Annotated in this window: 74 protein-coding genes; 66 read left to right on the top strand and 8 right to left on the bottom strand. The window is 45.1% G+C overall.

Features of this window, described 5'->3' with window-relative positions; all coding sequences use genetic code 11:
• Positions 1–610 (bottom strand): hypothetical protein (locus L696_RS0113635; protein ID WP_025684130.1); only part of this gene is annotated, 610 nt, incomplete at its 3' end.
• 436 nt (positions 611–1,046) lie between these two features.
• On the opposite strand from L696_RS0113635, the gene L696_RS31955 reads away from it, so the two are divergent.
• The 20 genes from L696_RS31955 (at position 1,047) to L696_RS0113735 (ending at position 26,253) form a co-directional block, all read left to right on the top strand.
• Complete coding sequence (locus L696_RS31955; RefSeq protein WP_245233361.1) at positions 1,047–1,412, top strand: GNAT family N-acetyltransferase; 366 nt, start codon at positions 1,047–1,049, stop codon at positions 1,410–1,412.
• 182 nt (positions 1,413–1,594) lie between these two features.
• Positions 1,595–2,686, top strand: coding sequence for a hypothetical protein (locus L696_RS0113645; RefSeq protein ID WP_025684131.1), 1,092 nt, complete (start codon positions 1,595–1,597; stop codon positions 2,684–2,686).
• A 267-nt stretch (positions 2,687–2,953) separates the two neighbouring features.
• Positions 2,954–3,151, top strand: coding sequence for a cold shock domain-containing protein (locus tag L696_RS0113650; RefSeq protein ID WP_013373372.1), 198 nt, complete (start codon positions 2,954–2,956; stop codon positions 3,149–3,151).
• Between the two features lie 484 nt (positions 3,152–3,635).
• Complete coding sequence (gene hpf, locus L696_RS0113655) at positions 3,636–4,196, top strand: ribosome hibernation-promoting factor, HPF/YfiA family (RefSeq protein WP_025684132.1); 561 nt, start codon at positions 3,636–3,638, stop codon at positions 4,194–4,196.
• A gap of 416 nt (positions 4,197–4,612) precedes the next feature.
• A complete protein-coding gene (secA, locus tag L696_RS0113660; protein WP_025684133.1) occupies positions 4,613–7,063 on the top strand; it encodes a preprotein translocase subunit SecA in 2,451 nt (816 codons plus the stop codon).
• Between the two features lie 357 nt (positions 7,064–7,420).
• Positions 7,421–8,534 (top strand): peptide chain release factor 2 gene (gene prfB, locus L696_RS0113665; protein WP_155985392.1). Its coding sequence is split into 2 segments (ribosomal slippage): positions 7,421–7,492 and positions 7,494–8,534, totalling 1,113 coding nucleotides; the frame shifts between segments, so codons are not numbered across the junction.
• Between the two features lie 99 nt (positions 8,535–8,633).
• The gene (locus tag L696_RS0113670) at positions 8,634–9,533 is read left to right on the top strand and encodes a YitT family protein (RefSeq protein WP_025684135.1); all 900 of its coding nucleotides are present in this window, start codon (positions 8,634–8,636) and stop codon (positions 9,531–9,533) included.
• Positions 9,534–9,791: 258 nt separating this feature from the next.
• Positions 9,792–10,841: an N-acetyl-gamma-glutamyl-phosphate reductase gene (gene argC / locus L696_RS0113675; protein ID WP_025684136.1), complete on the top strand. Its 1,050-nt coding sequence runs from the start codon at positions 9,792–9,794 to the stop codon at positions 10,839–10,841.
• 99 nt (positions 10,842–10,940) lie between these two features.
• A complete protein-coding gene (gene argJ, locus L696_RS0113680; RefSeq protein ID WP_025684137.1) occupies positions 10,941–12,167 on the top strand; it encodes a bifunctional glutamate N-acetyltransferase/amino-acid acetyltransferase ArgJ in 1,227 nt (408 codons plus the stop codon).
• Between the two features lie 80 nt (positions 12,168–12,247).
• Positions 12,248–13,087 (top strand): acetylglutamate kinase, encoded by an 840-nt coding sequence (argB, locus tag L696_RS0113685; RefSeq protein ID WP_025684138.1) that lies wholly within the window; start codon positions 12,248–12,250, stop codon positions 13,085–13,087.
• Positions 13,088–13,126: 39 nt separating this feature from the next.
• The gene (locus L696_RS0113690) at positions 13,127–14,395 is read left to right on the top strand and encodes an acetylornithine transaminase (RefSeq protein WP_025684139.1); all 1,269 of its coding nucleotides are present in this window, start codon (positions 13,127–13,129) and stop codon (positions 14,393–14,395) included.
• A gap of 44 nt (positions 14,396–14,439) precedes the next feature.
• Positions 14,440–15,396 (top strand): ornithine carbamoyltransferase, encoded by a 957-nt coding sequence (gene argF, locus L696_RS0113695; protein ID WP_025684140.1) that lies wholly within the window; start codon positions 14,440–14,442, stop codon positions 15,394–15,396.
• Positions 15,397–15,509: 113 nt separating this feature from the next.
• A complete protein-coding gene (locus tag L696_RS0113700; protein WP_025684141.1) occupies positions 15,510–16,745 on the top strand; it encodes an argininosuccinate synthase in 1,236 nt (411 codons plus the stop codon).
• 90 nt (positions 16,746–16,835) lie between these two features.
• The gene (gene argH / locus L696_RS0113705; RefSeq protein WP_025684142.1) at positions 16,836–18,257 is read left to right on the top strand and encodes an argininosuccinate lyase; all 1,422 of its coding nucleotides are present in this window, start codon (positions 16,836–16,838) and stop codon (positions 18,255–18,257) included.
• Between the two features lie 483 nt (positions 18,258–18,740).
• The gene (locus L696_RS0113710; RefSeq protein ID WP_245233362.1) at positions 18,741–19,046 is read left to right on the top strand and encodes a hypothetical protein; all 306 of its coding nucleotides are present in this window, start codon (positions 18,741–18,743) and stop codon (positions 19,044–19,046) included.
• A complete protein-coding gene (locus L696_RS0113715) occupies positions 19,039–21,501 on the top strand; it encodes a cyclic di-GMP-binding domain-containing protein, MshE-related (RefSeq protein ID WP_025684144.1) in 2,463 nt (820 codons plus the stop codon). Before L696_RS0113710 ends, L696_RS0113715 begins: the two co-directional genes overlap by 8 nt.
• Before the next feature lie 23 nt (positions 21,502–21,524).
• Entirely contained in the window at positions 21,525–22,532 is a 1,008-nt protein-coding gene (locus tag L696_RS0113720) for a glycosyltransferase family 2 protein (protein WP_025684145.1), read from the top strand.
• Positions 22,495–22,914: a GtrA family protein gene (locus L696_RS0113725; RefSeq protein WP_025684146.1), complete on the top strand. Its 420-nt coding sequence runs from the start codon at positions 22,495–22,497 to the stop codon at positions 22,912–22,914. Before L696_RS0113720 ends, L696_RS0113725 begins: the two co-directional genes overlap by 38 nt.
• Positions 22,911–24,515, top strand: a complete 1,605-nt coding sequence (locus L696_RS0113730) for an ArnT family glycosyltransferase (RefSeq protein WP_025684147.1) — start codon at positions 22,911–22,913, stop codon at positions 24,513–24,515. The genes L696_RS0113725 and L696_RS0113730 overlap by 4 nt, the downstream gene beginning before the upstream one ends.
• A 106-nt stretch (positions 24,516–24,621) precedes the next feature.
• On the top strand, positions 24,622–26,253 hold the full coding sequence (locus tag L696_RS0113735) for an ArnT family glycosyltransferase (protein ID WP_025684148.1): 1,632 nt from the start codon (positions 24,622–24,624) through the stop codon (positions 26,251–26,253).
• Positions 26,254–26,376: 123 nt separating this feature from the next.
• Here L696_RS0113735 and L696_RS0113740 read toward each other — a convergent pair whose 3' ends face one another.
• A complete protein-coding gene (locus L696_RS0113740; RefSeq protein WP_025684149.1) occupies positions 26,377–27,165 on the bottom strand; it encodes an alpha/beta hydrolase in 789 nt (262 codons plus the stop codon).
• A gap of 266 nt (positions 27,166–27,431) precedes the next feature.
• Here L696_RS0113740 and L696_RS0113745 point away from each other — a divergent pair, with 266 nt between their 5' ends.
• The gene (locus L696_RS0113745; protein ID WP_025684150.1) at positions 27,432–28,589 is read left to right on the top strand and encodes an S-layer homology domain-containing protein; all 1,158 of its coding nucleotides are present in this window, start codon (positions 27,432–27,434) and stop codon (positions 28,587–28,589) included.
• Positions 28,590–28,733: 144 nt separating this feature from the next.
• Here L696_RS0113745 and L696_RS0113750 read toward each other — a convergent pair whose 3' ends face one another.
• Complete coding sequence (locus tag L696_RS0113750; protein WP_025684151.1) at positions 28,734–30,152, bottom strand: VanW family protein; 1,419 nt, start codon at positions 30,150–30,152, stop codon at positions 28,734–28,736.
• Between the two features lie 224 nt (positions 30,153–30,376).
• On the opposite strand from L696_RS0113750, the gene ftsE reads away from it, so the two are divergent.
• The 11 genes from ftsE to L696_RS0113800 all read left to right on the top strand — a co-directional run bounded on the left by ftsE (position 30,377) and on the right by L696_RS0113800 (position 44,355).
• Complete coding sequence (gene ftsE, locus L696_RS0113755) at positions 30,377–31,063, top strand: cell division ATP-binding protein FtsE (RefSeq protein WP_014278394.1); 687 nt, start codon at positions 30,377–30,379, stop codon at positions 31,061–31,063.
• Entirely contained in the window at positions 31,053–31,970 is a 918-nt protein-coding gene (gene ftsX, locus L696_RS0113760) for a permease-like cell division protein FtsX (protein ID WP_025684152.1), read from the top strand. Before ftsE ends, ftsX begins: the two co-directional genes overlap by 11 nt.
• An 84-nt stretch (positions 31,971–32,054) precedes the next feature.
• On the top strand, positions 32,055–33,338 hold the full coding sequence (locus L696_RS0113765) for a murein hydrolase activator EnvC family protein (RefSeq protein WP_025684153.1): 1,284 nt from the start codon (positions 32,055–32,057) through the stop codon (positions 33,336–33,338).
• Positions 33,339–33,546: 208 nt separating this feature from the next.
• On the top strand, positions 33,547–35,013 hold the full coding sequence (locus tag L696_RS0113770; protein ID WP_025684154.1) for a S41 family peptidase: 1,467 nt from the start codon (positions 33,547–33,549) through the stop codon (positions 35,011–35,013).
• A 165-nt stretch (positions 35,014–35,178) separates the two neighbouring features.
• Positions 35,179–36,489, top strand: coding sequence for a serine protease (locus L696_RS0113775; RefSeq protein ID WP_025684155.1), 1,311 nt, complete (start codon positions 35,179–35,181; stop codon positions 36,487–36,489).
• A 176-nt stretch (positions 36,490–36,665) separates the two neighbouring features.
• Positions 36,666–37,223, top strand: a complete 558-nt coding sequence (locus L696_RS0113780; protein WP_025684156.1) for a class I SAM-dependent methyltransferase — start codon at positions 36,666–36,668, stop codon at positions 37,221–37,223.
• A gap of 185 nt (positions 37,224–37,408) precedes the next feature.
• A complete protein-coding gene (locus L696_RS0113785) occupies positions 37,409–37,945 on the top strand; it encodes an RNA polymerase sigma factor (protein WP_025684157.1) in 537 nt (178 codons plus the stop codon).
• The gene (locus L696_RS0113790) at positions 37,932–39,143 is read left to right on the top strand and encodes a DUF4179 domain-containing protein (RefSeq protein ID WP_025684158.1); all 1,212 of its coding nucleotides are present in this window, start codon (positions 37,932–37,934) and stop codon (positions 39,141–39,143) included. The genes L696_RS0113785 and L696_RS0113790 overlap by 14 nt, the downstream gene beginning before the upstream one ends.
• Before the next feature lie 212 nt (positions 39,144–39,355).
• On the top strand, positions 39,356–39,739 hold the full coding sequence (locus L696_RS0113795) for a hypothetical protein (RefSeq protein ID WP_025684159.1): 384 nt from the start codon (positions 39,356–39,358) through the stop codon (positions 39,737–39,739).
• A 175-nt stretch (positions 39,740–39,914) separates the two neighbouring features.
• A complete protein-coding gene (locus L696_RS31960; protein WP_237171640.1) occupies positions 39,915–39,998 on the top strand; it encodes a hypothetical protein in 84 nt (27 codons plus the stop codon).
• Positions 39,999–40,287: 289 nt separating this feature from the next.
• Entirely contained in the window at positions 40,288–44,355 is a 4,068-nt protein-coding gene (locus L696_RS0113800; RefSeq protein ID WP_025684160.1) for a glycosyl hydrolase, read from the top strand.
• Positions 44,356–45,257: 902 nt separating this feature from the next.
• Here the strand turns inward: L696_RS0113800 and L696_RS0113810 are convergent.
• Positions 45,258–45,629 carry a helix-turn-helix domain-containing protein gene (locus tag L696_RS0113810; protein ID WP_025684162.1) on the bottom strand — a complete coding sequence of 124 codons (372 nt, stop codon included), beginning with the start codon at positions 45,627–45,629 and terminating at the stop codon, positions 45,258–45,260.
• A gap of 254 nt (positions 45,630–45,883) precedes the next feature.
• On the opposite strand from L696_RS0113810, the gene L696_RS0113815 reads away from it, so the two are divergent.
• Both L696_RS0113815 and L696_RS0113820 read left to right on the top strand, forming a co-directional pair.
• Complete coding sequence (locus L696_RS0113815; protein ID WP_025684163.1) at positions 45,884–47,293, top strand: DNA-binding protein; 1,410 nt, start codon at positions 45,884–45,886, stop codon at positions 47,291–47,293.
• Positions 47,294–47,499: 206 nt separating this feature from the next.
• On the top strand, positions 47,500–47,724 hold the full coding sequence (locus L696_RS0113820) for an aspartyl-phosphate phosphatase Spo0E family protein (protein ID WP_025684164.1): 225 nt from the start codon (positions 47,500–47,502) through the stop codon (positions 47,722–47,724).
• 233 nt (positions 47,725–47,957) lie between these two features.
• Here L696_RS0113820 and L696_RS0113825 read toward each other — a convergent pair whose 3' ends face one another.
• Both L696_RS0113825 and L696_RS0113830 read right to left on the bottom strand, forming a co-directional pair.
• Positions 47,958–48,773 (bottom strand): flagellar motor protein MotB, encoded by an 816-nt coding sequence (locus L696_RS0113825; protein ID WP_025684165.1) that lies wholly within the window; start codon positions 48,771–48,773, stop codon positions 47,958–47,960.
• Complete coding sequence (locus tag L696_RS0113830) at positions 48,757–49,587, bottom strand: flagellar motor protein (RefSeq protein ID WP_025684166.1); 831 nt, start codon at positions 49,585–49,587, stop codon at positions 48,757–48,759. Before L696_RS0113830 ends, L696_RS0113825 begins: the two co-directional genes overlap by 17 nt.
• Positions 49,588–49,795: 208 nt before the next feature.
• On the opposite strand from L696_RS0113830, the gene uvrB reads away from it, so the two are divergent.
• From uvrB to L696_RS0113845, 3 genes are all read left to right on the top strand, one after another.
• Positions 49,796–51,787, top strand: coding sequence for an excinuclease ABC subunit UvrB (uvrB, locus tag L696_RS0113835; protein ID WP_025684167.1), 1,992 nt, complete (start codon positions 49,796–49,798; stop codon positions 51,785–51,787).
• Positions 51,788–51,955: 168 nt separating this feature from the next.
• Positions 51,956–54,817 (top strand): excinuclease ABC subunit UvrA, encoded by a 2,862-nt coding sequence (uvrA, locus tag L696_RS0113840; RefSeq protein ID WP_025684168.1) that lies wholly within the window; start codon positions 51,956–51,958, stop codon positions 54,815–54,817.
• Between the two features lie 413 nt (positions 54,818–55,230).
• Complete coding sequence (locus tag L696_RS0113845; protein ID WP_245233363.1) at positions 55,231–56,436, top strand: hypothetical protein; 1,206 nt, start codon at positions 55,231–55,233, stop codon at positions 56,434–56,436.
• A gap of 165 nt (positions 56,437–56,601) precedes the next feature.
• Here the strand turns inward: L696_RS0113845 and L696_RS0113850 are convergent, their stop codons facing one another.
• Entirely contained in the window at positions 56,602–58,227 is a 1,626-nt protein-coding gene (locus L696_RS0113850) for a nitrite/sulfite reductase (protein ID WP_025684170.1), read from the bottom strand.
• 340 nt (positions 58,228–58,567) lie between these two features.
• On the opposite strand from L696_RS0113850, the gene L696_RS0113855 reads away from it, so the two are divergent.
• The 5 genes from L696_RS0113855 to galU all read left to right on the top strand — a co-directional run bounded on the left by L696_RS0113855 (position 58,568) and on the right by galU (position 69,609).
• Positions 58,568–59,809, top strand: a complete 1,242-nt coding sequence (locus L696_RS0113855; RefSeq protein ID WP_025684171.1) for a S1C family serine protease — start codon at positions 58,568–58,570, stop codon at positions 59,807–59,809.
• Between the two features lie 48 nt (positions 59,810–59,857).
• Positions 59,858–61,771, top strand: a complete 1,914-nt coding sequence (locus L696_RS0113860; protein ID WP_025684172.1) for a stalk domain-containing protein — start codon at positions 59,858–59,860, stop codon at positions 61,769–61,771.
• 582 nt (positions 61,772–62,353) lie between these two features.
• Positions 62,354–64,864 carry a U32 family peptidase gene (locus tag L696_RS0113865; protein ID WP_025684173.1) on the top strand — a complete coding sequence of 837 codons (2,511 nt, stop codon included), beginning with the start codon at positions 62,354–62,356 and terminating at the stop codon, positions 64,862–64,864.
• Between the two features lie 291 nt (positions 64,865–65,155).
• Positions 65,156–68,596 (top strand): DEAD/DEAH box helicase, encoded by a 3,441-nt coding sequence (locus L696_RS0113870; RefSeq protein ID WP_025684174.1) that lies wholly within the window; start codon positions 65,156–65,158, stop codon positions 68,594–68,596.
• Positions 68,597–68,715: 119 nt separating this feature from the next.
• Positions 68,716–69,609: a UTP--glucose-1-phosphate uridylyltransferase GalU gene (gene galU, locus L696_RS0113880; RefSeq protein ID WP_025684175.1), complete on the top strand. Its 894-nt coding sequence runs from the start codon at positions 68,716–68,718 to the stop codon at positions 69,607–69,609.
• Positions 69,610–69,686: 77 nt separating this feature from the next.
• Here the strand turns inward: galU and L696_RS0113885 are convergent, their stop codons facing one another.
• The gene (locus L696_RS0113885) at positions 69,687–72,143 is read right to left on the bottom strand and encodes an O-antigen ligase family protein (protein ID WP_025684176.1); all 2,457 of its coding nucleotides are present in this window, start codon (positions 72,141–72,143) and stop codon (positions 69,687–69,689) included.
• A gap of 135 nt (positions 72,144–72,278) precedes the next feature.
• Here L696_RS0113885 and L696_RS0113890 point away from each other — a divergent pair, with 135 nt between their 5' ends.
• From L696_RS0113890 to ligA, 24 genes are all read left to right on the top strand, one after another.
• The gene (locus tag L696_RS0113890; RefSeq protein ID WP_025684177.1) at positions 72,279–73,082 is read left to right on the top strand and encodes an ABC transporter permease; all 804 of its coding nucleotides are present in this window, start codon (positions 72,279–72,281) and stop codon (positions 73,080–73,082) included.
• Positions 73,079–74,383 carry an ABC transporter ATP-binding protein gene (locus L696_RS0113895; RefSeq protein WP_049827382.1) on the top strand — a complete coding sequence of 435 codons (1,305 nt, stop codon included), beginning with the start codon at positions 73,079–73,081 and terminating at the stop codon, positions 74,381–74,383. The genes L696_RS0113890 and L696_RS0113895 overlap by 4 nt, the downstream gene beginning before the upstream one ends.
• Positions 74,384–74,387: 4 nt before the next feature.
• Entirely contained in the window at positions 74,388–75,377 is a 990-nt protein-coding gene (locus tag L696_RS0113900) for a class I SAM-dependent methyltransferase (protein WP_025684179.1), read from the top strand.
• A complete protein-coding gene (locus L696_RS0113905) occupies positions 75,377–76,873 on the top strand; it encodes a hypothetical protein (protein ID WP_025684180.1) in 1,497 nt (498 codons plus the stop codon). Before L696_RS0113900 ends, L696_RS0113905 begins: the two co-directional genes overlap by 1 nt.
• A 9-nt stretch (positions 76,874–76,882) precedes the next feature.
• Positions 76,883–79,213 carry a glycosyltransferase gene (locus tag L696_RS0113910; protein ID WP_025684181.1) on the top strand — a complete coding sequence of 777 codons (2,331 nt, stop codon included), beginning with the start codon at positions 76,883–76,885 and terminating at the stop codon, positions 79,211–79,213.
• Between the two features lie 111 nt (positions 79,214–79,324).
• The gene (locus L696_RS0113915) at positions 79,325–82,045 is read left to right on the top strand and encodes a YfhO family protein (protein WP_025684182.1); all 2,721 of its coding nucleotides are present in this window, start codon (positions 79,325–79,327) and stop codon (positions 82,043–82,045) included.
• 27 nt (positions 82,046–82,072) lie between these two features.
• A complete protein-coding gene (locus L696_RS0113920; RefSeq protein ID WP_025684183.1) occupies positions 82,073–84,088 on the top strand; it encodes a glucosyltransferase domain-containing protein in 2,016 nt (671 codons plus the stop codon).
• Between the two features lie 96 nt (positions 84,089–84,184).
• Positions 84,185–84,607: a sugar 3,4-ketoisomerase gene (locus tag L696_RS0113925; RefSeq protein WP_025684184.1), complete on the top strand. Its 423-nt coding sequence runs from the start codon at positions 84,185–84,187 to the stop codon at positions 84,605–84,607.
• Positions 84,604–85,158: an acyltransferase gene (locus L696_RS0113930; RefSeq protein ID WP_025684185.1), complete on the top strand. Its 555-nt coding sequence runs from the start codon at positions 84,604–84,606 to the stop codon at positions 85,156–85,158. The genes L696_RS0113925 and L696_RS0113930 overlap by 4 nt, the downstream gene beginning before the upstream one ends.
• Before the next feature lie 26 nt (positions 85,159–85,184).
• Positions 85,185–86,282: a DegT/DnrJ/EryC1/StrS family aminotransferase gene (locus L696_RS0113935; RefSeq protein WP_025684186.1), complete on the top strand. Its 1,098-nt coding sequence runs from the start codon at positions 85,185–85,187 to the stop codon at positions 86,280–86,282.
• Entirely contained in the window at positions 86,263–87,198 is a 936-nt protein-coding gene (locus L696_RS0113940; RefSeq protein ID WP_049827384.1) for a glycosyltransferase family 2 protein, read from the top strand. Before L696_RS0113935 ends, L696_RS0113940 begins: the two co-directional genes overlap by 20 nt.
• Positions 87,182–87,553 (top strand): GtrA family protein, encoded by a 372-nt coding sequence (locus L696_RS0113945; protein ID WP_049827385.1) that lies wholly within the window; start codon positions 87,182–87,184, stop codon positions 87,551–87,553. Before L696_RS0113940 ends, L696_RS0113945 begins: the two co-directional genes overlap by 17 nt.
• A gap of 13 nt (positions 87,554–87,566) precedes the next feature.
• Positions 87,567–88,310 (top strand): sugar phosphate nucleotidyltransferase, encoded by a 744-nt coding sequence (locus tag L696_RS0113950; RefSeq protein ID WP_025684189.1) that lies wholly within the window; start codon positions 87,567–87,569, stop codon positions 88,308–88,310.
• A 22-nt stretch (positions 88,311–88,332) separates the two neighbouring features.
• Positions 88,333–88,881 carry a dTDP-4-dehydrorhamnose 3,5-epimerase gene (gene rfbC / locus L696_RS0113955; protein ID WP_025684190.1) on the top strand — a complete coding sequence of 183 codons (549 nt, stop codon included), beginning with the start codon at positions 88,333–88,335 and terminating at the stop codon, positions 88,879–88,881.
• Positions 88,882–88,998: 117 nt separating this feature from the next.
• Positions 88,999–90,018 (top strand): dTDP-glucose 4,6-dehydratase, encoded by a 1,020-nt coding sequence (gene rfbB / locus L696_RS0113960; protein ID WP_025684191.1) that lies wholly within the window; start codon positions 88,999–89,001, stop codon positions 90,016–90,018.
• Position 90,019: 1 nt separating this feature from the next.
• A complete protein-coding gene (gene rfbD / locus L696_RS0113965) occupies positions 90,020–90,892 on the top strand; it encodes a dTDP-4-dehydrorhamnose reductase (RefSeq protein ID WP_025684192.1) in 873 nt (290 codons plus the stop codon).
• A 191-nt stretch (positions 90,893–91,083) separates the two neighbouring features.
• A complete protein-coding gene (locus L696_RS0113970; protein WP_025684193.1) occupies positions 91,084–91,995 on the top strand; it encodes a glycosyltransferase family 2 protein in 912 nt (303 codons plus the stop codon).
• A gap of 184 nt (positions 91,996–92,179) precedes the next feature.
• Complete coding sequence (locus L696_RS31965; RefSeq protein WP_219727884.1) at positions 92,180–92,272, top strand: putative holin-like toxin; 93 nt, start codon at positions 92,180–92,182, stop codon at positions 92,270–92,272.
• Positions 92,273–92,521: 249 nt separating this feature from the next.
• Positions 92,522–93,430 (top strand): glycosyltransferase family 2 protein, encoded by a 909-nt coding sequence (locus L696_RS0113975; RefSeq protein WP_025684194.1) that lies wholly within the window; start codon positions 92,522–92,524, stop codon positions 93,428–93,430.
• Positions 93,427–94,827, top strand: coding sequence for an undecaprenyl-phosphate glucose phosphotransferase (locus tag L696_RS0113980; protein ID WP_025684195.1), 1,401 nt, complete (start codon positions 93,427–93,429; stop codon positions 94,825–94,827). The genes L696_RS0113975 and L696_RS0113980 overlap by 4 nt, the downstream gene beginning before the upstream one ends.
• Before the next feature lie 107 nt (positions 94,828–94,934).
• Complete coding sequence (locus tag L696_RS0113985; RefSeq protein ID WP_025684196.1) at positions 94,935–95,807, top strand: phosphatidylinositol-specific phospholipase C/glycerophosphodiester phosphodiesterase family protein; 873 nt, start codon at positions 94,935–94,937, stop codon at positions 95,805–95,807.
• Positions 95,808–95,953: 146 nt separating this feature from the next.
• Entirely contained in the window at positions 95,954–96,646 is a 693-nt protein-coding gene (gene pcrB, locus L696_RS0113990) for a heptaprenylglyceryl phosphate synthase (RefSeq protein WP_025684197.1), read from the top strand.
• Positions 96,647–96,687: 41 nt separating this feature from the next.
• Positions 96,688–99,012, top strand: coding sequence for a DNA helicase PcrA (pcrA, locus tag L696_RS0113995; protein WP_025684198.1), 2,325 nt, complete (start codon positions 96,688–96,690; stop codon positions 99,010–99,012).
• Between the two features lie 88 nt (positions 99,013–99,100).
• The gene (gene ligA, locus L696_RS0114000; RefSeq protein ID WP_025684199.1) at positions 99,101–101,116 is read left to right on the top strand and encodes an NAD-dependent DNA ligase LigA; all 2,016 of its coding nucleotides are present in this window, start codon (positions 99,101–99,103) and stop codon (positions 101,114–101,116) included.
• Positions 101,117–101,499: the final 383 nt, after the last annotated feature.

A 101,499-nucleotide genomic window follows, 5' to 3' on the forward strand; every position in this document is an offset into this window, starting at 1 on the left:
TTGGTTCAGTTGGCTCCGTAGGTTCAGACGGGTCTGGATTAGGACTTGGTGTCGGATCTGGTGTTGGATCTGGATTTGGCGTTGGATCTACAGGCACGGGATCTATAGGAGTTGGCTCTATTAGATTGAATGTTTTTAAAGTTCCTTCAATGTCCACACCGTAGAAGAAAATATAGTTGGTACCATTATTTCTCAATTCGAATGAGTGTTCATCTGAACTTAAATCCGTTTTTTCAAACATAATTTTTTTCTTATACTCACTTGCACCGGAAAAATTAATTTTACCGACGACTTGACCGTCGATTAATACATCAGTATTAGATGAGCCGGATGCCCATGTAGTGGATATATATCTGATTTTAGAACCGGTAAAATTAAATTTTATACCTGTATCCTTATTACCGATTGTAGAATTATAAGATAATGAACTTGGATCCAGCGTCCATTTTCCACCTGAATAGGTTATCTCACTTGAGTCGTGATTATATCTTGTCCAACCTTGCTCGGGTTGAACTAATACTGACCCAATACTTGTAGCAGCAAAAGTGGGTGAAACGATAAATAATGCAAAAAACATGGAAAGTAAGAGTGGGATAAAAATCTTTTTCATTTATATTCTCCTTTGAGTTAATTTACTTACCAAGAATACAAAATAACAAAAAGGATGTCTAAACATTAATGTCTATATATTCAAATATAAGTTTAATAATGGAATTAATTTTAGGGGGTAATAAGGTCTGTCTTTGAATAACTGGCGGCTATTTATTATGTTGCGACAACATACGAGATACTTCGACATCTCTATCAATATAGTATAAAAAAGTTTAACTGCTAATGGAGGTGTCATGTGGTAAGTGGATTTGTATAGCGGATATTAAAGTAACATTTGAGACTAGAATAGGTAGTAATGCACAAAATGAAAGTTCCCTTGTATTTGCCACGGAGCATGACTTTCCTTTATTACAAAATAAGCTGACGGGATTATTTAAAGATAGTAGATATTCTTGTTATCCACATATTTTTTTGTAGAAAAGTATAAGTTGTGGGTGGAAAAGTCTATTCTAGGTTCATTTGATGATTATTGCCTTGTTCTTAAGATGGATGGAGAAATTATTGGATTCGTAACAATTAAAGAAAATTTAAACGACAGAGAAGCAAGGATCGGTCTTCTGGGAGTTGATCTAAAGCACCAAAGCCATGGAATAGGCACGAAGTTACTAACAGAGTTAAAAGTGTTTCTTGAATCCAGGCCAATTGATCAACTATTAGTTTCGACACAAGGCAGAAATTATAATGCTATGAATTTATATATAAAGTGTGGTTATAGAATTCAAAAAATGGAAAGTTGGTATTATTGGACGAGGGAGTCGAAAGAAGAGGTGCAAATGAAACTTCCTAGCTTCCCCAGATGACAGTGCCCTCTTTGTATGATGAGGGTGCTGTTCAAGGCTCGTTCATAGATCCAACACTAGATCGTTTAGGACGAAATCTTAAAATAAAGGATAATTAAGTATTTTATAGAATTAGTATATTGTTCATAGGATTCTTTTCAATCTATGAATAATTTTAAGTATTTTGAGAAGGGATGATGTTTATGAAGTGGGGGAAATATTTTTCAGGGGTTTTATTGGTCATTTTAGTTTTAAGCAGTACGTCAGTAGCTCCAGCCTCAGTTGAGGCCAACTCGTCAAATACTACAACGAAGGATACTGCGACGAGGTCTCTTTCAGTCAATGCAACTCAAGCGTTGGGGCCTACCAGTACGACTGATGCTGTATATGGTGAGACTCTTAAAGTGAACAATCATCGGGTTTCATTAATGTCTAATTTCAATGTGAACGGTGATCTTATGAGTTTCACTGATTCATTAACGACAGCTGATCCAGCAGATTTTTGGTTCTTTAACGTACCTACAGATAGAAGCATTCTGGCTCAGATCAGATCAAGTAATCCCAATTATAGATTTGATTTGTATTCGATTGATTGGAGCACAGGGACAGCAAGTCTGACTGGTTTTGGAGGAAAGGCCTCTGAATTGAAGTTTGCTACAGACCTAAAAGCAGGGGACTGGGGACTTCGTGTTACTTCCACAGGAACGGTAGGTGAGAGTTATAGTATTCACATGAATGCAGCCTCGCCAGCGGATACGCCGATTAATGGTAAGACAGCTAAGCTAACCTCCTATTCTAACAATTTGTTATCTACGGTAATTGAGTATCCAAACGGAGATATTAAGGTGAATGGGGCTCAAATTGCCAATACGACGGCGGCGAACCCGAATTTGGAATGGTCAAGAGAATTTAACTTCTCCAGTGGTGGCAGTTATTCTTCAAGAAGTCATAATGTATCAGATGTTCGGATTAAAAGCGTCACTACGCCTGTGAAATATACTTCAAATTATGCAAGCTCGGATAATGCGGTTTTAATTGTCCTAAATGAGGGAACGCTTTTCACCTATTTTGAATCAGCATATAGTTCTGGCAATCCACCGTATCACAGTTCCTCTTTCGTTGACACCAGCGGCAGAACTACCCCGAGACGCCTGGATTTTATTGATATGGCTGGAGATCCAGATATTCTTGTGTATGATCTGGATACAAAGAAAGTAATTGATTTTGTAAGTAGCTTGAATTATTACTATGCCAAAGGGATTGAACCGCAACCGACGGTAGTTTACTATAATTAAGTGAAACGGGATGCAACAAAAATTTTAATTGAATTTATTTTATGAGTTTCGAACGCTCACAAAGAGTTTACTATATGAATATAGTAGGCTCTTTTGCCTATTATACCATGCCAATCTATAGGAATAGAGTGATTTACTCATGATAAATGGAATAAGTATGAATGAAAACATTATCAATTCCAATTGACAATGGATAACCTTGGGTGGTATAGTCGGAATTGTAGGCGAGAGCCTCACTTCATTTGATGACGAAGGGAATGTTAGTGCATGCAAGGTAAAGTTAAATGGTTTAACGCAGAAAAAGGTTATGGTTTCATTGAAACTGCTGATGGCGGCGACGTATTCGTTCATTTTTCCGCAATTCAAACAGAAGGCTTCAAAACACTTGAAGAAGGACAAGACGTGGAGTTCGACATTGTCGAAGGCGCACGTGGACCACAAGCCGCTAACGTAACCAAATTATAATCATCCCCGGCATAGCCGACCTACATAATTGGTAAGATGGTTAGCAACGGATAACGCGCTAGCAACTGCCCTGGAATATATTCCAGGGCTTTTTTATGTTTTCTAGATGAGCAGATGTACAATAAAAACATAAAAAAGCCTCTTACACGATGGTAAGGAGCTAGGCGATACACAGCACGGTGAAAAGCTACTTTACAGAACCGTCGAAGTCAGCCATCTCCACAAAAATGGTGTTGAAGGAAATAGCTGAGCATCAAGCCAAGAATATATAGATGATGCAACAGAGCAACTTTTTTATATGTGTTCATTATTCACATGTGTATGCAGGTCTCTTTAAAACATGATCTTTTTCAAAAGATGAGATAGTCGCCAAGGGTTTTATCGAAAAAAGAAGATTTTTGTAAAATAGCTCCGAAATGTTGGGTGTTTTTTTACTTGGCGCTAACATATGTGCTATACTGAAGGGGCAAAGGAGGCGTGCCCTATGAACTTAACAGTACGAGGTCAACAGATCGAGGTTACCGACGCTTTGAAGGACTACGTTGATAAGAAATTCAGCAGACTTGAGAAGTATTTCGATGCACCCCCGACGTCTGATGGAAGTGTGACGTTAAGCACAACCAGAGATTTGCACACTGTAGAAGTAACCATTCCTTTGCCGGGGCTTGTGCTCCGTGCCGAAGACGAAAGCGACGACATGTATGCGTCCATTGATGCCGTGGTAGACAAGCTTGAGCGGCAGATCCGCAAGCATAAAACCAAGCTGAACCGTAAATTCCGTCAGGAAGGCAGTTTGAAGACCCTTTTTGTAGAAGGGACGGCAGGTAGCGTGGCTGTTGCTGAAGATGAGGATGCAGAATTGGATGAGCTGGAAGTCGTCCGCACCAAGCGTTTCTTATTGAAACCGATGGATGTGGAAGAGGCCATTCTTCAAATGAACATGGTTGGACATAATTTCTTCGTATTTGCCAATATCGATAACGAAGAAGTCAGCGTGGTTTACAAGCGCAATGACGGCAAATACGGCCTGATCGAACGGGAATAATCTGTAAGGCAGGAACTTATCATGTTTTAAAATGAATAGCGGGTTCCCGATTGAAAGCATGCTTCATTGGAGATTGGGAAGAATGAAAATAACGACGAGCCTTATCCTTGCGAACCTGGCGGGGTAGGGCTCTTTTATATGTTTTTCTGAAAATGAAATGTAAATTTTGATGCAAATAAGCGTAACCAAATGTGTATTTCATGCGTCAATTGTTTTGGTATCTTTAACCGGATGCAAATCAGGGAGCGGCTTGTGTTGCGGCATGTCCTACAAACTGTTACAATTTATGCAAAGAACATCGCACGATGGGCTGGTATAGCCGGGCCTGTCAAACATATCGGGAATCAATTTCATCATGGACCCTTTCTTATTGTGAAATTGATTCTATTAATTGTTTTGCGTGAAAGGGGTAAACCATGCTAGGAATTGTAAAGAAAATTTTTGGAGATACAAATGAACGTGACGTCAAGCGTTTAATGAAGACGGTTGAGCTGATCAATAAATTAGAGCCGGATTTCGAGAAGCTATCGGATGAGGAGCTGCAAGCGAAAACGGCGGAGTTTAAAGCCCGGATTGAGCAGGGAACTACGGCGGAGGAGATTTTGCCGGAAGCTTTTGCAACCGTCCGTGAGGCGTCCAAGCGGGTGCTGGGCAAACGTCATTATGACGTACAGTTGCTTGGCGGTATTGCGCTGCATGAAGGTAAAATTGCCGAAATGAAAACCGGCGAAGGTAAAACACTGGTGGGAACACTGCCGGTTTATTTGAATGCACTGTTGGGCAAAGGCGTGCACGTGGTTACGGTCAATGACTATTTGGCGCAACGTGACAGCGGAGAAATGGGACAAGTCTATAACTTCCTGGGCATGTCGGTCGGGCTGAATTTGTCCGGTCTGGGTCATGGAGAAAAGCAAGCTGCATATGCTTGCGACATCACGTACGGCACGAACAATGAGTTTGGATTCGATTACCTGCGTGACAACATGGTGCTTTATAAAGAACAGATGGTACAACGTCCGTTGTACTTCTGTATCATTGATGAAGTGGATTCGATTCTCGTCGATGAAGCTCGTACACCATTGATTATTTCGGGACAAGCTCAGAAATCTACGGAGCTGTATTTTGCGGCTGACCGTTTTGTGAAGAGCCTGAATGTCGAAGAAGATTACACCTTGGATATCAAGGTGAAGTCGGTTGCTTTGACTGAGAACGGTGTATCCAAAGCTGAGAATTTCTTCGGACTGGAGAACCTGTATGATCAGGAAAGTGTGACAATTAATCACCACATTGTGCAGGCATTGAAGGCTAACGCCATTATGCGTCTGGATGTGGATTATGTCGTAGCTGACGGCGAAGTTCTGATTGTCGATGAGTTCACAGGCCGTCTGATGGCCGGACGTCGCTACAGCGATGGTTTGCATCAGGCGATTGAAGCGAAGGAAAATATCGTTGTACAGAACGAGAGCATGACGCTGGCGACGATTACCTTCCAAAACTATTTCCGTATGTATCGCAAATTGGCGGGTATGACGGGTACAGCTAAAACAGAAGAAGAAGAATTCAAAAAAATATATGGTCTGGAAGTTCTCCAGATCCCTACGAACCGGGCGAATCAGCGTGTGGATATGCCTGACGTAGTATACAAGAGCGTAAAAGGTAAATTCCATGCGGTAGTGGATGAAATTGTGGAGCGCCACAAAAACAACCAGCCGATATTGGTAGGTACGATTTCCATTGAAAATTCGGAGCTTCTTTCCGAAATGCTGAAACGCAAAGGCGTTCGGCATAAAGTGCTTAACGCCAAGTATCATGCCGAGGAAGCTGAAATCATTTCCCGTGCAGGTGAAGCGGGTTCGGTAACCATCGCGACGAACATGGCGGGACGTGGTACAGATATCGTGTTAGGCGAAGGCGTAGCGAGTATTGGTGGTTTACACATCATCGGTACAGAGCGTCACGAATCTCGTCGTATTGATAATCAGCTTCGCGGACGTGCAGGGCGTCAGGGTGATCCGGGCTCCACACAATTTTACTTATCGCTGGGCGATGAGTTAATGAAGCGTTTTGGTGCAGACAACGTGCTGAATATGATGGAGCGCTTGGGCTTCGAGGAAGACCAACCGATTGAAAGCCGCATGATTACACGTGCTATCGAATCGGCGCAAAAACGTGTTGAGGGCAACAACTTTGACCAGCGTAAAGTCGTTCTCCAGTATGATGATGTGATGAACCAGCAACGTACTATTATTTACAAACAGCGTCGTGAAGTGCTGGAATCCGAGAACATTAAAGAAGTTGTGTTCGACATGATCAGGCCTGTCATTGAGCGTGTGGTTGAAGCTCATTGCGGAGATGACATTCCTGAAAACTGGGAACTTGAAGAAGTGGCAGAATACGTGAACAGCAATCTGCTTGATGAAAATGCAATCAGTCGTGATGATCTGTGGGGTAAAGAAAAAGAAGAGATCATTGAAATGATCTTCGAGAAAGTAACGGAAAGATACCACAGACGTGAAGAGACGATTGGCGAAGACATGGTACGCGAGTTCGAGAAAGTTATCGTATTGCGTGCAGTGGATAGCAAATGGATGGATCATATTGATGCTATGGATCAGCTGCGTCAAGGTATTCACTTGCGTGCTTATGGCGGTACCGATCCGTTGCGTGAATACCAGTTTGAAGGTTTTGAAATGTTCCATGCCATGATCGCCAGCATCCAGGAGGAAGTAGCGACTTACATCATGAAGGCGCAAATTGAATCCAACCAAGAGCGTCAGGCTGTTATCGACGAAGACAAAATTTCGACGAGTGGCGAACCTGCTGCTCCTAAAAAGAAATCCGCCCCTTCGCGTCCGCGCAGAAAATAACGGATTGAAGGACGGATTTAGGGAAGCATTCATTTCCTGTAATGCATATAATGGCAGGCGGCAGTTTATCCAACTGACCGTCGGCCATTTTGTGCCATACAGGGAAGCACCCTGTTATTTAAAATTCGTTTGACTTTACGGCGGTCGGTAGCGAAGCGAAGGATTTGAATCTGGAGAAGCGCCAGCGTTCGCCTTTGCAGTGAGATGCCCACCTTTAAATGTGTTATTTCAATCAAGGGCATCTCACTGCAACAGCGTTCGTAAGATCAAATCCTTCGCGTAGCGTCTCTTATCGCCCGTCCGTAACTCAACACACTTTTAAACCGTTAACCTAATGACTAAAAGGAGAATGACATAATGATCGATCCAAATGTAAAGCATGATTTAAGAGAAATAGGCAAGAAATTAACAAACCTTAGGGGGTCTCTTTGACTTAGATCTCAAACAGGAAATGATCGCAAACTTTGAGGAAAAGATGGCTGCGCCTGATTTTTGGGATGATAACGATAAAGCCCAAGCCGTGATCGCGGAAATGAACGCGGTTAAGTCTTCTGTAGACAGCTATGAACAGCTCCGTCAGGAATATGAGGATGCGGGGATGATGGCTGAGCTGGCTGATGAGGAAGGCGACGAAACACTGGCTGGAGAAATTGAAAACAGTATCAGGTCCTTGCTGAGCAAGCTTCAGGAGTTTGAATTGCAATTGCTTTTAAATCAGCCATATGACAAGCTTAATGCTATTTTGGAGCTGCATCCGGGGGCAGGGGGAACCGAGTCGCAGGACTGGGGTCAAATGCTGCTACGGATGTATACACGCTGGGCAGAAAAACGCGGCTTTAAGGTAGAAACGCTGGATTACCTTGCGGGTGATGAAGCAGGGATCAAGAGCGTAACGTTGCTGATCAAGGGCTATAATGCTTACGGCTACCTCAAAGCAGAAAAAGGCGTGCATCGTCTCGTTCGCATTTCTCCATTTGATTCTTCGGGTCGTCGGCATACGTCGTTCGTATCCTGCGATGTCGTGCCGGAAATTGCGGATGATGTGGACGTTGAAATCCGGACAGAGGATCTTAAAATTGATACGTACCGGGCCAGCGGTGCAGGCGGTCAGCATATTAATACGACCGACTCAGCAGTTCGGATTACGCATCTTCCTTCAGGCATTGTTGTAACTTGTCAAAATGAGCGCTCCCAGATCAAGAACCGTGAGCAGGCTATGACGATGCTTCGTTCCAAGCTCTACGAGCGCAAAATTGAAGAGCAACGGCAACAATTGGACGAAATCCGTGGGGAACAGTCCGATATTGCATGGGGCAGCCAAATTCGTTCTTACGTGTTCCACCCATACAGTATGGTGAAGGATCACCGTACCAGTGTAGAAACAGGCAACGTAGGGGCTGTCATGGATGGCGATCTGGACCCGTTCATCGACGGTTACCTGCGGAGTCAGATCAAGCTGGACGCAGAATAATAGCCTGTACGTTTTCCTACAGTCCCGTAGGCCAAGTGCCTGCGGACTGTAGGAATTTTTGTGTACACGGTATTTTTAAATTAAAGGAGAATACGAAAGATGTCCCAAATGAATCTTCCCGCTGCTCGGCGAAGACGCCGTAAGCCTCTGATTGCCGCCAGCGGCCCCGCTCGCAATGTGATGGATATTCTGCTCATTGTGCTCGGCTCCTTCATTACGGCGCTGACCTTCAATATGTTCCTGCTTCCCAACCGAATCGCATCCGGGGGTGTGTCGGGTTTATCTATTTTGGGCGAGGAACTGTTTGGTCTGGAACCAGCTTATACGCAGTGGGGAATGAATATTCCGTTATTTATAGCGGGGGTGCTGCTGTTAGGAAAGAAATACGGTTTGCGTTCCCTGCTGGGGAGTATCATGCTGCCGTTATTTGTGTACGTAACTAAGGATTGGGCAGTTCCGACAACGAATCCGCTGTTGGCTTCGCTGTATGGTGGAATTGGAGTAGGATTGGGATTGGGCACCGTGTTCCGGGGCAGAGGCTCGACGGGTGGGCTGGCTATTTTGGCGCAGATCATTCAAAAGTATACCGGCCTCAGCCTATCACTCTGCGTCATGCTCATGGATGGTACGGTCATCACACTGGCTGGCTTTGCTCTATCGCCGGAACGGGCGCTGTATGCGCTGATTGGTTTGTTTGTAACCGGCAAGGTCATTGATGCGGTGGAAATGGGGTTAAGCTACTCTAAAGTGGCCTATATCATATCCAATCAGAAGGAAAAGATCACACAGGCTATTTTACAGGACTTGGATCGGGGATTGACGGAGCTGGCAGGACGAGGCGGTTATACGAACGAAGAACGTCCTGTGCTAATGGTTGTGGTAGGCCAAAATGAGGTGACTCGTCTCAAAACGCTTGTTCGCCTGGTAGATCCGGATGCTTTTGTAATCATTAGTAATACGCGTGAAGTATTGGGTGAAGGGTTTAAGAAGGAAGGCTAAAAACAGGATGGCTTGTCGGGAGACATGGTTTTAGCTAATAAAATAGGGGGAACTCCGTTTTTGCAAAACGTGGTTTCCCTTTTTGTATTTATACAGGCTCAGATAGGAACCTCGACATCAAGTGCAGCCAAATGAATACTAATGCATGAGACAATCATTTCAAATTTGGGTGAATAACTTTACATGAGTGTGTTGTATTTATATGAATAAGATCGTATAATAATACATATTTCATAGGAACGGAATGGAGGAAGGTCTGTGATCAGCAAGCTAAAAGTGGCAATTGTCGGTTCCACCGGGTATGGCGGGGTGGAGCTCATTCGTTTTTTGGTTCATCATCCGCAGGTAGAGATCGTATCTGTTATTTCTTCGTCCAGCGCGGGTGTTCCGATCAGTGACGGGTTTCCACATCTGACGGACATTGTGGTTCAGGATTTGGACGGTGTCGATATTCGAGAGATTGCTGCCAAGGCTGATCTGGTTTTCGCAGCTACGCCTTCTGGTGTCAGCACCAAGCTGGTGCCGCAGCTTCTGGATGCTGGATTGAAGGTCATTGACCTCTCCGGGGATTTCAGACTGCGAAGCGGAGAAACGTATGAAGCATGGTATAAAAAGCCTGCGGCTTCACCCGAATATCTCAAGCAAGCCGTATACGGACTCAGTGAGGTGCATGCAGAAAAGCTTGCTGGCGTCTCTTTTATTTCTAATCCGGGTTGCTACGCAACGGCTACCTTGCTGGGAATTATCCCTGCGTTGAAGGCGGATTGGATCGACCATCGGACGCTGATTGTAGATGCCAAATCCGGGGTATCCGGCTCCGGCCGGGGAACAAGTCTCGTTTCGCATTATGCGGAGATGAACGAAAATTTTAAAGCCTACAAGATTAACAAGCACCAGCATATCCCTGAGATCGAACAGGTATTGGGCGATATTGCGGGTGAGGACGTTATGATTACGTTTACGACGCAATTGGTTCCGATGACCCGAGGAATTATGAGTACGATCTATGTCACGTTGAAGGGTGAACATACAGATCAGGATCTCATTGGGCTATACCGGGATTATTATAAAGACCATCCTTTTGTCCGTGTGCGCGGTGAAGGTATATGGCCAGCAACGAAGGAAGTATTTGGCTCCAATTATTGTGATATCGGTTTTGCAGCAGATGCACGGACTGGGCGCCTTACGATTATTTCGGTCATTGATAATGTCGTGAAGGGTGCTGCCGGACAGGCGATTCAGAACTTAAACTTGATGATGGGATGGGAGGAGAACCTCGGACTGGGCTTCATACCGGTATATCCGTAAGCAGCAAGCAGCCGCAACAGGGAAACGTAAGCGAGCGGGAATGGATTCGCTAATGGAACCGTTACTTATAGAAAGCGTTGCAGACGAGGGCACACAATTATGGGCAAATCAGGGTTTACAGTAGTAAACGGGGGGAATATCGTAACCCCGCGCGGCTTTACAGCCGGAGGATTGCACTGCGGACTTAAAAATACCGACCGCAACGATATCGGCGCGATTCGCTGTGAGGTAGAGGCAACGGCCGCTGCGGTATACACCACCAATGTATTTCAGGCCGCACCACTCAAAGTGACTCGCGAAAGTCTCGTGGACGGTCGTCTGCAAGCGGTCGTGGTGAACAGCGGGAACGCCAATGCCTGCACCGGACAGCAAGGAGAGCAGGATGCCTACGCTATGCGATCGGCTGCTGCTCGTGAGCTGGGTGTTGCGGAGAGCAATGTAGCCGTTGCATCAACGGGCGTGATTGGCGAGCATTTGAAAATGGACCGTGTGCTTGGCGGCATATCCGCATTACCTGGCCGTGTGAACGGGGAAAACGACGGAGCGGAGCAATTTACGCAAGCCATTTTGACGACGGACTTGGTTAAAAAGGAAGCATGCGTGGCGGTTGAAGTGGATGGTGTGACCGTACACATCGCCGGGGCGGCGAAGGGCTCAGGCATGATTCATCCGAACATGGCGACGATGCTGGCTTTTATGACTTGTGATGCTGCAATTGGGCAGACTGCACTTCATCAGCTATTGAAGCAGGCAACAGATACCAGCTTTAATATGATTACAGTAGATGGCGATACGAGCACGAACGATATGCTGATCGCGATGGCAAGCGGACTGGCGGGTAACCGTGAGCTGCACGCAGGACATCCCGATTGGGCTGCTTTTGCCGAGGCGTTCACTTATATCTGCCGTGAGCTGGCGAAGGCAATTGCCCGCGATGGGGAAGGCGCTACGAAGCTGGTAGAGGTATCCGTGAGCGGCGCGGTAAGCGATGCATCTGCTCAGGCGATAGCGAAGACAGTGATCGGGTCCAGTCTGGTGAAGTCGGCCGTTTTTGGTGCTGATGCGAACTGGGGCCGGATTATTGCAGCTGTCGGGCGGGCTGGAGAGCCGGTCAATCCAGATACGGTAGACATCCGCTTGGGTGATATTGTTGTGCTGAGCGCGTCCAGCCCAGTCGCTTTTGATGAAGATGAGGCGCTCTCCTATCTTCGGGGAGATACGGTGCGGATTATTGTGGATTTGCATCACGGAAACGGAACCGCCACAGCATGGGGCTGTGACTTAACTTACGATTACGTGCGGATTAACGCTGCATATCGGACATAGACAACGGAATAAACACGGATGTAATTCTGGCATTATTGTAAAATGGCACGGACTGTGCAGAGGAGAAAAGGGGAGATTATATGCAATCGGCAGTGGAAAACGCGGATCAAGCCAATCATGCGGGATTGGCGCGTCGTAATTTTGTGATGAAATGCGGAGGAAGTACGCTGGCTGCATTGCCTGATTCCTTCTTTGACGATCTGGCCCGCTTGCAGTCGGAAGGTCTTCAACCTGTTATTGTACATGGCGGCGGTCCTGCGATCTCCGACAATTTGGCGAAGCTGGGCATCGAAACGGAATTCATCAACGGACTGCGCAAAACGACTGAACCCGTGCTGGATGTCGTGGAAATGGTGCTGGCGGGCAGCATTAACAAGCAGATTGTACGCAGGATCGGAATGCACGGAGGTCGAGCGCTTGGTTTGTCGGGCAGTGACGGCTATTTAATCGAGGCGAAACCTGTGTCGAATGCCGCAGAGGTCGGCTGGGTCGGAGAAGTGACATCCGTTGAAGCTTCAATTATTACAGGCGTGCTGGATATGAACTATATGCCCGTTATTGCGCCCATCGGGATCGACAGGTCTGGTCAGCGTTACAACATTAACGCGGATACAGCGGCGGGTGCGGTGGCATCTCATATCGGTGTTAGCCGGATGATCGTCGTTACGGATGTACCAGGCATATTGAAGAAGATCGGCGGAGAGAAGAAGGTACTGGACTCCATCACCGTACAGGAGATTGAGGATATGATCAGTACAGGTGAAATATACGGCGGCATGATCCCTAAGGTGAGAGCGGCTATAGCCTGCATCCACGGTAAAGTGAAGGAAGTCGTCATTGTGAACGGCAGCGAACCGCAGGTATTAAGCCGTGTGCTGGGCGGGGAAGCCATTGGAACGCGCATCGTGCGCATGCAGTAATCATCGTATACAACCAAACGAAAAAGGAGCGTGAACATAATGAGTAAGGAACCAAATACGCTGGTGAGCGTCGAAACGCCGGCTACGGACGGGGCCGTTGTTGGAGCACAAACGGAAAAGGCATCCGCAGGAGCACAGACAGACAGCTCTCTTTTTCCAACCTACGCAAGATACCCGCTCACACTGGTCAAAGGACAAGGAAGCTGGCTGTGGGATGATCAGGGCAAGCGTTATCTGGATTTCATGTCAGGCATTGCGGTTACCAATCTTGGACATGCGCCACAGGCTGTAGCTGAACGCTTGAAAAAGCAGATTGATGAACTATGGCATGTATCCAATCTGTTTCATATTCCGGGGCAGGAACGGGCCGCCGCTCTACTGACTGCCAATAGCAGCGCAGACGCCGTGTTTTTCTGCAACAGCGGAGCGGAAGCTAACGAAGCTGCGATCAAGCTGGCGCGTCGTTATCACCAGAAGGTGAAGCAGACCGGACGCTACGAGATCATTACGTTCACGCAATCCTTCCACGGACGGACGCTGGCAACCTTGACCGCTACGGGTCAGGATAAAGTAAAAGAAGGCTTTTTGCCGCTTCCTGCCGGATTCAAAAGCGTTCCCCTCCACGATCAAGCTGCGCTCGAAGCGGCGATTAGCGAGAATACGGCCGCAATCATGCTGGAAATGGTGCAGGCAGAAGGCGGAATGTATCCGGTCGAACCTGCTTTTGTAGACGTGATTACAAAGCTGTGCGATGAGCATGGATTGCTTTTGATCATTGATGAGGTACAGACGGGCATGGGACGCACAGGCAAGCTTTTTTCCTTTGAGCATTACGGCATTGAGCCGGATATCTTTACATTGGCAAAGGGCTTGGGCAGTGGTTTTTCCGTTGGCGCGATGCTGGGCAAAGGGTACTTGCGCGAAGCGTTCACAGCGGGCAGCCACGGCTCTACCTTTGGCGGTACTCCGCTTGCTATGGCAGCGGTTCAGGCGACCATTGAAACGATTATTGATGACAAGCTTCCAGAGCGTGCAGCTGAGCTGGGCGAGTATTTGTTCCAAAGCTTGCAAAAGCAGCTTGGAGAGATTCCTTTTGTGAAGGATATCCGTGGAAAAGGTCTGATGGTCGGTATCGAGTGTGCTGAGCCTGTGGCGAAACTTGTTTTGGCAGGTCAAAAGAAAGGCATTCTGTTCATTACCGCAGGTCCTAACGTGATTCGCCTGTTGCCTAACCTGTATGTAACGAAGGACGAAATAGATCAGGCTGTAGCACTGGTTACCGAAGTGATTCAAGAGCATATTGCTTAGTGTGGCTAAACCACTTAGATTAGAGTATAAAAGGAGATGATAGCATGGGCCAGGGCGGCGCATTGCAGCAAATTAATCTAAAAGGGCGGGATTTTCTGGAGTTGGATGACTACTCGACCGAAGAAATTCAATATTTAATTGATCTCGCCATCGAGATCAAGCGCAAGCATAAAAATGGAGAAGCCTATCAGCCGCTGAAGGGGAAAACGATCGGACTGATTTTCGAAAAATCCTCTACACGTACGCGCGTATCTTTTGAAGTCGGGATGTTTCAATTGGGCGGGCATGCCCTTTTTCTCAGTAAAAACGATATTCAACTGGGACGTGGTGAGCCTATTAGCGATATGGCACAGGTAATGTCTCGCTATCTGGACGGCATTATGATCCGCACCTTCGGGCACGATAATGTTGTAGAGTTGGCGCGTTATGCCTCTGTTCCTGTGATCAACGGCTTGAGCGATTTGGCGCATCCGTGTCAGGTGCTGGCTGATTATCAGACCTTGTATGAGCAGAAGGGCAAGCTTAAAGGGCTTAAATTGGCATACATCGGGGATGGCAACAATATGGCGCATTCCCTGTTGATTGGTGGAGCAAAGCTTGGCGTGCATGTATCGATTGCAAGTCCTGCTGGATATGAGCCTGATCCGAGTGTTGTGGCAGCTTCCCGTGAGATTGCCAAGCAAACCGGCAGTGAGATTGTGATTACCCAAAGTCCGCAAGAAGCAGTAAAGGATGCAGATGCGATCTACACGGATGTATGGGCGAGCATGGGCTTTGAGGAAGAGCAGAAGGAACGGGAGCTTGCTTTTGCCGACTTTCAGGTGAATGAGGAGCTGGTTAAGCTGGCGAAGCCGGATTATCTGTTCCTGCACTGTCTACCTGCGCATCGTGGCGAAGAAGTGAGCGCAGGTGTAATCGACGGACCGAATTCAGTGATTTTTGATGAGGCTGAGAACCGTCTGCATGCACAAAAAGCATTGATGGTTGCTTTAATGGGATAAAGAAGTTATGTTTTATGGTTAGAAAGATTGCATTTGTGGAAGATGATCTGTAGATTTAGATGCAGATGTGAATGAAGGATAGTGGCTAGAAGCATTTGGGGAGGACTTCAATCATGGCAAAAGAAAAAATCGTACTCGCATATTCCGGCGGTCTGGACACGTCGGTCATTTTGAAATGGCTTAAAGAAACCTATGACGCTGAAATTATAGCGTTTACCGCAGATATCGGACAGAAGGAAGAACTGGATGGTTTGGAGGAAAAAGCGCTCGCTACGGGAGCCTCCAAAGTGTATATTGATGATTTGCGTGATGAATTCGCCAAGGATTTTATTTATCCGATGTTTCAGGCGGGTGCTTTGTATGAAGGACAATATTTGCTAGGAACGAGTATTGCACGTCCATTGATCGCTAAACGGATGGTGGATATTGCGATTGCAGAGGGTGCAACAGCTATCGCTCACGGCGCGACAGGCAAAGGCAACGATCAGGTGCGCTTCGAGCTGAACGCGGCGGCGTTGACGCCCGATATCAAGGTGATCGCACCTTGGCGGCTGGAAGAGTTCCGCAATCAGTTCCCGGGCCGGGCAGAAATGATTGCCTATGCGGAGAAACACGATATTCCGGTAACCGCTTCTGCGGCCAAGCCATACTCCATGGACCGTAATCTGCTGCATATCAGCTATGAAAGCGGCGTGCTGGAGGACCCTTGGTTTGATCCGAGCGCTCCTGAAAACAAAGAAATGTTCTTGCTCAGCAATGCGCCTGAGGATGCTCCTGATGAAGCGGAATATTTGGAGCTGGCGTTTGAAGCAGGAAACTGTGTTGCTTTGAATGGAGAGCAGCTAAACCCGTTGCAGGTTATGGAAAAGCTGAATGAGCTGGGCGGCAAGCATGGCATCGGACGTGTGGACATGGTGGAGAACCGTTTTGTCGGCATGAAGAGCCGTGGAGTGTATGAGACGCCGGGCGGCACGATCCTGTTCACAGCTCATCGCAAAATGGAGTCCATCACGATGGATCGCGAGGTTATGAATCTGCGCGACAGTCTGATTACTCGTTATGCTACGCTGGTCTACAACGGCTTCTGGTTCGCGCCGGAGCGTGTGGCTTTGCAGGCACTGGTTCATGAGAGCCAAAAGAATGTCAGTGGTACCGTGCGCGTGAAGCTGTACAAAGGCAACATTATTGGCGCAGGTGTCAAAAGTCCGGTCAGCTTGTACAACCCGGATATTGCGACAATGGAAGCTGATCCGACACAAGCCTATGACCAAGGGGATGCAACCGGCTTTATTCGCTTGAATGCCTTGCGTTTGAAGGTCAATGCGGGAGTAGCCAAAAATAATAAATAAATGAGTTAACCTAAAAATGTACGGGATGTGGGCCGTCCTTGTCCAAGCGACGAGGGCGGCTTGTATTGCAGAGAGGGGATCTTGCAAAAAATGAGTAAGCTATGGGGCGGACGTTTTACGAAGCAGACCAACAAGCTGGTAGAGGAATATACGGCTTCCATCGGATTTGATCAGGCGTTGGCGGAAGAAGATATTCAGGGCAGTTTGGCTCATGTGGCCATGCTGGGCAAATGCGGCATTATTCCGCAGGCTGATGCGGACACGATTAAGGAAGGACTACACACGGTATTGGAGCGTATCCGCCGTGGGGAGATTGAATTTTCGGTTTCGGACGAGGATATTCATATGAATATCGAAAAGAATCTGATCGAAGCGATTGGTCCGGTTGGCGGAAAGCTGCACACCGGGCGTAGCCGTAATGACCAGGTGGCAACGGATATGCACTTGTATTTGCGCGGACGTGTAGTGGCGCTGGTCGGTATGCTGCATGATGTGCAAGCCGCACTGATCGGGCAGGCGAAGGATAATCTGGATACGATTGTACCCGGATATACGCACTTGCAGCGGGCGCAGCCTATTTTGTTCGCGCATCATTTGCTGGCTTATGTGTCTATGCTGGAGCGTGACATTGACCGTCTCAAAGACAGCTACAAGCGGATTAACGTATTACCGCTCGGCGCTGGAGCTTTGGCCGGAACCACTTTTCCGATAGACCGTCATTTTGTAGCAGAGCAATTAGGTTTTGACGGAGTTTATGAAAATAGTCTGGATGCCGTTAGCGACCGGGACTTTATCGTAGAGTTTCTGGCTGGAGCTTCGCTGATCATGACGCATTTGTCGCGTCTAAGCGAAGAGCTGGTGCTGTGGAGCAGCACGGAGTTTGGCTTCGTTGAGCTGGATGATGCTTTTTGCACAGGCAGCAGCATTATGCCGCAGAAGAAAAACCCGGACGTACCAGAACTGGTACGCGGTAAAACCGGACGTGTGTATGGTAATCTCGTTGGACTGCTGACCGTTTTGAAATCCTTGCCGCTAGCGTACAACAAGGATATGCAGGAGGACAAGGAAGGGATGTTCGATACTGTTGCTACGCTGGAAGGAGCTTTGCAGTTGTTCGCACCGATGATCGCAACGATGAAGGTGAACAAGGATCGCATGCGTCAAGCGGTCAATCAGGACTTCTCCAATGCGACAGATATTGCAGATTTCCTCGTCGGCAAAGGACTTCCGTTCCGTCAGGCGCATGAGGTTATCGGCAAAACGGTGCTGTATTGCATCCAGCAAGGCAAGTATTTGCTTGATCTGACACTGGAGGAATTCCAGCAGTTTTCCGATTTGTTCGACGACCGCATCTATGAAGTGCTTCAACCGGAAGCAGTAGTTAATGCTCGGAATGTATATGGCGGAACAGCAACTGGACAGGTGCAGGCAGCTATTGGACGCAGTGAACAGCTACTGAGCAGCACCTCTACATGGTTTGAAGGGCACAAACGGAGTAACTATATAAGCTGAACTAAAAAAGGTACATGAAAAACGGAGTAGGCGGAATGGTGCTGTACAAGCGAAGCGGTCGCTTTTGTCCCCGGATTTCTATCCTAATCATATCAAAACAGTAAGAAGGGCGCCGTTCGCGGTGCCTTTTGTGCTTTTTAAGGTATTTGGCTTTAATGATGATATGAACCATGGTGGATTGCGTAAGGTTTCCTAGACAGGTGCAATCACGGGAATTATAAAATAGTTCTATATACCTATGTATGCGTTAGTATGAAAGTTTCTAGAATTTACATTGTCGTATACCTACTCCTACTACGATTATGGTAGAATAGCACTAAGTTTTTAATTGTATTACCAATTCATCAGGACAAGACTGGTATCAAATGAATAAATGGAAGATTTTGAGGGTTCTCTTTTGACCAAAAGACTTGCATTAATGTGTAAATAAAGGGTTTAAATGAGAATAAGAGAATACCCTGCTTTCCAGAAAGACGTAAGACCATGGATGCAGGGACAGGGCAAGAGGCAGAGTCGGGGACGGTTCAGGGAGGTATTATGAGAAGCAAAAGAACGACGCGGCAGTTAAAGAGCGCATGGATCGGTTATCGCGTTTCTGACGCCGATCAGTTGGTGTCTTTGTTGCACGAAGAGCGGATACAGGCGGAGAAGTTGCTGCGCGAGGAACGGGAGCTTTTCCACGCGGCGCTGGAACGGAAGAAGCAACGGGACGCGGAGTTGAAGCAGCTGCTTGCGGATGCGCTCGCAGAAGAGCGGCGTTGGATTGAAAGGGCGGGAATCCATGGGTGACAGGCTGAGGTGGCAGGTTGGGGGAGTTTCAATTCTCCAAACCAAGAGAAGAATAAAAGAAGAGCGTCAGCAGATCGCTCGACTGGAGCAGCAGCTGGAGGCCCAGCGGACGGAGCAGGCCCCGGTGCTGTACAAGCTGGATTTTCATATTGAGGAACTGGAACGGCGGCTTCAGGATACGGAACTGCGTATTCAGGCATTACAGAGCGCAGCGGATACGGCAGCAGCGGTGGAGCAATTGCTGGATGAGAGTGTGCAGGATGGACAAGCGCAGGAAGCACAGGTCCAATATGCTAGCGGCCAACAGGAACAGGCTGCGGCAGGAGCCGTCTTTGGAGTAGTCTCCAGCGCTCCTGGTTCAGCAGGCGGAGAGGCCGCCACGGGAATACAGAACGGACGGAACGGCAAGGCCCGCCTGGGAGATCAATTGGTGGACAACGGCATAATTACCCGCGATCAGCTTACCGACGCTATCCGAAACCAAAAACGTTACGGTGGCAGGCTGGGCGACATTTTGGTAGAGATGGGCTTCATTACCGGAGAGCAGTTGCAGGAGCAGGTGGACGGTGATGAATCCAAAGAGCGACTGGGCGACATGCTGGTACGTTCCGGCTATATTTCACCAGGGCAACTGGAGCGAGCGCTGGAATTCCAGGCGAAGAGCGGCGGGCTGCTCGGCGATATTTTGCTGTCATTGCAAATGCTGGAGCCTGCGGATTTGTACCGCGCGATTGCTACACAGAACCGAATCGGCCGTATTGGCGAAGAGCTGGCACTGGATGCGGCCTACAAGCTGCCGGAGCAGGTGGCTATGGCTTACGGCGTGGTTGTTATTCATGAATATATGAACCGCTATATTGTGGCGGTCAGTGATCCGTTGCCGGAAGAGCGGCGCCTGAAGCTGGAGGACATTCTCGGCATGCCGGTGGAGCAGGTGCTAGCGACCAAGGAAGAGATGGAGCAGCTCTGGGGTAAAATCTACGGTGAAGAAATGATGCAGGAGAGCACGACCGGATTGTTGGAAAAAGAGCCGCACAATTCGGCGCGTACGACCTTTACGAAGGGACAGCTCTGGGTGTTCGCAGCAATGGGCGTAATTACAGTGCTCGGTCTTTTCTGGAATAGCTGGAATACGGTGCTGATCATCAATATGCTGATTCAGTTGTTCTATTTTGCCATGACGATCTTCAAATTCGGTATTATTTATCTCGGTTCCCGGCGTGGGGCGCAGCTTCGCTTCTCAAAGGAAGAGGTCGACGCCATGGATGAGAAAAAGCTGCCGATCTATACGATTCTCGTACCGATGTACAAGGAGGCGGGCGTGCTTCCGATGCTGTTGCGGAATTTGGAGCAGCTTGATTATCCAAAATCCAAGCTGGATGTGCGGCTGCTGATTGAAGAGGACGATATTGAGACCATTGAGCTGCTTCGTGAAATGAAGCTGCCCGCCTATTATACGACACTGGTCGTCCCTGATGGCTTGCCCAAAACCAAGCCGAAGGCGTGTAACTACGGACTTATTCGGGCGCGCGGCGAATTTGTAGTTATTTATGATGCCGAGGATCGTCCCGACTCCGACCAGCTAAAAAAGGTCATTGCGGCGTTCGACTCGCTCCCTGAGCATTATGCGTGTATACAAGCCAAGCTCAACTATTTTAACAGTACGCAAAATTTGCTGACCCGCTGGTTCACGCAGGAATACAGTATGTGGTTCGAACTGCTGCTGCCGGGTATTATGCAGTTAGATACGCCTATTCCTTTGGGCGGAACATCCAATCATTTTCGGGTATCCGTACTCAAAGATATCAATGCGTGGGACCCCTACAATGTAACCGAGGATGCCGATCTGGGTATACGTCTGTATAAAGGCGGCTACAAAACCGCCATTGTCGATTCCCGTACATGGGAGGAAGCCAACAGTCGCGTAGGGAACTGGATTCGTCAGCGGTCACGCTGGATCAAGGGATACATGCAGACATGGCTGGTTCATATGCGCAATCCGGTGAAGCTGGTGCGCGAGGTGGGCTGGAAAGGCTTTTTCGGCTTTCAGGTAATGATTTTGGCGACACCGATGCTACCTTTGCTGAATCCAATCTTTTGGGGATTGCTAATTTTATGGTTTGGCTGGGAAATGGACTTTATTCCCAAGCTGTTCCCAGGTTATGTGTATTACCTGGCGAGCGCGGAATTTTATATCGGTAATTTTTTGTTCGTATTCAGTAACGTGGCCGGAATGTATTGGGTCATCGGGGAACTGGAAGAGCGCGGTGAACGTACATTTTCATATGCGATGGTCAAATATGGGCTACTCTCGCCGTTATATTGGGTACTTATGAGTATAGCTGCGGTGAAAGCAGCCTGGCAGCTCATTACCAAGCCGTTCTATTGGGAGAAGACGACGCATGGTCTGACTGATATGCACGACTTGGATGATGCCCCGGCACAGTCCTCCTGAATATAAAGAAAGAAGGAGCAAGAATGGAGACAAAAACACCTTTTTTATCCGTTGTCATTCCCATGTACAATGAAAGCTCGCATCTGGAGCGTTCCCTCAAGGTGATTGACGGGGTGCTGTCTGTCGCCACTTCACGTTATGAGCTGATTGTCATAGATGACGGTTCCAAAGATGATACGTGGCTCAAGCTGTCTGAATTGTCCCGCCGTATGCCTTCTCTGCTTGCACTTCGGCTGAGCCGGAACTTCGGCAAGGAGCTGGCGCTGTGCGCTGGTTTGGAAAATGCCTCCGGCGATGCCATCATCGTCATGGACGGCGATTTGCAGCATCCTCCTGAGATGATTGGGGAAATGGTGCGTTTATGGCAGGATGAGGGCTACGATCTGGTCGAATGTGTGAAGGAATTCCGGGGAGAAGAGTCGATGGGCAAAAAGCTTGGGGCTTCATTGTTCTACGCGACCTTGAATCGTTTGACAGGCTTTAACCTCAAAGATGCCTCGGATTATAAGCTGCTGGATCGCCGGGTGGTGGACGCGTGGATGGCGATGCCTGAGCGGATGCCGTTTTTTCGCGGAATGACGGCCTGGCTTGGTTTCCGCAAAACCCAGATTTCATTCCGGGTGGCTCCGCGGGAGGAGGGTCCCAGCCGCTGGAGTCCGTTCGGGCTGTTTCGGCTGGCAGCAGAAGCGATTGTTTCGTTTTCAACCGTACCGCTGCGGGTAGTAAGTCTGATGGGAATCATTTTTATGCTGATTTCAGTCGTCTTGGGAATTCAAACCTTGATGCGCAAATTAATGGGTGACGCTGTGACCGGTTTTACCACTGTCATATTGCTGCTCTTGATCATTGGCAGTGTCCTCATGCTGTCCATTGGAGTGGTAGGAGAATATATTGCCGCCATATATCACGAAGTCAAAGCCCGCCCCCGTTATCTAATCGCAGATAAACGGGCGAATGCTGACCGATTGTGGGTGGATAGGGAGTTTAATCAACATGATCAGACGTTCGTATCTAAAGTATCCAATCATTAAATACGGTATTGTGGGACTGCTGGGTACAGGTATCCACGTCGGTGTGCTTGTGCTGCTGGTAGAGCTGTTCAAGGTGCCTGCGGTAACAGCTACGACGATAGGATTTGTGGCGACGCTGCTCGTCTCGTATGTGTTGAATCGCAACTGGACGTTCGAGCCCACCGGCGAGGGGAGTCGCACCCAGTTTCTTAAATATTTGTTGGTCTGCTCCTGTGGCCTGCTCTTAAATGCAGGTCTTATGTACGCAACCATTCACTGGATCGGCTGGTCGTATCTGATCGGTGAGGTACTGACCACCATCATCGTGCCCGTTCATAATTACATCTGGAACCGCTATTGGATTTTCTCCGTTCCGCAAAAGCGTCAGAAAGAGGCTTCATGATTTTAAAAAAACATGGAAAAACGTTGTTGTTATTTGCTTGTATTGCTGCGCTTGAACTGGCTGTAGGCATTTATTTTGCCTGGTATCTGGGTTATATGCACACAGATGCCCTCAGTCGCGTAGCTAATGCATTTTATGTGCTGTACAGTCGTGACCCGCATTTGGGAGCTATTGGTTTTGTATGGAATCCGCTGCCCAGCTTGATGGAACTGGTTGTGCTGTTGTTTTATCCGTTATTTCCTGTACTGGCTTCCCACGGGCTGGCGGCCGTCATGGTGAGTAGCCTGTTCGCAGGCGCAAGCGCAGCCTTATTGTACGGGACGGGGAAGCAACTGGGGCTTCATGGCGGTATCAGTCTGCTGATCGCGCTGTTGTTTTCACTGAATCCGTTTATGTTTCTATTTGGCTTCAACGGCTTGAGCGATTCGCCCTATATCTTTTTTATTTTGTTGACGGTGAGTCGTTTCTGTATGTGGCTGAAGGATCGCAAGGCGGCACACTTGATTGTGTCAGGCTTTGCGCTTGCCTTGGCCTTTTGGGTACGCTATGAAGCAGTTCCGCTCGGCGTTGCTATGGCTTTGGGTGTGCTGCTGACGGTTCTTTTTCTACATGGGCGGCGCATCGCCAAAGACACGAATACAAAGGAATTATCCATCAGTGAGCGTCTGTACAAGGTGGAAGCGACCTGGCTGTTGTTATTGCTGCCGATCATCTTTTCCGGTCTGCTCTGGATCTTTTTTAACTGGATTATTATGGGCGACCCGCTTTATTTTTTACGTTCGGAATATTCCAATGCCACCCAATCGGCGGCTTTGCTGGAGGATCAGCGTTTTGCGGCGATGTTTGCCCATCCTGCGCTGATGCTGCAATTTATCGGGCAACGTACTTCATGGTATGCGGCACCTCTGATTGCAATTTTGCTCGTACGTTTATTGGACAAGCGTCTGTTCAGTTGGAGCACATTAACACTGCTGGCAATCTTCCTATCCGTACCCGGTCTTCAATTTTTGCTGATGCTCAAGCAGTCCTCTTTCGGCTGGTTTCGGTACTTTATGTACGTTTTCCCGATTACGGTGGCCTGGGTGCCATATGAGCTGAGTTTAATGAAGGGGAAAATGCGGGGAGTCGGAGTGTCTATGGTGACAGCCGGGATGCTGATTACAGCAGGCTTGTTGTCCTATGCGCTCAGCAATCCCGCTATTGCGGCAGATGAACACAGCTACCTGACGCATAGTGGAAATGAAAGCTATGATCGGCAATTAATTGAACGAAAAATTGCGCCGTGGCTGGATGAGCATTATAGTTCGTCTCTCATTTTGACAGATTCCTATGCGGCTTATCCAATTATTTTGAGCAGCAGGATTCCAAAGAAGTTTATGATTACGAGCGACTATGATTTTGGAAAATCCTTAACGGATCTGCCTGCTTCCAAGGTGGATTATGTTCTGGTAACGCGAGTGGTGAAAGGAGTTCCGCTGGATCAGGTAAACCGAAGCTACCCCGATCTGTTTGAAAAGGGCGCTCCGTGGGCTTCCCTGGTACGTGATTTTAGTGGACAGTGGCGGTTGTACAAAGTGGAACATGATACAGAGCTGCGATAATTGTATTTCTGGCAGGAGAGTAGTTGTGGTTGGGGTGATTCGGCTGTAGGTTGGAAAGTACGGCTATAGCCGAATCGCCGCAACCAGTTTGAGGGGGAACGAGAGAATGTCCTTTCGCAAATGGTCTGCAAGCAGATGGATGGTTATAGGTCTGTTTGTGTTTATACTTGTGCTGGAGCTGTCCGCAGGCATCTATTTCAGCTATGTACTGGGGTATATGCATACAGACGCGCTCAGTCGCGTGGCCAATGCATTTTATGTGCTGTATAGCCGTGATCCGCATTTGGGTGCCATCGGATTCATCTGGAATCCGTTGCCCAGTCTTTTGGAACTGGTGATATTACTGCTATATCCGTTATTTCCAGCATTAGCATCCTACGGATTGGCGGCTGTCATTCTGAGTGCTTCCTTTGCCGCTTTGACAGCTGTGCTGCTGTATCGGGCAGGTGTCAGAACAGGGCTTGGCTCGGGAATGAGCTTGATGCTGGCGCTGCTCTATGCGCTGAATCCGTTTATTTTACTATTCGGTGCTAACGGACTGAGCGATTCGCTATACATATATTTTATTATGATGACAGTGATTGAATTTGCGCTGTGGCTCAAGGACCGCATGACGGCGAGTCTGATCGTATCCGGATTAGCGCTTGCCATGGCGTTCTGGACTCGATATGAAGCAGTCCCTCTGGGGGTGGCGATGGCAGGCGGTGTGGTCGTAGCCGTTCTGTTTCTTCACCGAAACATGGACAGACGTGAGCTGCCTTTATGGGAAAAGCTGCATAAGGTCGAGGCGACCTGGCAGCTTCTCCTGCTGCCCGTTGTCTTTTCCGGTCTGCTGTGGATTTTCTTTAACTACCTCATTATGGGAAACGCCTTTTATTTCCTCAATTCAGAGTATTCCAACACGGCGCAATCGGCAGAGCTGCTAAATGATGATAAATTCGTGGAAATCTTTACTCATCCGTTGGTTGCCTTGAAATTCATCGCTTCCAAAACGCTCTGGTATTCTGTGCCGTTGTTCGCTATTCTGTTCATTCGCCTGTTAAGCGGGCGGTTGTTGCGGTGGGGAACGCTGATTATTTTGCTGTTGTTCCTGTCTGTGCCGGGTTTACAATTTTTACTCATGATGAAGCAATCTTCATATGGATGGTTCCGCTATTTTATGTATGTGTTTCCGATTACCGTCGCCTGGCTGCCGTATGAGCTGAGCCAACTCCAGGGGAGAGGGCGACGGGCGGCCTTTGGTCTGGTATCCGTCAGTCTGGTGCTTACCGCCGGATTACTCTCTTATGCGCTGACTCGCCCGGATATCGCGCCAGATGAGAACAGCTTCCTCACACGAACAGGTAATGTGAACTATGTGAGACAGGAATCGGACCGGAAAATTGCGGTCTGGCTGGATGAGCATTTGCCCAAGTCGACCATTATGACCGATTCGGCCTCAGCCTACACCATGATCGTGTATAGCCAGTATCCAAAGCGCTTTCTAATCACGAGTGATTATACGTTTAACAGGGCATTAAGCTATCCGCAGGAAAGTCATGTGGATTATATCCTTGTACCCCAGATCAAGTCGGGCATGCCACTGAGTAAAATCAACATGGTGTATCCGAATTTGTATGAAAAAGGAGCACCCTGGGTTCAGCTCGAACGCGAGTTTAACGGGGAATGGCGCTTGTACAAAGTGCTACCCAAGTCACAATCCGAATCTCCATCTACGGCTACGACAAAAGCTCCTTGATGTGTGGCAGGACCATGAATATTGGTTAGCATATTGCTTCATAACGAATACCCACAGCTTAACCACTGCGCCATGATACGGCGAGGGAAGCTGCGGGTATTTTTTCACACCTATTTACCGTCTTTACCGCCCCTTGAGCGGCAGCCAAGCGAGGACATCCTGAATTTTTGCATCCCAATATCCCCATTCATGAGTCCCTGGACCCTCTTCGTAGGTCAGTGGAATCCCGGCAGTATCGCAGGCTTTACGAAAGGTCTGGTTTCCTTCATACAGAAAATCCTCCGTACCACAGCACTGGTAGAGCCGGGGGAGCGAAGTCCCCAAGGTAGCATGACGTTGCAGCAGCTCCAGCAAATCGTGGTCTGTTCCCCGTATTTCATTTGGACCAAAAATGTGACTCCATTCCGCAGAACTCATTACTTTATGCGTAGGGTCGATGCGTGCTGCATGTAAATCCATCACCCCTGAGAGACTGGCAGCGGCCGCAAAGCGCTCTGGATGCTGGAGTGCCAGTTTGAAGGCTCCGTACCCGCCCATGGAAAGACCCGCAACAAAGTTGTCTTCCCGCTTGGCGGACAAGGGAAAGAAGGAGCGTGCCAAAGCTGGCAATTCTTCACTGATAAAGGTCTCGTAAGCCCCTCCCTGCTCCATATTCGTATAAAAGCTCCGGTGCACCTGCGGCATCACAACAGCAATACCGAGTGAAGCAACGTAGCGTTCAATGGAGGTTCTGCGTAACCAGATCGAATCATCGTCCGACAGGCCGTGCAGCAAATACAGTGTTGGGTGTGGTCCGGTTCCTTGCTTGCCCTCCAGCCCTATCTGCGTATGGGTTTCCTGAGGGAGAATAGCATGCATGGATGTGCTCAAGCCAAGAACTTCCGAATAAAACTGACATTGAATAAGAGCCATAAGAAAACCTCTTTTACTAAGGATTTTGTGACCTCATGCAGTGATTTAACATACGACCGATGATTCATTCAGTATAACGTAGTCTGTCCAAATATACATATCCAAGTAAATAACTAGGTATTAAGTCCCGAGTCTCATGTATCCTACATAAGGACGGGTTATGGTTATATGGGACGATTTTTTTAATTTGGGGGTTATTTGGGTTTGATTTCTGGTAAAGTGTTTAAAAAAGAATGGTGAAGCCAATCAAAGGAGGAATTCAGAGTATGGGAAATAAGTTCAGAAACACAGTTACTGGTGTATTGAGCACAGGTCTTATTCTTAGCGCATTCAGCGCAGCAGCAGCGGCCCCTCAGAATACAAGCGGTCATTGGGCAGGAGACCAAGTACAACGTTGGTCGGCTACAGGAAAATTAGATGGTGCGGTGAAAACGGATGCAGCCATCACACGTGCAGAATTTATCGTTCTCTTGAACCGTAGTCTCGGTACGTTCACGCAGGATACTCCAGCCGTGACGGACGTAACGTATGCGGGCAGTGTTCAGGTAAACGGTAATGGAAGCAGAACATTCACAGATGTACCAGCTTCGCACTGGGCATACAATGAGCTGACAAATGCTGTGAATGCAGGTTACATAAGCGGCTATGCAGATAACAAGCTCAAACCGAATGGAAAAGTAACGCGTCAGGAAGCTGCGGCTATTATAGGCAAAGCCATTGGACTGACAGCAGGTAACGCGGCAGATGTCACCAAGTTCATAGACTCCGACAAAATCGGATCATGGGCGAAGAAAAGTGTAGCCGCCGCTGCGGAACAAAAAATCATCAACGGTTATCCTGATGGTAAATTCCAGCCATTGAAGTCGCTGACACGCGCAGAAGCGGTTGCCATTCTGGATGCAGCTTCCGGTTACAACCTGAGCGCGGTTGATAATCTTACATCGACTCCTGGCGGAACGGTAACAGATTCCACATACAGTAACGTTACGGATTCGACGTATGGTAACACGTCTACTTCTTCTGGAAGCGAAACAGAAGATAGCAGTACCAGCACAGACAGCACAACGAGCAACAGCACTAATACGACTACGGATACTTCGGACAGCTCCACAACAACAGATACAAGCACCGATACAACTACAGATACAAACACTGATGCGGTAGCTACCAGCGATACACTTAAAGTAAACGAAGTGTATGACGGCGAAGGTACGATCACAGGGACAGCTAAAGCAGGTTCCACAGTAACCGCCTATTCCAATGATCTGCCAATCGGTAGCGCAGTAGCCAAGGACGACGGCATGTTCAGCATTAACGTGCTTGCTCAAAAAGCCACTGTTAGACTGGTTATCAAAGCTGTGGATGCCGATGGTAACGAAAGTTCGCCTGTAGAAATTTCCGTTTCAGGCAAACGCAGCGAGTAAAACTATCCCGTCACTTCATATCGGCAATTCGTGATTTTGATATCGAAATTTTGAATCTGTCGCGCTAAAATCCCCCTTGAACTCCGCTGGTACCCATCCAGGCGGTAGTCGAAGGGGGATTTTAGTTATGCTGCTATGCGAACTTTATTCACTTATGCCATCTTCTACAATAGGCTCCTGCTGTTCGCGTGTCTGTGGCTCAGGTGATGCGCTTCCGCCGCGAACAGCCACAATGCGCTGCTGCGCACGGTAGGTATCACGGCTGATTCGGGTGCTTTCCACGGTCTTGCCATCCACGATCTTCATTCGGTACGTTTCCACCACGTATCCTGCCTTGCCCTGCCGAAGCACCTGATAGAAGCCGGGGGCTAGTGAGTCATTGCGAATTGTCTTCTCTGGGATGGGTAATACACGAACCGTACGCGATTCCAGCTCATAGGACATATTGGACGGAAAGGTGCCAAAAAATTTGACGGTAAGCAGTCGGTTTTGGACAGCAGCACGAAGGAGCAGATGCTTGCCGGTATTGTTTTTGAAACGGAAATTGATGGACCCCGTAGCAAAAGTCGCATCCTGCCCTTTGGGCAAATAGCTGACCGGTAAGGAATGGTTGCGGCGCTCAACAATGTCCAGACCGACTCGCAGCGCCGCATTGTAGACGGTGCTGGATACCTGACAAATCCCGCCGCCGATGCCCGGTTCCAACTGCCCGTTCACGATCACCGGAGCTTCACGAAAGCCGTGTGTGCGCTCAGCCTTGGCAATGATTTGACCGTAATCGAATATCTCGCCCGGCTTGAGAATCAAACCGTCAACGGTGCTTGCCGCCGAATGGACGTTGTACACACGTCCTTCCGAGCTGCTGCCGAGGCTGGTGGAAAACTGGACGATTTTGCGCTCAATCCCTTCGCTTCGCAGAGCGTCGACGGTAATGTCCGGCTCTAGTTGACGAAACGGCAACTCCACCCGCACCGGCTCCCCGGAAGCAGTAAAATCCGTGGGTAGCGCCTTATCCAGCGCTACGCCCAGTTTGGGCCAATCCAGGCGAATGGCCGAGCGGCCCGAAATATAGCGAACCTGATCGTCCCCGTCGATCTGGCGCGTGGCATTGACAGGTTTGCCGTATCGCTGTTCCTCCCAATCGGCTCCCAGCCTGGCCTGCAAGGCCGACTCCTGCCGGGAAGGTGTGATGGTCCATTCTTTTCCAAAGGAAAACCGTGTCAGTGCGCGAGTCCAAAGATGCTTCGAGCCGAGCGCGTTCACGGCATCACGGAATGCCTTCGCTTCATAGTGGATACCCGCTTCCCCGAGGGTAAGCTTGATATCCTGCGCGCTACTGTCGCTGTCCGTCAGAATCAGGGGGCGTTGCTTCAATGCATTCAGCTCCGTGTCCAGCAGTCGGAGCGCGGCTGTTTTATCCATGTTTCCCACATTGACTGCTCCGACTGTTACGCCCTTCGGCAGCGTTTGCCTGTCGGCGTACAGATGCAGTCCTCCCCACAACACGGCCAACGCCAGAATTACAGTCCATATCCAGATGAAGGATAAATGAATTTTTTTCATAATGCGGCTGTCTCCTGTCTCGTAAGCTTGGCAGCGTATTCATGTGCCATAATATTCATATATATGTGCCAAAAGCGGAAAACTTTCGGTACTATTTAGGTAACAAATTTGTTACAATGATAAATGGTATGATGAAATACGGAACTTTTTAAAGGAAATGCATGGAATATGTCGAATGGATATTAAGTTATACGTAATATGATTAAGCAACGGGAAGTGATCGAGTGATTGAAATGCAGGATGTGTGGAAGACCTATACTAATGGAACCCACGCACTTCAGGGAGTATCGGTCAAAATTGACCGTAATGAATTCGTATACGTAGTCGGCCCGTCCGGGGCGGGTAAATCGACTTTTATGAAGCTTATTTATAGAGAAGAAGTACCGACCAAGGGGCAAATTTCAGTTAATGGATTTAATATCGGGAAGCTCAAGCAGCGTAAAATCCCCTACGTTCGTCGCAACATCGGAGTCATTTTTCAGGATTTCCGGCTTTTGCCGCGTTTGACGGCCTATGAGAATGTCGCTTTTGCGATGGAAGTCATTGAGGCTCCCAAGAAGCTGATTCGCAAGCGGGTGCCGGAAGTGCTCGAACTGGTTGGCTTGAAAACGAAAATGAATCGCGAGCCTGCCCAGCTTTCCGGTGGGGAGCAGCAGCGCGTAGCTATCGCACGGGCTATCGTCAACAATCCGTCCGTGATCATTGCCGATGAACCCACAGGTAATCTGGACCCCGAAACATCGTGGGAGATCATGCAGTTGCTGGACGAAATTAATTTTCGCGGCACGACCATTGTGATGGCGACACACAATAAGGATATCGTAAACTCCATGCGTAAACGCGTCATTGCCATCGAAAATGGCAACATCGTAAGGGATCAGGTGAGAGGGGAGTACGGATATGACTTTTAATACCTTCTTGCGTCATCTGCGGGAAGGCTTCAAAAACATATTCCGCAATGGCTGGATGTCCGTGGCATCCGTCACCTCGATTGTTGTGTCACTGCTTATACTGGGTGTTTTTATTATGCTGGTTCTCAACGTCAACTCCCTGGCTGACCAGGCGGATAGCCAGGTGGAGGTTAACGTATTTTTGGAGCTGAATGTGGAGCAAAGCATGCGTGAAACGCTGCAAAAGGAAATCGCGGCGATGCCGGAAATTAGCAAAGCCACCTTTATCACCAAAGCTCAAGGCTTGGAGGAGCTGCGAAAAGATTTGGGAGACAGCGGCAAGGAGCTGCTGGAGGGTTTTGATAAGGACAGCAATCCGCTTCCAGACAAAATCGTTGTAGAGGTCATTGAGCCGACGACGGTCCCATTTGTGGCTGAGAAGATTGAGAAGCTGAATACGATACATCCGGAGAAACCGATTTTAAAGGTCCGTTACGGAAAAGGTACCGTGGAGACGCTCTTCACCATTACCAAGCTCATCCGTAATGTAGGCTTTGTATTCGTAGCTGGATTGGGACTTATGTCCATGTTCCTGATTTCGAATACGATCCGCGTGACCATTTTGGCACGACGCAGAGAGATTGGCATTATGAAACTGGTTGGTGCGACCAACTTTTTTATACGATGGCCGTTTTTTATTGAAGGTGCGCTTATTGGCCTGATGGGTTCCGTGATTACGTTAGGTATTTTGTTTGCTGGTTATCAGCGTTTGCTTACAGCCGTTCAAGGCGATATTGCACTGAACATGTTGAAGCTTATGCCGCTTCAGGGTGTTTGGATTCAATTGAGTGCCTTGCTAATCATTTTGGGAATGCTCGTCGGGATTGTAGGCAGTACCCTATCCATGCGCAAGTTCTTGAAAGTATAAAGATTCATTGGTGGACGTCACAGTCGGTATTCTTTAGAACGGGGAAGCCGGTGTTATTTTGCGATAAAGGATGGGGAGTGCAAGTTGAAAAAAACAGGATCTGTGTTGGCCGCTACTTTGGTAGCCGCATTGCTAATCCAGCCTTCTGACGGATATGCCAAAAGCATGCATGAGATCAATTCGCAACTGAATCAATTGGAAAAGCAGGCCCAATCTGCCAAGCAACAGCAGAAAAAGGCGGCTCAAGATAAACAGTATGCCCAACATTACAAAAATAAAACCGTGCAAAACCTGAAAATTGTACTCGACCAGATTAACAGCGTCAGCGACCAGTTGACTCGTGTAGCGGTTCAGATTGATCAAACCGAAGATAATCTGCGTGCAACCAAAAAAGATTTATCTGAAGCCATTGACCGCATTAAGGCACGTGAAAAGATGCTGGAAACCCGTGTGCGCTTGATGTATACGGACGGAACGGTCTCGTATATGGACGTGCTTATGTCTTCGGCCAGCTTTAGTGATTTTCTCAGCCGGGTGGATTCCCTGAAAACGATCGTGGAGCAGGATCAAATCCTGTTGGACGAGCATAAAAAGGACAAGGCTCTGGTCGTAAGCAAGAAGAAGCAACTCGATACGGAATATAAAAATGCTAAGAGGCTGTATGCGCTCAAGCAGGACGCCAAAGCAGAACTGGATTCGAAGGAGAAAGAGAAGCAAAGACTGATTGCCAATTACGATCATGATATTGCCGAGTCAGATGAAATCAGCGAAGAGCAAAATGATATGCTGGTAGCCCTCGCTAACAAACGTGTGGGTCTGGTGCAGGAGAAAAACAAGCTCAGAGCGGAGCAGGCTGCCAAAGCAGCACGCGCTAGAGCGGCTGCGCGTGCCGCTGAGGCCAAGCGATATGCTTCTTCATCCTCAGGCGCCGGCTCGAAATCCAGCCATGCGGCAGCCAGTACGTATACGGGCGGATCAGGCACGCTGGCTTCGCCGGTGTCCCATTACCGACTCTCATCTACTTTTGGCATGCGGGTACATCCGATTACCGGCAAGCTTAGAGGCCACACAGGTATTGATATGGCGGCTCCGCAGGGAACCGATATACATGCAGCAGAAGACGGTGTTGTCATTGTTGCGGAATGGTGGAGTGGCTATGGAAACACGGTTGTGATTGACCACGGAGACGGGCTATGGACCCTATATGGACATATTCGCAATGGCGGTACGGTGGTGCATACGGGGCAGACTGTGAAACGCGGTCAAAAAATTGCAGAAGTTGGTTCGACGGGCAATTCCACGGGACCCCACTGTCATTTTGAGGTGCGCGAGAATAACAAACCCGTAAATCCGATGAACTATTTATAGTAGATAAGGTAAGCCCTATTTATAACCAATTCGGTTGTAAATAGGGCTTTGCTTTAATAGCTGTATTCCCGGTGCAGAACAGGTGCATTGAGACGCGGAGTAGGATACAATTAACATATTCCGTACAAGCTAGACGTATACTGCGTGGATGGATATACGTTGTAAGGCAATAGGATACAAGATAACATAGAAGGCGGTGGACGATTAGATGTTGAAAAAAAGTACAGCGGTACTCTTGATGGTGATCGGGCTGCTAGGCGGCAGTCTGCTCACTTTTGCTTATACTGGAGCGACGACAGTGGGAAACAGTGCTCTGGGCGAAGGACTGCTGGCGAGTGTGACAGGTAGCAGTTCCACCTCCAGAAGTGATATACGCAAAATCGAGACAGCGATGGATCTGATCCAGGGGCAATATTATCAGGACGTCGACCGTACCAAGCTGGTGGACGGAGCCATCAACGGTATGATGGAATCGCTCGGCGACCCATATTCCTCTTATATGGGCAAAGAAACAGCACAGCAGTTTGAACAGTCCATTGAAGGCTCCTTTACCGGAATCGGGGCCGAGGTAGCGGCGGAAAACGGAAAAGTGGTCGTGGTAACGCCAATTAAAGGCTCACCGGCCGAGAAAGCGGGACTGCGCTCCAAGGACATTATTTTGTCCGTTAACGGTGAAACGCTGGACGGATTGGATCTGAACAAGGCCGTTTCCAAAATACGTGGACCTAAAGGTAGTCAGGCCAAGGTCAAAATCCAGCGCAGCGGCTCTCCTGATCCGATGGAATACACCATTACCCGTGACAGCATTGATATGGAAACCGTGACGGCTCATATGGAAGGCGGCGGTGTAGGCGTCATTACGATTACCCAGTTCTCCTTGAATACAGCAGATCGTTTCAAAGAAGAACTCGCGAAGCTGGAAAAACAGGGACTTAAAGGGCTCGTCATCGACGTGCGTAATAACCCGGGCGGCGTGCTTTCCGTCGTAATTGATATTGCACAGCAATTCGTACCTTCTGGCAAAACGATCGTGCAGGTGGAAGACAAGAACCAGAAGCGTGAAGAAGAGAAATCCAAAGGTTCACGCAAAAATTATCCGGTGACTTTGCTCATGAATAAAGGCAGCGCAAGCGCGTCCGAAATTCTGGCAGGTGCTCTCCAGCAATCGGCTGGCGCAGTATTGATCGGGGAAAATTCCTTTGGTAAAGGTACCGTACAAACCAGCTATGACAAGCAAATGGGCGACGGTAGTCTGCTCAAAATCACGATTGCCAAATGGCTGACGCCAAATGGAACGTGGATTCATAAAAAAGGCATTAAACCGGATATTGCGGTGGATCAGCCTGAATTCTTCACAGCAGCACCACTGAACAAGGAAAAGCCGTTGAAATACAATATGAATAGCGGCGATGTAAAAAATGCGCAAATTATTTTGCAAGGCTTGGGCTACAAGCCGGGCCGCGAAGACGGCTATTTTGACAAAGTGACGGAAAGCTCCGTTATTGCTTTTCAAAAACAGGCGAAGCTGACGGCTAGCGGTGTGATTGATGCGAAGACAGCAGCGGCGATGGAAGCCAAGCTGATCGAAAAAATCCGCGATCCGAAAAACGACAATCAACTCAAGCAGGGGATTGAAGAGATTCGGAAGGAAATGAAGACCAGCGCAGCGAATTAATAATAAGGCTACAACAAAGGGGGCTGGAAACAGTCTCCTTTTATTTTGGGATTTATTTGCAGTCTGCCGGATTGTCTTCCCTACGTTGGCAATTTCATATAGAATAAATGGATATGAAATGTACGTGATCCGCTGAACAGCGGGCCAGGGGCATAAGGAGTGTGAATGAACTTGGAATGGGCTTTACAATGGGGATGGAGCGTTCTAAATGCTTGCTTGTACCTGCTTTTGCAGCCGTTTTACTATATCTCGATACTCATTGTCGCGCTTGGCTATCGTCAGCAAATGCTGCTGGAGCGCAAGCTCTTTCATACCAAGCTGCATAATTGGGCGGGTGAGACGTGGCATGTGGTCTGGAGTGGTCTAATCGCGGGGCTGGCCCTGTCCGCTCTGGGAATGTTCGTAAGTGTCCATCTGACCTCAGCTTCTATCGTTTGCCTGTGGGTGACCACATTGCTGCTTATGCTGGTACGCGTGCGTTACCTGTGCCTGGCCTATTCGGTGGGCCTGCTGGGTGTAGCCCAGTTTGCTTTGAACGTGGCAGAGGGCTGGCAGCCTGTGGGAGCGCTTGGAGCATCGGTGGCAGCCATCCGTGGTTTGGATATTCCGGCGTTGCTGGTGCTGGTTGCTGTGCTGCATGTGGCTGAGGCGCTGTTGGTTCGCTGGCAGGGAGGAAAAGCCGCAACGCCACTGTTCGTGGAGGGCAAGCGGGGAAGGCTGGTCGGAGGCTACCGGATGGAAGACCTCTGGCCCATTCCGTTGTTGCTTCTGGTTCCTGTTCAGGGAGGCTTTTCGCTTCCGTGGACGCCGCTGTTTGGTGATGGAACCGGATATATGCTGGCAGCCTTGCCTGTCCTTATGGGCTTCAGCAGTGTGACGTTAGGCCAGTTGCCACGCCAGAAGGCGGTGTTGACGTCTAACCGCCTGCTTCTCTACAGCGTAGCCTTGCTCCTGCTAAGCCTGCTGGCGGCGTGGTGGAATCCGCTGGCGCTGGTGGCAGCGTTGTTCTCCTTTCTGGCCCATGAGGCGCTGATCTGGTACGGCAACATGGAAGAGAGCCGCCTCAGCCCTATGTTTGTTCATCCGGAGCAAGGGCTGCGTGTACTGGCTGTGCTGCCGGATAGTCCGGCGACGGCGATGGGCATTCTGCCCGGCGAGGCCATTTACCGCGTGAACAGCGTCGTCGTGAACAGTCGTAACGAGCTGCACCAAGCCTTGCGGATCAACTCCGCTTTTTGCAAGCTGGAGGTACGCAATCTTCAAGGTGAGAGCAAGTTTGTACAGCGCGGCATGTATGATGGCGATCACCATCAGTTGGGAGTCGTGCTTGCGCCGGATGCGGACGCGAACTGGGCCGTATCCATACGTCCTGCCTCGATCTACCGGATTATTGCTATGCGCTTGGGCGCACGGCGGCGTAAAGGTGGACAGGCATCCAAGACGGAGAGTCCAAGTTTGGACACGATAGAAAAATAAAGAGTACAGCGAGAGGGCAGTTTTATTTGACTGGATGTGAATAAGGCTGTCCGCTTTTTATATTCAAACAGTAGCCTGCTTGAAATGACTATTCTGATCGAGATACAATGAATATGTAATGCGATATCTTGATGAACCGAATGCCTATTATGTGTGTCAAGCAGGGAGAGGGAAAGATGAATGCGATTCACTTTATTCGAGAGTACATTAGGCATCCACGCAGCGTAGGTGCTGTCATGCCAAGCTCAAGACAGTTGGCCAAGCAAATTGCCACACCGATTTTTTTTGACAGAGCATCGTGCATCATTGAGTACGGTGCAGGTACCGGTGTGTTTACGCAAGAACTGATTAAGAACAAGCGCCCGGATACACTGCTTATAGTGATTGAGTCCAATGAATCGTTTTACAAAACATTGCAAAGCAAGTACGGACACTTGGAGCAAGTCCACGTCATTCATGGATCGGCCGAGCATGTAGCCCGGTATATGAAACAGTATCATGTCTCGAAAGTGGATTACGTCGTATCAGGACTCCCTTTTACCAGTTTACCAGCCGCTTTATCCAGCCTGATTTTGGGACAAACGGCCGAAGTATTGGGTCAGGAGGGCAAATTTATTACGTTCCAGTATAGTAAGGTAAAACACAATTTTTTTCGTACCTTCTTTGGCGACATCCAAATCAAAAAGGTACATTACAACGTCCCGCCCGCCTATGTTTTCACTTGCAGCCTGTAATCGGTCAGCTATGTAGAGGATTAGAATAGATACGAATGTGAAGATACGGATTTCCATGAGAAGACCTGGTCAGCGTCATTAGGATGTTGAAAAGGTCTTTTTTTGTTGAGCATTTTGGAAGAAAATTGTAACGCATGGCCCTTTCAAATGATCTAATAGATAGGCAACTTGAAAGGAGGACTCCTTTGAATATCGACAATGAGGTCAAAAAGGCACAAGGCGGGGATAGACCAGCTTTTGTGAACATCATTAGAGAAGTGGAGAGCGACCTGTACGGGATGGCGTATTCTATCCTGCGGAATGAACAAGATAGTGCTGATGCTCTACAGGAAGCAATACTCAAGGCATACAAGTCCTTGAATACACTACGGGATGGAAGTCTCTTTAAAACCTGGATGTATCGGATTGTAATCAACGAGTCGAATAAAATAGCTAAAAAGCGTTCTCGCTCTGTTACGGTATCTGAGTTTTCACACCCAATGGGCGTTTCAGGTGAGTATGAAAACATTGAATTGCATGAAGCGGTAGAGCAGTTGGAGGAGCCGATGCGGATCGTTATTATTTTGAAATACTTTTATGATCTGAATATTAAGGAGATTTCAAAAGCATTGGACATTTCAGAAAGTCTGGTTAAAACGCGTTTGTACCGTGCAAGGAAATCCCTGCTGCGAAAGCTATCAAATCCAAGAGAAAGGGGAGCACCGATCCATGGAAGATATTAATCTGGATAATGAGTGGAAAACAGCTAAAGAAAGATCCCGCAATAAGCATGTCATTACCCCATATGTGCGTCAACGGCTGGAAACGGTATATAGCCAGATTGAGACGGGTTTTGTCTATCAACATACGAACTCTGTGGATTCAACCTCTCGTCGCCACGCATTTAAGAGAATCATCCTGACAGCTTCTTTAGTCACAGTAATGAGCAGTGGAATTATAGCTGCTGCATTCGTTTCTCCTACGATAGCGAAATCGTTGTGGCAAGTTCCACTGGTAAGCAGTGTCTTGCAATTGGCTGGTAACTGGGGGGTTTCAACAGCAGGCGGGAGTGCATTTATGCGAGCGGGTGACTTGGGACTTCAGAAGGCCGAGGAAGCAGGTCTTGTAACAAAAATGGCGGCCAGCAGCACTCATAACGGAATCCAGCTCCGTATCTCTCAAGTTGCTTATGACGGTGTCCGTATGGCTCTGACGCTGGAAAGTAACCGGGAGGACTTGGGCACAACGCTGCATGAACGAATTGAAGATATTACGTTATGGTGCAATGGCAAACCATTTCAATTTGATGGTCCTTCGCTAATTACTAACTCTGGAGGCACTCCGGGTTCCGTCATCATTTATTATAGTGATTTGGAGAGAATGTACTCCACAGGCAAGGGACTTCCTGACCAATTTAAACTAACGGCAGAAATACAAATTACAGGAATAAAACAGCCCTTTAAGCTTGAATTACCTGTGCAAAAGATTCCTTCTAAAAACGTAGTGCTCACGCCTCGAATGGAGAAAACTAATGATTTTACCCGTTTCGTTGTGGAAAAATTAGAGCTGACACCGATGTCTACCATGATCGTGACCAAGACCCATTACATAAGTCCAGGCCCGACTACGTATGGGAGTGAGGCATACGGGTATGGACTGGCTATGAATGCATTGGACTACGCGGTTTTGGATGATGAGGGGCAGGAACAACAATGGGTGAACGGGGATTCAGGACATCCTGGAACTAAAACAAGGACAGGTATTCACCAAATCCTCGTAGCTCCCTTTGAGAAAACACCGAAATTCATCACCATTAAACCCTATTTTAATGTAACCGGGCCGGGAGGCAAACCTGTATACGATGAACAAGGGAATTGGAAAAGAACATACCTGCCTGAACTGGAAATGAAAATTCCAATTGGAGAAAATAAGCTCAAGTAAGGTTTGAGTTTGAGGTAGATACGGAGAACTCTTCGGATGAAGTAGATCTGGAGAGTTCTTTCTGGAGATATAGGGATATGTTAAAATGCAAAATTTGTTAAAGGAATCATATTTTAAAATGGGACTTAACCTATATATTACATATGCTGGAACCTGTTAGATTTTGTGCGATTCAACGATAAATCTGAACTTTTGTTAAAGGAGATTTATATATGGTAAAACCGCTGATGTTCATGCGTTGGTGTGAGTATTATGAATTAAGTGATCGTGAGACAGACTTTATATCGTTTTTTATGATGAATTTCTCAGCCGCCCGATCAGGCAATCAGCCAAAGCTTAGAGAGCAATTTATCGATATTCAGAAAAAAACCTTTCCCGAATACCCGTTTGACATCACCCCGGAGGAACTGGATTATCCCAAATTTGAAGCACTGATGAAACAGGTGTTGAAAATTCATTTTGACACGGCGGAGCTGCTATACTCCTTCTATCTTCAAAAGCTGTGCGCCCCCTTGGCAGAATACATTTTATCCACTGGAGAATCAGAGCCTGCACGCATCTATTATAAGCTTATTCAAAAGGACAAGGTACAGTAGGGGAGATGGTATGGATAAATACCCAAGCTTGTTTTTCCAACCTATCGAAGTTTGTCCAGTTTCAAAGCAAGACGGTGACATAGCTAGAACAACTTTGCGGCGAATTTATGTTCTACTATATGGCTATATGGAATAATCTGTGTATATGGACCTTCCGTCCAACAAATGGTTCGATATGCAGGCTTGGTCGGTAGAACGTATAGCAGAGCTGTACTATTACACATTTGTCAACAAGAAGCCGGTAACGGTACTCCCTTGATGCAAACGGCAAACCCATCATGTGCGGTGTGAATACGGCTGTTGCAACACTTGAAGATCCGGGCCAAATCTGGATTTCGGACGGAGAGGAGAGTGTAGTCAACCGAGTGGACAAACTACAATGTGGCAGATGAATACTCCTACGATCCTACAAAAAATTAATTTGCAGATTAGAGTAAGGTGACGTTGTACCAGAACGATAAACTCGTTTGGGGTCAGGAGCCTTAAAGCCTGACGGAGCGGCACTCGTATGGGTGCCGCTCTTTTCAAATGTAAAGGAGGAAAGCGGCATGAAGGCGAAAAATAGTAGTAGTGGTATTTGGTCCAAACGTTCCAAATGGCTGGCTGTCGTCATGGCATGCACGATTATAGTAGGGGGGGCTCTACCAGCTCCAACTGTAGTTCACGGTCAAACGGCAAAGACCGTTACCATTAAAGTCGATACATCCAAGGATCGTAAGCCTATTAGCCCTTATATATACGGTACGAATCAGGATTTGGCAGGCGATGAAAATCTGACTGCCAGACGACTGGGTGGTAATCGAATGACCGGATATAACTGGGAAAACAATATGTCCAATGCAGGAAGCGATTGGCAGCAATCCAGCGATAACTATTTATGCAGCAATGGCGGTCTGACAAAAGCCGAATGTGAAAAGCCGGGGGCGGTGACGACTTCGTTTCATGATCAATCGCTGAAGCTTGGCACTTATTCTTTAGTCACGCTGCCGATGGCCGGTTATGTGGCCAAGGATGGAAACGGAAGTGTACAGGAAAGCGAAAAGGCCCCTTCCGCTCGTTGGAATCAGGTCATAAACGCTAAAAATGCGCCGTTCCAACTACAGCCTGATCTGAATGACAATCAGGTTTATGCAGATGAATTCGTCAACTTTTTAGTGAAAAAGTACGGCGCTGCTTCAACAAAGACGGGTGTGAAAGGATATGCGCTCGACAATGAACCCGCTCTCTGGTCGCATACGCATCCGCGCATTCATGGTGAAAATGTCGGAGCGAAAGAGTTGGTAGATCGGTCGGTAAGTTTATCCAAAGCTGTTAAAGCGGTTGACGCGGGTGCGGAAATTTTTGGGCCGGTTCTTTACGGTTTTGGCGCCTATAAAGATCTTCAAACTGCACCTGATTGGAACTCTGTAAAAGGCAGCTACAGTTGGTTCGTGGACTATTATCTGGATCAAATGCGTCTCAGCTCGCAAGCCGAAGGCAAGAGATTGCTGGATGTGTTCGATGTGCACTGGTATCCTGAAGCGATGGGCGGAGGCATACGAATTACGAATGAAGTAGGCAATGACGAAACGAAGAAAGCCAGAATGCAAGCGCCTCGTACTTTGTGGGATCCGACCTACAAGGAAGATAGCTGGATCGCTCAAGGGAACAGCGAATTCTTGCCTTTACTGCCTCGATTGAAGCAGTCGGTGGATAAGTATTACCCGGGAACCAAGCTGGCTTTGACCGAGTATAGCTACGGCGGCGAAAATGATATTTCCGGCGGTATCGCTATGACCGATGTGCTGGGCATCTTGGGCAAAAACGATGTTTATATGGCAAACTACTGGAAGCTAAAGGATGGTGCCAACAACTATGTTAGTGCCGCTTACAAGCTTTACCGCAATTATGACGGAAAAAGCTCTACTTTCGGTGATATCAGCGTTAATGCGCAAACGTCCGATATTGTCAATAGCTCAGTGCATGCTTCCGTAACGGATGCATCCTACAAAGAACTGCACCTTGTTGTCATGAATAAAAGCATGGACAGCGCATTCGACGCCCAATTTGATCTTTCCGGCGAGACGACTTACGGTTCCGGTAAAGTATGGGGCTTCGACAAAAATAGCTCGGAAATTAAGGAAGCAGCGCCAATTACGCAAATTTCAGGCAACCGCTTTACCTATACAGTACCGCCTTTGACGGCTTATCACATCGTGTTGACTGCTGGCAATGATACGTCTGTGCCACCTGGGGAAGGTCCTGAAAGCTTTGCCCTGAGAGCTGAGGCTGGCGATGGGAAAGTCGATTTGTCCTGGGACGCTTCCAGCGAAGTTGTAGGTTACAGTGTACAGCGGGCAACGTATGAAAACGGTCCTTTTACTGCTGTAGCATCCAACTTGATCGAAACGTCTTATACGGATACTAACGTAACGAACGGCACTTCGTACTATTATAAGGTAACCGCAAAAACAAATGCGGGAACGAGCGATTCCAATGTCTTGAAAGCGGTTCCGCAGGCGTCTGTAAAGGGTCCGCTTCGCTATGAAGCCGAAGATGGCACGCTGAAGGGAACCATTGTGGAGTCCAGCGGTACCGGCTTCTCCGGTACCGGTTATGTAACTAATTTCCACAATGCAGGGGATTCCCTGACGATGACGATCCAGGCAGAGGCGGCAGGCCTGTACAATCTTACAATCGGCTACCGTTCTCCTAGTGATGACAAACGCACGAATTTCTCTTTAAACGGCAAAGCGTCTGGAGAGCTGGCACTTTTGAAATCGGCTGATTTTAAAGAAACTTCCGGAGGCAAGCTTCTGTTGAATGCAGGGGCGAATACGATCGGTTTTGAAACAGGCTGGGGCTGGTATGATATCGACTACGTCAAGCTGGAGCCTGCTGCTGACCGTCCACCGCATGCGGTAACCAAAACGCTCATCAATCCGAATGCGACGGTAGAAGCAAAAGCATTGATGAACTACCTGGTTGATCAATACGGCAAGAATATGCTCTCCGGTCAAGAGGATATGCCCGAAATTGATTGGCTTCAAGCAAATGTAGGTAAAAAGCCGGCTATTGCGGCGCTTGACCTGGTTGACTATTCGCCAAGCAGAGCGGAACACGGTCTTCGTTCCACAGAGACGGAAAAGGCGATTGAATGGGATAAGCAAGGGGGCATTGTTACCTTTGCATGGCACTGGAACGCGCCGAAAGGTCTTATCGATACGCAGGGAAAAGAATGGTGGAGAGGCTTCTATGCCGATTCGACCACATTCGATATAGAATATGCGATGAATCATCCAGAGTCCGAAGATTATAAATTACTTATTCGCGACATCGATGTAATTGCAGAGCAATTGAAGAAGTTGCAGGATGCGAAAGTTCCTGTCCTGTTCCGTCCTTTGCACGAAGCAGAAGGCAAATGGTTCTGGTGGGGTGCCAAAGGTCCTGAGCCTGTTAAAAAATTGTATATTTTGATGCATGACCGTTTGACTCATGTGCACAAATTGAACAATCTGATCTGGGTCTGGAATTCGGTTGCTCCCGATTGGTATCCGGGAGACGACTATGTGGATATTTTGAGCTTTGACTCTTATCCGCAAGCAGGCGACTACAGTCCGCAAATTGCTAAATATGAAGACCTTGTTACATTGGGTAAGGACAAAAAGTTAGTTGCCATGAGCGAAAACGGACCTATCCCGGATCCTGATCTGATGAAGGCGTATCAAGCCCATTGGAGCTGGTTCGCTACATGGTATGGGGATTTCTTGAGAGACGGCAAACAAAACAGTCTTGAGCATCTGAAAAAAGTGTATAATCATCCGAACGTCATTACGCTTGACAAGCTCCCGACCAACTTAAAAACGTATGGCATTTCCGAGCAACCGTCAGTACCGGGCAGCTTCACGCTGAACGCAGCGGGCGAAACGGCGAAAGTAACGCTGAGCTGGACAGCATCGGCGAAAGCGGCAAGCTATGAAGTGAAGCGTTCGACGGCTGAAAACGGCGCGTTCGCCACAGTAGCGAGCGATGTATACGGAAGCAGCTACACCGACACAGCCGTAACATCAGACACGACGTACTATTACCAAGTCGTAGCGAAGAACGATGCAGGACAAACGGTTTCGAACACGGCTAGCGCAGCGCCGAAAGCGGATACTCAGCAGCCGACAAAGGGACTGTTGCTCCAGTATCGCGCAGCGGATACAAATATGAACGACAATAACTTGAAGCCGTATTTTCAAATTTTAAACAAAGGTACAACCTCCGTACCGATCAACGAGTTGAAAATTCGCTACTACTACACGATCGACGGTGACCGTGACGAGACATTCAACTGCGACTATGCGGTGCTGAGCTGCTCGAAGCTGAATGGTAAGCTGGTTAAAATGGATAAAGCTGTAACCGGCGCTGATCATTATTTGGAAATCAGCTTCAACTCGAATGCAGGCGTGTTAGCACCTGGAGAAAGCACGGGCGAAATTCAAACCCGTATTCATAAAACAGACTGGTCGAACTATAACGAAAGTGACGATTACTCGTATAAAGGCACGCAAACTTCATATGCTGATCATACGAAAGCTACGTTGTATCATAATGGCGTACTTGTTTGGGGAACTGAACCGGCAGCTAATTAAGACAGGCGTCTGATATACGGCGACATGTGCATCAACCGATTATTTGCCAAGAGAGGGGGGGCATTACGTTCTTCTCTTGGTTTAAGCCACCAGTTTCTATGGAGAGTCTTTAAGATCATGTGCAATTAGACTAGGCCAATCTTAAGGGATTGGTCTTTTTTATTGATTATTTTGTAAAAAAAGAAATGATTTGTTTATTTTTATCGTTCTTGTAACACATCAAGAATTATAATTTCCTTTAGAGCTGGTGGGAAGGGGGATAGATAAGATAAATACCAGTGCACGATTGAGAGCAACTGGCTCGGTGGATAAAGGGGGGACTTTAGAAGGAACTTGCTAAAGGCGATTCGTATGTAACAATGGCGCTAAAACCACTTGTTTGAAAGGAGTTCGTAGGTATTGAAATAGTTTTATAGAGGGGCTGACCTGTTGTGTACCTCATGCTCAAAGGACATAAGGTAGTGTCGCATTTTGGAAAAATTCATCTTTTTTTTATTAGACGATCCAAAACCAAACCAACAAGATACCAGAAACCTAGTGTAGTCAAGTATACAACGACTATTGGAATACCTGCTTCTCGTACAAATCGAAATGATTCGTACATCCAAACCAACGGGCTAATGATAGCCAATAGTATATTATAGTCATCATAGCCCAAAACATTTACAACAATCACTAAAATTGAGATTAGGATCAGCCAAAATCGAAATGATTTCATTGACCATACCTCCAAACAAATATTTACAGTTAACATAACATATAGTCGCCGTAGTTGCAAAAAATAATACAACTACTTCTTAGAATATAAAAAGGGCTATGTAACCTACCACTCTAGGTAGAGAAAACATAGCCTTTTTGATCTTTTGCGTACATGGCTAGTCGGGAGCAAATTAAAGTTATCCTTAGTCGTCCGAATCATCGGGGTTACTTGCTGTAAGCCCGCTTTCTAAAGAGGTAAACAGTTCCTTCAATATGCGATAAGCTTTATTTTGATCGGCTTCATTCTGCTTGGACAGTAAATGAACACATTCCCATATCCAAGGCTGGCTTCGAAGTTCCTCATATGGGTTGAAGTCAAAAAATGCAAATACGTTTGTTTCCAGCGCTTCGGCTATTTTTTCCAAAGTTTTAATCTGTACATTGACCTCACCGCGCTCCAACTTGCCGATATAGGAGCCTGTTGAATCGGATGCTTCCGCTAGTTGTTCTTGTGTAATACCACGCAACGTCCGAAATTGGCGGATTTTCGCTCCTATGAGTTTTGTTGTTTCCATAGACATCCACACTCCTATAGTATGAGTGTAGACAAAGGTAGATCAAGCGTGGAGGTAATTGAATTGCCTAAATAATATATTATTAAGTCCCTGTAAGGACTTTTAAACACATTAAATTACAATATATATTAAAACGGTGTAAAAAAAGGGGTTGACCATCATCCAGTTTATTCATATAATTTCTAGTATATTGTAATTGTTTGTCGAGGAGGGTGATTTTTTAAAATCATCTGAATATGCCGGGGGTGTTTTTATTGGAAAATGCAACCACGATTCGTTCGGAAATTGAGAAAGAGTTAAAACTTGGTGGCTACACTTTTAATAGTTTTGGACAAGCTACGGGTCTTAATCGGGGCATATTTAGTGCTATGCTTAATGGCAATCCGCCTAAACCGATTTCCGTAAGACAAATGGACTTAATTACTAAAGCGCTTAACTATCCAGAGGACTGGTTGTATGACCTATACGTAGATGAGTGCTTTTACGATGGAAGGCCTCATTGGAAAAGAGTTAAGCCATTCCTGATTCGTTGTGTTGAGGTAGGAAATCTGCGGTGCGTGGAGAAGGTGCTTTCACGGTTAATGGAGGATCTTAACCACATTCCAACGATCTTTGCTTTGGCAGAGGAGTTGTATGAGGAAGGGAAGTTAAAAGAGGCAATTCCTTTCTATGAATGTGTTATTGAAAATGAGAAGTATCAACATTCCGAGAGGTTGGCAATTAGCCATTATAGAATTTTTTCAATCTCTGTTAGTGAAAATATGAAGATAAATTTTGAAGCTGCACTAAGATTCGTACCCTTTAGAAATCGGGTACCCTTAGATTATCATCTAGATGGTCTGCTTAAACTGTCAAATCTTTATTACAACTTGCATCAATGGAAAGAAGCAGAGCGTTATGCAGATGAATTAAGAGCTCTTGCAACTATTGTTTGTAAGAGCAGAGAAACTAATAAAAAGAAATTTACATTGAAAACTGAGAGACATTTAGTCGTCTACTATGGTCAAGGTTACTTGACGAAGGGAAATGCATTGGAAAAACAAGGAAGATATGAAGAAGCCATGCAGTATATTTCTGGCTATGCCGATTTGAGTTGGTTTAAAGATTTAGGGGAAATTGGTCAGCAAGAAGTGCAAAGGTTTACTCTTTGGGCACATGCTAATCAACTTAATTTAAATATTCTTATGGGAGATACAGATAGTTTACCAAAGTATATTCAATTTCTTAAAAGTAATCCCCCTGAAATTTTATTGGGGTTATTAACGATAGTAGAGTCGGCTAACAAGCATGGTTTTTTGATAGAACATATTCTACAACAGTTTTCTAACGAACTGACGTCCTTTAATAATGAATTATCTGTTGGTACCAGTTATTATAAGCAGTCATTTAGTTACGACACTTATGCTGATTTGTGTTACCAACTGGCTATATATATGTTTAATAACCTTTTCCATGAGAAAGGTGTTTATTATATTTTAAGAAGCTTAAGAAAATATCTTGAAATCAATAATAAAGATAAGTGTATGGTCTGTACAGCTTTGTTTGAAAGATTCAGACTTGAGGCTACGAAAGATCAAAAATCAGAATATGAAAGAATCATGGAGGAGGTTTTAGTTAATGCAAGTAAAAAACCTGAAATACATGCTAATTATAGGGCTTATTAGCTTCTTTGAATTTTCCCATAATATTATTGTTTTTGGACATGGAACTGGAGCTTAATAGTTATCAAAAAACCAGTCCTAATAAGGCTGTTTTTTTGATTTATCCCGTTAAAGGGATGAAATGGGTTTTATTATATTATTAACCTGTAGGGAAGGTATCAGCTTGTAAACTAACTATAAATACCATACCAAACAGGAGGTTTGTTGATGTGAAATTGCAAAAATTGGAGGACTGCATCGAAGAAAAGCGTAAGGAATTAAATGATTTGGCGAAAGAGGTGGGCTTGAAGGATCGGCAGGTGTTGACCAAGTCTATGGAGTTGGATCGGCTCCTTAATTTGTACAGCGATTGGAAATATAGCTACCACAAGCAGACCATCCCCCAAAATTCACCATTGCAAGAGAAGCAACACGAGTGTGCCTTATCTTATTGATTTTCCAGCATCATGACAAGATATACCTAACTTCACCTTGGCTTCTAATACATAGTGGGGATATAGACTTAAACAAAATAACCTCTCTCATCTCTCGTACGCCGCTCTATACAACGCTGTTCGTACGGTTTATTGTTCTGCGTCATCAGAGCGGAAGCCATGTAGAACTATATAATATGTATCTAAAAAACCTCCCGGTTCACGTTGAGTGTGACTGAGGAGGTTTTTGGCATTTACTGTTGAAGCTGGCGCAGCACGGTAATTTCGACACGGCGGTTTTTTTGTCGTCCGGCCTCGGTCGTATTATCTCCAACCGGTCGGGTATCGGCATAACCCGCATATTGAAATTCCGAGGGCGACAGATTTTCTCTGTCGAGAAAGAATCGAAGCACCGATAGCGCCCGTGCCCCGGAAAGCTCCCAGTTGTCCTTGTAGGTCGAAGCGTTCGAAGAGCGTGTGAACGGAATATTGTCCGTATGGCCCTCGATGCTGATCGGCGTTTTCAAATCCCGGAACAGACTGGCCAGCTTGGATAACGTGTTTGCAGAGCCTTGCTTGAGTGCAGCCCTGCCCTGATCGAATAAAAAGCGGTCGCTCAGGGTGATGACAATACCGCGAGGCTGATCTGACACAAAAATCTGATTTTCCAGTTTGTTGTCCGTAATATATTCTTGAATGACACCCATTAAATTTTGTAGCTCTTTTTCCTGCGTGCGAAATGCTTGTTCACGTTCGGCGAGCTTTGTCGATCCAGCTTCCTTTTTATCGGCTGCTGGTTGCTTGGTCGTGGGCGGATTCTTACTTGTGTGCTGATCCGCAGTACCCGTAATGCCTGAGCCTTGCTCCAAAATAGAATCGCCCTTATGGAACGTATCCTGTAGGGATTGAACAACGACATCGTATTTTTTAGCATCCAGACTACTCATGGCATACATCACAACGAAAAATATGAGCAGCAGGGTGATCAGATCGGCATAGGTAATCATCCAGCGGTCACGATGGTCTCCGCCGCCTCCTTGACCCCCACGGCGCTTACCGCGCACTCTCATGGAAGTCCTCCTTTGGAGCAACGTCATCTGTGCGTGAGCGACGACGAGGTGGCTTAGGCCCCAGAGTTTTCTCTGAACGGATAAAGAACTCCAGTTTTTTGCGTACAAGCTTCGGATTCTCACCGTTTTGGATGGCGAGAATGCCTTGCAGCAGTAAATCCATCGTGACCATTTCATTTTCGCTGCATGCTCTGATTTTGGATGCGATGGGCAGGAAAATCAGATTGGCGCTGGCAACGCCGTATAATGTAGCGATAAAGGCCACAGCAATAGACGGTCCAAGCGCTGTCGGCTCGGTCAGGCTGCCGAGTACATGGATCAGGCCCATCACAGTACCGATAATCCCCATCGTAGGGGCATAGCCGCCTGCGGATTCGAATATTTTGGCATATCCTTCGTGTTTATGCTCAATGGTATCTAACTCGAGTTCCAGAATTTGCTTGATTTGCTCCTGCTCAGTGCCGTCAATGACCAGTTGAAGACCTTCGCGCAGAAATGCATTCGGATGCTCTGAGGAAATACGCTCCAGCGCAAGCACCCCGGATCGGCGGGAGGTGGCCGCCATGGAAACCAAATCTTCAATATATTGCTCGGAGAGGTTGTCCTCACGGCTAAACGCCATCCGAAAGGCAGCTGGTACGGTCTTCAGCTTGGAAACGGGGTAGCTGATGACGACTGCGGCGAACGTTCCGCCAAATACAATCAGAGCCGATGTACCTTGAAGCAGCCCTGTAAATTCTCCGCCTTCCCATAAGAAGCCACCGATTAATGCTATGATTCCGGCGATGATGCCCAATACGATGGTGATATCCAAAATTTAATTCACTCCTATTCAAGACTTATCGTTTGCATCCAAGGTAAGAAAGAGGTATAATACGGGAACAAACATTCTTATTCAACCATATTTCCCAAGTAACATTGCTCGGGAAATATCGACATAGGTTTACAGGTAAAGACGTTTCAGCTCGACTGTTGTAGAAACATGATGTTTCCATTTTAGACGATAAGGGTGATGCAGGGCAATGAGTGATATCGTTGTTAGCGATAAGACTTTTGAAATTCAGTCGGAATTCCAGCCTCAAGGCGATCAACCCCAAGCCATTTTTGAATTGGTAGAAGGGATTGCAGAAGGAAAAAAGCATCAAACACTATTGGGTGCTACGGGAACAGGTAAGACATTTACCATCGCGCAGACCATTGCCAAGCTGAATCGGCCTACTTTGGTTATTGCACATAACAAGACTTTGGCTGCCCAACTGGCGAGTGAGTTTAAGGAGTTTTTTCCGAATAACTCAGTCGATTATTTTGTCAGCTACTATGATTACTACCAACCGGAAGCATACATTCCGTCTTCCGATACGTATATTGAGAAGGATTCCAGCATCAATGAGGAGATTGATAAACTTCGCCACTCCGCCACAAGCTCTCTGTTTGAGCGTCGTGACGTTATTATTGTAGCGAGTGTCTCCTGCATTTATGGTCTGGGTTCCCCGAAAGAATATTCAAGCCTGCTGCTCTCGCTTAGAGTCGGCATGGAGAAACCCCGCAATCAGATTTTGTCCCGCTTGGTCGATATTCAATATCAGCGGAACGATATCAACTTCGTGCGGGGTACTTTCCGTGTACGGGGAGATGTTGTTGAAATATTCCCGGCTTCCCATGGGGAACACGCTATACGGGTAGAACTGTTCGGGGATGAAATTGAACGGATCACCGAGATTAATGTGCTTACGGGTGAATTGATCGGTGAACGTGATCATATTGCCATTTTCCCTGCATCTCACTTCGTTACTCATGAGGATACGATGAGGGTAGCACTGGTCAACATTGAACGTGAGCTTGAAGAGCGGTTAGTGGAGCTGAAGGAACAAGGGAAGCTGCTGGAGGCACAACGTTTGGAGCAACGTACCCGCTATGATATCGAGATGATGAAAGAGGTTGGTTTTTGTTCCGGCGTCGAGAATTACTCAGGTCCACTGACATTCCGCGAGCGGGGGGCAACACCGTATACGCTGTTGGATTATTTTCCGGATGATATGCTGATCGTGATTGATGAGTCTCATGTTACGTTGCCACAGATTCGGGCGATGTATAATGGTGACCAAGCACGTAAGAATGTACTGGTGGAGCATGGTTTCCGTCTGCCATCCGCGCTGGATAACCGCCCGCTGAAGTTTGAAGAGTTCGAGGACAAGGTGAGTCAGATCGTCTACGTTTCAGCTACACCAGGCCCCTATGAGCTGGAGAAATGTGAAACGACTGTGCAACAGATCATCCGGCCTACGGGGCTTCTTGACCCGATCATTGAGGTGCGGCCGAGCAAAGGACAGATTGACGATCTCATTAGTGAAATACGGCTTCGGATGGAGCGTGAGGAACGGGTACTGGTCACCACGCTTACCAAGAAAATGTCTGAGGATCTGACCGACTATTTAAAAGAAGTGGGTATCAAGGTCAGGTATATGCATTCCGAGATTAAGACGCTGGAGCGGATGGCGATTTTACGAGATCTTCGTTTGGGTACCTTTGATGTCCTGATTGGAATCAATCTGCTGCGGGAAGGTCTGGATTTGCCAGAAGTGTCGCTGGTGACGATTTTGGATGCGGACAAGGAAGGCTTCCTGCGTTCCGAGCGTTCACTCATCCAGACGATTGGACGGGCAGCACGGAATAGCGATGGCCGTGTTATTATGTACGGTGACAAAATTACGGATTCTATGGATAAAGCGATAAAAGAAACCGAACGCCGCCGTACGATTCAAATTCAGTACAATGAAGACCATGGCATTACCCCGCAAACGATTCGCAAAAAGATTCGTGATGTCATTGAAGCGACCAAGGTGGCCGAGGCACGTAATGATTACCTTCCTGGTGAGACAGGTAAACTTTCCAAGAAGGAGCGTCAGTCGCTGATTCAGCGTTTGGAAGCGGAAATGAAGGATGCCGCCAAGAATCTTCAGTTCGAGCGGGCCGCCGAGTTGCGTGATGCTTTGCTGGAACTGCGGGCTGATTAAGCTTTCAGGGGCGATTAGTGGCGCGAACACATTGAAAATGAAATGGATGATTGCTTTTAAAAATAGAGAGGGCGGCCCATGTGGTCGTTCTCTTTGCGATATATCACTTGCTTGGGGTATCCCATGCAATATAGCATGACGTGAACTATGGTTAAGGAGATGAAACATTTGGCGAATGAAAGCATCATCATCAAAGGCGCTCGGGCGCATAATCTCAAAAATATTGACGTGACTATCCCCAGAGACAAATTTGTCGTCCTGACGGGGCTAAGTGGCTCAGGTAAATCGTCACTGGCTTTCGACACGATTTATGCAGAAGGACAGCGGCGTTATGTGGAGTCTTTATCCGCGTATGCGCGTCAATTCCTGGGACAGATGGAGAAACCGGATGTGGATTCCATTGACGGACTGTCTCCTGCGATTTCCATTGACCAAAAGACTACGAGCCGTAACCCGCGTTCTACCGTTGGTACGGTTACGGAGATTTATGATTATTTGCGGTTGCTGTTTGCCCGAATTGGTCACCCTCATTGTCCTGAGCATGGCGTTGAAATTACATCACAAACGGTTGAACAAATGGTGGACCGCATTTTGCAATATCCTGAAAAGACAAGGCTGCAAATTTTGGCTCCATTGGTTTCGGGACGCAAAGGTGAGCATAAAACGCTGTTTGCGGATATTGCCAAGCAGGGCTTTGTACGGGTGCGTGTCAATGGCGAACTGCGTGAGTTATCCGAAAAGATCGAGCTGGAGAAAAACAAGAAGCATTCCATTGAAGTGGTTGTAGACCGGATCGTAGTGAAGGAGGATGTGCGTGCACGTCTGTCCGACTCTATTGAGACAGCATTGAACCTTTCAGGAGGTCAGTTGCTGGTGGACATAATGGGGCAAGAAGAGCTGCGTTTCAGTTCTAATTTTGCCTGTCCGATCTGTGGTTTTAGTATAGACGAGTTGTCGCCGCGCATGTTCTCTTTTAACAGTCCATTCGGTGCTTGCCCGGATTGTGATGGATTGGGCGTTAAAATGGTTGTCGACCCCGACCTGCTTATGCCTGACCCGGAGAAAAGTGTAGAAGATGGAGCATTTCAGGCATGGAGTGGAGGAACTTCCACCTATTATCCGCAATTTTTACAGTCTGTATGCGAGCATTATAGTATTCCACAGAACATTCCTGTCAGCCAACTGACCACGGAACAAATGAACATCTTATTACATGGAACGGGCGACCAGAAGATCCGGTTTCGTTATGAAAATGATTTTGGCCAACGCAAGGAAGCCTATGTGACCTTTGAGGGAATTATCCCGAATCTGGAGCGTCGCTATCGTGACACAGCTTCTGATGGTATCCGTGAATTTATTGAAGGATTTATGAGCGCAAAGCCGTGTAATACCTGTAAGGGACATCGTTTGAAGAAAGAAACTCTGGCGGTGACTATTCAGGAGCGTAACATTGCCTATGTAACTGATTTGTCCATTGGCGAAGCATCTCAATTTTTCATAACGCTGGTGTTGAGTGAGAAGGAACAGTCCATTGCCAATCTCATTCTTAAGGAAATTAACAGCCGTTTGGGATTCCTCGTTAATGTTGGATTGGAGTACCTGACCTTAAGTCGTGCAGCGGGAACGTTATCCGGTGGTGAGGCACAACGTATCCGGTTGGCGACACAGATCGGTTCCAGCCTGATGGGCGTACTGTATATTTTGGACGAGCCAAGCATCGGGTTGCACCAGCGGGATAATGACCGACTGATTAGTGCATTGGAGCATATGCGGAATCTCGGGAATACACTGATTGTGGTGGAGCATGACGAAGATACGATGATGGCAGCAGATTATATTATTGATATCGGACCGGGAGCTGGAATCCACGGCGGCATGATCATGTCACAGGGGACTCCGCAGGAAGTTATGGAGGACCCGAATTCCTTGACCGGGCAATATTTGAGCGGACGCAAGTTTATTCCGGTCAATACCGAGCGGCGTAAGCCTGCTGACAAGTGGCTGGAAATCCGGGGAGCCAAAGAGAACAATCTCAAAAATGTGAATGTCAAAATTCCGCTTGGGGTTTTCACGGCTGTTACGGGTGTGTCCGGCTCCGGAAAATCTACGTTGGTTAACGAAATTTTGTACAAAACACTGGCGCGTGATCTGAACCGGGCGAGAGTGCGTCCAGGTCAGCATAAGGAAATTCGCGGGCTTGAAAATATCGAAAAGGTCGTAGAGATTGATCAGTCTCCAATTGGCCGCACGCCGCGCTCCAATCCCGCAACTTATACCGGAGTATTCGATGATATCCGGGATTTATTCTCGCAGACGAATGAGGCCAAGGTGCGGGGCTACAAAAAGGGTCGTTTCAGCTTTAACGTAAAGGGCGGCCGTTGTGAAGCTTGCAGAGGCGACGGGATCATCAAGATTGAGATGCACTTTTTGCCAGACGTGTATGTTCCATGTGAAGTGTGCAAGGGTAAACGCTATAACCGGGAGACTCTTGAAGTGAAATACAAAGGTAAGAGTATTGCTGACGTACTGGAGATGACGGTAGAGGATGCGACAGAGTTTTTCCAAAACATCCCGAAGATTCATCGCAAGATCCAGACGCTAATGGATGTAGGTCTGGGATATATCAAGCTGGGACAGCCTGCGACTACCTTGTCCGGGGGCGAAGCGCAGCGCGTGAAGCTGGCTTCCGAACTGTATCGTCGCAGCACGGGTAAGACGATTTACATTTTGGACGAGCCGACAACGGGTCTGCATGTTCACGATATTGACAGATTGCTGACGGTACTGCATCGTTTGGTTGATTCGGGAGAAACAGTATTGGTCATTGAGCATAATCTGGATGTGATTAAAACAGCCGATTATCTGATTGATTTGGGACCGGAAGGCGGTAGCGGCGGTGGCACGATTTTGGCTACTGGAACACCTGAGCAGCTTGTGAAGGTCGAAGAATCCTATACAGGACGGTATTTGAAGCCAATCCTTGAACGGGATACACAGCGCAGCCAAGCGCTTCAGACAGCCGATCTGTAGACATCATTTAATATAAGTCTTGTAAGCCTCACACAGGTATGAAGACAGAATACGAATTAGCGTATTCATTCCTTTGCCTTGGTGGGGCTTTATTTTGTAAAAAAAGAGAACTTTTATCCAAATCTTGCGTTAAAGCATGTGACACATAGTTTACCAAGCGCTGGAATAATAAATCTATACGTATATTCATCGGCAGAAAGTCTCGGAGCAGTCTCCATTTTGGAGTTTCAAATGTTTGGGCTCGGGCTTGAAGAGGTAAATATATAAATCATGATTGTATAGCATCGCATGAAGTTCCGTGACCACGTGACAACCAGTACAAGTTGAAGCGAAACCGTTAGTCTATCACATCTAAGGTTTTTAAAAACATCTCTGAGGTAAAGTCATGAAGGGAGCTGGAACGTTTGAAGGGAATGCGAAACGGGTTTCTACGTACACGTGTTTATTCATGGACAGCAGGAGTTGCCTTAGCGGCATGGGTCATGGGTTTTAGCGCTGTTCCGTCTTATGCATCCGAGGTGTCCGAGGCGGCTGTGCCCAAGCAGGCTGAAATTGAAACAAGCGCGGCAATTGGAAGCTTTGAGGATGAAGGGAATCCACATAATTATATTCAGCCCGCAGCGAATGGTGGGTTTCTGGTACTGAACATCGAAGACAATACTGAGACAAGTGTGGCGCATGTCACGTACGGCAAGCTGGACAGCTCGCTGGAGGGTGTGTGGAAACATGAGCTGGATCTGAATGTGCAGCCTGGTGCAAGCAGTAGGGGAGTCCAGCGGGAGACGTCGGATGGTGGCTCGCTGCTGCTTATCGACTATACGAAGCCAGACGGGATACGGGAGTTACAGGCATCACGGTTAGATGAGGACGGGTATAGCGTGTGGTCCAAAACGTTACAAACGGATGGCTTGGCATCCCATGGACAGAACTCCCTTATAGGTTTGGAACCGCTTGCGGACGGCGGATTTCTTGTATCCTCTCTGGACCGGGCGGAACAAGCATTTACCGTACTCAAATACTCAGAAACTGGTGAGGAGCTGTGGAACCGAACGAAGGACGGGGTGACCTCGGGTTGGCTGGTTGGCAATCACGATGGATATTATGCACTTATGAACAGTCCGCATGGCCCGGTAGGAGTACAGACAGATGTTTACGGCCAGGAAATCCGTAACATTAATTTCGATTTGGGCTCTGGTAAAGATATTGCAGAGGTACGGGAGTTGTCCGGTGGCCATATAGCCGTCACAGGGCTTAAAGGGAACAGCAAGCGTACACAGATTTTGAGCAACGGACTGCAATTGTTCGGTGATACAGATGATTATCCGGCTGACCGGGTATATCTGCCGGAGGAGCAGGTGTACGTTCGGTTTAGTGACCGATATGATCCGCTGGGAGGCAGCACGAAGATGCATGGGATTACCATCACTGGCTTGAAAGGGAACGGTACGAAGGTTTGGGAAACCACTACCCATTACAAGGAAGACAATTCCTTCGGCATCCGATATGACACGGGACTCATATACAAAATACCGACAGGCTATGCAGTGGTGACATCCACATCCGGCGGCGCTCATAAACCGGTAGTACTTGATTTTGCGAAAATATGGATACCGGAATAATCTGAATAATCCGGTATCTTTTTTTGGAAGCGCAGAAGATGACCTTTTGCAGCCATGTTATGACCACAAGAAAATAGCCTGCTTGTATGCGAGATACAAACAGGCTGCCTTGGAAGGCCTATTAGGTTAAGAGAACACATGATAGAAGAGCCTTACTTACAAACCTCAGGAAGCAGCGGTGCTGGCCTGCAAAATAGCAGACAGCTTTTCCTGAAAAGTCGGAATGCCTACCCGATGTACATACGCATAAAAGGTTTCGTCGGCATTTCGATTTTCTTTGTAAAACAGAATCAGTTCGGCCAACACAGGGCCAACCTGATCACCACGTACGCGACCTTTGAGCGCTTTACTGAACTGGGCACCCGGTCCGAGCGCTCCGCCGACAGCAATGTCGAACGCGTCGACCATGCCTTCGGGTGTCTTAATAAGCGAGCCTTGCAGACCGATGTCTGCAATATGCTTGTGTCCGCAGGAATTCGGGCAACCGATGAAATGAATGCGCACTTTTTCGTCCAGCTCTACGTGCTGATCCAAATACTCGGCAACATCAACCGCCCGCTTTTTAGTCTCCACAATCGCCAGATTGCAGAATTCATTCCCGGTGCATGAAACGGTACGGCTCATAAAATGCTTGGGCTGTGGCGTCAGGCGTTGCAGCACAGGAGCCTGTAGTAATTCATCCACCTGATTGTCCGGCACGCCGCTCAGCAAAATATTTTGTGACATGGTGGTACGAATCTGTCCATCACCGTAGCGGTCAGCCAGGTCGGCCAGCTCGTGCAGTTCGTCAGCATCCAGACGGCCGACTGGCACGTTCAGACCGACATAGTTTAGACCCTGCTGCGCTTGTGGATGCACACCGTCAAAGTAGGCTGCTTGCCAGCCGATCGTTTTATCCTCGCCCCGGCCGGGCATTTCGCCGATATACTCCGTGAGCTTGGCTAAAAACTTTTCCGGGCCCCAATCGGCGATGAGAAATTTTAAGCGGGCATGATGTCGTTTTTCCCGATAGCCGTAATCCCGGAAAATGGTGGTGACTGCAATGGAAACCTTCAAAACTTCATCAGGACGGACAAACAGGTCCAGCGATTGCGCCAAATGCGACTTGGCGGATAAGCCCCCACCGACCATCACATGGAAGCCGATGACTTCTTCCCCGTCGATTACTTTAGTGGCTGGCGTAAAGGACAAATCGTTAATTTCAGCCTGCGCATTATTGTACGTGTTACCGGAGATGGACATTTTGTATTTACGCGGCAGATTGGAGAAGTCCCGATTTAACACGAAAAAACGGTTGACTTCATCCACAATGTCCTTGGTGTCGACCAATTCATTCGGATCAATGCCTGCCAACGGATTGCCAACAATCGTACGCGGGCAGTCGCCACAGGCTTCAAAGGAGTACAAATCAACTTTTTCCAGCCGCTCAAAAATATCGGGTAAATCTTGAACCGTCAGCCAGTGAAGCTGAATAGCCTGACGGGTGGTGACATCAACGAGACTGCGTCCGTACAGTGTGGATATGTCCGCCAATGCATGTGCCTGCGCTGATGTCATGATACCTGTAGGAATACGGATGCGCATCATAAAATGACCGTCCTTGGGCTTTTGCTGATACACTCCGGCCCATTTGAAACGATCCATATCGTCCGCAGTGATCGAATCGAAGCCTTCGCTCGCATAGCTTTCGATAATGGTGCGTATGACGTCAAGGCCGTCCTTTTCCAGCTTGGCAAATTCGAATTTGTTCAGTTTATCGGGATGAGCGGTCCAGATTGGTTCGTAAGCCATCCATTTGCCTCCTTCATAAGCATTGTTTGCAGGGATTCAAGATTATACTTTTATTTCCGACAATAGAACTAAGATATAATGTGATGGTATCATAGTTGGAAGTGCCCGTAAACGAAGGAATGGCCCAAACGCTATAACGATTATTTATCGTTTTTGCTTATTTTCTTGATATAAGGATTTGGTAATTTTATAGTATAAATGACATGAGGGGTCATGTAAGCGGCAAACATAGCTTTTAAAAAAAAGATAGGGCTTAAAGCGATTGTATGCGTGTCTCCTCTATGGTAGATTTGGACTAACTGATAGAACAGGGTCATGTTAGAGAGGAAAAGGTGAAACTATGCGTAAGATGGGGAAAAGGGCTGTCATACTGGCTTTGAGCAGCGCTTTGTGTGTTTCTGGAACAGCAGGTGCAGCCAGCAGTGGAACTGCTTTGAAAACAAAGGTCATTAACGGCGGGGTCTATGTCAACGTAGGCGATGTGAATAAAGCATTAGGAACCAGCGGCGCGTATAACAGCGCAAATGGTACATATACGTTATCGGCCGATCGTGTGCCGCAGGTGGTTAAAAATGTATCTCCCTCTGTGGTAGGCATCATCGGCCGCTCAGCAACGGGACAAACCGTGGCAGGCGGAGATCGGTACAATCTTGCTCACGGTACGGGGGTTATTATTCGGACAAATGGATGGATTGTCACGAATGCACATGTCATTGAAGGATTAAATGATGCTGTGGTCGTGACCTCGGACGGTAAATCTTACAGTATTACAGATAGCTACAGTGATCCGGTCAGTGACCTGGCATTGGTTAAAATCAAAGCAAGCGGCCTTAAACCTGCTACCTTAGCGGGCTCGCCGAATAATCTTCAGGTGGGAGAGCAGGTAGTGGCTATCGGTACGCCTATCTCTTTTTCCCTGCGTAATTCGGCAACTTCGGGTGTTGTCAGCGGATTGAACCGTGGCGTCAACGCTGCCTATCGACTTATCCAAAGCGATACCGCGATCAATCCTGGTAACAGTGGCGGTCCGCTCGTAAACCTCAAAGGAGAGGTAATCGGGATCAATACGATGAAATTTTCGGCTGTCGGTATTGAAAATATGGGCTTTTCGATTCCTTCGGATACGGTGAAGTATGTCATTGCTCAATTTTTTAAGTATGGTGAGGTTCGGCGTGCCAGTCTTGGTCTAGGATTGGAAGAGAGCTGGTCGGCGATTGTGGGGCTGCCTACGGAGGACCCTTTGAAAGTCACAAAAATTACTTCGGCTAGTGCTGTTCAGGCCAAAATCAAGGAAGGCGACGAGTTGTATAGCATAAACGGCAAGCGTGTGGCTTCCGCTATCGATGTCAACGAGTTGCTTAAAAGCTATCAGCCTGGGCAGACGGTGAGCTTGCTCATGCAGACGGACGGCGATATTGTAAAACGCAAGTTGGTACTGTCACAGGATAATGGTGAAATCTATGAATCTATTCAGGCCGGAGAGGATGCCGGGGACTCGGATGAGTCGGCTGGTGATGGCAATGTAGTGCCTTCCAAGGAAGCATCTAAGTCAGTCCAAGAGGCAGCCGCTACAGGGAAGTAAATGAAAACGGATCGTTATGATATCAAATATAGCTAGAGGGAGATTACTGTGAAGCATATTCAAAGAAAAATGATGTATAAGCTGGGAGCTGGCGCGGTTGCATTGTCCGTTCTGCTATCTGCTTTGCCAGCAGTGGCGGCGGACAGCGATAAACCGATCTTGGAGCTACGTCTGCAAGGCGGCAGCAACACAGCCATCGTGAACGGTCAGAATGCCAATATTGCAAAACCCTATTCAAAAAGCGGTGCGTTGATGGTTCCGGCTGGTGTGTTCAAAAAAGCATTTAACAGCAAAATTCGGCTGGCCGAAGATAATGTGGTCAAAATTAGCAGCGGTGCTCGCATCGTATCGCTGACCATCGGTAGCCGTACTGCCTGGATGGGCGGTCATAAGGTAACGCTCCCCGCTCCACCGGAAATGTCATCAGGTGTCCTGATGGTTCCGCTGCGTCAAGTAGCAGAAGGCCTCGGAGGCAAGCTGGAGAAGAATGGTGCGGGCATTGTCATTCGGATGGAGGCGCAAGAAGAGGCAGGCACGGTAGCTGAAGAGACGCCGAGCATTGATAACGATGAGGGCAAGACGCAGATCGGGAACAGCTACTACGATTGGTCCATGAACTATCCAACAGGGCTGGTCATCGGTCAGGGTGGCGGGGATGAGAGCATTTCCACATTTATGGACGAGAATAGTGCGTATTATATGGAAGTGCATACAGCCCCACAGCCGGTCCCGTTGAATGCGGACGATTTGCTTCAACAACTGGTGCAAGCCGCCAAGGAGACGGGAGAAATCGTTATAGATCGAAAATCCTTCCCGAAATCAAAGGTACCTTATGCGCGTGTCATTACGAAGGACGGAGACGGCGTGCTGTGGGAAAACCGTCAGTATTATGACAACGGAAGATTGTATGTGATTTATTTTTCCGATGCCAAAGCAACGAACTATAAGGATCTCGCACAGTATGCGGGTCTGTTAAATTCCTTCAAGACCTCCTTCAATGCACAGGATAAAAGCATTAAAGACCTGTCGACCGTCGTAGGGGGAACACGTGAGGCTGGAAACCCGGACTATGGTGTGTCGCTTAGCATACCGGCAGGTTGGAAAATGGACGATCAGCGGATGCAGTACGAAAGCAATGATGGATCGAGTTTCCGCTTGAACGTGACTTCAGCTCCTGCTGATGCCACGTTGGAGAACTGGAGCCAACAGCTGCAAAAGTGGCTGAGTGATTCATTTGTATCTACAGCTTATGAGTCCCAGAAGACCTATCCACTTGAGGTTGCGGGGGTTAAGGGGCTGGTTCAGGAGTATCGATACAACTTTGGCGATGGATGGGTTAAGGAATACAATGTGCTGATTCAGCAAAATGGATACCGCTATCTGGCTGAATACGCTGTGCCGGAAAAAGTGAGCAAAGGGAATGATCAGTTCAATGCGCTCATTTCCTCGCTTCAAATCGATTTCCAAACCGTAGCGAGCAACTTCGGACAACTGGAAGAGGACGACTATCTGGCAGACAAAACGAAAACGGTCAAAAAGACTTCCAAAGCCTATGCGTACACGGTGAATATTCCACGATACTGGACAGCGATCAGCGACCAATTTGAATTGGGTGATGTGGAATACCAGTTTACTGGAGGACGCTTCTCTATCAAGGTTGACAATGACCAATCGTTCGAGTTAACGGTATCCCAGCTCAAGGACTTTTACGATAAGCAGGGTAAAAGCTACAAAAACCTCAAGGTTGAAGAGGTTAAGGACGTGACGTTCGCCGGGGTTCCGGCAGCTTCCTTTACATTCCACCGTGTGGAAGAAGGCATTGGCTATACAGGCCGCCAAATTGTTCTGGAGCGTGACGGAAAAACGTATACCGTGGCAACGACGCTGAATGACGCGAACAATACGGCTGTGCAGTCTACTGCACTGGATTCGACGCTGAATTCGTTTAATTTTGTGAAGTAGAGGGTGTAGGGAAAGGATTAGCGAGTTATGGTGGGGAGGGGCGCTACGCGCGCCATTTGATCCTGCGATCGCTGTTGACCCGGGATTCTTGGATTGTATAAGGGATTGAATAGTAAGAATCCCGGGTCAAAGGCGAACGCTAACGCTTCTACGGATTCAAATGGCTTGCTCCGCTGGCACCCGCCGTAAGATCGCCAATCTTTTTAAAGAGTGAGTGAGGTAGGAAGGTCAAAGGCTGTTCAAGCATCTCCCAAGCATCTCCAATGTACCGTTTGACGGGATTGGGGGTGTTTTTTATTTTTAGTATGATATTTTTGTAAGGAATCGCTTGGAAAGTGTAGAAGCTTGGGGCGCAGTCTGGTACACTAGATTAGTTACAAGATAAGAATGATTATGCCGCAATGTTTGTCATGCGGATTTTTTGAGTTGGATGTCAATGATCCCGTGAGCCTATGGTTCAGAGTAGGGATGATCGGATAGGATGATAGTTCATAGGATTTTAAAATAAGCAGCATCGCTGCTCTGGAAAATAACGCTTTACCAAAGAATAATAAGTTATTTCTCAGTCTAGGGAGGACAATGATGAAATCAGCAGTACGAAGAGAAGATGTCGAGCTTCTGGCACCAGCCGGTGACTGGGATTGTATGCGTGCGGCGGTAGCGAATGGAGCCGATGCGATCTTTTTCGGAGTGGAAAAGTTCAACGCACGGGCGCGGGCGAACAATTTCCGTATGGATGAGCTGCCTGAAATTATGGCGTTTTTGCATAGCTATGGGGTTAAAGGCTTCTTGACATTCAATATATTGGTGTTTGAAAACGAGCTGGAGGATGCCAAGGAACTGGTCGATGCCTGCGTGGATGCAGGTGTGGACGCGTTGCTTGCACAGGATATGGGCTTGGTGAAAATGATCCGCGATATTTCGCCGGATTTTCCGATCCATGGCTCTACCCAGATGACGATTACCTCGCCGGAGGCGGTAGAGTTTACGAAACCGTACAACATTGAGCGGGTCGTGCTCGGACGTGAAAATAACTTAAAACAGATTCAAAAAATAGGTGAGCAAGCGAGACTTCCGATGGAAGTATTCGTGCATGGCGCGTTATGTGTATCTTACTCGGGTCAATGCTTGACTTCTGAAATGTGGGGCGGGCGCTCTGCGAACCGTGGCGAATGCGCACAGGCATGCCGTTTGCCTTACGATCTGATGGTGGATGGCGAGCAAAAGCCGATGGCCGACGTGACGTATCTACTGTCACCTAAGGATTTGGCTGCCATTGATCTGCTGCCGGAGTTGATTGGCGCGGGCGTCATCTCTTTTAAAATCGAAGGACGACTGAAAACGCCTGAATATGTAGCCAACGTGGTCAGCAAGTACCGTAAGGCGATTGATAAGTATTTTGAAGGTGACACTTCCAAGACCAGCAAAGAAGATATCCGCGAGCTTCAGCAAAGCTTTTCACGCGGCTTTACGCACGGGTTTCTGGAAGGAACGAATAACAAGAAGCTGGTTGACGGTACGTTCCCGAAAAGCCGGGGTGTTTATCTGGGTCGGGTGGAACAAATCCTTCGTGACGGCGTAGTATGCCGTATTGATGCGCCGCTGAAGCGTGGCGACGGCATTGTATTCGATGCAGGAGATCCTACGCAAAAAGAAGAAGGCGGACGCGTATACGATATCCGTCGCAAGGGTGTAAAGATCGAAGGCGAAGCCGGAGAAGGCTGGATCATCGACATCGTAGCGGGACGCAACGATGTGGATCTGCGCCGTGTACATGTCGGCGACCGCATTTGGAAGACCAACGACCCGGCGCTGGACAAGCGTCTGCGCCAGACGTACGAGACCGACAAGCCGTACCGTGTCTTTCCGGTACATGTGCGTGTCAGCGGCTCTCCAGGGCAGCCGCTGACGACCTGGTGGACCGATGTGCAGAAAGGCACGACGGTCCGCGTGGATTCCGAGCTGGAACTTGAAATCGCCCAGAAGCGTCCAATGACGCGCGAACTGCTCGAGGAGCAGTTCGGCCGACTGGGCGGAACGGTGTTCCAGCTGGAAGAACTGGACGTCCACCTGCATGGGGACGTCATCGTGCCGATGCGCGAGCTGAACAGCATCCGCCGTCAGGCGGTGGAATTGCTCGCGGGCGAGCGCCCCAAACCGCCCGTGTACACGAAGCGGGCGGTAGAGGTGTATGGCGATGCATCGGTTCCCGCATCGCCAGTGGCACGCGGTCAGGCAGAGCTGACCGCGCTGTGCCGCAGCCTCCCGCAGGTTGAGGCTGCGCTGGAGGCCGACGTGGAGTTCATTTACGCCGACTTCGAGTTCATTAAGCAATTCCCGGCAGCCGTAGAGGCTGTACACGCCGCAGGGCGTCGAATTGCGCTGGCGACCCCGCGTATTCACATGCCGGGTGAAAACGGCTACCACAACAACATCCTGCGCCTGAAGCCAGATGCTGTGCTGGTACGCAATCCGGGGGCACTGTATTTCTACATGCGACATCGGTTGGAAAATCCGGACGCACACCATCCGCAATTGATCGGTGACTTCTCGCTGAATGTCGCCAACCACAAAGCGGCAGATCTGTTCCTGGATTCAGGCTGTGACCTGGTTACGCCGTCGTACGACCTGAACATCCAGCAAATGGTCGATATGCTCAGACGCACGCGTACCGATAAGCTGGAGATCGTGATTCAGCAGCATATGCCGATGTTCCATACCGAACATTGCGTATACTGCACCTTCATGAGCGAAGGCACGGACTACACCAACTGTGGACGTCCATGTGAGGACCATCGCGCATCCCTGCGCGACCGTATTGGTATGTCTCACCCCGTTCGCGTGGACGAAGGCTGTCGCAACACGGTATACAATGCCATCGAGCAATCCGGCGCCGAGTACCTGTCCAACTTTATGGAGCTGGGTGTGTCCCGCTACCGCGTGGAGTTTCTTGAGGAGACCCCGGAGCAGGTACGAGAGGTGATTGACCTCTATAACCGTGCCCTGCGCGGAGAAATCAGTGGTACACAGGTCTGGAAGACGCTTAAAGCGACGAACCAGTTGGGTGTTACACGCGGGCAACTGGTCAAGTAGTCTGTGTGATGCATACGTAACTGCTACAGTGTTTGAAGAATTATACTGACATTCAGCATGACGAACAAAGCAGACCATTGCCCTTTCCGGGAAGTGGTCTGCTTTTATGTATAGCCAATGAGGCGGCCCTTTTTTTAATATCTTTCCGCGTGTCCAATTGCGCAACTGTTGTACAATGGACTTACAAGTGTGCTGAACATGTAGAACAGCTACCATTTCCAATAAGCTCAAATGATTCAATTATATTAAGGGATTTTGCGAAATTTTCATGGATACAAGGAGGGAGTGTAAATGAGTCATTTTACATTGCAGGATGTGCGTGACATTTGTGGGACAACGGCATACAACAAAGGGCGGGAATATGTCGAAAAGGGCAGAGTTACGTCATTAAAAATCAATGCCCCATGCACCCGAATAGCTGCTGGAGTAAAGGGGAGTCGCAACTATCAGGTCCATATTGATCTGGATGAGTTCGGTCTGGACGCCGAATGTACCTGCCCTGCCTATCAAAACAGCTACTATCATGAGGGATGTAAGCATATTGCCGCAGTGCTGATTGCTGTACATCGAATGATCAAGGCCGGGACGCAGAGCCAAATTATTGTACCTGACTATCAATTGGATATTCCAGCAGCGGGACAAACCCAGCCAACCTCCATTTTTGGACCTGATTCACTTCTATCAGCTCCACCTTCCCGGCGACCTGCTACACGTTCTGCTATTGAGCCATTCCAGCAGATGATATCCTATCGTACCGCCGATCAACTGATGGAGCTATTCAAGCAAACTGATGAATCGGGGGACAACGGTTTGTCGCCAGCTGGCAGCGAATTTACAACCACCCATCAGGAGAAGCTCCAGGTTGAATATATTTGTCATGTAGAGGATAGCTCATATAAAGGTGAGCAGATCAACATTGAGATGAAAATAGGGACGAGGCGAACTTATGTGGTGCAGAAGCTAAGGCCATTCTTGGATAGTGTGGAAAAAGGGGAGTCTTTTCACTTTACGAAGTTGTTTTCCTACGAACCAGCAACGCAGTATTTTGCCCATGCAGATCGACAGTTGATGGAACTTCTGATTCACATTAAAAACGGTGAGCGGATGTACAAAGAACTATTGAACCCCTATAGCTTATCAGACAGCTTTGCCGGAGATGCTCGTGCTATGTTCATTCCTCCCATGAACTGGCCTGATGTGTATAAGCTGCTCCAGCAATGTGATTTTGTGACCTGGGAGGGGAAGGGAACGCTAGGCAATGGTCAAATCACGGCTTCTGATGAAGTTTTACCCATAGAGTTTAATATTGCTCCAGGCGTTAGCGGTGGCTACAAACTCAATGTCAATGGATTGCAGGAAGCCGCTTTGCTCCCTTCCTACGGTTTGACTGTTAGCTATGGGAAGATTTTCGAAGAGAACCCGCTGAAGCTACGGCGACTTGCCAAAATGAGAGATACTCTCTCGGCCTATGGAGGTAAAAGTAGCGTGGATATATCGGCAGCCCAGATCGAGCCATTTGTACAGCAGACGCTGCCCGTGTTACGCAAAGCGGGGAAGGTAAGCGTAGATAAGCGGGTCAGAGAACGGATCGCCGAGCCGGAATTGGTGAGTAAAAGCTTTGTTGATCGGGAGGAAGGCAAGCTGTTCGTACGGTTAGAATTTGATTATGAGGGCATTCTCCTGAATCCTTTGGATGAAAAAGGAAAACAACGTGCTGACAGTAAAATGATTTTAATACGAAATATGGACAGTGAGCGTCGGGTACTGCATGTTCTGGAGTCTTCACGTATGCGCAGGAACGGGCTCCGATGGATTGCCACCACCGATGATGAGATCTTTGATGCTCTATATCATGTTCTGCCTGAGCTGGAGGAACTGACCGAGGTATATATTTCCCAATCCGCCCGAGGCATGCGCTATGACCCTGCCAGCAGACCCAAAATCAAAGCGGAGCTGACTAGCGAGCTGGACTGGCTGAACGTGTCTTTTGAACTGGAGGGGATGAATCAACAGGAACTTCGGGACATTATGCTCAGTGTTGTGGAAAAGAAAAAATATATTCGTCTGCGCAGCGGTGCTTTTCTGTCACTGGAGGGCGAGGAATATGCGACTTATGGACGTATGGCCGAGGAACTGAGTGTCAAGCGAAGTGACGTGAAGGGTGGTACGGTCAAACTGCCTGCTCTACAAGCCCTTCAGTTGTCCGACGATATTCAAGGTGCCAGTTCACTTCGGATGGGCAAGCATCTGCGCCGTTTCCTGGAGCGTTTGCGTCATCCCGAGCGGCTGGAATATGATCCACCGGAATCCTTGGCAAATGTGTTGCGAGATTATCAGGTACAGGGTTTTCAGTGGCTTAAGAGCCTGTCTTTCTTCCGTTTTGGCGGGATTTTGGCAGACGATATGGGCTTGGGGAAAACGCTGCAAACGATTGCTTACATCTGTTCCGAATTGGACAGCCACGCAGAGATCGGGAAGCAAACGGACAAGTCGTCCTCGCCTGCCCAGGCTTCCATGCCTGTACTAATTGTTACCCCGGCGTCTCTTACGTATAACTGGGAAAATGAATTCAAGCGCTTTGCTCCCCATGTTCGTGTAGAGGTCGTTGCCGGACAGAAGGGGGAGCGTAGCGGCTTGCTCGCCACGGTAGAAGGAGATCAAGGGCCAGAGGTCATAATTACCTCCTACCCGCTGTTACGACGCGATTTTGAATGGTATGAGAACAAAACGTTCAGCACGCTCATTCTGGATGAAGCCCAGGCGATTAAAAATGCAGGCTCCCTAACCGCTCAATTGGTCAAGCAGCTGTCAGCTCCGCGCCGTTTTGCTTTGACGGGCACACCGATTGAAAACTCATTGGAGGAGTTATGGTCCATCTTTGACGCTGTGTTCCCCGGCCTGTTCTCGGGTCGTAAAAGCTTCAGGGACATTCCGCGTGAGCAGCTTGCACGTATGGTCTCTCCCTTCATTTTGAGACGTCTGAAAGAGGACGTGCTTGAGGAACTGCCGGATAAAATCGAAACTGTACAACGTTCAGAGCTATCCGGAGAGCAAAAGAAGCTCTATGCCGCATACCTGTCTCAACTGCGGGATGACACCATTCAGGACTTGCAAACAAATGGATTTCAAAAAAGCCGTATGAAAATTTTGGCAGGGATTACCCGGCTGCGCCAGTTGTGCTGTCATCCCTCCCTCTTTGTGGAGGATTACCAAGGCTCCTCGGGCAAGATGGAACAGCTGCTGGAGACCGTTGCCGAGGCACGCGCCAGCGGTAGACGTATGCTCGTCTTCTCCCAGTTCACCAGCATGTTGGACATAATCCGTTCCGCACTGGAAAAGGAGGGGGCAGGAGTATTCTATCTGAGCGGTAGCACCCCTGCACGTGACCGTGTAGATATGTGCCGCCGCTTTAACGAAGGAGAGAACGACGTGTTCCTGATTTCCCTCAAGGCAGGTGGAACAGGTCTGAACTTGACCGGAGCCGACACGGTAATCTTGTACGACCTGTGGTGGAACCCCGCCGTCGAGGAACAAGCCGCCGGACGCGCCCACCGCATGGGCCAGAAACGTGTCGTTCAAGTCATCCGTCTCGTCGCCGAAGGCACCATTGAGGAGACTATGCTGGAGCTTCAACAGCGTAAGAAGGACCTTATCAAGGACGTTCTAGATCCGGCCGAAGGCCCATCATCCACACTCACCGAGGAGGACATCCGGGAATTGTTGAGGGTATAGTAGAGGAAGTCCAGTACATGTCGGAAAATATAGCATACACTATTAAAATAGTTCACCTTCTTGCTATAATCATAGACAGTATATCTATCCGTTATATTGAAGACAAAGGAGTTTAACCCATGAAAATCCGTAAAGCAATTATTCCTGCTGCGGGATTAGGAACCCGTTTCCTTCCTGCTACCAAAGCGATGCCTAAAGAAATGCTTCCCATTGTAGACAAACCAACCATTCAATATATTATTGAAGAGGCTGTTGCATCTGGGATTGAAGATATTATTATCGTGACAGGTAAAGGTAAAAGAGCGATTGAGGATCATTTTGATTACTCATTTGAGCTGGAGCATAATCTGGCCGCCAAGGAAAAATGGAATCTGCTCAATGAAGTGCGCAAGCCATCAGAGATGGCAGATATCCACTATATTCGTCAGAAGGAACCTAAAGGGTTGGGACACGCTATTTGGTGTGCACGTAAGTTTATTGGTGACGAACCCTTTGCCGTGCTTTTAGGGGATGATATCGTTGAGTCTGAGAATCCATGTCTCAAACAGATGATGGACGTTTTCGACGAGTATCAGCGTTCTGTTGTAGGAGTAAAACAAGTAGATTGGAACGAGGTTCATCGTTACGGGATTGTTGAGGGTCATGCACTTACCACCAAAATCTCGGAAGCAGAACGTCTGGTAGAAAAGCCGAAAAAGGAAGAAGCAACCTCCAACTTGGCGATCATGGGACGCTATATCTTGACACCTGATATTTTTGATATCCTGGGTCAGCAATCCGCAGGTGTGGGTGGCGAGATACAATTGACGGATGCTATATCCAAATTGAGTGAGATCAATCCGATCCTGGCCTATGAATTTGATGGGAACCGTCATGATGTTGGGGAGAAGTTGGGGTTCATAGAAACAACCATCCATTATGCTCTGCAGCATGATGAGATTAAAGATGAAGTGCTGGCTTATATGAGACAGATTATTGAAGAGATAGATCAACAAAAAAAAGTATCACCGTAATAAGCCCCTCTTCCTCAATATAAAAAAGAGACTGCCAGATGATGTGTTATATCACGGCAGCCTCTTTTTGTGGTGCTCTATTTCTCCGATTTCAACTGAGCGATTTGCTCTTTCTCCTTCGGATCAGCTTTAATCAGCTTGTCGTACAAAGCTTTGTCATCCTGTCCCTGCTTTTGCAGAGCGACGATATAATAGCGAGCCACCTCACGATTCGTAGCATCACTCAAATCGTCCTTCAAGCCGTTTTTGAGGATGTTGGCAGCCTCTGCAGGCTTACCTGACATGAACTCAATTTTGCCAGCACTGAGCGCAATGCTTGGGGTTACTTCAAAAGTACGTGTCAATTGAATTTCAGGTGGAACCGTCTTAATATGAGCTACCCCATCCAGAACCTGCTGGTAAGCAGCAAGACCTGCTTGGAAATATTTCTGCTCCTTGGCCGTGTCCTTCTGCTCACGTGCCTGATCACCAAGAGAATAAGCTTGAGTGATCAACATATTGTACCAGTCATTGTCCCATCTAAAGTTGGAGATGTTATTTTCCAAAATGCTGAGGGCCTGCTCATTCTCACCTTTTATTTGTAAAAGGTTAATTTTGGAGTTATACATGATTTTATTATACGGCTCTGCCTTCAGGCCCGTATTTAGCACCTCTATTGCAGCAGTATAAAATTCCTCTTTTTTCGTTTGCTGATAAACACTCTTGTACAGTGCAGCCAGTCTTATAACCGAATCCGGATGTGTAGGCCGAAGTTCAAGATCTTTATTAATAGCACTTTGAATTTCCTCAAATGATGTGCTGACCGCCATGATCTGTTTGGCAGATGTGGCAGCATTAGCCGATTGCACGAAGCGAAGACCTGTAAATAACACGACGATACTCAGGATACCAATGACTGCACTGTACGTGATCCGAAAACCGGAAGCACTCATGGACAAGCGCTTAAGAGGCTTGCTGTCCATAGCAGCGGCCATACCACCGAGACTCACAAATACCAGTATGCCCATGAACACGTAACTGAGATTAAAGTCCAACAAGCTATGAAGTAGGATCGAGAGTGCCACAATAAGATACAAAAAGTGAGAATCGCGTTCTTCATCATTCTGTCTAATATAGTTACGAATATATTTGTAGAAAATATATAAGATGAATGACATGAAAATTACAAAACCGAGAATGCCAACTTCAACCAGGTACTGCATAAAAAAGTTATGGGCCTGACGGCTGGTATAAGGATAATCTTGGTATTTTTCGTATAAAGTTGCCCAACCACCACCGCCGCTTCCAATAACAGGGTGATCCTTAATCGATTTGGCAGCATCCTGATAGAATACAAGTCGCTCTAGTACACTATGCTGCCGGAAATTGATGTTTTCTAAACGGACCTGGACGTTATCAGGCAGTACGCTGCGCAGGCCGGTTCCAATAAACAGAAAAGCCAGCAAGCCAATCACCACAACCGATCCGACAGGTAGCCACAGGTTGGACAACTTCCGGGAGGTCCAACCTTTGAGGGCATTCTCCAACTTTGGTGCCAGATAACGTTCAACAAGCCACAGTACGACAGCAACAGCAAGGGAGATACCAATAAGTAATCCCCAAGCCTTGGCCGCCTCTCCGCCGTTGTAGGTCTTATTGAGTTGTAATCCCATATTTGTAATTGGAGTCAAGATTGATATTGACGCTACACCAGCAATGGCGCAATGCAAAATCCATATAATCTGGCGTGCAGGTTTAAAGAAAAGCAAGAGCAGCACGAATACGACTGGCAGCATTACCAGACCGCCCCGTGATAAGGTCAGGAATAGCGAGACCAGAATTGGCACCAACATGAAGCCATGAGTAGCCTTGCCATACCATGATTTTGATTTCATCAGACAAAAAACGGCAGCGAATAGGAAAGCCATTAGAAAGGCGGCATATGTATTCGCATATTGAAACACCGATGTCAGCCGGAGCCCATTTGTATCTGTCATGACTGCATTGGTATAACGGTTTTGATAAACATATTGGCTAAACCAACCTACCAGCTTGCCGGTAAGCACCCACTGTCCAAACCAGTTGATAAAGCCAAAGCCGACAATGACATAAGCAACAGTCATAATCAGATTGTGAATAATCTTATTGCCTAACCGATCCTGAAGTAGATAAATTGAGATGATAAACAGAGCGGCATATATGCACTGTACCACCACCATATTCATGGCCAGGTAATGAGAAGCTGCTGAAGTTAGTGAAAGCACATAAGTCAGGGGAAGCAGCAGTACCAATACAGCCAGCCAATCCCTTTGCTCTTCCAGCTTGAATTTCTTATAATAAGATACGATTGCCAAGATCAATAGAATCGAGGCGATGATGACAGCCCAATAGAGTGGCTTCTCAAAATCAAGCATTTGCCCATTAAAAAGTGCAGCCTGGAAGGGGGCCCAAGCTAAAAACAGAATGATGCCAACAATTAACACCCAAAACATAGCCGGCCTTTTATCGTCACGGGTCGACGTTTTGGCCTGTTTCCCGTATACTGGATTCGACAAGGTTTACAATCTCCTTTTCTTGTAGATACGTCAATATTTTAGCATAATGACGCGATGGAACCAACTAGCAGTATATCAAGGGGATATTCGGTTGTTTAGTTAAAAACTTAATTATAGGAAGAAGAGATATTGAGTATGTATTTAAGAACAACACTAAAAAGTATTTTTCACCATAAATATCTTATTAAAAATTTTATGGTTAAGGATCTAAAAAATCGCTATCAAGGTTCCATGATGGGTTTCCTGTGGTCAATCATCCACCCGTTGACAACTCTTGCAGTCTACTCACTAGTCTTCTCATGGATGTTAAAGATGAGAGTGGGTATGGAATTAGGAACCAATAACTTTACACTTTGGATGTTCGCAGGGTTACTCCCATGGATTTTCTTTTCAGAAACTCTTAGCCGCGCTACCTCAGTTGTGCTTGATAATAGTAACTTAATTAAGAAAACAGTATTTCCTTCTGAAATTTTGCCGATTTCTTTGTTGCTTTCTAACGCGGTGAATTTTCTAATCGGTTTTCTAATATTAATTTGCGGTATGTTTTTCTTAGGTCAACATGTCTCGGGCCTTTCGTTACTGTATGTATTGGTATATATATTCCCTTTGGTGTTGTTTACTCTTGGATTCTGCTGGTTATGTGCCAGTTTAAATGTTTTCTTTAGAGATTTGGGACAGATCGTAAGTGTAGTTTTAAATATTGTTTTTTATGCTAGCGCAATTATATATCCTATACATGTTGTACCACAAAAATTCCAAGGTTGGTTTTTCTGGAATCCGTTAATACATGTTGTACAAGGAATAAGAGATGCTTTGTTTAAATTACAGTTCATTGAGGACGGTGAACTTATTTATCTTTATACATTTTCAATTATAGTGTTTTGTTTGGGGCAATATATATTCCAAAAATCGAAAAAAGGATTTGTTGATGTACTATGATGAAAAACGACTTGGCAATAGAAATTGGAAATATAACGAAGACATATAAAGTATACAATAAGCCTTATCATAAATTGCTTGAGATCTTCAATTTAGGAAAAAAAAATACTGAAATAAACGCTTTGAAAGGAATCTCTTTTAAAGTGGAAAAAGGAAAAACATGCGGTATAGTTGGTCCTAATGGTTCCGGAAAAAGTACACTTCTTCAGATCCTCACAGGAATTCTGCAGCCTACATCTGGATTTTTTAACGTTAAAGGCAGAATATCTGCACTTCTAGAGCTTGGTGCGGGGTTTAATCCGGATTATACTGGGAGAGAAAATATATTTTTATATGCTTCCATACTAGGAGTAGAGAAGAAAGAAATTGAAATGAAAATAGATGAAATTATTGAATTTGCTCAAATTGGTGACTTTATTGATAGATCAGTTAAAACATACAGCAGTGGTATGTATGTGAGATTGGCATTTGCGGTTGCCATCAATGTGGACCCTGATATTCTAATTGTTGATGAGGCGCTCGCAGTAGGAGATGAGAGTTTTCAAAGAAAATGCTTTAGAAAGTTCGAGGAACTAAAAGAAAAGGGCGTCACTATATTGTTCGTAACTCACAGTTTGGGACTAGTTAAACAATTTTGTGATGAAGCGGTTCTAATTTATAAAGGGGAACTTATCGAGCAGGGACACCCGAATCATGTCATAAATGTATACACTAAGCTAATTGCTGAGATGGAAAATGGAGTGAGAGGCACTAAGCCAGCAGAAAAAGGTAAAGATATCCCTATTTTGGGTGAATCAAAATTGTTGGATAGCGAACAAGTTCCTTCAGAGTATAGATACGGCAATGGGGAAGGGAAGATTATATCCTTTAGGTTAGATGGCGAAGACGGGAATAAATCGAGAATATACAGGCATGGGGAAAAAATAACAATCTCCCTTAAACTCCAGTATTACAAGGATACTTATTCTTCTCTTGCTGCCTATACGATTAAAACTGTTTCAGGGGTCGAAATAACCGGAACGAATACCAGTTTTGAGGGTTTAGATTTAAAAAATTATAAGAAAAATGATATTTTAAATGTCGTCTTTACTCAAAATACAATATTAAATGCAGGAGATTATGTAGTATCTTTGGGATTTATTGAATTAGTTGATGATAACATCGTAGTAATGGACAGAAGATATGATGTTTTAACTTTTAAAGTCGCAGAAACCAAAAAAGCAGCCGGCCTTGTAGATCCTAAAGTTGAAATACACGTAAGAAAAGTAATGAATAACTTAACTTTAGAGAGCTCGGAGTGATCTTATGAATGATTTATTCAAACAAATCTATCCTATACATGAAGGGATTTACTTATGTTCTGAAAGCGGCCACTATTATTCTGATTTGGATAATAAGCGGATGAGTAAACTAGTTGCTGAATGTATCTCTAAAGGGTGGAGAACGGCTGTTAAAGAGAATTTTTATGATAATCCATTTCTATTTAACATCATTACGGATGAATCCAGAGCAGACTGGCAGTATCTATTGCCATTGACAGAAGATTCAGTTGCATTGGACATTGGTGCGGGATGGGGGACTATTTCAGTCCCGCTTGCACGTAATATTAAACATGTTGTTTCATTGGATGGAACCTTGGACCGTCTTCAATTTCTGTCTACCAGAGCAAAGCAAGAAAATATAGAAAATATTACGGTTATTCACGCAGACATATTTAAGCATCCTTTTAAAAAGGAGAGTTTTGACTTAGTTTCCTTTAATGGAGTTTTAGAGTGGGTTGGACTTAATGATCTGGGACAGAACCCACAAGAAAGACAGAAAGAGGCTTTAAGAATAGCCTACAGTTTACTCAAACCTGGAGGCTATCTATACATTGGGATTGAAAACGCTCTAGGGCTAAAATATTTGCTTGGCGAACCTGACGATCATACAGGCATTAAATACATTAGTTATTTGAGCAGAGAAGAAGCCAACGAAATGAATTTAAAGTGGAATAAAAATGAATATAGCACCTATACGTACACAAAACAGGGCTATCAGCAACTGTTGGAGGTTTCAGGCTTCAGTAACATTGACTTTTTTTATCCGCATCCAGATTACAAAAGAATTGAATTTTTGTACAATCTGTCCGAAAAAAACGTATCGAGCTATTTAGTCGAATTTTTACGTTACACAAAATCCAGCTCTTCAATTAGTGAACGGGTAAATGATTTGGAGAAGTTTCTAATCGAATATGAACAGTTAAGTCCATTTCCTGCTTCTTATAGTATCTTTGCTCGTAAGGAGGAGAACTAATGATACCTCAGATTAAAAATTATCTAGAAACAAATTGGAATCAATTCTTTGAGGTTAAACCCTCTAATCTCCAATTTCTTTTATTATCTAATCCTCAAGGGAAAAAGATCACTCATGGAAAATGCACAATACTTATTTTTAAAAACTACGAAACCAATCCTACCCTAGTCGCTAAATTTTTAAGGGATAGTAAGGGACGCCAGGAGAAGATCGTTGGAGAATATAAGATTCTTGATAAAATTAGTGGTTGGGGTCGTGCTCCTCAACCTTTTGATTTGTTAAGAATAAACAATCGGTATGTCTCATTTGAAGAATTTAAGCCAGGCATTTCCCTTAAGTCGAGATTGCAAAGGACGGTCAATAAACTATCTTTAAGAGCCTTGGACGATGTTATTGCCCAGATTCGCTCAGATTTTCGTAACACCGGAATATTATTGAACGACTTTGGAAGCATAGAGATGCCGATTCTAGAAGTGGATGAGAACAGTAACTATGCACACAGAGCACTAGAAAACTATAATGCTTTAACTTCTTTATTAGGTTTATCCGATATCAATCTTAAAGAATTAAATAAGATAGTTGAGGATTACAAGGAAATCAATCAGCCAACAAAAATGGTACATTTTGATTTAACCCCATCAAATATTTTAATAGATGAGGGGGAACTTAAACTCATTGATTTTGAATTCAGTACTCCGTCTAAAAGCTATTTTCTAGATCCGTTTAGATTTAGTTTTTATTATTTTTATTTACTATATGAATTAAATTTGTTCCGTGGTCTTTCATGTGAAGCGAGCTTTTATCATTTTTTTGTGGAAAATGAAATCACACAAAGAATAGTTCATGAGTTTTTTGAGGCCACCATTGAAGGGTATAAGCAAGAATCGCTTTTTAATTACATGTCTCTGTTTTTGTTGAGTAATTTACAACTTCAAATAGATGAAACTGATTTTATTAATGATGACTTTGTTGTGCAAAGTAATAATCTATTGACTATCTCGCTGGATATTCTCCAGAATAATGAAGTTAATTTGTCTGTTTATGAGAGTAAAGTAGTTGAAATGACTGATGAAGAGGTTAGAATTGAGTATGGAAAATGCCAAAAAGTAATCGCGAATTACGAAGCCGCAATTCAGGAAAAAGATCAACAACTGACACAAAACCTCGAATATATAGAGCATTGTCATAAGGTGGTAGCCGAGAAAGACAAGGAACTATTGAAAAATACTGAATATATTAAGCATTGTCATGCTACAATTACTGAAAAAGATGGGCAATTAGAGGAGAATAATCGATATATCTCCTTGTGCCATGATTCAATAAAAGAAAAAGATGAGCATTTAGCGGTTTTACAAGAGGATATCTCACAAAAAGAACAAACACTTGCAGACTTGAAAGCGCAGTTGGTGCAGCATGAACAGCTTATTGCGAGCTTGCAAGAAAAACTAAATCAGAATCCTATAGTTAGAGCTTTTCAAGAATTCAGAAAAAGGTGAGAATTAAAAATGGAAGTGCGATCCTGTGATATTATCATTCCCGTGTATAATGCACCAGAAGAGCTAGAAGAATGTGTACAGTCATTATTCCGTTATACTAATTTAAAAGAAAATAGAGTTGTAATTATTAATGACTGTAGTCCAGATCCTAAGGTGAATGAATATCTTGATACCTTAGATAAACAGGAAGGTTTAATTATCCTGCAAAATGAAGAAAATCTAGGTTTTGTAGGTACGGTTAACAGAGGTATGTCCTTCTCACAGGAGGATGTAGTACTGTTGAATAGTGATACGGTCGTTACCGCTGGATGGTTGGAAAAGATAAAAGAGGTGGCATATTCAGATAAATCTATTGCAACAGTTACACCGCTAACAAACAATGGAAGTATTTGCTCTGTTCCAAAGTTTTTAGAGGATAACTCAATTCCAGAGGGTTATACAGTTGAAAGTTTTGCACATTTTATTGAGAATATCTCTCTAAAAGAATATCCTGAAATACCTACAGCGGTTGGTTTTTGCATGTATATCAAAAGAGTGATCATCGATGAAGTCGGATTGTTTGATCAGGAAACATTTGGAAAGGGATACGCAGAAGAAAATGATTTTTGTTGCAGAGTAATTGAGCATGGTTATAAAAATGTTCTTGATGATCACACATTTATATACCATAAAGGCTCTATGTCTTTTAAAGGCGACAAACTGGCCTTACTAAACAAAAATTTAAAAACTTTAAATGCCAGATATCCTTATTACGATAAAAATGTTCATGATTTTATTGTTAAAAATCCATTGAAACGTATACATGAGAATGTAAACATTAGATTACCACATTATGTTGATTCTTACAAAACCCGCGGCAATATACTTTATGTTCTTCACAATTTCTTTGACGAGAGCTATACTCAGCCAATTGGTGGGACAGAGTATCATGTTAAGGATATTGTTTCGGAGTTAGAGGATTATTACGCTTTTGTATTAGTGACGAATGGAAATGAGTTGGTGCTAAAGCAGTATCTTAAGGGTGATTTTATTGCAAAGTATCATTTTCCTTTACGTGATTCTATCTCTATACAACATTTTCATCATCAAGAATATAGTGAAATTGTAGAAAAAATTTTGGGGACGTTTGAGATTAGCCTTGTGCATATACACCATTTGATCAGGCATTCTTTTGATATCCCTCATATTGCTCATAAATTTAATATACCAGTAATTTTTACTTTGCATGATTACTATTTATTCAGTCCTAAGGTGAATTTGTTAGATGAGAATAATAAGTACATTCTAGAGAGTGGAAATGAAGAAGACAAATTCAATTCTTCCTTAAGAGTTGCTTATGGATTTCATACTCCATTTATAAAGAAATGGAGAGAAAAAGTTGAAGAGATGATTAGTAAAGTAGACCAATTTATTACACCTTGTGATTTTTCAAAAGATTTATTTATAAAGTACTTTCCTTCATTAGAAAGCAGAATTTCTGCTATTGAACATGGAGTCACTATTGAGAATAATTTAACAGGTTCTGAAATTTCATATGAGAAATCAGATAAAAAAGAAAATAAAAAATGGAATGTTGGATTTTTAGGAGGGCTTGCACCTAATAAAGGTAGTGATTTGATTTATAAATTAATCACGAAATACCCCAGAAAAAATATTATATGGCATTTAATTGGTGGTTTAGGTGATCAGCGACTAAATATGTTAAGTCTAGATAATGTTTATAAACACGGAGAATATAAAAGACATGAGTTAAGCAATGTCCTTAAAGACAAAGAACTTGATTTAGTATGCCTTTTATCTCCGTGGCCAGAAACCTTTTCTTATACACTTTCAGAAGCCTGGCTTCATAATATACCAGTTTTGGTTACACCAATGGGAGCTTTAAAAGAACGAGTTGAGCATGTTAAGGGAGGATGGATCACACCTTCCGTTAATATTCAAGCGATAATAGAGAAGCTTGATGAAATTATTAGTGGTGATGTATATGAATGGAATAACATAAAAGATAACATTGAAAAACATAAATTTAAAACAAAACAAGAAATGGTGCAACAGTATGTTGACTTATATAATGAAATTTCTTTTGCAGGTGCTGAAGTGAGGGAAAGAGTTTCATTTAAAAACAAAGATGTATTGACTTCGTTGAGGTATTACCTCCCAGTGGACGAAGGAAAATCATTTAATGAATATTTCAATCAGATTGATGAACTTGAACAACAAATAAAAGCTATGAAAAACTCCATAGGATGGAAGGTTCTTGAGAGATTAAGAGTCAAAGAAAAATGGGTTTTGAAGCTTGGAAAGAAAATGATTTATGTTTTATTAAAATTTAAAAAATAAGATAATATTACTCTTTCTCTTAAGTAAATCGGAGAAAGAGTAATTCTTTGTAAAAGACTGATTTCTCAAAATGATAACACGTCTTTGTGATAGAGAAAGGAGAATAGATAATTGGAGAAGTTAAAGGAGAATGAATCTAAAGCTATATATATTATTTTTATTATTCTGGGAGCCGTATGTATTTTTTTGTATTGGAATTTTCTCTCTTTCTCTAAATTGTATGTATATACTGATTCTGGAGCTGATACTATAAATAGCTATTGGCCAATGTTAAGTAATCTAATGTATACATTGAAGCAAGGAGAACTTCCATTTTGGTCTTTTAATATGGGGATGGGAATGGATATGTATACATCCAATATTTTTATTGGAGATCCTTTAAACTATCTACTCTTGTTTATAAATGTTGATAATTTTGCATATGGTTTTGGATACTTGGCAATAATCAAAATATTAATTTCTGCTGTGATATTTTATAAATTGATTTTGCGTTTTAATATTAGTTTCTTTTCCTCTATTATAGGTACAATTTTATTCGGGCTAAATGGGTATATGATTTTATGGGGGCAACATTATCAATTTGCCAGTGTGATGATATATTTTCCATTATTGATTTTATCGTTCGAAAGACTATTAGTTAACAATTATAAAAAAATGTTTATATTCTCTGTTTTTTTGATTGCGATTTTTTCTTATTATTTCCTTTTTATAATGTCTATATTTTTACTGATTTATGCTACTTTACGTTATTTAACTCTTTCAAATAAAACTTGGAAGGGCTATTTTGTATTAGCCTTCAAAACAATATTATATTATTTAATTGGAATTATGCTCGGAGGATTCATCTTAATACCTACGATAAAATATGTTTTATTAAGTCCAAGAGTCAATGGAGGAACTCTACCTTCTATTTTTGATTCTTTGACTTATTACTTATCCGCATACTTTCGTTTGTTCTCAAATAATACTTTAGGTATTGGTAGTGAATTTTTAGGAGTAATATTTTATTATGATGCCCCCATCTTATATTCAAGTATAGCTTGCTTATTACTGGTGCCTCAGTTTCTTTCTCTTTATCCGAAAAAGTATTCAGTACCTGTAATAATTTTGTATGGAATCATAATTATTTTCTTGGTATTTCCATTTTTCTCTGCTATGTTAAATGCTTTCAGTAAGGTGTATTACCGTTGGACATTTGTCATCGTATTTTTTAATATATTTTTTTCTGTTTTTGCTTTTGATAAAATCATAGAAAAAGGCCGCCTAAACATCAAATTGTTGTATTCATCTTTTATAGTATTATTGTTACTCGGTTTGTTAGCGTATAACTTTTCGATTAACATAATGAAGTGGAATTTAAGTGGGACTCCTAACTATTTTATAATAATCAGTTTGTTGTTCTTGTTAGTTTATACCATACTGTTATCATTCGTTAATAAAACGCAGAAACTTGCCTATATTAAATTTTCTTTTGCTATATTACTCATTGCTGAATTATTGATCAATTCGTATAGTACTATAAATAACAGACCAACTGTGGGTTCCAATTCCATTCAAAATAATCAGGGATATTTCGATTGGACCAAGAGGGTAATAGAAAACATCAAAGTAAATGATAATTCATTTTATAGAATAAAAAAAGCATATTCTTCAGTACATTTAAATGATGCTTTAATACAGCAATATAATGGTTTTAATAGTTATAATTCTTTGAATTCACCCTCATATATAAATTTCTTACAAAAAATGGATATTAACTTAGGAATGGGGACTCTTTTGATTAATGGTTTAAACAATAGACTATACCTAGAGAATTTGTTTAGTCAAAAGTATTATTTAACTAAAGATGATAATACTACTATACCATTTGGTTATAGGTTCAAGAAAAGAATACACGATATACAGGTGTATGAGAACGAATACTGGTTACCTTTGGGAATCACCTATGATAATTTCGTAACAACGGAAGAGTTTATGAAATTAAATAATTTTCAACGAGATTTGGTTATGCTACGGGGGGCAGTTATTGAGCCAAATAATGTGTTGTCAAAGAATATGGTACATCTAGATAGGCGAAATATCCAGCAAACACAAACAACAGAAAAGAAATTACAAACTGCTCTGAAAGGAAGTAGTAATCTAAAAGTTTATGAAAACAAATTTCCTAAACTTTTAAATATTGAAGCTACTAATACGGATCCTAATATAATTATGAGTTTAAAACAGAGCCATTCTGGTTTTTTTAGAATTAAATTCGATGTTTCTTCCAATCAGTCTACTGAAGGACAAATTTTTTGGAGCAAGACTACTCAATTCAATGAGGCAAGTTCAAAAAAATTTAATTTAAAACCTGGTGATAAAACTTATGCAATAGACTTGGGATTTATTCCAAATATATCAAATATTCGGCTAGATATATCTAATAGCCCGGGAAATTATACAATTAAATCATTTTCGGTATACAAAAAAGATATTGATCCTAACTACACAGACTATATAAATGTTTTGAAAAAAGATTCTATGAAAGTAGAGACCTTAACCAATAATCGGATAATAGGAAATATTAATTTAAATAAAAATAAATTGCTGTTCTTATCTATACCTTATGATGAGGGATGGAATATCAAAATAGATGGAACGGCATCCCAATTATTTAAAGTTAATTTAGGGTTTATAGGTATAGAAGTTCCAGCAGGAAGTCATAAAATAGAAATGTCATATGTCCCTCCAGGATTATATACAGGAGTAATTATTTCTTGTTTTGGGCTAATGATATTGATAGGCTTAGTTAGCTTTAGTTTTATAAAAAGATTCAGAGTTCAAACAAGTTAAATTACTTATTTAAGGAGATTAATTATAATGCTTGAATTAACAAGGGCCTTTTCAGAATTGAAAAATGAATATAATTCATTAATTTTTTATTTAAAAAATAATAAGCTAATGTGTTTAGTTTTAATATTCTTTTCTTTGCTTGCATATGGATTTCCACTTACTCACTACACACTATCTATAGATGAAGAAAAAGCAATGTTTAGAGGAGATAGAAACATCTCGATTTGGAGTGATCAAGGTCGCTATGGAATCTCCCTTATCAAACTATTATTACATTACCAACAAGGAAATTCTGTAACAAACACATATTTAGCAGTCGTTTTACTAATTGTTACAGCTATACTTTGGTCATATATGTTTAGTGAACTAAAAATAAAAGAAAGCTATAAAAAACAAAATTTAACAGGAGTTATAGTTTCTTTACTGTTCGTTACTTTTCCTTCTTATGCTGAAAATATTGGCTTCTCTATGATGAGTATAGAGTTAGGAATTGGATGGATAATGATTTCAATCGCTACTTTATTAACTACAAGATGGGTAATCTTTCACGCCAATAATTATTATGTAATTATATCCATATTTCTTGTTGTATTTGCAACTTCTATTTACCAATCTTTTATACCAGTAATCATATGTGGCGTACTATTAATCACTCTAATTCACTTGAATTCATTGTATATTCAAAAAATCAACATATCATTGTTACAGTCTATAAAAATGTTAATAAAATACGGAATAATACTTTTGATTAGCTTAGTGATTTATAAAATTATTGATAAAATTGTAGGTGCATTCATACCGCCATCAGCCTATATTTCTAATTTTTTTCTCTGGGGAAAACAGGATTCAGGAGTGATTCTAAGAGAACTGATTCATCATTTTGAGCAACTTATCTTTGGAAAGGTGATATATGGGAGTGCAATTATACTTCCAAGCATGCTGATCATATTCTTGATAATAGTGATCTATTTTATAAGAGTAATAATGAATAAAGCTTTAAGAAATACAGGTCTATCTATGCTTCTTTTTTCTTTAATATTTGTAACGTGTCCATTTCTAATGTCTTTACTACTTGGGTATCCACTCCAGATTAGAGTTAATATTGTCTTACCTTTATTTATTGCAAGTGTTTGGTTGTTACTTTATGTAACTATATCAAATAGAATTTTTGGTAAATTTATTATTATTTGCGTAATATATTTGAGTTTCTACCAATCTATTTCTGTTTCACAACTTTTCTTTGGTGATTACAACAGATATCAGGAAGATGTTAAACTAGCAAATCAAATTGGTGGCCGCATCCAAGATCTGAATTTAGGTGATTTTCCTTTAGAACCTGTAGTTTATGTGGGAAGTCATAAGCATCCCACTAGAAAAGATATAATAAAACAAGAAGTTCTGGGATATTCTTTTTTTGAATGGGATGATGGTAATCAAGTTAGAATATCTAATTTTATGCGCTCTTTAGGATATGATTATAAATTTCCAACTGATCAAGAGATTGAAACAGCATTAAAAGAATCAATAAAAATGCCTACCTGGCCTGATCGTGAATCAATTGCTTTGATGAAAGGACTGATCATAGTTAACTTGTCTGAAGATATGGATAATTATAAGATTACTGTGTTCCAAGATGAGAAAGAAATTACGTTCAATTCAACAATTTATAGGATGGATTTTCAAAAAACTAAGTTAGAAAGCTCACCAACCTTGACATATAAATTTATTAATTCTAGCCTTTCTCTTAATTCTCAAGAAATCGATCCTCTTATATCATTATCATTAGATCATGCTTATAATGGAGATACGTTCAAATATATATTAATTAAACTTGAATCTAACGTTGAAGGGGACATGCAAGTTTATTTGAGAACAAAAGATGGTGAATACTCTGAAAAACTTAGCACTTTTATGCATTTAAATAAAGGAGATAATTCAGTTTATCTTAAATTGCCAAATGTAATGAACTCTTTAAATTCTTTAAGGTTGGATCCACCTAACAACTCTGTAATCAATTTAAAAACAATTGAATTAGTTAACTGATTCATTTGTTAATTAATATTTTTCTATCTAGAAAATAATGAAATTGTATAATTGAGTTCTCGGAAATCTGCTAATATTCAATGAATGGAGGATATTATGGGGAATAATTTATCTATACAAAATGAGAGTGTAGTCATAAATACAATTGAACTAGGTGATGAAAGAGGAGCTTTAACTGTAATCGAATCTATGAAAACAATACCTTTTGAAACAAAGCGTGTTTTTTATATTTATGAAACTGCTCCTGGTGTACGTAGGGGATTCCATGCTCATTATCGCACCAGGCAAGCACTAATAAGTGTATCCGGTAATTGTAAAATTCATTTAGACAATACCAAGCGCACATTAGAAGTGTTATTAGATTCGCCAACTAAAGTGCTGCTTTTAGAACCTAATGACTGGCATGAAATGTATGATTTCTCACCTGATTGTGTTTTGCTAGTGTTAGCTTCAGAGCTATACCAGGCAGATGATTACATTAGGGATTATGACACATTTATTGAGGTGTATAAATCATGAAAAAATATTTTGCACATCCCCATGCAATTGTAGAATCAGATAATATAGGGGAAAAAACTAGAATATGGGCTTTTTCTCATATATTACCAGGAGCTGTGATTGGTCGAAATTGTAACGTTAATGATCATACTTTTATTGAAAATGATGTTACACTTGGAGATAATGTAACAGTTAAATCGGGTGTTTATATTTGGGACGGCATAACTATTGAAGATAATGTTTTTTTAGGTCCTAATGTAACTTTTACTAATGATCTAAAGCCTAGATCAAAGCAGTATCCAGACAAATTTTTAAAAACTAAGGTTAGAGAATGGGCTTCAATTGGTGCAAATTCTACTATAGTAGCGGGACATACAATTGGCAAATATGCTATGATTGGAGCTGGATCTGTAGTTACTAAAGATGTTCCTAATAATACTTTATGGTACGGTAATCCTGCTAGATTTCGCGCTTATATTTGTAATTGTGGGGAAAAATTAGATCGACAATTACTTTGCCCGAAATGTAGAAAAAGCTATTTATTGGTTAATGGACTTATTCAAGGAGAATAATATTTTACAAAGAGACAGGTGTAAAAATGATTCAATTTCTAGATTTGAAAAAAATTAATTTGCGTCATGAAAAGGCGATTCAAGAAAGTGTTAGCCAAGTTTTAAACTCAGGATGGTATATTCTTGGGGAACAAGTGAAAGATTTCGAACAGGAATTTTCTCGATATTGCGGCACCCAATATTGTCTTGGTGTTGCTAATGGTTTAGATGCTCTAGAATTAATTATTCGTGCTTATGATATTGGTCCTGGAGATGAAGTAATTGTACCTTCAAACACGTACATTGCCTCTATTTTGTCTATTTCTTCTAACGGATCTGTTCCTGTATTGGTAGAACCTGATGCCCGAACGTATAACTTAGACCCTGCCAAAATTGAAGAAAAAATAACTCCAAATACTAGAGCTATTATGGTGGTCCATCTCTATGGACAGGTTTGTAATATGAAACCGATCCTCCAACTAGCTGCGAAATACAATTTGAAAGTCATTGAAGATTGCGCACAATCACACGGTGCTATATATGATCATAAGAAAGCTGGTAACTTGGGGGATGCAGCAGCATTTAGCTTCTATCCAGGTAAAAATCTTGGTGCTTTAGGAGATGCCGGTGCTATAACTACCAACGATGAGAGTCTGTACCAAAAACTATTTGCACTTAGGAATTACGGATCTCATAGAAAATATGAAAATTTATATAAAGGTTATAATAGCAGGCTTGATGAGCTTCAGGCTCCTATATTAAAAGAAAAGCTTAAATATTTGGATGAAGATAACAATTATCGCCGTAATATTGCAGAATATTACATGAATTCTATTAAAAATCCGCATATTAAGCTTCCTTATGTAGAAGGGAAACCTGAATCCCATGTTTGGCATGTATTTGTTGTGCAGGTAGAAGATCGGTCGTATTTTATGAAATATATGAGTGATAATGAAATTCAAACTATTATACATTATCCAATCCCCCCTCATAAACAAAAAGCATATAGTGAGTGGGAGGATCAAGTTTATCCTATATCAGAACAAATTCACAAGCATATTGTGAGTATTCCTATAAGCCCTGTCATGCCACAAGAAGAAGTAACCAAAGTGGTGGAGGTTATTAATGAATATAGACCGTACTAAATTTTCTATTGTAGTGCCTATCTATTTTAATGAATTAAATATTCCTCACACTATTCCTAGGTTGCTAAAATTACAGGAATTATTATTAGAGTTTGAATTGGAGTTTATTTTTGTTGATGATGGTTCCAAAGATGATTCTTTGAGGTTATTATTGGAGGCTAGAGAAAAAGATCCAAGAATAAAAGTAATTAAACTGAGTAGGAATTTCGGCTCAATGTCTGCCATACAAGCTGGTTTGAACTATGCTTCGGGGGACTGCGTAGGTATTATTGCAGCAGACTTGCAGGATCCGCCAGAGCTGTTCAAAGAAATGATTAAGCATTGGAAATTTGGCAAAAAAGTGGTTTTGGCAACTAGGGAAGATAGAGAGGAATCTTTCTCGCAAAAGTTCTTCTCCAATACGTACTATTATCTGTTGGAAAAATTGGCTTTAAAAGACTATCCTAAAGGTGGCTTTGATTTTTTACTGATTGATAAACAAGTGGTACGTGAAGTTTTACACATAAAAGAGAAAAATACTAATGTTATGAGTCTGATCTACTGGCTTGGTCATGAGAGGGAAATGGTTTCTTATGTGAGACGAGAAAGAAAATTGGGAGCGTCTAAATGGACGTTATCTAAAAAGGTTAAGTTATTTGTTGATTCATTTGTTAGCTTCTCATATGCACCTATTCGTTTTATGTCAGCAATAGGTTTTGTAACTGCTGTTTTAAGTTTTTTATATGGTGTTTTTATAATTATAAACGCGCTTGTGGGATTGATCGAACTTCAAGGTTGGACTACAATTATTGCACTGATTACATTTTTATTAGGTATCATTATGATTATGCTCGGTATAATTGGAGAGTACCTATGGAGGATTCTTGATGAGAGTAGAGAGCGCCCTGCATATATTGTGGATGAAACTTACGAATAAAGAGTTTCTTAAATTTCTAATTAGCGGGGGATTAAATACACTGGCAACCTATGGTATTTATTTAGCTCTTATTGACTTCGTTGATTATAAGATTTCTTATAGCATTTCATATGTGTGCGGAATAGTTATATCATTTTTTTTAAATGCTTTGTTTGTTTTTAAACAAAAGGTTTCTTTAAGGAGCTTTATCAAATATCCAATTGTATATATTGTACAGTATTTGATTAACTTGTTAATGCTATTTGCCTTGGTTAAAATTTTTCACATACCAGAAATTTTTGTTCCGTTAATAGTTACTATTGTTACCATTCCAATTACTTTTGTTTTATCGAAATTAATTATTAGAACGAATTAATGGAGGTTTTATTATGAAAGGGATAATTCTCGCGGGAGGTACAGGCTCACGTCTATACCCCTTAACCAAAGTGACAAATAAGCATTTATTACCAGTTGGTAAATATCCAATGATTTTTCATTCTGTATATAAGCTTAAGCAAGCAGACATTCAAGATATCCTTATTGTTACAGGTAAAGATCATATGGGTGATGTTGTTAACCTTCTCGGCAGTGGTCGTGAGATGGGCGTAACATTCACTTATAAAGTTCAAGATGAGGCAGGCGGGATCGCACAAGCTCTTGATCTGGCTGAACAATTTGTAAGTGATGATCAAATGGTTGTTATTTTGGGTGATAATGTATTTGAAGATGACATTGCGCCTTTTGTAGACAATTTCCGCAATCAAATTACGGGTGCGAAAATTCTTCTTCAGCAGGTACAAGATCCACATCGTTTTGGGGTTGCCGAGCTTCAGGGGGAACGAATTGTGTCTATTGAAGAAAAACCTAAAGATCCAAAAAGCAACTATGCTGTAACAGGTATTTATATGTTCGATCACAGTGTGTTTGAAATTGTAAAAACACTTAAACCTTCAACTCGTGGAGAACTTGAGATCACTGATGTTAATAATGCATATATTGCTAAGGGAACCTTGACGTATGACGTTCTTCAAGGATGGTGGACGGATGCAGGAACTCACCCATCACTTGCACGAGCTAATGAATTGGCTAAGGATATTGTATTTGGCGAAGAATTTGGGAAATTAAAGCTCTAGATAAAAGGGAGGATACGGACTTATGAAGGTGATCCCTTTGAAACTGGAAGGTGCAAAAATTATTGAACCCGTGATCCATGGTGATCATCGTGGTTATTTTATGGAGAGCTACAATGAGCAGATTATGAAAGAAAACGGTATTAATCATGCTTTCATTCAGGATAATGAATCATTATCTGTAGAGACCGGAGTTATTCGTGGCCTGCATTACCAGCTTGACCCTAAAGCACAAACAAAACTCATTCGTGTGATTTCTGGAGCCATCTATGATGTTATTCTGGATATTCGTAAAAGCTCCCCGACATTCGGTCAATGGGTTGGGGTGATTTTGAGTGAACACAATAAGCGTCAATTACTGATCCCTAAAGGTTTTGCTCATGGATTCTGTACGCTTGTGCCTAATACCCAGGTGTTTTATAAAGTTGACGAGTATTTTTCACCTGAAAATGATCGTGGTATTCTTTGGAATGACCCTGCACTGGGGATTGATTGGCCCACTTCCCATGCAATCCTTTCGGAAAAGGACCAGAAGCAACCAGCGCTGGCTGATGCGGATATTAATTTCGAATAAATGACGGGATTGGTCTTTGTACCATGCATCTAGCTGTAAAATAATTGAACAATGTTTTTTCTTTATTAGCTCAAAAGCATATGTTATATGTATTAAAGCACGTTTTAGGAGGACTGTATGAAACTTCTTGTCACCGGCGGTGCCGGATTTATTGGCAGTAACTTTGTGTTGTATATGCTGGAGCAGCATCCAGATTACGAAATTGTGAATGTGGATGCGCTCACGTATGCAGGCAATCTGGAAAATTTGAAATCCATTGAAAATCACCCTAAACATACCTTTGTCAAAGCGGATATTACCGATGCACAATCGATCGATCAGCTGATGCAGCAGGGAATTGATGTGGTGGTTAATTTTGCAGCGGAGTCGCATGTGGATCGGAGTATTCTGGAGCCGGAAGTGTTTGTGAAAACAAACGTATTGGGTACACAGGTGCTACTGGACGCAGCCAAGAAATATAATGTGACCAAGTTTGTGCAGGTATCGACAGATGAGGTGTACGGTTCTTTGGGGGAAACAGGGTTGTTTACGGAGGAAACTCCGCTGCAGCCTAATAGCCCTTACTCTGCTTCCAAGGCAGGCGGGGATTTGTTGGTGCGTGCATACCATGAAACCTTTGGTCTACCAGTGAATATCACACGTTGTTCCAACAACTATGGCCCATACCAGTTTCCGGAAAAGCTGATTCCGCTGATGATCTCACGTGCGTTGAGCGACCAACAGTTACCAGTCTACGGGGATGGCTTGAACATCCGCGATTGGTTGTACGTAGAGGATCATTGCAGTGCAATTGATCTGGTCATTCATCAGGGTAAGCTTGGTGAGGTATACAATATTGGTGGAAATAACGAGCGGACCAATGTACACATTGTCAAAAAGGTATTGGAGGAGCTGGGCAAGCCAGAATCTCTGATTTCGTATGTACAGGATCGTCCGGGCCATGACCGTCGGTATGGTATTGACCCGACCAAAACCATGAATGAGCTGGGTTGGAAGCCAAAACACTCTTTTGAAACGGGTATTAAAGAAACCATTCGTTGGTATTTGGATAACAAAGAATGGTGGACTCGCATCCAATCCGGCGAATATCAACAATATTATGCTAAGCAGTATGGTGCCCGTCTGGGGGATGCGTAAGGTGAAGGTACTGGTTACTGGAGCATCCGGTCAACTTGGTAAAGACGTAGTAAAGGTTTTTCAGGAGCAAGGACATGATGTCCTTGGATACGATCGGGAACAGCTAGATATAACGAATTTGGAGCAAGCTGTTAAGATCGTAGGACAATATCAACCTGACGCTGTCATCCACTGTGCAGCGTATACGGCAGTGGATGCAGCGGAGTCCGATGTAGATGGGGCTTATCAGGTAAATGCGGCAGGAACACGTAATATGGCACTGGCCGCAGAAAAAGCAGGTGCCAAGCTAGTTTATATCAGCACGGATTACGTGTTCGATGGAACAGCGGAGCAACCATACCACGAGTATGATAATACAAATCCGCAGAGTATCTACGGAAAGTCCAAACGAGCGGGAGAGATATTGACTCAGACACTTTCCTCCAGGTACTTTATTGTTCGTACGTCTTGGGTGTATGGACTGCACGGGAATAATTTTGTTAAAACGATGTTGAAGCTTGGGCAGGAAAAGCCGCTCCTCCAGGTGGTGAACGATCAGAAAGGCTCACCTACCTATACGGTGGATTTGGCCCGTTTTTTAGCGGAGTTGGTTCAAACCGAGAAGTACGGCGTATATCATGCATCCAATAGCGGCTCTTGTACCTGGTATGAGTTTACGCAAGCTATCTTGCAGGATGCGACGGAGATATTTGATGCTAAGATCACAGCAAAATTGGAGCCGTGCAGCACAGAGCAATTCCCGAGACCCGCAGCGCGGCCACGTAATTCCGTGATGGAGCATATTGCGATCCGGACAAACGGACTCCACGATTTACGGGATTGGCGTAAGGGATTGCGTGATTTTTTGCAGGAGTATCTTAGTAAATCCGAGTAATTAAAACTTTATCATAACTAGCAAAAATCTCCCGTCACTTCATGATTGGGAGATTTTATTATATTAAAGCCTATGTTGATTAAGGACGATGAGCATTATAATGTATAAGCAGATGGAACATATTGTCCCGCTATTACACATTTTAAAAGAAGGAGGTCATTACTCTGAACAAACCTAACGTACAAATTTTATTGTCTACATATAATGGAGCAGCTTATTTAGATGAGCAAATAGAAAGTCTCATCAATCAAAAAGACGTAGAAATTCAGATTCTAATTCGTGATGATGGCTCGACAGATGATACGGTTGCCAAGTTGAGAGCGCTGAAGCAACGTTATCCTCAACAGATTATTTTATGCCTCGAGAGCAATGTAGGGGTTATTAAAAGCTTTTTTGATTTGATTCAAAGATCGTCTGAGACATTCGACTATTATGCTTTTTGTGATCAGGATGATGTGTGGATGCCGAATAAGCTTGCTCAGGCTGTAGCTCATCTCAAGGAAAAAAAGGGGGGGCGACCGCTGATGTACTGTTCTGCTACACAAATGGTCTCTCAAACATTGGAACCCCTCAAGGTATGGCCAGCTGAAATACCCCGACCTGTATCCTTCTATAATGCTCTCATTGAGAATGTATGTGTCGGTTGTACCATGGTGATCAATAAAGAGACACTCCAACTCGTGAAAAAGAGAATTCCGGCTTCTTTGAATAACGTTATAATGCATGACTGGTGGATTTACTTATGTGTATCCTCTTTTGGTGAGGTTGTTTTTGACCCCGAGCCGTCCATTTGGTATCGGCAGCATCAAAACAATGTGCTGGGAGGTTCTACCGATGGCTGGGTTAGCAAGTGGAGGAAAAGACTAAGTAGATTTATAAAAGGGAAAAATCGCTATATTCTAAGCAAACAAGCCGGGCAGTTCATTCAACTGTATGGACAAGACATATCTCCTCAAATGTATAAAGATATGGAACAATTCCTGGACAGCTACCAAAAGGGCGTATTTTCTCGTATGAAATATATTTGGCAGTCTCCATTTTACAGGCAGTCACGGTTGGACAACTGGATTTATAAGTTGGTTTTCATATTGAGGAAGTTATAGAGCCATGGAAAGAAAAATATTGAAACTTTTTTCCATATATAAGCGTCAAATAATCAAAGGTACAATGAATGCTAGATAAAAAACCATCGAATGCATGTTCCTTTATGGAAAAATATAGTATAATCGAAGGGTGCAACCGATATTGGCTGGCAAGGGCGGTCGGCTAACTCTCCCGAGGAGGGGGGTGAAGCCTGTGACAGTGTTTGAGGCGCTCAGTTTAATGCTGACGTTCGGGGCGTTGATCGTCACACTGTTAGAGTTTAACAAACGAAAATAGACCGCCCCCGCAAGGGAGAGTCTATTTTCGGCCTGATTGTTCCAAAACCGTCCGCTCTTGGAGCGTTGGTTGCGCAGGGGCTGGCTGGCACCAGCCCTTTTTCCATGTATATCTTACCACGATGATTTTTATACCTCAACTATGTAAGGTTACAAGTTATGTGCTTTTTTGCGTCCCGCGCCCTGCGGGGGTATGCTATAATAGTCGGTAGTAGAATAGATTACTGAATTTGTCAGGAGCGTTTTAAATATGGATGTAAGCATACTGGTCGTCAACTATAATACATGCCGTTTGACGCTGGATTGTTTGCAGTCGGTGTATGCGTCAGAGACGAAATATCGATATGAAGTGATTGTTATCGACAATCACTCCAATGATGGGTCTGTGGAAGCCATTCGTGCTGCATATCCGGAGATTACGTTGATTGCCAATGAGGATAACACAGGTTTTGCCAAGGCAAACAATCAGGGCATCGAGGTAGCGGGCGGGCGTTATGTATTGCTGTTGAATTCCGATACGCTGGTGCAACCGGACACACTGGATACAATGATTCAGTTTATGGACACGCATCCGGAGATAGGAGCATCGGGCTGCAAGGTTATTTTGCCGGATGGTTCGCTGGATAAGGCCTGTAAGCGAGGGTTTCCAACGCCGTCTGCCTCCTTTTATTACGCCTTCGGCTGGTCGAAGCGTTACCCGGATAACCCGAAGTACAATCAATACCAGCTCGGGCATTTAAGCCCGGATGATGAGTATCCAGTGGATGTGCTGGTGGGTGCTTTTATGCTGGTGCGTCGGGAGACGATTGAGCAGGTCGGCGGCTTGGACGAAACCTTTTTCATGTATGGTGAGGACATTGACTGGTGTTACCGGATTAAGCAGGCAGGTTGGGGCATTTACTACTATCCGCGCACATATATTATTCATATCAAAGGAGGCAGCGCTCGTCGTCGTCCTTTGAAAATTATTTACGAGTTTCATAGAGCCATGTGGGTATTCCACCGCAAGCATTATAAACAGCAGTATAGCTGGATCACGAACATGGCTGTATACACGGGAATTACGGTGAAATTTGGAATGGCCTTTTTGAAAAATAAGCTCACTGCACCGGCCAAGCCGGACGGCGGCGAACAATCTCGTACCGAGGTGAAAGCATGATACGCAGAAATCAACGTTTTTTAACCCAATTGTATATTGTGGCGGATTTCGCGGTCATTCAGCTCTCCTTTTTGATCGCCTGGTTCTTCAAATTTGAAAGTGAATGGATTACCTATCAAGAGCCGCTTCCTATTCAAGTATATGGTGGCTGGAGCTTAATTTACGGTCTGATTGCCGTGGTGCTGGGGATGTTATTCTCTCTTTATTCACCCAAACGCAAAAAACGGTTTGCAGACGACGTATTTCGCGTGTCCCAGATTCATATTGTTGGCCTGTTCGTGCTGTTGAGTGTCATGTTCTTTGTAAAGCAAATTGACATTTCGCGGTCCTATCTGGCGATCTATATGATTGGGAACGTACTGCTTATTTTATTCTATCGATATTTTTTGAAGCAGGTACTTAAAGCTCTCCGCCAAAAAGGCTACAACAAGCAGTTCATGCTCATTCTCGGGGCGGGTACTCTGGGCCAGCGTTTTTATCATAATCTTGGACAGTATCCTGATCTGGGATATGAAGTGGTGGGTTTTCTGGATGATAAGCGCCACTGGGATGAAGAGGAACAAGAGCATTTCCGCCCAATCCTTGGAGGGTTGGATCAGTTAGAAGCTACGCTGTCGAGCATGATGATAGACGAGGTCATTTTGGCTCTTCCGCTGGATGCACATGATAAGTATCCCAAGATTATCAACATGTGTGAAAAGGCTGGGGTGCGCACGCTCATCATTCCCGATTTTTTTGACTACTTGCCGTCTCGACCGTATTTTGATAACTTTGCAGGCATGCCAATGATCAATGTACGGGATATTCCGCTGGATGTGGCGGGGAACCGATTGTTTAAACGTTTGTTCGATATTCTGTTCTCGCTGTTCGCTATTATTCTGACTTCTCCGGTTATGCTGGCAGTGGCGATTGGCGTGATGACGACATCGAGAGGGCCGGTCATTTTCAGACAGGAGCGGGTGGGCTTGAATCGACGTACCTTCCGAATGTACAAATTCCGCTCGATGAAGGTATTGCCACCCGGAACTGAGGATACAGGCTGGACGACGGCCAATGACCCTCGGCGTACTCGCTTTGGAACCTTTATTCGTAAAACGAGTCTCGACGAGCTGCCGCAATTTTTTAATGTGCTGCTAGGAGATATGAGCGTCGTCGGCCCTCGCCCGGAGCGCCCGTATTACGTGGATCAGTTCCGCGAGGAGATTCCAAAGTACATGGTGAAGCACCATGTTCGTCCTGGTATTACAGGCTGGGCACAGAGCAACGGGTTGCGTGGTGACACGTCCATTGAGGAACGGATTAAGCATGATATTTTCTATATTGAGAATTGGTCGCTCTTATTCGATATTAAAATTATTTTCCGTACGATTCGCAACGGTTTCAAGAATGCGTATTAATTCAGAATTCACCCTTCGGTTCAGCCGGAGGGTGTTTTTGTGTCTGGAGGTTGTTTTAAGTGTACGTATGCAGGGTATTGACCTGTACGAAAAGGATGTGACACCCTATGAAACGACTGATTGCTGCGGTCATTCTTTTAATGTTAATCGGCACATTTTTACTGTCTTACAAAGGACAATCTACAGAAGAACATACTGGCTTTACCACGCACCGCGTGATTTCGCATGCCATGGGAGCCGTTGATGGCTTGGCCTATACTAATGCGCGTGAAGCGTTTGTGAATAATTATAAAAAAGGCAGCCGCGTATTCGAGGTAGACCTGATGTTTACTTCGGACAGGCATTTGGTGGCGCGCCATGAATGGACGGAGTCTTTTACAGAGCAAATGCAGCAGGAGCAGGTAGTTGGTAAAGAACAGGGCGGGAAGCCCTGGAGCTACCAGCAATTCAAAAACACCCCCATTTACGGCTCCTATACCCCGGTAGACTGGAATGATGTATTGGATCTGTTAGAGAAATACCCGGATGCCTATGTCGTGACCGATACAAAAGAACAGGACCCGGCCCAAATAAAACAGTTGTTTGCGCAACTGACCCGTCAGGCGCAGGAGAAAAATCCGGAACTTTTGTCCCGCATTGTCCCGCAAATTTACGACGAAGAAATGCTGCGAACGCTGCGTAGCATTTATCCCTATACCTCCATTATTTATACGCTTTATGCGACAGAAGATACGGATGACCAAATCATCCGGTTTGTACAACAAAACGATATAACGGCAGTGACTTTGCCGGAAAATAGGGTTAGTGGTGTTTTAGTGGAAAGCTTGCGGCAGGCGGGGGCGGTGTGCTACGTAAATACAATTAACGATCTAAAAGCTGCCGCTGACTACGAACAGATGGGTGTACGCGGATTCTATACGGATGTTTTAACGGAAAAGGAACTCCAAAAACGCAGTTGGCTGTATGCGTTACGGCCCTGAGATGTGTGAACGGAGTGTTCCCATCGAATACGAACATTGACACCTTTTGAGCACTGTCATAGACTTAGCATAGAACGCTTTTGGATATTGGAATCTGGCTAGACCGGATCGTGGCAAAAGCACAATGGATGCTGGAGGAATGTGTGTTGGCAGATTCGATTCAATCATGGAGGCATGTATTTAAGCTGGACCCTGACAAGGAACTGGACGATGAGGGACTGGATGCCATATGCATGTCTGGTACGGACGCGATTATGGTAGGAGGCTCGTCGGGCGTTACCTATGAAAATACGGTGGATTTGCTGTCGCGGGTTCGGCGTTATGAGGTGCCGTGTGTACTTGAAGTGTCCGATCTGGAGGCTGTGGTGCCGGGGTTTGATCTGTATATGATTCCAATGGTGCTTAATACCACGGACAGTAATTGGATCGTAGGACAGCACCAGCGTGCGATTGAGCAGTTTGGTTATATGATCCCTTGGGATTTACTTGTAACGGAAGGATATATTGTTTTGAACGGTGATTCTACGGTGGCCAAGCTTACCGGAGCGGATACATCACTCGATGCTTCATCTGCCGCCTCATATGCACAGGTTGCTGACAAGCTCATGCACCTGCCAATTGTATATGTGGAATATAGCGGTGCTTTTGGGGACATGGAGCTGGTACAAAAAATACATCGCAGTACGGAGCGCGCCCGTGTCCTATACGGAGGGGGTATCGTGGATAAATCTACCGCGTTACAAGCGGCTGCTGTTTGTGACACCATTGTAGTAGGAAACATCATTTACCGTGACTTGGCGAAGGCGCTGGAGACGGTAGCTGTGAAGCTGGAAGTATAGAACGTGATTTTATGGAAGCTCAGGGAAAGGAGCATGTACGCATGCAATCAATAGATATACACGAGGCTGTAGCCCGTCTCAATCCGCCTCAGCGTCAGGCAGTGGAGGCGATAGACGGGCCGTTGCTGATTATGGCTGGCGCAGGCAGTGGAAAGACCCGAGTGCTCACGCACCGGATTGCCTACCTCATCGCGACCCGCAAGACCGCTCCATGGGGCATTTTGGCGATTACCTTTACGAACAAGGCCGCGCGTGAAATGCAGGATCGCGTATCCAAGCTGATTGGTCCGCAGGGGAGAGATGTGTGGGTATCCACCTTTCACTCCATGTGTGTGCGTATTTTGCGTCGGGATATCGAGCGGATCGGATTTACCTCCAATTTCAGCATTCTCGATTCCACGGATCAATTGTCTGTCATTCGGAGCTGCATGAAGGATCTGAACATAGACACCAAAAAATTTGAGCCCAAAGCGGTTCAGTCCATGATGAGTACAGCTAAAAATGAACTGGTCACTCCTGAAATGTATGAGCGCAAGATTGGTGACTATTTCGAGGGAATTGTGGCGAAGGTATATACCAAATACCAGCAACGTCTCAAAAACAACAACTCTCTGGATTTTGATGATCTGATTATGGCAACGATTCAGCTCTTTAAAGAAGTACCTGAGGTGCTCGATTTCTATCAGAAAAAATTCCAATACATTCATGTCGATGAATATCAGGATACGAACCGCGCGCAGTACATGCTGTGCAAAATGCTGGCCGACAAGCATCACCGGATTTGCGTAGTAGGTGACAGTGACCAATCCATCTATCGGTGGCGGGGGGCGGATATTAGCAACATTTTGAACTTTGAAGAGGATTATCCGGAAGCGCGTACCATTTTACTGGAACAAAACTATCGGTCAACCTCGAATATTCTGAATGCTGCCAATGAAGTGATTGGTCAAAATACAGGTCGCAAGCCGAAGAAACTATGGACTGACAAAGAAGGCGGCGCCAAGATTAAAGTTTACCGGGCTGACTCCGAGCATGATGAGGGCTATTTTATCGCCTCCGAAATTCATAAAAATATCAATGCAGGCAAAACCTATAGCCATCATGCTATTTTGTATCGTACCAATGCTCAGTCACGGGTTGTCGAGGAAATTTTGATCAAATCGGATATTCCGTACCAGATCGTTGGCGGTATCAAGTTCTATGATCGCAAAGAGATTAAGGACTTGCTGGCGTACCTTCGTCTACTCTCCAATCCTGATGACGATATCAGTTTGATCCGAATCATTAATGTGCCAAAACGAAGTATCGGCGATACAACGGTCGGTAAATTGCAGGCAGCCGCAGCGGAGCGTGGAGTTTCTATTTTCCGAGTTTTGCAGGTAGTAGACGATTTGGGCTTTGCCGGACGTACGCGCAATGCGCTTGTAGAGTTTTACGATATGATCGAAGGCTTGAGTCGGATGGTGGACTATCTCTCGGTCACAGAGTTAACGGAAAAAATGCTGGAAACCAGCCAATATCGACTGGAGCTGCAAAACGAGAATACGCTTGAATCACGCTCACGTCTGGAGAATATTGATGAGTTCCTGTCGGTAACGATGGAATTTGAAAAAGGAGCGGAGGACAAATCACTCGTCTCCTTCCTGACTGATCTTGCTCTTATCGCGGATATTGATTCCATGAATGACGATGAAGAGGAACAAAGCGATGCGGTTGTATTGATGACCATGCATAGCGCAAAAGGACTGGAGTTTCCGATTGTATTTATTGTCGGTATGGAGGAGGGAGTATTCCCTCACAGTCGGGCCTTTTTGGATAATGAAGAGCTGGAGGAAGAGCGTAGATTGGCGTATGTCGGGATTACCCGTGCAGAGGAGCAACTATTCCTTACATGCGCGCAGATGCGCACGCTGTTTGGCCGTACCACCGCTAATCCGCCTTCCCGCTTTCTTGAAGAGATTCCGGAAGAGCTCAAAGAGGATACAATTATCAAACGTGACCGCTATCGCCGCTCAGGCAATGTAGGCGGCTCTTATGGTGGACGTGGACTGGGTAAAACCAACGGCAGTAACTTTGGCGGAGAACGTTCCTTTGATACGATGAGCCGCAGTGGTTCGTCCGCTTCCGCGTCGCCTCGCGTAACCGTTACAACATCTTCATCCGCGAAACCAACTCCGGCTGCTTCGGCAGGAGGCCCCTCCATTTTTGCTGCCGGAGACAAGGTGCAGCATGGCAAGTGGGGAATTGGAACTATTGTAGCTGTAAAAGGGACGGGTAATGATATGGAACTTCAGATCGCTTTCCCGGCTCCAGTAGGGGTTAAACGCCTGCTGGCTGGCTTTGCGCCGATTACAAAAGTAGAATAAATCTCAAACATCATTAAATCTCGAACCTCATAGCGGCAGCTTGGCTTAGGCCTCTGCCCTGATGAAGTTCCCGGAGGGATACGCCTGCATGAATCCAATGCACAGGATGGAGCAGCTTGTTGCTGAGCTGAACACATATAATTATCATTACTACACACTGGATGAGCCCAAGATCAGCGACAAAGAATATGATGTGCTTTATGACGAGCTGGTAGCGCTTGAACAGACGAGCGGTCTTGTGCTGCCGGATTCGCCGACACAGCGTGTGGGCGGAGAGTTACTCAAAGGCTTCACACCACATCGCCATCTGGCCCCGTTATGGAGCTTGGATAAAGCACAGAATGTGGAGCAGCTGCGTGCCTGGAACGCGCGTGTCGTGAAGCTGGTCAACGATTACAACACCAAGAACCCGGAGCAGCCCTTGCCGCCTCCAGGATATGCGATAGAGCTTAAATTTGATGGACTGACGCTGAACCTGACTTATACCGACGGGAAGCTGGTACAGGCCTCTACACGCGGCAATGGCGTGGTGGGCGAGGGAATACTGGCACAGGTGAAGACTATTAAATCTGTACCGCTTACGATTCCTTTTCAGGATGGGACCATTGAAGTACAGGGAGAAGGCATTATGAATCTGTCTGTGCTGGCCAAATATAATGAGACCGCTGTGGACCCTCTTAAAAATGCACGCAACGCCGCAGCTGGCGCTCTGCGAAATTTGAATCCCAAAGCGACAGCAGAGCGGCGGCTGAATGCATTTTTCTACAATGTGGGGTACGCGGACCGCATCCAGTTTAGCAGCCACCAGGAGATGATGACGTTCCTGCGTGACAATCATTTTAAGGTGAATCCGTATTTGACTTACTTTGACGATTTTGAAAATGCTATGGAACAACTGGCTGATATCGAAGAGTCTCGTGCCGGACTGGATTATCTCATTGACGGGGCGGTACTCAAAATTACGGATATGCGCACACGTGAGGTTCTCGGCTATACCGATAAATTTCCGCGCTGGGCAGTGGCATATAAGTTCGAGGCGGAGGAAACGACCACGGTGCTTAACGCTGTTGAGTGGAATGTAGGTCGTACGGGTAAAATTACGCCACTGGCAAGGGTAGAACCGGTAGAGCTGGCGGGAGTCACCGTACAAAATTGTACACTAAACAATGCTGGGGATATCGAGCGGAAAAATTTGAAGTTCGCTTTGGGCGCTCGTGTGTTTATCCGCCGTTCGAATGATGTCATTCCGGAAATTTTGGGAAAAGTTACGTCTGAGGACGACGGAGAGGAAATTATCGTACCGGATCATTGTCCGGCCTGTGGATTCCCGTTGCAGCAGCGAGGGGCGCATTTATTCTGCGATAATAAGCTGGGGTGTAAGCCACAAATTGTGGCTCGTATTTCCCATTTTGCTTCACGTGATGCCATGGATATTGAAACCTTCAGCGACAAAACGGCAATCCAGTTGCATGACGAACTGGAAGTGCGCGAGCCTGCGGATCTGTATACACTTCAATTCGATGATCTTGTGAAGCTGGAGCGATTTGGTGAGAAAAAAGCCAATAACCTTCTGGCAGCGCTTGAGCAGAGTAAAGAGAGGGATCTGGCTTCATTCCTTTATTCCCTTGGTATACCGAATACTGGTAAATCCACTACACGCATGTTGGCTGATCATTACCGTGATTTACACAAGGTCATGTCCGCTACGATAGAGGAATTAATAGAATTGCCGGATGTGGGCGGAATTGTAGCTGAGAGTATCGTTGCCTTCTTTGCTGATCCATTTACCCAAGCGGGGATTGAAAAGATGTTATCCCTGGGGGTGAAGGCTCAGGCTCCCGAAGCTCCTCAGGAGAAGAAGACAGACAGCTTTTTCAGTGGCAAAACAGTTGTACTTACAGGTACCTTGCATCAGCTTACGCGTGATGAAGCTGCTTCCAAGCTGGAGGCACTCGGAGCCCATGTGACCGGGTCTGTATCCAAAAAGACGGATTTGGTCATAGCTGGTGAAAAGGCAGGAAGTAAGCTGGCCAAGGCCCAACAGCTCGGAATCGATACCATAGAAGATGAGGATGAATTCATCAGACTGCTCGAGCAAGAATAATTAGATTGCAAGAGTACAGCCATTCCGTTTTAATACGGGGTGGCTGTTTTGTTATCTACTGTATAGATAGGAGGTATAATAGCTGCGGAAAAAGAAATTAAAAAAATGCTTGCTAAATAACTTTAGGCATGTTACATTATTAGACGTTGCTTTGAGAATAACATTTCTCGAAGCGGAGGATGCTGGAAAGAAAATCAAAAAAAGATTTGACAAGAAAGCAACCAACATGATATGATCTAATTCCTGGATCGTTGAAGAAACGAGGACAGACAAGTTCTTTGAAAACTGAACAAATGGATGATGAAAAAAGATTTCTTCTTTATATTAAAGAAGAATCGCTAGCATTAAAAATGAGCAAATCGCTCTTTCTATACACCAACCTC

Origin of the sequence: Paenibacillus maysiensis (assembly GCF_000520815.1) — a bacterium.
In the GTDB taxonomy this organism is placed as follows: Bacteria; Bacillota; Bacilli; order Paenibacillales; family Paenibacillaceae; genus Paenibacillus; species Paenibacillus maysiensis.

Excerpts from the sequence above, each read along its gene's own strand:
- L696_RS0113975 (WP_025684194.1), top strand. The coding sequence starts at position 92,522 with ATGGATGTAAGCATACTGGTCGTCAACTATAATACATGCCGTTTGACG.
- L696_RS0113935 (WP_025684186.1), top strand. The coding sequence starts at position 85,185 with ATGATTCAATTTCTAGATTTGAAAAAAATTAATTTGCGTCATGAAAAG.
- L696_RS0113745 (WP_025684150.1), top strand. The coding sequence starts at position 27,432 with ATGGGAAATAAGTTCAGAAACACAGTTACTGGTGTATTGAGCACAGGT.
- L696_RS0113910 (WP_025684181.1), top strand. The coding sequence starts at position 76,883 with ATGGAAGTGCGATCCTGTGATATTATCATTCCCGTGTATAATGCACCA.
- L696_RS0113700 (WP_025684141.1), top strand. The coding sequence starts at position 15,510 with ATGGCAAAAGAAAAAATCGTACTCGCATATTCCGGCGGTCTGGACACG.
- argB (WP_025684138.1), top strand. The coding sequence starts at position 12,248 with ATGCAATCGGCAGTGGAAAACGCGGATCAAGCCAATCATGCGGGATTG.
- L696_RS0113725 (WP_025684146.1), top strand. The coding sequence starts at position 22,495 with ATGATCAGACGTTCGTATCTAAAGTATCCAATCATTAAATACGGTATT.
- L696_RS0113775 (WP_025684155.1), top strand. The coding sequence starts at position 35,179 with ATGAACTTGGAATGGGCTTTACAATGGGGATGGAGCGTTCTAAATGCT.
- L696_RS0113855 (WP_025684171.1), top strand. The coding sequence starts at position 58,568 with ATGCGTAAGATGGGGAAAAGGGCTGTCATACTGGCTTTGAGCAGCGCT.
- hpf (WP_025684132.1), top strand. The coding sequence starts at position 3,636 with ATGAACTTAACAGTACGAGGTCAACAGATCGAGGTTACCGACGCTTTG.
- L696_RS0113780 (WP_025684156.1), top strand. The coding sequence starts at position 36,666 with ATGAATGCGATTCACTTTATTCGAGAGTACATTAGGCATCCACGCAGC.
- L696_RS0113810 (WP_025684162.1), bottom strand. The coding sequence starts at position 45,629 with ATGGAAACAACAAAACTCATAGGAGCGAAAATCCGCCAATTTCGGACG.
- L696_RS0113790 (WP_025684158.1), top strand. The coding sequence starts at position 37,932 with ATGGAAGATATTAATCTGGATAATGAGTGGAAAACAGCTAAAGAAAGA.
- uvrB (WP_025684167.1), top strand. The coding sequence starts at position 49,796 with ATGAGTGATATCGTTGTTAGCGATAAGACTTTTGAAATTCAGTCGGAA.
- L696_RS0113825 (WP_025684165.1), bottom strand. The coding sequence starts at position 48,773 with ATGAGAGTGCGCGGTAAGCGCCGTGGGGGTCAAGGAGGCGGCGGAGAC.
- rfbB (WP_025684191.1), top strand. The coding sequence starts at position 88,999 with ATGAAACTTCTTGTCACCGGCGGTGCCGGATTTATTGGCAGTAACTTT.
- L696_RS0113950 (WP_025684189.1), top strand. The coding sequence starts at position 87,567 with ATGAAAGGGATAATTCTCGCGGGAGGTACAGGCTCACGTCTATACCCC.
- L696_RS0113750 (WP_025684151.1), bottom strand. The coding sequence starts at position 30,152 with ATGAAAAAAATTCATTTATCCTTCATCTGGATATGGACTGTAATTCTG.
- L696_RS0113770 (WP_025684154.1), top strand. The coding sequence starts at position 33,547 with ATGTTGAAAAAAAGTACAGCGGTACTCTTGATGGTGATCGGGCTGCTA.
- L696_RS0113895 (WP_049827382.1), top strand. The coding sequence starts at position 73,079 with ATGATGAAAAACGACTTGGCAATAGAAATTGGAAATATAACGAAGACA.
- L696_RS0113980 (WP_025684195.1), top strand. The coding sequence starts at position 93,427 with ATGATACGCAGAAATCAACGTTTTTTAACCCAATTGTATATTGTGGCG.
- L696_RS0113920 (WP_025684183.1), top strand. The coding sequence starts at position 82,073 with ATGCTTGAATTAACAAGGGCCTTTTCAGAATTGAAAAATGAATATAAT.
- L696_RS0113940 (WP_049827384.1), top strand. The coding sequence starts at position 86,263 with ATGAATATAGACCGTACTAAATTTTCTATTGTAGTGCCTATCTATTTT.
- L696_RS0113930 (WP_025684185.1), top strand. The coding sequence starts at position 84,604 with ATGAAAAAATATTTTGCACATCCCCATGCAATTGTAGAATCAGATAAT.
- rfbC (WP_025684190.1), top strand. The coding sequence starts at position 88,333 with ATGAAGGTGATCCCTTTGAAACTGGAAGGTGCAAAAATTATTGAACCC.
- L696_RS0113985 (WP_025684196.1), top strand. The coding sequence starts at position 94,935 with ATGAAACGACTGATTGCTGCGGTCATTCTTTTAATGTTAATCGGCACA.
- L696_RS0113800 (WP_025684160.1), top strand. The coding sequence starts at position 40,288 with ATGAAGGCGAAAAATAGTAGTAGTGGTATTTGGTCCAAACGTTCCAAA.
- L696_RS0113905 (WP_025684180.1), top strand. The coding sequence starts at position 75,377 with ATGATACCTCAGATTAAAAATTATCTAGAAACAAATTGGAATCAATTC.
- pcrA (WP_025684198.1), top strand. The coding sequence starts at position 96,688 with ATGCAATCAATAGATATACACGAGGCTGTAGCCCGTCTCAATCCGCCT.
- ligA (WP_025684199.1), top strand. The coding sequence starts at position 99,101 with ATGAATCCAATGCACAGGATGGAGCAGCTTGTTGCTGAGCTGAACACA.
- L696_RS0113730 (WP_025684147.1), top strand. The coding sequence starts at position 22,911 with ATGATTTTAAAAAAACATGGAAAAACGTTGTTGTTATTTGCTTGTATT.
- argF (WP_025684140.1), top strand. The coding sequence starts at position 14,440 with ATGGGCCAGGGCGGCGCATTGCAGCAAATTAATCTAAAAGGGCGGGAT.
- L696_RS0113645 (WP_025684131.1), top strand. The coding sequence starts at position 1,595 with ATGAAGTGGGGGAAATATTTTTCAGGGGTTTTATTGGTCATTTTAGTT.
- L696_RS0113795 (WP_025684159.1), top strand. The coding sequence starts at position 39,356 with ATGGTAAAACCGCTGATGTTCATGCGTTGGTGTGAGTATTATGAATTA.
- L696_RS0113900 (WP_025684179.1), top strand. The coding sequence starts at position 74,388 with ATGAATGATTTATTCAAACAAATCTATCCTATACATGAAGGGATTTAC.
- ftsX (WP_025684152.1), top strand. The coding sequence starts at position 31,053 with ATGACTTTTAATACCTTCTTGCGTCATCTGCGGGAAGGCTTCAAAAAC.
- L696_RS0113735 (WP_025684148.1), top strand. The coding sequence starts at position 24,622 with ATGTCCTTTCGCAAATGGTCTGCAAGCAGATGGATGGTTATAGGTCTG.
- L696_RS0113710 (WP_245233362.1), top strand. The coding sequence starts at position 18,741 with ATGGATGCAGGGACAGGGCAAGAGGCAGAGTCGGGGACGGTTCAGGGA.
- L696_RS0113925 (WP_025684184.1), top strand. The coding sequence starts at position 84,185 with ATGGGGAATAATTTATCTATACAAAATGAGAGTGTAGTCATAAATACA.
- L696_RS31960 (WP_237171640.1), top strand. The coding sequence starts at position 39,915 with ATGCAGGCTTGGTCGGTAGAACGTATAGCAGAGCTGTACTATTACACA.
- argJ (WP_025684137.1), top strand. The coding sequence starts at position 10,941 with ATGGGCAAATCAGGGTTTACAGTAGTAAACGGGGGGAATATCGTAACC.
- L696_RS0113715 (WP_025684144.1), top strand. The coding sequence starts at position 19,039 with ATGGGTGACAGGCTGAGGTGGCAGGTTGGGGGAGTTTCAATTCTCCAA.
- galU (WP_025684175.1), top strand. The coding sequence starts at position 68,716 with ATGAAAATCCGTAAAGCAATTATTCCTGCTGCGGGATTAGGAACCCGT.
- L696_RS0113690 (WP_025684139.1), top strand. The coding sequence starts at position 13,127 with ATGAGTAAGGAACCAAATACGCTGGTGAGCGTCGAAACGCCGGCTACG.
- argH (WP_025684142.1), top strand. The coding sequence starts at position 16,836 with ATGAGTAAGCTATGGGGCGGACGTTTTACGAAGCAGACCAACAAGCTG.
- secA (WP_025684133.1), top strand. The coding sequence starts at position 4,613 with ATGCTAGGAATTGTAAAGAAAATTTTTGGAGATACAAATGAACGTGAC.
- L696_RS0113945 (WP_049827385.1), top strand. The coding sequence starts at position 87,182 with ATGAAACTTACGAATAAAGAGTTTCTTAAATTTCTAATTAGCGGGGGA.
- L696_RS0113845 (WP_245233363.1), top strand. The coding sequence starts at position 55,231 with ATGCGAAACGGGTTTCTACGTACACGTGTTTATTCATGGACAGCAGGA.
- L696_RS0113650 (WP_013373372.1), top strand. The coding sequence starts at position 2,954 with ATGCAAGGTAAAGTTAAATGGTTTAACGCAGAAAAAGGTTATGGTTTC.
- L696_RS0113740 (WP_025684149.1), bottom strand. The coding sequence starts at position 27,165 with ATGGCTCTTATTCAATGTCAGTTTTATTCGGAAGTTCTTGGCTTGAGC.
- L696_RS0113720 (WP_025684145.1), top strand. The coding sequence starts at position 21,525 with ATGGAGACAAAAACACCTTTTTTATCCGTTGTCATTCCCATGTACAAT.
- L696_RS0113870 (WP_025684174.1), top strand. The coding sequence starts at position 65,156 with ATGAGTCATTTTACATTGCAGGATGTGCGTGACATTTGTGGGACAACG.
- L696_RS0113670 (WP_025684135.1), top strand. The coding sequence starts at position 8,634 with ATGTCCCAAATGAATCTTCCCGCTGCTCGGCGAAGACGCCGTAAGCCT.
- L696_RS0113850 (WP_025684170.1), bottom strand. The coding sequence starts at position 58,227 with ATGGCTTACGAACCAATCTGGACCGCTCATCCCGATAAACTGAACAAA.
- L696_RS0113890 (WP_025684177.1), top strand. The coding sequence starts at position 72,279 with ATGTATTTAAGAACAACACTAAAAAGTATTTTTCACCATAAATATCTT.
- L696_RS0113865 (WP_025684173.1), top strand. The coding sequence starts at position 62,354 with ATGAAATCAGCAGTACGAAGAGAAGATGTCGAGCTTCTGGCACCAGCC.